This is a genomic window from Trichococcus sp. K1Tr, from assembly GCF_028309625.1.
Lineage (GTDB): Bacteria > Bacillota > Bacilli > Lactobacillales > Aerococcaceae > Trichococcus.
The window spans coordinates 634,386-729,038 of sequence record NZ_JAQMHR010000001.1; the positions used below are offsets into that span (position 1 = coordinate 634,386).

The 94,653-nt window shown below is 47.6% G+C and carries 89 protein-coding genes and 1 tRNA gene (1 of these 90 cut by a window edge); 17 read left to right on the plus strand and 73 right to left on the minus strand.

Annotated elements, in window-relative coordinates:
• The 17 genes from PH235_RS02940 to PH235_RS03020 form a co-directional block, all read right to left on the minus strand.
• Positions 1-98, minus strand: partial view of an aspartate/glutamate racemase family protein gene (locus PH235_RS02940; protein ID WP_272160953.1) — the beginning only. Its footprint begins 607 nt before the window's first position; 98 of the gene's 705 nt are visible here — the first part of the coding sequence; the start codon lies at positions 96-98; its stop codon lies off the left edge, out of view.
• Between the two features lie 41 nt (positions 99-139).
• Entirely contained in the window at positions 140-1,357 is a 1,218-nt protein-coding gene (locus PH235_RS02945; protein WP_272160954.1) for a carboxylate--amine ligase, read from the minus strand.
• 142 nt (positions 1,358-1,499) lie between these two features.
• Complete coding sequence (locus PH235_RS02950; RefSeq protein ID WP_272160955.1) at positions 1,500-2,717, minus strand: nucleotidyltransferase; 1,218 nt, start codon at positions 2,715-2,717, stop codon at positions 1,500-1,502.
• Positions 2,718-2,751: 34 nt separating this feature from the next.
• Positions 2,752-3,495 carry a class I SAM-dependent DNA methyltransferase gene (locus PH235_RS02955; protein WP_272160956.1) on the minus strand — a complete coding sequence of 248 codons (744 nt, stop codon included), beginning with the start codon at positions 3,493-3,495 and terminating at the stop codon, positions 2,752-2,754.
• Positions 3,492-3,857 carry a ribosome silencing factor gene (rsfS, locus tag PH235_RS02960; RefSeq protein WP_086628349.1) on the minus strand — a complete coding sequence of 122 codons (366 nt, stop codon included), beginning with the start codon at positions 3,855-3,857 and terminating at the stop codon, positions 3,492-3,494. Before rsfS ends, PH235_RS02955 begins: the two co-directional genes overlap by 4 nt.
• Complete coding sequence (yqeK, locus tag PH235_RS02965) at positions 3,857-4,471, minus strand: bis(5'-nucleosyl)-tetraphosphatase (symmetrical) YqeK (protein ID WP_272160957.1); 615 nt, start codon at positions 4,469-4,471, stop codon at positions 3,857-3,859. Before yqeK ends, rsfS begins: the two co-directional genes overlap by 1 nt.
• Positions 4,458-5,084 (minus strand): nicotinate-nucleotide adenylyltransferase, encoded by a 627-nt coding sequence (locus PH235_RS02970; RefSeq protein ID WP_272161033.1) that lies wholly within the window; start codon positions 5,082-5,084, stop codon positions 4,458-4,460. Before PH235_RS02970 ends, yqeK begins: the two co-directional genes overlap by 14 nt.
• A 77-nt stretch (positions 5,085-5,161) precedes the next feature.
• Positions 5,162-5,473 carry a ribosome assembly RNA-binding protein YhbY gene (gene yhbY, locus PH235_RS02975; protein WP_272160958.1) on the minus strand — a complete coding sequence of 104 codons (312 nt, stop codon included), beginning with the start codon at positions 5,471-5,473 and terminating at the stop codon, positions 5,162-5,164.
• A 21-nt stretch (positions 5,474-5,494) separates the two neighbouring features.
• Entirely contained in the window at positions 5,495-6,622 is a 1,128-nt protein-coding gene (yqeH, locus tag PH235_RS02980) for a ribosome biogenesis GTPase YqeH (protein WP_086985441.1), read from the minus strand.
• Positions 6,615-7,142, minus strand: a complete 528-nt coding sequence (locus PH235_RS02985) for a YqeG family HAD IIIA-type phosphatase (RefSeq protein WP_272160959.1) — start codon at positions 7,140-7,142, stop codon at positions 6,615-6,617. The genes yqeH and PH235_RS02985 overlap by 8 nt, the downstream gene beginning before the upstream one ends.
• Before the next feature lie 835 nt (positions 7,143-7,977).
• A complete protein-coding gene (thrB, locus tag PH235_RS02990) occupies positions 7,978-8,847 on the minus strand; it encodes a homoserine kinase (RefSeq protein WP_272160960.1) in 870 nt (289 codons plus the stop codon).
• 81 nt (positions 8,848-8,928) lie between these two features.
• Positions 8,929-10,218, minus strand: a complete 1,290-nt coding sequence (locus PH235_RS02995; RefSeq protein WP_272160961.1) for a homoserine dehydrogenase — start codon at positions 10,216-10,218, stop codon at positions 8,929-8,931.
• A 188-nt stretch (positions 10,219-10,406) separates the two neighbouring features.
• The gene (locus PH235_RS03000; protein WP_086628356.1) at positions 10,407-10,637 is read right to left on the minus strand and encodes a YkuJ family protein; all 231 of its coding nucleotides are present in this window, start codon (positions 10,635-10,637) and stop codon (positions 10,407-10,409) included.
• Positions 10,638-10,747: 110 nt separating this feature from the next.
• Complete coding sequence (locus PH235_RS03005; RefSeq protein WP_272160962.1) at positions 10,748-11,614, minus strand: NAD(P)-dependent oxidoreductase; 867 nt, start codon at positions 11,612-11,614, stop codon at positions 10,748-10,750.
• 119 nt (positions 11,615-11,733) lie between these two features.
• The gene (locus PH235_RS03010) at positions 11,734-12,939 is read right to left on the minus strand and encodes a glycosyltransferase (RefSeq protein WP_272160963.1); all 1,206 of its coding nucleotides are present in this window, start codon (positions 12,937-12,939) and stop codon (positions 11,734-11,736) included.
• Positions 12,940-13,167: 228 nt separating this feature from the next.
• Positions 13,168-14,901, minus strand: a complete 1,734-nt coding sequence (gene ptsP, locus PH235_RS03015) for a phosphoenolpyruvate--protein phosphotransferase (RefSeq protein ID WP_272160964.1) — start codon at positions 14,899-14,901, stop codon at positions 13,168-13,170.
• Position 14,902: 1 nt separating this feature from the next.
• Positions 14,903-15,169 carry a phosphocarrier protein HPr gene (locus PH235_RS03020; protein ID WP_068559983.1) on the minus strand — a complete coding sequence of 89 codons (267 nt, stop codon included), beginning with the start codon at positions 15,167-15,169 and terminating at the stop codon, positions 14,903-14,905.
• A gap of 396 nt (positions 15,170-15,565) precedes the next feature.
• On the opposite strand from PH235_RS03020, the gene PH235_RS03025 reads away from it, so the two are divergent.
• Positions 15,566-17,770 carry an ATP-dependent Clp protease ATP-binding subunit gene (locus tag PH235_RS03025; protein WP_272160965.1) on the plus strand — a complete coding sequence of 735 codons (2,205 nt, stop codon included), beginning with the start codon at positions 15,566-15,568 and terminating at the stop codon, positions 17,768-17,770.
• A gap of 161 nt (positions 17,771-17,931) precedes the next feature.
• Positions 17,932-18,207 carry a DUF1827 family protein gene (locus PH235_RS03030; RefSeq protein ID WP_068623254.1) on the plus strand — a complete coding sequence of 92 codons (276 nt, stop codon included), beginning with the start codon at positions 17,932-17,934 and terminating at the stop codon, positions 18,205-18,207.
• Positions 18,208-18,306: 99 nt separating this feature from the next.
• Here PH235_RS03030 and PH235_RS03035 read toward each other — a convergent pair whose 3' ends face one another.
• The 5 genes from PH235_RS03035 to PH235_RS03055 form a co-directional block, all read right to left on the minus strand.
• A complete protein-coding gene (locus PH235_RS03035; RefSeq protein ID WP_272160966.1) occupies positions 18,307-19,884 on the minus strand; it encodes a peptide chain release factor 3 in 1,578 nt (525 codons plus the stop codon).
• Between the two features lie 263 nt (positions 19,885-20,147).
• Complete coding sequence (locus tag PH235_RS03040) at positions 20,148-21,539, minus strand: hemolysin family protein (RefSeq protein WP_272160967.1); 1,392 nt, start codon at positions 21,537-21,539, stop codon at positions 20,148-20,150.
• A gap of 175 nt (positions 21,540-21,714) precedes the next feature.
• Complete coding sequence (locus tag PH235_RS03045) at positions 21,715-23,073, minus strand: FAD-dependent oxidoreductase (RefSeq protein ID WP_272160968.1); 1,359 nt, start codon at positions 23,071-23,073, stop codon at positions 21,715-21,717.
• 180 nt (positions 23,074-23,253) lie between these two features.
• Positions 23,254-24,357, minus strand: coding sequence for an AI-2E family transporter (locus PH235_RS03050; RefSeq protein WP_272160969.1), 1,104 nt, complete (start codon positions 24,355-24,357; stop codon positions 23,254-23,256).
• The gene (locus tag PH235_RS03055) at positions 24,345-25,421 is read right to left on the minus strand and encodes a M42 family metallopeptidase (protein ID WP_272160970.1); all 1,077 of its coding nucleotides are present in this window, start codon (positions 25,419-25,421) and stop codon (positions 24,345-24,347) included. Before PH235_RS03055 ends, PH235_RS03050 begins: the two co-directional genes overlap by 13 nt.
• A gap of 154 nt (positions 25,422-25,575) precedes the next feature.
• Between PH235_RS03055 and PH235_RS03060 the strand changes: the two genes are divergently transcribed.
• A complete protein-coding gene (locus tag PH235_RS03060; protein WP_272160971.1) occupies positions 25,576-26,010 on the plus strand; it encodes a GNAT family N-acetyltransferase in 435 nt (144 codons plus the stop codon).
• A gap of 72 nt (positions 26,011-26,082) precedes the next feature.
• On the opposite strand, the gene mgtE is transcribed toward PH235_RS03060, so the two are convergent.
• The 5 genes from mgtE to PH235_RS03085 form a co-directional block, all read right to left on the minus strand.
• Positions 26,083-27,453 (minus strand): magnesium transporter, encoded by a 1,371-nt coding sequence (gene mgtE, locus PH235_RS03065; protein WP_272160972.1) that lies wholly within the window; start codon positions 27,451-27,453, stop codon positions 26,083-26,085.
• On the minus strand, positions 27,434-28,363 hold the full coding sequence (locus PH235_RS03070; RefSeq protein WP_272160973.1) for an RluA family pseudouridine synthase: 930 nt from the start codon (positions 28,361-28,363) through the stop codon (positions 27,434-27,436). Before PH235_RS03070 ends, mgtE begins: the two co-directional genes overlap by 20 nt.
• Positions 28,364-28,624: 261 nt before the next feature.
• Positions 28,625-29,578 carry an NAD(P)-dependent oxidoreductase gene (locus tag PH235_RS03075; RefSeq protein WP_272160974.1) on the minus strand — a complete coding sequence of 318 codons (954 nt, stop codon included), beginning with the start codon at positions 29,576-29,578 and terminating at the stop codon, positions 28,625-28,627.
• A 2-nt stretch (positions 29,579-29,580) separates the two neighbouring features.
• Positions 29,581-30,411: an NAD kinase gene (locus PH235_RS03080; RefSeq protein ID WP_272160975.1), complete on the minus strand. Its 831-nt coding sequence runs from the start codon at positions 30,409-30,411 to the stop codon at positions 29,581-29,583.
• 32 nt (positions 30,412-30,443) lie between these two features.
• Positions 30,444-31,076, minus strand: a complete 633-nt coding sequence (locus tag PH235_RS03085) for a GTP pyrophosphokinase (RefSeq protein ID WP_107995962.1) — start codon at positions 31,074-31,076, stop codon at positions 30,444-30,446.
• Between the two features lie 294 nt (positions 31,077-31,370).
• On the opposite strand from PH235_RS03085, the gene PH235_RS03090 reads away from it, so the two are divergent.
• Together PH235_RS03090 and PH235_RS03095 are read left to right on the plus strand one after the other, a co-directional pair.
• Positions 31,371-31,964, plus strand: coding sequence for a CYTH domain-containing protein (locus tag PH235_RS03090; protein WP_272160976.1), 594 nt, complete (start codon positions 31,371-31,373; stop codon positions 31,962-31,964).
• A gap of 361 nt (positions 31,965-32,325) precedes the next feature.
• Entirely contained in the window at positions 32,326-33,024 is a 699-nt protein-coding gene (locus PH235_RS03095; protein ID WP_272160977.1) for a DsbA family protein, read from the plus strand.
• Between the two features lie 80 nt (positions 33,025-33,104).
• Here PH235_RS03095 and pepF read toward each other — a convergent pair whose 3' ends face one another.
• From pepF to spxA, 4 genes are all read right to left on the minus strand, one after another.
• On the minus strand, positions 33,105-34,922 hold the full coding sequence (gene pepF, locus PH235_RS03100; protein ID WP_272160978.1) for an oligoendopeptidase F: 1,818 nt from the start codon (positions 34,920-34,922) through the stop codon (positions 33,105-33,107).
• An 82-nt stretch (positions 34,923-35,004) separates the two neighbouring features.
• On the minus strand, positions 35,005-36,171 hold the full coding sequence (locus tag PH235_RS03105; RefSeq protein ID WP_272160979.1) for a competence protein CoiA: 1,167 nt from the start codon (positions 36,169-36,171) through the stop codon (positions 35,005-35,007).
• 87 nt (positions 36,172-36,258) lie between these two features.
• Positions 36,259-36,921, minus strand: coding sequence for an adaptor protein MecA (locus PH235_RS03110; RefSeq protein ID WP_234402605.1), 663 nt, complete (start codon positions 36,919-36,921; stop codon positions 36,259-36,261).
• Between the two features lie 218 nt (positions 36,922-37,139).
• Positions 37,140-37,538, minus strand: a complete 399-nt coding sequence (gene spxA, locus PH235_RS03115) for a transcriptional regulator SpxA (protein WP_086985466.1) — start codon at positions 37,536-37,538, stop codon at positions 37,140-37,142.
• A 389-nt stretch (positions 37,539-37,927) separates the two neighbouring features.
• On the opposite strand from spxA, the gene trpS reads away from it, so the two are divergent.
• Positions 37,928-38,920, plus strand: a complete 993-nt coding sequence (gene trpS, locus PH235_RS03120; protein WP_272160980.1) for a tryptophan--tRNA ligase — start codon at positions 37,928-37,930, stop codon at positions 38,918-38,920.
• A gap of 81 nt (positions 38,921-39,001) precedes the next feature.
• On the opposite strand, the gene PH235_RS03125 is transcribed toward trpS, so the two are convergent.
• From PH235_RS03125 to pepA, 25 genes are all read right to left on the minus strand, one after another.
• Positions 39,002-40,009 (minus strand): lipoate--protein ligase, encoded by a 1,008-nt coding sequence (locus tag PH235_RS03125; protein ID WP_272160981.1) that lies wholly within the window; start codon positions 40,007-40,009, stop codon positions 39,002-39,004.
• Between the two features lie 75 nt (positions 40,010-40,084).
• Entirely contained in the window at positions 40,085-40,825 is a 741-nt protein-coding gene (locus PH235_RS03130; protein WP_272160982.1) for an MBL fold metallo-hydrolase, read from the minus strand.
• Positions 40,826-41,062: 237 nt separating this feature from the next.
• A complete protein-coding gene (gene hemG / locus PH235_RS03135; protein WP_272160983.1) occupies positions 41,063-42,493 on the minus strand; it encodes a protoporphyrinogen oxidase in 1,431 nt (476 codons plus the stop codon).
• A 118-nt stretch (positions 42,494-42,611) separates the two neighbouring features.
• Positions 42,612-43,697, minus strand: a complete 1,086-nt coding sequence (locus PH235_RS03140) for a M42 family metallopeptidase (RefSeq protein ID WP_272160984.1) — start codon at positions 43,695-43,697, stop codon at positions 42,612-42,614.
• A gap of 111 nt (positions 43,698-43,808) precedes the next feature.
• Entirely contained in the window at positions 43,809-44,168 is a 360-nt protein-coding gene (gene rplT, locus PH235_RS03145) for a 50S ribosomal protein L20 (protein WP_086628381.1), read from the minus strand.
• Between the two features lie 53 nt (positions 44,169-44,221).
• Positions 44,222-44,422 carry a 50S ribosomal protein L35 gene (rpmI, locus tag PH235_RS03150; RefSeq protein WP_086628382.1) on the minus strand — a complete coding sequence of 67 codons (201 nt, stop codon included), beginning with the start codon at positions 44,420-44,422 and terminating at the stop codon, positions 44,222-44,224.
• Between the two features lie 30 nt (positions 44,423-44,452).
• Positions 44,453-44,956, minus strand: coding sequence for a translation initiation factor IF-3 (gene infC / locus PH235_RS03155; RefSeq protein ID WP_086628383.1), 504 nt, complete (start codon positions 44,954-44,956; stop codon positions 44,453-44,455).
• Between the two features lie 261 nt (positions 44,957-45,217).
• Complete coding sequence (gene folK, locus PH235_RS03160) at positions 45,218-45,718, minus strand: 2-amino-4-hydroxy-6-hydroxymethyldihydropteridine diphosphokinase (RefSeq protein WP_272160985.1); 501 nt, start codon at positions 45,716-45,718, stop codon at positions 45,218-45,220.
• 4 nt (positions 45,719-45,722) lie between these two features.
• Positions 45,723-46,091 (minus strand): dihydroneopterin aldolase, encoded by a 369-nt coding sequence (gene folB, locus PH235_RS03165; protein ID WP_068559928.1) that lies wholly within the window; start codon positions 46,089-46,091, stop codon positions 45,723-45,725.
• Positions 46,084-46,917 carry a dihydropteroate synthase gene (gene folP, locus PH235_RS03170; RefSeq protein WP_272160986.1) on the minus strand — a complete coding sequence of 278 codons (834 nt, stop codon included), beginning with the start codon at positions 46,915-46,917 and terminating at the stop codon, positions 46,084-46,086. Before folP ends, folB begins: the two co-directional genes overlap by 8 nt.
• Positions 46,918-46,948: 31 nt before the next feature.
• Positions 46,949-47,506 (minus strand): GTP cyclohydrolase I FolE, encoded by a 558-nt coding sequence (gene folE, locus PH235_RS03175; RefSeq protein WP_106450871.1) that lies wholly within the window; start codon positions 47,504-47,506, stop codon positions 46,949-46,951.
• A gap of 18 nt (positions 47,507-47,524) precedes the next feature.
• Positions 47,525-48,715 (minus strand): amidohydrolase, encoded by a 1,191-nt coding sequence (locus tag PH235_RS03180; protein ID WP_272160987.1) that lies wholly within the window; start codon positions 48,713-48,715, stop codon positions 47,525-47,527.
• A 158-nt stretch (positions 48,716-48,873) separates the two neighbouring features.
• Entirely contained in the window at positions 48,874-50,808 is a 1,935-nt protein-coding gene (gene thrS / locus PH235_RS03185; RefSeq protein WP_272160988.1) for a threonine--tRNA ligase, read from the minus strand.
• Between the two features lie 394 nt (positions 50,809-51,202).
• Positions 51,203-52,129: a primosomal protein DnaI gene (gene dnaI, locus PH235_RS03190; RefSeq protein ID WP_272160989.1), complete on the minus strand. Its 927-nt coding sequence runs from the start codon at positions 52,127-52,129 to the stop codon at positions 51,203-51,205.
• Positions 52,129-53,562 (minus strand): replication initiation and membrane attachment family protein, encoded by a 1,434-nt coding sequence (locus PH235_RS03195; protein WP_272160990.1) that lies wholly within the window; start codon positions 53,560-53,562, stop codon positions 52,129-52,131. The genes dnaI and PH235_RS03195 overlap by 1 nt, the downstream gene beginning before the upstream one ends.
• Complete coding sequence (gene nrdR, locus PH235_RS03200) at positions 53,562-54,104, minus strand: transcriptional regulator NrdR (RefSeq protein ID WP_108031228.1); 543 nt, start codon at positions 54,102-54,104, stop codon at positions 53,562-53,564. The genes PH235_RS03195 and nrdR overlap by 1 nt, the downstream gene beginning before the upstream one ends.
• Positions 54,105-54,199: 95 nt before the next feature.
• Complete coding sequence (gene coaE / locus PH235_RS03205) at positions 54,200-54,799, minus strand: dephospho-CoA kinase (protein ID WP_272160991.1); 600 nt, start codon at positions 54,797-54,799, stop codon at positions 54,200-54,202.
• A gap of 6 nt (positions 54,800-54,805) precedes the next feature.
• On the minus strand, positions 54,806-55,690 hold the full coding sequence (gene mutM, locus PH235_RS03210; RefSeq protein ID WP_272160992.1) for a DNA-formamidopyrimidine glycosylase: 885 nt from the start codon (positions 55,688-55,690) through the stop codon (positions 54,806-54,808).
• Between the two features lie 36 nt (positions 55,691-55,726).
• The gene (gene polA, locus PH235_RS03215) at positions 55,727-58,378 is read right to left on the minus strand and encodes a DNA polymerase I (protein WP_272160993.1); all 2,652 of its coding nucleotides are present in this window, start codon (positions 58,376-58,378) and stop codon (positions 55,727-55,729) included.
• 21 nt (positions 58,379-58,399) lie between these two features.
• The gene (locus PH235_RS03220; protein WP_443080827.1) at positions 58,400-58,945 is read right to left on the minus strand and encodes a MaoC/PaaZ C-terminal domain-containing protein; all 546 of its coding nucleotides are present in this window, start codon (positions 58,943-58,945) and stop codon (positions 58,400-58,402) included.
• A 172-nt stretch (positions 58,946-59,117) separates the two neighbouring features.
• On the minus strand, positions 59,118-60,449 hold the full coding sequence (gene murC / locus PH235_RS03225; RefSeq protein WP_272160994.1) for a UDP-N-acetylmuramate--L-alanine ligase: 1,332 nt from the start codon (positions 60,447-60,449) through the stop codon (positions 59,118-59,120).
• 238 nt (positions 60,450-60,687) lie between these two features.
• Complete coding sequence (locus PH235_RS03230; RefSeq protein ID WP_272160995.1) at positions 60,688-61,383, minus strand: hypothetical protein; 696 nt, start codon at positions 61,381-61,383, stop codon at positions 60,688-60,690.
• Positions 61,384-61,484: 101 nt separating this feature from the next.
• On the minus strand, positions 61,485-62,099 hold the full coding sequence (gene ytpR, locus PH235_RS03235) for a YtpR family tRNA-binding protein (protein WP_272160996.1): 615 nt from the start codon (positions 62,097-62,099) through the stop codon (positions 61,485-61,487).
• Positions 62,100-62,153: 54 nt separating this feature from the next.
• Positions 62,154-62,465, minus strand: a complete 312-nt coding sequence (locus PH235_RS03240; protein ID WP_272160997.1) for a thioredoxin family protein — start codon at positions 62,463-62,465, stop codon at positions 62,154-62,156.
• 15 nt (positions 62,466-62,480) lie between these two features.
• Complete coding sequence (gene pepA, locus PH235_RS03245; RefSeq protein ID WP_272160998.1) at positions 62,481-63,557, minus strand: glutamyl aminopeptidase; 1,077 nt, start codon at positions 63,555-63,557, stop codon at positions 62,481-62,483.
• Between the two features lie 255 nt (positions 63,558-63,812).
• Here pepA and PH235_RS03250 point away from each other — a divergent pair, with 255 nt between their 5' ends.
• Positions 63,813-64,163, plus strand: coding sequence for a PepSY domain-containing protein (locus PH235_RS03250; RefSeq protein ID WP_245830758.1), 351 nt, complete (start codon positions 63,813-63,815; stop codon positions 64,161-64,163).
• Between the two features lie 203 nt (positions 64,164-64,366).
• Here the strand turns inward: PH235_RS03250 and trmB are convergent, their stop codons facing one another.
• The 4 genes from trmB to PH235_RS03270 form a co-directional block, all read right to left on the minus strand.
• Positions 64,367-65,032, minus strand: coding sequence for a tRNA (guanosine(46)-N7)-methyltransferase TrmB (gene trmB, locus PH235_RS03255; protein ID WP_086628399.1), 666 nt, complete (start codon positions 65,030-65,032; stop codon positions 64,367-64,369).
• A 72-nt stretch (positions 65,033-65,104) separates the two neighbouring features.
• Entirely contained in the window at positions 65,105-65,902 is a 798-nt protein-coding gene (locus tag PH235_RS03260) for a phosphotransferase family protein (protein ID WP_272160999.1), read from the minus strand.
• A gap of 250 nt (positions 65,903-66,152) precedes the next feature.
• Positions 66,153-67,385, minus strand: a complete 1,233-nt coding sequence (locus PH235_RS03265) for an ABC transporter permease (protein WP_272161000.1) — start codon at positions 67,383-67,385, stop codon at positions 66,153-66,155.
• Positions 67,382-68,119 carry an ABC transporter ATP-binding protein gene (locus PH235_RS03270; protein ID WP_272161001.1) on the minus strand — a complete coding sequence of 246 codons (738 nt, stop codon included), beginning with the start codon at positions 68,117-68,119 and terminating at the stop codon, positions 67,382-67,384. The genes PH235_RS03265 and PH235_RS03270 overlap by 4 nt, the downstream gene beginning before the upstream one ends.
• Positions 68,120-68,293: 174 nt before the next feature.
• Between PH235_RS03270 and PH235_RS03275 the strand changes: the two genes are divergently transcribed.
• Both PH235_RS03275 and PH235_RS03280 read left to right on the plus strand, forming a co-directional pair.
• Positions 68,294-68,728 carry an HIT family protein gene (locus tag PH235_RS03275; protein WP_086628403.1) on the plus strand — a complete coding sequence of 145 codons (435 nt, stop codon included), beginning with the start codon at positions 68,294-68,296 and terminating at the stop codon, positions 68,726-68,728.
• Positions 68,729-68,730: 2 nt separating this feature from the next.
• The gene (locus PH235_RS03280; RefSeq protein ID WP_272161002.1) at positions 68,731-69,111 is read left to right on the plus strand and encodes a YtxH domain-containing protein; all 381 of its coding nucleotides are present in this window, start codon (positions 68,731-68,733) and stop codon (positions 69,109-69,111) included.
• A gap of 104 nt (positions 69,112-69,215) precedes the next feature.
• Here PH235_RS03280 and PH235_RS03285 read toward each other — a convergent pair whose 3' ends face one another.
• Positions 69,216-69,644: a MarR family winged helix-turn-helix transcriptional regulator gene (locus PH235_RS03285; RefSeq protein WP_272161003.1), complete on the minus strand. Its 429-nt coding sequence runs from the start codon at positions 69,642-69,644 to the stop codon at positions 69,216-69,218.
• Positions 69,645-69,790: 146 nt separating this feature from the next.
• On the opposite strand from PH235_RS03285, the gene PH235_RS03290 reads away from it, so the two are divergent.
• Positions 69,791-70,663 carry an aldo/keto reductase gene (locus PH235_RS03290; protein ID WP_272161004.1) on the plus strand — a complete coding sequence of 291 codons (873 nt, stop codon included), beginning with the start codon at positions 69,791-69,793 and terminating at the stop codon, positions 70,661-70,663.
• A gap of 231 nt (positions 70,664-70,894) precedes the next feature.
• Positions 70,895-71,896, plus strand: coding sequence for a peptidylprolyl isomerase (locus PH235_RS03295; RefSeq protein WP_272161005.1), 1,002 nt, complete (start codon positions 70,895-70,897; stop codon positions 71,894-71,896).
• Between the two features lie 407 nt (positions 71,897-72,303).
• Here PH235_RS03295 and PH235_RS03300 read toward each other — a convergent pair whose 3' ends face one another.
• The 5 genes from PH235_RS03300 to PH235_RS03320 all read right to left on the minus strand — a co-directional run bounded on the left by PH235_RS03300 (position 72,304) and on the right by PH235_RS03320 (position 80,569).
• Positions 72,304-73,272, minus strand: a complete 969-nt coding sequence (locus tag PH235_RS03300) for a 3'-5' exoribonuclease YhaM family protein (protein WP_272161006.1) — start codon at positions 73,270-73,272, stop codon at positions 72,304-72,306.
• 21 nt (positions 73,273-73,293) lie between these two features.
• Positions 73,294-76,119 carry an ATP-binding protein gene (locus PH235_RS03305; protein ID WP_272161007.1) on the minus strand — a complete coding sequence of 942 codons (2,826 nt, stop codon included), beginning with the start codon at positions 76,117-76,119 and terminating at the stop codon, positions 73,294-73,296.
• On the minus strand, positions 76,100-77,359 hold the full coding sequence (locus PH235_RS03310) for a metallophosphoesterase family protein (protein WP_272161008.1): 1,260 nt from the start codon (positions 77,357-77,359) through the stop codon (positions 76,100-76,102). Before PH235_RS03310 ends, PH235_RS03305 begins: the two co-directional genes overlap by 20 nt.
• A 213-nt stretch (positions 77,360-77,572) precedes the next feature.
• Positions 77,573-77,923, minus strand: a complete 351-nt coding sequence (locus PH235_RS03315) for a YlbF family regulator (RefSeq protein ID WP_272161009.1) — start codon at positions 77,921-77,923, stop codon at positions 77,573-77,575.
• A 564-nt stretch (positions 77,924-78,487) separates the two neighbouring features.
• Positions 78,488-80,569 carry a PBP1A family penicillin-binding protein gene (locus PH235_RS03320; protein WP_272161010.1) on the minus strand — a complete coding sequence of 694 codons (2,082 nt, stop codon included), beginning with the start codon at positions 80,567-80,569 and terminating at the stop codon, positions 78,488-78,490.
• Between the two features lie 477 nt (positions 80,570-81,046).
• On the opposite strand from PH235_RS03320, the gene PH235_RS03325 reads away from it, so the two are divergent.
• Positions 81,047-82,417 (plus strand): hemolysin family protein, encoded by a 1,371-nt coding sequence (locus PH235_RS03325; RefSeq protein ID WP_272161011.1) that lies wholly within the window; start codon positions 81,047-81,049, stop codon positions 82,415-82,417.
• Positions 82,418-82,486: 69 nt separating this feature from the next.
• Here PH235_RS03325 and PH235_RS03330 read toward each other — a convergent pair whose 3' ends face one another.
• The 4 genes from PH235_RS03330 to PH235_RS03345 all read right to left on the minus strand — a co-directional run bounded on the left by PH235_RS03330 (position 82,487) and on the right by PH235_RS03345 (position 86,945).
• The gene (locus tag PH235_RS03330; RefSeq protein WP_272161012.1) at positions 82,487-84,019 is read right to left on the minus strand and encodes a phosphomannomutase/phosphoglucomutase; all 1,533 of its coding nucleotides are present in this window, start codon (positions 84,017-84,019) and stop codon (positions 82,487-82,489) included.
• A 119-nt stretch (positions 84,020-84,138) separates the two neighbouring features.
• The gene (trmL, locus tag PH235_RS03335) at positions 84,139-84,648 is read right to left on the minus strand and encodes a tRNA (uridine(34)/cytosine(34)/5-carboxymethylaminomethyluridine(34)-2'-O)-methyltransferase TrmL (RefSeq protein WP_272161013.1); all 510 of its coding nucleotides are present in this window, start codon (positions 84,646-84,648) and stop codon (positions 84,139-84,141) included.
• Between the two features lie 26 nt (positions 84,649-84,674).
• The gene (gene queG, locus PH235_RS03340; RefSeq protein ID WP_272161014.1) at positions 84,675-85,832 is read right to left on the minus strand and encodes a tRNA epoxyqueuosine(34) reductase QueG; all 1,158 of its coding nucleotides are present in this window, start codon (positions 85,830-85,832) and stop codon (positions 84,675-84,677) included.
• 255 nt (positions 85,833-86,087) lie between these two features.
• Entirely contained in the window at positions 86,088-86,945 is an 858-nt protein-coding gene (locus tag PH235_RS03345; protein WP_272161015.1) for a methyltransferase domain-containing protein, read from the minus strand.
• Between the two features lie 216 nt (positions 86,946-87,161).
• Between PH235_RS03345 and PH235_RS03350 the strand changes: the two genes are divergently transcribed.
• From PH235_RS03350 to PH235_RS03370, 5 genes are all read left to right on the plus strand, one after another.
• Positions 87,162-87,572, plus strand: coding sequence for an Hsp20/alpha crystallin family protein (locus PH235_RS03350; RefSeq protein ID WP_272161016.1), 411 nt, complete (start codon positions 87,162-87,164; stop codon positions 87,570-87,572).
• 146 nt (positions 87,573-87,718) lie between these two features.
• Positions 87,719-88,198: an RrF2 family transcriptional regulator gene (locus PH235_RS03355; RefSeq protein WP_334223628.1), complete on the plus strand. Its 480-nt coding sequence runs from the start codon at positions 87,719-87,721 to the stop codon at positions 88,196-88,198.
• Between the two features lie 19 nt (positions 88,199-88,217).
• On the plus strand, positions 88,218-90,857 hold the full coding sequence (locus PH235_RS03360; protein ID WP_272161017.1) for a YhgE/Pip domain-containing protein: 2,640 nt from the start codon (positions 88,218-88,220) through the stop codon (positions 90,855-90,857).
• A 345-nt stretch (positions 90,858-91,202) separates the two neighbouring features.
• Entirely contained in the window at positions 91,203-91,556 is a 354-nt protein-coding gene (locus tag PH235_RS03365; protein WP_272161018.1) for a MerR family transcriptional regulator, read from the plus strand.
• Between the two features lie 35 nt (positions 91,557-91,591).
• Positions 91,592-93,358 carry a 1-deoxy-D-xylulose-5-phosphate synthase gene (locus tag PH235_RS03370; protein ID WP_272161019.1) on the plus strand — a complete coding sequence of 589 codons (1,767 nt, stop codon included), beginning with the start codon at positions 91,592-91,594 and terminating at the stop codon, positions 93,356-93,358.
• 133 nt (positions 93,359-93,491) lie between these two features.
• On the opposite strand, the gene PH235_RS03375 is transcribed toward PH235_RS03370, so the two are convergent.
• The 3 genes from PH235_RS03375 to PH235_RS03385 all read right to left on the minus strand — a co-directional run bounded on the left by PH235_RS03375 (position 93,492) and on the right by PH235_RS03385 (position 94,613).
• Complete coding sequence (locus tag PH235_RS03375; RefSeq protein WP_272161020.1) at positions 93,492-93,869, minus strand: MerR family transcriptional regulator; 378 nt, start codon at positions 93,867-93,869, stop codon at positions 93,492-93,494.
• 52 nt (positions 93,870-93,921) lie between these two features.
• Complete coding sequence (locus tag PH235_RS03380; RefSeq protein WP_272161021.1) at positions 93,922-94,410, minus strand: GNAT family N-acetyltransferase; 489 nt, start codon at positions 94,408-94,410, stop codon at positions 93,922-93,924.
• A 119-nt stretch (positions 94,411-94,529) separates the two neighbouring features.
• Positions 94,530-94,613, minus strand: a tRNA-Leu gene (locus PH235_RS03385).
• Positions 94,614-94,653: the final 40 nt, after the last annotated feature.

The following is a 94,653-nucleotide window of genomic DNA, read 5'->3' on the forward strand; positions in this document are numbered from 1 at the left end:
TGGTCGTTTTCGGGGAAATGACGCTTGTTCATTTCAACGAGAAAATTGGTCGTCGCCAGCGTTCCCATTCCTCCAAGAATACCAAAAAATTTTTTCATACTTTCTCATCCCTCGTTTCCCGTTTGTTTCTTTTTTCAGCTCATTCCTCTGGCGGATGCTCTCTGAATTTTTTGTAATAATTGAATTTGGAAGCCAGCACATAGAATTTTCTTTTTGGGCTGACTTCAAAAGGCGCATCCAAAGGGTGCACTACTTTCCCATCTTTGTACAGCTCTTTTACTTTTTTCCGCAACACATCGGACTTGACATACTTCAGCAAAAGATTCTTTGGTGTCATAGTGAACAAGACTTCATTCGTGTTGATCGTGACACCAAGTTTTTTCTTGGCTATGTAATCTTCAATATAGTATTTCGCAACATTATTCCCGCTGGCGGTGACATAATAGTTGCTGACGCCCAGACGCCCGTTCAATTCAAAGAAAACATAATCATCTTTGCGCTCATCGTACTTCACGTCAAAATTGGAGAAACCATAAAACTCGGTTTCCGCAATCAGTTTTTGAACGGAAGCAACAATCTTCTGCTCTTCCCTTGCCCAAATCGTCAAGTGATTTCCGATGGCAGATGGCGTATGGTCTTCCAAGAGGATATGGCCGAACGAAATCAGCTTGATTTCCTTATCCCTTGGCGAGGTGTAGACCGTCACGACACCAAGATAGGTGTCATCGCCGGGTACGTACTCCTGCAGGATCAGGTTGTCTGTGTAGCCGTTGTCGCGCACTAAATGGTAGATGCGTTCAAGATCTTTTTCATCCCGTCCAATGAAGACTTTTTCTTTGCCTTCAAAATGCAGCCCCTGGTACAAGATGGCGTTCGAAGGCTTGATGATGATCGGAAATTCAAACGGCAAGTCCAGTGAAAATGCATCCATGACGACAGTCTTCGGATAAGGAACACTCACTTTTTCACAGATGGCATAAAAACTTTCCTTATTGGTAGCCTGCAGGAATACATCTTCATCCACATACGGAATGATCCAATCATCACTGAAGCGGTCCTTCGTTCGGATCAACAGTTCTGCATAGCGATCGTCTGCCCCGAAGATGATTTTTTTCATATTCGGATAGTCACGGCCGATTTGTTGAATGGTCTCAAAAAAATGATCCAGGTCATCGATTCCCGGTTGGATGTAATGCTTGATGATGCGGGAATTGCCGATAGGGCCTATGATCATCGGGCTGATGAGGTTCGTTTTAACTTGGTACGCTTCATAGAAAGCTCTCGCCAAACTATAGGCTCCTCTGTTCCCCCCTACGATTACGGGAACGAAACTGACGGAGTTGGCTTCTTCGCTCATTTGATTGTCCTCCTTAGTGCCTAGAACCGAACATTAAAGGCTCTAGCATCTATTAACCTATCCATTATATTTCTTTGGTTGTGGCCAGTCAAACGCTTCTTGCGATTTTTCATTAAAGTTTTCATTAATTTTTTAAAAAAACTTAGTCCTGATTCCTCGGCTCGTTGCGGATGTAAATGGGTGACCGGGTGAAATTCTGTTCCTCCAAAACCGGAAGCCCTCCCAAACGGTAGATGCGGTCACTCCTGATTTCCAGTTGCAAGTCCGCTGTATATGGCTCACGCAATTTCGTGATGATAGGGGTCTCCGTATTTTTTTTCAAGGTGTTCAGATAGCGTCTTCCGGCCTCCGTAAATCCGAGCAACCGGATGGTATCTTCCTTTTCCTGGAAAGTAGTCGCTTCTGCTTTGGTTATCCCCAACAAAATATAGGAACAGACACGCTGCAGCCGGGCCCACGTCCAACGCTTGTTCTTCACGCGCCGAATGAAGTCCATAAAATCAGTCGCATCCTCAGCCTCTTTTTTCAACCTGTATTCGATGCCTTCTTCAACTTGATAGATGTTCCGGAGTTCCGCATGCGAAAGCAGCATGAGCTGATATTGCAGCATCGCCCAGTATGGAGCCCAATCAAGCAGAGGACGCCTCTCCAGCGCCTCTAACGTCGCTTGCGGCACAAACCTGCCCAGGTCCTTCCTTTCGGTTTCTTTTCCGTGGTGGAGTGACCATTCGCGAATGGCGGTTCCACTTGCAAATTCTTGTCCGAAAGCATCACTGTCGTTGTGTCCGGCACCGCGCCTAAGCACGATGGCCGTTTCCATCGGTTCGGGGAATTGTTCATTTTCTTTGACATACGCCAATCCGAGCTGATTATTGGGCGTTGAAAAGGAAATAGCAGAACCTTGTGGGCGCAACACTTCGGCAATGGCCGTTTCCAGTTGCGCAGCATAGGTTCTGCCATCATTTCGGTAAGTCTGAAAAATCCGATCGATTTCCGCTTCGTGTTCGCGCAAGAAGCGGCTGTGCGAAACGAAATCTTCCGCCGCTCCTTCTTCAGCACCGAACGCAAAGGCATCGCACTGCATCGCCTGCAACAAGCGGATGCCTGCTCTTGCAAACAGATCCGCGGACTGCACACTCCCCAAAACCGGCATTTCCACGACGATGTCGGCACCGTTCCGCAACGCGATTTCCGCACGCGTCCATTTATCCAATAAAGCGGGCGCGCCCCTTTGGACAAAATTGCCGCTCATTGCGACAACCATGACATCGCTCTGGGTCATCCGCCTGGCTTCCGAAAGTTGATAGCGGTGACCGTTATGGAAAGGATTGTATTCTGCGATTACACCACAAGCTTTCATCGAAGCGCCCCCTTTGGTTTCATTGTATGGTTGCTTAAGCTTTTTTGCAGGCAAAAAACCAGCGCGGACTGTCATCGCGCACGTCAGCTTCACCAAATTCGGCTGTAGCCGTCACATCGGTGAATCCGGCTTCTTCAAGGAGCCGCTTGTAGACTTCCAGCGGATACGTGCGTTCGCGATGGTATTCCGAATGGCGTTCAAACAAGTCCGGATTACTCTGGGATCCCACGAAGAAAGTCAAATCATGCTCGACACTGTTCGCAGCATCGCCGGCAAAGCTTTCCCAGAGGAAGGCTCCCGCTTCATCCTGATAGATGTACTGATATCCCGGAAAAACGCTGTTCACTTGATGCATCGAGTGGACGTCGAACAAAAAAACACCGCCAGGTCCGAGATTCCGGATGACGCTTTGAAAGACTTCCGCCACTTCAGCTTCATCAGACATGTAGCAAAGCGAATCGGAGAAGCACGTCACGACGTCAAAATCCCCCATCGGCTCCAGTGAACGCATGTCCCCTACCGCCAACGAAAGCGTAACGCCTTCTTCCTGCATCCGGTTGTATGCAAGCGAAAGCATTTCGTCGGAGAGATCGACCCCTGTTACCCGATGGCCTTTTTTCGCCAATTCCACTGCAATCTTCCCTGTCCCGCATGCCAATTCCATGATGTCCAGACCGGATTTCCCGGCTGTATATTTTTCAACATAAAGAAGCCAGCTGTCGTAGACAGACTGGTCCATTATTTCATCATAGTAATGGGCAAAGATGTCGTAACTCATTGCTCAGTGACCATCCCCGAGATGTCGACCATAGGCGCATCACTCCATAATTTTTCGATGTTGTAATAGCCGCGTTCCTCATGGTTGAATACATGCACGATGACGTCGTTCAAATCGATCAATGTCCATTTGCCTGAATCTTTGCCTTCAACATTTTTGACTTCGCCTTTGTTTTTGTGCACGTTCTCCACGATTGCTTCCACGATTGCAGCGACTTGCTTTTCATTACGGCCGTTCATGACGACAAAGTAATCACCGATCGATGTCAAACCGCGTACATCCAATGCCATGATATCCTGAGCCAATTTGTCATCTGCTGCTTTAACCACTACTTCCAATAATTCTTCACTTGTTAATTTCATTATGATTTCCCCACTTTTCTTTGGATCCAACTGTTGTAGACATAGATTGTGCCGGGATAAATCGGCAGTTCTTTCTTCACCAGATGGATGATTGTTTTTTCTATTTTAAAATAAGCTGCCTCATCCAGGCTGTCCTCAGCCAGTCTTCTGGCTTCGTCAACGCCCTTGAATGCGCGTCCCGACTCGATGTAATCGGCGATGAATAGGACTTTCCCGATCAGCGTCATCATCTCGCCACCGATTGTATGCTGGCGGATCGCGTCAAGGATAGCCTCATCCTTAATTCCGAATACCGTTTCGGCATAATAAGCGCCGACAGGTCCATGCATGATTTCGCTGCCGTAACCGGTCATTTCGCTGTCCATCCCTTCGGACAGGACGATTTCCTTCATGCTTTCCGCAGCATGTTCTTTCGCGTAGTCGTGCAGGAGAGCGGCCAACGAACAGGCTTCCACGGATGCGCCATATTTTTCCGCCAATTGGATGGAACTGGCTTCAACCCGCAGCACATGCTGGAAACGCGATGGCTTCATCTGTTTTTCCACTTCCGCCAAAATGGCTTCCCGCGTCCAATCCGTATAGATCCCTGTATATGCAAGTTCAGTATTCGTCATCGAGATAGAGTCCTTCTTTCAAAATGTAATCTTTGACGTCCTCTTTCACCAAATAACGGATCGAGCGGCCGGTTTTGACCATCTTGCGGATTTCCGTTGAACTGATGTCAATCAACGGCGCATCAACCCAAATGATCGGATAGATGCTTTCCCTTCCGTACCCTGGCCTGGCGACGCCGACGAACTGCACAAGTTGCACCAATTCATCGATGCGTTCCCACTTCGGCAAGTATTCCACCATGTCCCCGCCGATGATGAAATAATAATCGGTGTCCGGATGCATGGAAGTCAATAATTTCATCGTATCGATCGTGAAGCTCTTACCGCCCCGCTCCAACTCGATCGTTTCGATATCGAACAGCGGATTGCCCGAAATGGACAACCGCACCATCGACTCGCGATGTTTCGCCGGGATCGATTCTTTTTCATCGATATGAGGGGGCTCGGCATCGGGCATGAAATAGATCTTATCCAAGCCGAGTTGTTCCCCAACCTGCTGCGCGACGATCAGGTGGCCTAAATGGGGCGGACTGAAGGTCCCTCCCATGATGCCGATGCGTTTCCGGTCCTGGAAAGCAATCTGCGTCTCGACCTCGGTTTCTTCGATGATCATATAATCCGTTTGTCCGATCAAATTTAAAGTTGTGATCAATTTTTTCTCACCTCAATAAAATAGGGATTGGCCTGCCTTTAGATTTTTTCAACGATAGTCGAATAGCGACGGTTCTTTTCTTTGGTTGATGGTTTGAACAACACAAGCGTGCGTCCGATCTGTTGGACGACTTTCGCTTGCAGTTTTTCTTCGATCACTGCAGCGACATCTTCCGTTTCCTCATCCGTGTTCTGCAGAAGAGCGATCTTCAGCAATTCCCTTTTCTCCAAAGCTTCCCCGATTTGGTAAAGCATCTCTTCGTTCAATCCACCTTTACCCACTTGGAAGAGCGGATTCATATGGTGCGCTTCTTTTTTCAAATATTGTTTTTGTTTGCCTCTTAATTCCATTTGACACCTCAGTCTTTTTTATTAAATGATCGGTTTGCGCATTACTGTGTCCACGCCTTGCGGGACCCAGGCTGCGACTTTACCTGGTTTGCGGACAGTTATCCATCCCAATCCGGAAAATACGATATCGGAAGGTACTTTGACATTGAATTCACGTCTGACCAACGGCGGGAAATTTTCAGCGTCTTCCGCAGACGGCGGCTGAAGAAGGGTCCCCAGATGTTTTGCATAGAATTCATCCGCTTTTTCCAATTTGGTGCGGTGGATTTTCAAGTCATTCGAGAAATAGCAAGTGAAGGATGATTTTTCCCCGCTGATGAAATCAAAACGCGATGCGCCGCCCAAGAACAGCGTCTGTTCCGGGTTCAATTGATAAGTGATCGGTTTGATTTCGTGTTGCGGCGCTACGAGCTTCAATTCTTTCGGGCTCAGCACATGCGCCATTTGGTGGTGATGGATGATCCCAGGCGTATCGATGAGGAAATGCCCATCGTCCAAAGGAATACGGATCTGATCCAACGTTGTGCCAGGGAATTGGGAAGTCGTGATGACATCTTCCTTGTTGCCTGTAGCCGCACGGATGATCTGGTTCATGACAGTGGATTTACCCACGTTCGTAACACCCACGACATAAACATCTTTGCCATCCCGGTGTTCTTCGATGGTTTCCAACAGATCATCGATGGACGTCGCTTTCTTGCCGCTTACCAGCATAACATCCACTGGGCGCAAGCCTACTGACTGCACTTGTTCCGTCAACCATTGCTTCACACGGGATAGTTTGACCGACTTCGGCAAAACATCCACTTTATTTCCGACAACCAACACTTTATTATTGCCCGCAAAGCGATGCAAGCCGGGGATCATGCTGCCGTACACATCGAACAGATCGATGACGTTGACGATCAAGGCATCTTCCATCGAGATGGTGTTCAGCATCGCCAAAAATTCATCATCCGTAACGGAAACTTTTTCCATCTGATTGTAATGGCGCAATCTGAAACAGCGTTGGCAGTATAATTGCCCGGAATCCAATCCCTTTTGCAGAGCGGCCGCCGGGGTATACCCTCGTTCGGTCGGATCATCGGTCTGGATTTTTGCCCCACAGCCGATGCAATAGAGATCTTCTGTTAATTCTTCTTTAGTCAAGTGATTTCCTCCATATCATTCCTGGATCATTTTTCAACAAACGTTTCAGCAGTTTTCTTTCAAAGAATCGGTTTATGCGCGTATTCCATCCGTCCGAATTGATGATCGGCATTACCCACACACTCTTGACTCCCGCTCGATTTGCGCCAAAAACATCCGTAAGCAATTGGTCCCCAACCATCAGGCATTGGTCCAACGGAATCTGCAGCTGTTCTGCTGCCTTGATGTAGCCGCGGCGGGAAGGCTTCATGGATCTTGGCACATAAGACAATTGCAGCTTATCCGCGATTATCTTGATGCGCTTGTCGCTGTTGTTGGAAATGATGACGACAGGTACCGCATTTTCTTTCATCAAAGCGATCCAATCCTTCAATTCCTGTGTCCCTTCCGGATTATTCCAGGCGATCAAGGTATTGTCCAAATCGGTCAGTACACCTTTGATGTTGTTCTTTTCAAGTTGTTCCGGAGTGATGTGATAGATGGACTCCACCATCCATGTCGGTTTGAATTTATTTAACATAATGTCTCCTCATCAAAAAAATAAGAGGACGGGAAAAAGCAACAACGTCACTTTTCAAGCAGAACCCGAGAGAACTCCCCCCCAAGTCGCGCCCCAAAACCAAAAAACTGCACGGCACACAATCCGAAAAAAGCATCCTGTACCCCACAAAAAAGTTTTGACCCAGCCTCACTACTATCCAATTGTATATTATAACCCCATTCCAGTAACATTATAAAGCATAAACAAAAAAATACAAGAGCGCGATGATTCGCGGTTAGACATCCGGACGTTGGAGCAAGCGGATGACGTTCACCTCTTTTGTGGACGACAGCCACTTGCGAAACGGGAGTGGTGTCTGCGAATCAGAGCGCGTTTAAGAAGGCGCGATGCTATGCGGGAGAGTGTGATGGATCCCGGGTAGAAATCGAGCACTAAGAGGACTAACACTAAACGGACGCTTTTTGTCCGTGTGTGGTAGTCAGCTTAGGCATAGATTTCTGGGATTCAGAACACGTTTGATATGGCGCTATGTCCCCTAGGCGCTTGTCAGCTTAAGCGGAATCCCCTGCAGGCCAGAGCGCGTCTACGGAGAGCGAGATGTTTCGCGCTCAGACATCCGGACGCTTGCGCTCGGGCCCGGAAAGATGAATATCTTTCCGTTATTCATCTTTTCTGCTCGCATCCGACCCAAAGACATGGATAACTTTCCAATATCCATCTTTTCTGTTCGCATCCAGCCTATAGACATGGATAACTTTCCGATATCCAGCTTTTCTGTCCGCGTTCGGCCTAACGCCTGCGAACACTACCCAAAAATACAAAAAACCCGAGGATTTCACTCCTCGGGCCACAATTATTTGATTACTTGCACACCATTTTTTTCAACATGCAGCAACTTGACTTCACTGTTTTTGACGGCGGCTCTTGCCGCAGCTACGAATGCTGCGGCCTTTTCAGGATGGATCATTGTGAGGATCGTCGTGCCGGCACCACTCAGGTAAGTACCGTACGCTCCCATCTCATGCCCCAACTTACGGACTTGACTCAACTCCGGGACCAAGGCGCCGCGATACGGCTCATGGAAGACATCCTGCTCCATCAATGCGCCCGCTTTTTCGATGTCACCCGAGAAAACAGCCGCCACCAGCATATTCGAAATGCTGCTGCCTTTGACGGCTTCCTTGAACGGAAGCGAATCCGGCAATACGGCCCTGCTCGCCTTCGTCAACAATTCCTTTTCCGGAATCGTCACCACCAAGGCAACCTCAGGGAAACTCGCCTTCGTCCAATATACTTTCGAATCCAGAACAGTTCCGACAGTGAAATCCCCCGTGATGGCAGGCGTCACATTGTCAGGATGGCCTTCGATGCGTGTCGCGATTTGGATTTTATCATCAATGCTCAATTGCAGATCTGCACATTGATTAGCCAACTCGATCCCTGCAACGATGGCAGCCGAACTGCTGCCCAATCCTCTGGCAGCAGGCACTTCACTCGTCATCGTGATTTTCCTTGGTGCCATATTCGGCGCCAAAGACAATGCGGTTTCAATAATCAGATTCGTTTTATCAGTCGGAATCCCCGCTCCCAAATCATGGAGAATTTCCCACTCGTCGGCCTCTTCTTTTACAGTCAACGTCAAATATAACGATACAGCCAATCCAAGGGAATCAAACCCTGGCCCCAAATTGGCGGAAGTTGCTGGTACACGGATATCAAACATCCCACTAATCAATCCTTTCAAAAAAACGATGGTCCATCATTTCTTGATCTATTATTTATTCGAAATACGAAAGAAATCCGATCAGTGTTCCAACACTTTGAAATGGACCTTCAATTTCATATCATCATTATCTTCCATCGCTTGGATGATTTCATTTTCTTGCGCTTTCGACATCGGGTGCGTAACGATGACAATGATCGCTTTACCGTTCGCCAATGGCTCTTGGATGATCTTGTCAAAGCTGACTTCTGCAGTAGCGAAGATTTTCGCCAATTCCAAAAATTGGCCTGCACGATCGGTAACTTCCAAACGCATGAATACAGGATTGATGACCTGCTCAGGCTTCGCGATTCGAGTCTCCACCTCATATTCGTTAAAGATGTTCCCGGTTGTTCCCATAAGAATATTTTTAGCGATATTCATCACATCACTGACGACGGCTGTCGCAGTAGGCAACTCGCCAGCTCCGGCTCCGTAGAACATCGTTTCCCCGAGAGCTTCACCTGCGACAAAGACAGCATTCATTTCATTGTTGACGCTGGCCAAAGGATGCGATTCCGGAACAAATACCGGTCCGACTTCCACATTGACGCTGTCGTCGATTTTTTCGGCAGTACCGATCAGTTTGATTTTGTAGCCTAAACGATTCGCCAGCTTGATGTCGTTGATGGAAACATTGCGGATACCAGTCACTGCTACATCGTCCAAAGTCACATCATTCGTTCCGAAGGCAAGACGAGCCAAAATGACCATTTTGCGCGCTGCATCCAATCCATCGACATCGCTTGTCGGATTTTTTTCGGCAAATCCCAATTCCTGTGCCAAAGCCAAGGCTTCATCGTAAGAATAGCCTTCTTTGTCCATTTTCGTCATCATGAAGTTGGTCGTACCGTTCACGATCCCCATGACTTTTTGGATGTTGTCGGAAGCGAAACTTTCCGTGATCGCACGCAGGATCGGAACACCGCCTGCAACAGCCGCTTCATACAAGAAATCGCATTTGTTCGCTTTCGCCAGCGTGACCAATTCTTTCCCATGCAAAGCCACAAGATCTTTGTTTGCTGAAACGACATGCTTCCCAGCCGCTAACGCTTTGGAGATGTAATCTTTTGCAGCCGGAACATACCCGATCAATTCTACGATGATCGAAATTTCTTCGTCATTCAAAATCTCATCAAAATTATCTGTGCAATGAACCGAATCGCCAAAGAACGTTTTGCATTTTTCAATATCGCGGTCCAGAACCGTTTTGATGACTACTTCCTGTCCGACTACTTGATTGATTTTATTTTGGTGGCCACCTATGATGCGGGCAACGCCAGTCCCTATCGTTCCTAGTCCTAATAAACCTACGTAAATCTTGTTTGCCATTATTCCACCTCTTCAATTATTTCCTTATTACACAGTATACTGAATGTTGCGGAATTACTCTACATAAAAATTAAAAAATTTTAATGATTGCCACTTTTTTCCCATAAATATGGAAAGAACAAAAAAGGCAGCGGGAAAATGAGCCGACTCATTTTCCCGCTGCCTTAGTTCATGCAAGGATGGATGAATTAATCTTGTAATAATTCGTAAATTTCGATGGCAACTAAATCAAGATCATCAAATTGATAAGTTTGGTTTGAATCGTGTTCTTCCAATTCAAAACTTTCCGTATCGCGGTTGTATTTAACGACGCAACGTTCTACGCCTGCTTTTTCAAAACGACGGATTTCGACATCACCATTGTCTTCCATCATTACTTCTAGGCGACGAAGGATCGCTGAGAGCTGTGAAGGTTTCATGATATTTCCCCTTTCAAGACTAACTTCTTATTTATTCTAGCATTTTTTTTCTGACTGCGCATCAATTTACTGTAATTTACCCAAGAAAATCAATATTTGAGCATTGCACCTTATTCGCCCCACCAAAGCTTCACCAGCGCTTGCGTACCATCATCAGCGAAATCTTTGCCCGCTAATTGTTCGTAAAGGAGCGCCGCCTGTTTTGTAGCCGGCAAATCGATGCCCATCTTCTCCGCTTCATCCAGTGCGATCTTAAGGTCTTTCACAAAATGTTTGACGAAGAACCCTGCTGTGTAATCTTGCTTCAGGATCCGAGGGCCATAGTTCGTCAGAGACCAGTTCGCGGCACTGCCTGAACCGACTTGTTCGATTACGCGTTCCAAATCCAATCCGGCAGCTTTCGAATAAACCAGCAATTCGGTCATGCCGGTCATCGTGCCGGCCACCATGATCTGGTTCGCCATTTTTGTGTGCTGGCCGCTGCCGGCTGGCCCTTGCAGCATCACCTTGCTGGAAAATACGGACAGGACTTGTTTTGCGGCATCGAATGTTTCTTGATCTCCGCCGACCATCGTTGTGAGCGTTCCGTTCTGCGCACCCTTGTCTCCCCCGGATACCGGAGCATCCAGAGTAGCAATGCCTTTTTCTTTTCCGAAAGCATATATTTTTTCCGCCAGAGTCGGCGTACTCGTTGTCATATCAATGAGGATATGGTGGTCATCCGCTTGCGAGAAGATTCCAGTCTCGCCAAAATAGGTCTCTTCAACGTCTGTCGGATAGCCTACTATCGTGATGACGATATCTGCTTGCGCCGTCACATCGGCAGGCGTATCGCACCATTTTGCACCTTCTGCGATGACCGCATCGGCTCTGCTCTTCGTTCGATTATAGACATGGACAGGATAGCCCGCATTCAAAAGATGTCTGATCATGGATGAGCCCATGACACCCGTTCCGATAAAACCAATTTTTTCCATTTATACAACAGTCCCTTCCAAAAGCTATGTTAACAGTATACCTTACGCCTAGCGCAGATAAAAACAAAAAAGCGCCGGGGAACAGATTATCCAAGCAATCTGCTTCCCGGCGTTCGGGCTCAACGTTTGATTTTTTCCAGGAGATTCACTCTTAATTTCAATTCTTCGCGCGGCTGCGATTCATAAATGTCGATACTTGTTTGATAATAGCTCAATACGGCATCCGCAAATGCTTTTGAAGAAATTTCCTGCATCAGTTCATCCCATACTTCTTGGTTGATTGCAACATCGGAACTGTGAAAAAAGTCCGCATAAGCGATGATGGTCTTGCCGATTTTGTCATCCTCTTCGAACAACATCCCTAGACTGTCCTCGGTTATCAGACCGGATAAATAGTCATTCCGTTTAGCGATGACCGGACACCCATTTACGATCGATTCCAAGTAGGTCAAGCCTTGCGTCTCTGATTCTGAAGCATTGATATAAATATCCGCCATCTGATAATATTCGCTCACATCTTCATTTCTGACTTCCCCGACAAAAATCACATTACGGGTCAAATCCATTTCCGCCACCAGCGTCTCCAAATCATGGCGCATCGGCCCGTCACCGACGAACACAAGCTTTGCGGACGGGTAGGCTGCGACAACCTCGGGAAAGGCATGAACAAGCTTATCCAGATTTTTTTCTGAAGACAACCTGCTGAGGGAGAGCAGCACCAATTCGGAATCCGAAATGCCCAACTCCTCGCGCTTGCGGGATTTGATGCCGACAATCTGTTCGGGTATCCTGACACCCGTTGGAATGACGCGAATTTCCTTGTAGATATTGTAGGATGCCAATTTCTCCTTCATTTGCTCGCTTGGAGCAATGATGCCCATCGTACTGTTGCAGAAATAACGGGAGGCTATCTTAACCGCACGGGGTTTCACAACTTTCCCTTTCGCGATGTAGTGCAGATATTTTTCGTACATGGTGTGATAGGTATGCACCGTCGGAATCTCCAGCATATACCCGACGAATTTCCCCGTCAATCCCAAACTGAACTCCGTATGCGTGTGCACGATGTCAATCTTCTGTTTCTTCGCTTCCTTCAACGCTTTGTTCATCCCTTTGACCGCAACCCTACGATCTTTGAAAGACAAGAACGGGATGCTGGTCAAGCGGATTATATTTTTTTCAGCTTCGTCAGCTTTCGGGTCAGTTGTGGTAAAAATGATGACCTCATGACCTTCTGCCTCCAATTCCTCTTTCAAGGTGCGGATTGAAGTGGAAACCCCGCTCACTTGAGGAAAATACGAATCTGTAAACATGCCTATTCTCATGATTTCACCTCGAAAAAATCCCATCAAATTTATAATGACTCAATATGTTCAGTATATAGAACATTTTGATATTTGTCACTCATCCCGCAGACCTACTTTTCAAAATATATCCGCCCGAAATGGGATGCGCAAATAACAGGAACTGTATATCCATGATCGGTTTAAAATCATAGGCACACAAAAAGACCAGGCATGCAAGCATGCCCGGCCTTTTTAACCTGAATCGGCTTAGTCTACTAATTTAGCTTTCATTTCTTCAACCAATGCAATGACTTCTTCAACAGTCGTACATTCATTGATCGCTTTGTCCGCTAATGTTTCCATTTCTTTGGAATCCAAGCGTTTCATCAAGCTGCGTGTTTTCAGGACGCTGGATGCGCTCATTGAGAACTCATCCAAACCAAGACCTACCAACAACGGAACCGCTGTTTGGTCGCCGGCCATCTCGCCACACATGCCAGTCCATTTGCCTTCAGCATGAGAAGCATCGATAACATGCTTGATCAGCGTAAGGATAGCTGGGTTGTATGGTTGATACAAGTAAGAAACTTGTTGGTTCATGCGGTCTGCCGCCATTGTGTATTGGATCAAGTCATTTGTTCCGATACTGAAGAAATCTACTTCTTTAGCGAATTGATGAGCTAAAACAGCAGCTGCTGGGATTTCGATCATGATACCTACTTGGATATCATCAGCGACTTCTACGCCATCGGCCAATAGATTCGCTTTTTCTTCTTCCAACATCGCTTTTGCAGCTCTGAATTCGTTCAGAGTCGAAATCATCGGGAACATGATGCGTAATTTACCGTAAACGGAAGCACGCAATAATGCACGCAGTTGTGTACGAAACATTTCTGGCTCAGCCAAACAAATACGGATTGCACGGTAACCCAAGAATGGATTCATTTCTTTCGGCAATTCCAAATAAGGCAATTCTTTGTCCCCACCGATGTCCATTGTACGAACAACGACAGGTTTGCCTTCCATGCCTTCCAAAACAGCTTTATAAGCATCGAATTGCTCATCTTCTGTCGGGAAGTCCGAAGAGTCCATGTACAGGAATTCAGTACGGTATAGACCGATCGCTTCAGCGCCGTTAGCGATAACGCCGTCCAAATCTTTAGGCGTTCCGATATTGGCTGCCAATTCGATATGTTTACCGTCTGCTGTCACTGTATCTGCATTCTTCAATTTGTGCCATTCAGCTTGCATCGCAGAAAACTCTTCAGCTTTCTTCTTGTATGCAGCTAATGTTTCTTCATCAGGATTGATGAAGACGTCGCCGTCCAAACCATCCAAAATGATGATATCGCCATCTTTGACGATTTGTGTGATCTCTTTTGAACCTACGATTGCAGGGATTTCCAAAGAACGGGCCATGATTGCGCTGTGGGATGTGCGTCCACCGATGTCGGTAACGAATCCTTTAACATAATCACGGTTCAATTGAGCGGTATCACTAGGAGTCAAATCTTTGGCAACGACGATCACTTCTTCAGTGATTGTCGATGGGTTAGGGATTTTAACACCCAATAAGTGGCTCAATACACGCTCGGTAACGTCGCGGATATCCGCTGCACGCTCTTGCATGTATGGATTGTCTTCCATCGCTTCGAACATACCGATGAACATGCCGGCAACATCAGAAAGTGCTGATTCAGCATTGACACCGTTGTCGCGGATGTTTGAATTCATTGATCCAATCATTTCTGGATCGGATAATACCATTAAATGTGCATCAAAAACTTGTGCTTCTTCTTCGCCAAGTGACACTGCCGCTTTGTCTCTGATTGCACTTACCTCTGATTTAGCGGTTTCAAAGCTTTGCAAAAGGCGAGCAATTTCGCCTTCTGAATCTTCCACTTTACGCTTCTCAAAGGATAGATCCGGTTCAGTAAGCAAATATGCTTTCGCGATTGCAATACCGTCACTAGCTGCTATTCCTTGTAAGTGGTTTTTCATATTACTCTGCTAGCCCTTCTTTTACCATTGTTTCAGTGATTCCAGCCATAGCGTCTGCTTCGTCCGGACCTTCTGCAGTGATGACAACATCAGCGCCTTGGCCTACGCCTAATGACATTACACCCATGATTGATTTTAAGTTAACTGATTTACCTTTGTATTCTAAATTGATGTCTGAATTAAATTTGCTTGCAGTTTGCACCAATAAAGTTGCTGGACGTGCGTGAATCCCTGTTTCTGCGATTACGTGATATTCTTTTCTTTCCATGTCATAAACCCCTTTTGAGATGTATTTATTTAAGGTATTTTTAATACGTTTCCATTATAACAGAAAAATGGGAAACCGGATCAAAAATAACCCTTTCATTGAATAAGATTACCATCTTTCGCTTTATACTACAACTGTTTTAACCAGATTCGTTCAAATTTTTGTCATAATTGCCGAAATGCCACTAATTTAATACAACCTTCCCAATAGGCGGATGCCGTCCCGCGGATAATTTTTTTGCTTTGTATAGGTCGTACCACTTGAAAGTCAAAATAGGTCAATGTATAATGGGGTCATAAGGTCAGAGTTGGTCAGGATACCTTCTCACGAGAATTCCTTAGCCGTTACTACTATAATATACATGTAGCTATGATCCATATAGAAAGGAAGATTGCCATGCTTTGTCAAAATTGCGAAAAAAACCAAGCTTCCATTCATCTGTATGCCAGCGTGAATGGACAAAGACGCCAAATCGACTTATGTCAGAGTTGCTATCAAGAATTCAAAGCCGCTCAATCGCAACAAAACAATCCGAACCCAAGATCCCAAGGCCCCGTAGACCCTTTTTCTTTCGGTAATCTGGATTCCTTCTTCAAGAAAATGCAGCAAAACCAAGAACAGAATTTCCAACAGCCACCTGCCCCAGAAGCTGCCCGTGGAGGCAAAGGCGGCGGCAAAAGCGGCTTGCTTGACGAATACGGCATCAACCTGACGCAATTGGCCCGCGATGGCGGCATCGACCCTGTCATCGGAAGAGACAGTGAAATCGCACGCGTCATCGAAATCCTGAATCGCCGCACGAAAAACAACCCGGTACTCACAGGGGAAGCCGGTGTCGGCAAAACAGCCGTAGTGGAAGGCCTTGCCCAAAAAATCGTGGACGGTGATGTTCCTCAGAAATTGCTGGACAAAGAAGTGATCCGCTTGGATGTCGTCTCGCTCGTCCAAGGAACCGGCATCCGCGGCCAATTCGAAGAACGGATGCAGAAGCTGATGGATGAAATCCGCGCGAACAAACAAATCATCCTCTTCATCGATGAAATCCATGAAATCGTCGGCGCAGGAAACGCTGAGGGAAGTATGGATGCAGGCAATATCCTGAAGCCCGCCCTTGCGAGAGGCGAACTGCAATTGGTCGGCGCCACAACGCTGAATGAGTACCGCAGAATCGAAAAAGACGCTGCATTGGAACGCCGATTCCAGCCCGTCCGCGTGAATGAACCGACACCTGAACAGACGTTGATCATTCTCCAAGGCATCCGTCCGAAATACGAAGATTATCATCACGTCAAATATTCCGATAAGGCACTGGAAGCGGCTGTCAAATTATCGCACCGCTATATCCAGGATCGCTTCCTTCCGGACAAAGCCATCGACTTGCTCGATGAGTCCGGTTCCAAAAAGAACCTGACCATTAAACCCATCGATCCGCAACAGATCGAGGAACGCATCGAAGCAGCGGAACAGGAAAAACAAGCAGCCCTGCATGCGGAAGATTACGAAAAAGCTGCCTATTATCGCGATCAGATCACAAATCTGAATAAGATGAAACAAAATCCGACGCCGGCCGATGGCGATCCCATCGTAACGGAACAGGATATCCAAAAGATCATTGAAATCAAAACAAATATCCCGGTCGGTGAGTTGCTTGAAAAAGAACAAACGCAATTGAGGAATCTTGATGCCGATCTGAAGAAAAATGTCATCGGCCAGGACGAAGCCATCGACAAAGTATCCAAAGCGATCCGCAGAAACCGGATCGGATTAAGCCGCAAAAACCGCCCGATCGGCTCTTTCTTGTTTGTAGGACCTACCGGTGTCGGCAAGACCGAATTGGCTAAACAGTTGGCAATCGAAATGTTCGGGACCGAGGATGCGATCATCCGCTTCGATATGAGCGAATACATGGAAAAACATGCCGTCTCCAAATTGATTGGTTCGCCTCCTGGGTACATCGGCTACGACGAAGCTGGCCAATTGACCGAGCGTGTCCGCCGCAGTCCCTACAGCATTCTGCTTCTCGATGAAGTCGAAAAAGCCCACCCGGATGTGATGCATCTCTTCCTGCAGATTCTTGACGACGGCCGCTTGACGGATTCCCAAGGCAGAACCGTCAGCTTCAAAGACACCATCATCATCATGACCAGCAATGCCGGCACGGGCGTCCAGGAAGCAAGTGTAGGATTTGGAGCAGCCATGAAAGGCAAGACGCATTCCATCCTGAACCGCTTGAGCGATTACTTCAAGCCTGAATTCATCAACCGCTTCGATGCGATCGTCGAGTTCAACCAGTTGTCCAAAGAGAATTTGAGCAGCATCGTCACGCTTATGTTGGATGACGTCAACGAATTGTTGAAGGATAAAGAAATCAGCGTTACCGTCTCACAGAAAGCAAAAGATCGCCTTATCGATCTGGGATATGACCCAAGCATGGGTGCACGCCCGCTGCGCCGCGTCATTCAGGATCAGATCGAGGACCAGGTAGCTGAATTCTACTTGGATAATCCGAAAATCAAAGATTTGTTTGTCGATGCAGATGAAGAAGGCAATCTGATGGTCGTCAGCAAAGTCGAACGCACAGAAACAACTGCATCTGAATAGGATACGCTTTCGCAAAAGGCAAGAGTTCATGAATGGGCTCTTGCCTTTTTCTTTTGAAAGGCCATGAAAATTATTCATTTATTTGTTTACCCTTTAAATAAATCAACAGTTGTTATATAATTATTCTATAAACAGCCAACCTAAGTTAGGGGTGTTCGTCCATGAAATTGATCGATGTTACAAATAGCCACGCTGATCTTGTACGTGAGCAATTGGCCAACACCGATGCTCAATTTGTCAAAGTGTATTCTTTGGGACAAACTACAGTCATCTTTACCGGTGCCGCAACACATGAGGATGTCATCATCCTCAACAAAAACCGTCGCGTAAAACAAAGCGAAATTGACTTTGTGCTGACGAAATTGTTGCACCTTACCGTTGACGATGTGGAGGTTATGCCTGGTCATAACTTCGTGGAGCTATCTCATCTGAAATGATTGACATTTTCTGCACTCGAAAAAAACTCTTCTTAACGCAAAACGCACACTGCTTTTCAGCAATGTGCGTTTTTTGTTTTGTTTTTTTGATAGGTCAAATCAAAGCAAAGCTGTCAATTTGACTTCCGGATACTTATCCTCGAACCAGCGCATAGCAAATTGGTTTTCGAAAAGGAATACGGGATTGCCGAAACGGTCGCGGCACAATAAGTTACGGCTTGATGACATGTTCGGATCCAGATCTTCCGAATCGATCCATCGGGCAATTTTGGAGCCCATCGGTGTCATTTCGACTTCCGCGTTGTATTCATGCAGCAAACGGTACTGGAACACTTCAAACTGCAATTGGCCGACCGCACCCAGAATGTAATCTTCTGTATGGTAGGTTTTGTATAATTGGATGGCTCCTTCTTGGACCAACTGTTGCACACCTTTATGGAAAGATTTCTGCTTCATGACGTTTTTCGGAGTGACTTTCATGAATAGTTCCGGTGTAAATTGCGGCAACGCTTCGAACTGAAGGCCTTTTTTGCCTTCATAGATCGTATCGCCGATCTGGAAGTTGCCTGTGTCGTACAGCCCGATGATGTCGCCTGCTACAGCCGTTTGCACTTGCTCACGGGAATCGGCCATGAACTGCGTCGTATGCGCCAGTTTGATCTTTTTGCCTGTACGGTGAACATAAACGTCCATTCCGGGTTTGAATTCACCGGAGCAGACCCGCACGAAGGCAATCCTGTCTCGGTGAGCCGGATTCATATTTGCTTGGATCTTGAAGATGAAGCCGGTAAAGTTTTCGTCCGTAGGTTCAACAATCTCTTCCGCTACGGTCACATGCTCACTTGGGCTTGGAGCAAAATCCACAAAGGCATCCAAAAATGTCTGGACGCCGAAGCCAGTCAAAGCTGATCCGAAGAATACAGGCGTCAGTTTCCCGGCTGCGATCGCTTCTTCCGAAAAGTCGTTGCCCGCCTCTTTCAGCAATTGAACATCTTCAACCGCTTGCGTATAGATGGTTGATTGCGTCACTTGATAATCGCCTTCGATTTCGCCTTCTTCATTCAGCGGCAGGAAATCGTTGTCTTCATTCTCTTCAGGATGAGTCAATTCCACGCGATTATTGTAGATGTCATACAGACCCAACAAATTTTTTCCCATGCCCATCGGCCAGTTCATCGGATAGGCATCGATTCCCAAAACTTCTTCCAACTCCGCAATCAGATCCATCGGCTCGCGGCCATCACGGTCCAATTTATTGATGAAGGTGAAGATCGGAATCCCTCTCATGCTGCAGACTTTGAATAATTTCTTTGTCTGGGGCTCAATACCCTTCCCGCTATCGATGACCATCACTGCGCTGTCCACAGCCATCAGCGTACGGTACGTATCTTCCGAGAAATCCTCATGCCCGGGTGTATCCAAAATATTGATCTGTTTTCCGTCATAATCGACCTGCATGACCGAACTGGTTACCGAAATACCCCTTTGTTTTTCGATATCCATCCAATCCGATTTGGCGAATCTGCCTGATTTTTTCCCTTTTACCGTCCCTGCTTGGCGGATTGCGCCACCGAACAACAACAACTGCTCCGTGATGGTCGTTTTACCGGCATCCGGATGGGAAATGATGGCAAATGTTCTTCTTGCTTTTACTTTTTCTGCTAATGTTTGAGTCATATTGTTCCCCTTTTTCCAAATATCTCTATCGTGACATCGTGAATGCTATCTAAACAAAAAGATAGCATGAGCAATATGCACACGCTAACCCACGATAATACCTTTGTTATTATACAAGAAATCCGAGCATTCCACAAGATTGTCATTGCGACAGTATCCGACCCCCAAATAGGGGTGGTATTCGTGTTCATACTGATCCCGATTGCAATAAAGCAGCCTCACCCAGACCGACTTTTATCGATCTTGGTGAGACTGCCCAACATTCATTTTGTTTCTTCTGTTAAATCAGCGGCTTCTTCAGCCTCTGCCTCGTCCTCTTTGAAACGTTCTTTTGCGGGCCGATCATTTTCGTTCATGTAAGATACTCCGACTTTCAGCAGACGGCGATTGTCGAACTCCAACGTTTTGATGACCAATCCGTTCTCTTCGATGGATGCTTCCTCATTTTCTTCCGGAAACTCACCCAACTCCGTCAACAGATAGCCGGCGATCGTATCGACATCGGCTGATTCAAGCTGCGTGCCAAAATAGTCATTGAAGCGATGCAATGGCGTAGCCCCATCGGCTTCGTATACATTATCGCCGATCCGTGAAATCAGCACATAGCTTTCATCGTATTCATCCTCGATATCGCCAACGATTTCTTCCAGAATGTCCTCCAAGGTCACAATCCCCACCATGCCGCCGTATTCGTCATGGAGCAAAGCAAGTTGGTTATGGCTTTTCTTCAGGTAGGACATCAATTCATCCGTCATGATCGTTTCCGGAACAAACAGCGGCTCATTCATGATTTTTCGCAGATCAATCTGATTTATAGGGGTGTTCTTGGATTCCTTCAACAGATTCTTCAGATGCAACACACCAATGATATTGTCCTTGTCATCTTCATAGATCGGTATGCGGGTATACGGGGAATCCAAGGCTGCTTCTATATTCGCCTCGACATCATCGTTCACATTCAGCATGAAGGTGTCCGTCCGCGGCACCATGACTTCACGGGCCATTTTGTTGTCCATGGAAAGCACCCCTTTCAGCATGTTGAATTCCATCCGTTCGATGGTCCCTTCATCGCTGCTCTTCTCCAGCAACTCGCGCACTTCTTCGCGCGAAAACATATCGTTGCCGCTCGTGAACGTGATCGGCGTCATTTTTTCCAGCACACTTGTGGAAAAGGACAAAAACCAAACGAAAGGTTTCATCAGCTTTTGGACGACAGTGATGAAGCCCGCACCTGCCCGCGCCACTTCTTCAGGGCGTTGCAATCCCAGCTGTTTCGGATACAGTTCACCGAAGACCAAGGAAATGTAGGAGAGCGCTAACGTCACGATCAGAATGGCAGCCTGTTCCGCTCCTGGTATATTGCTCAAATAGGGATCGAGTCTGGCTGCGAATGTATTGGCCGCCGAAGCACTGGAAAGGAAGCCCGCGAAAGTAATGGCAACTTGGATAGTCGCCAAAAAATCATCGGAATGGTCCAAAAGCGCCAAAATTTTGCGCGCTTTTTCATCCCCTTTGATGGCTTGATTTGCCACCCTATTTTTGTTCAGTGAAACAAATGCGATTTCGGATGCCGCAAAAAATGCGTTCACCAATGTCAATACCGCAATCAGCAGCAGTTGCCAAAGCAAGGTCTGATTACTGGGGTCTGTGGTCATAGATTGTTTCTCCTTCGTTTTTATATCTCTTTGAAAGTTCATTGTTACCTTTCATTATCTAATGACCCGGCCAAAAAAACAAGTGTTTTATCCGGAAACACCTTCCATCCCACAAAGAACCCCTCCGTTAATCACCGGAGCGATTAACGGAGGGGTTCCAAAAGATGGAATTGAATTATTTAGCAGCTAATTCTGCTTCTTGTTCCAAAGCTTTTTGAGCCAACAAGTTCAAGTAGTTCCAAGGACGGTCAAAATGAGGTTGGAAGAAGAAGTCGACAAGAGCCAAATCTTCGATCGTCATTTTGTTTTGGATAGCCAATGATAATGTATTGGCTGATTGTGTGATGTCATACTTGGACATCAGCTGTCCGCCGACGATGCGGTTCGTACCTACTTCGTAGACAAGTTTCATCAACACTTTTTCATTTGATGGCATGAATTCCGGACGGTAGAAATCTTCCAGAACTACGGAGCGTGTTTCAAGTCCGAAAGCTTCAGCACTTGCATCGTTTACACCGGTAGAACCGATAGTGAAGCCATTCAGGTACAATCCTGAAGTGGATTGGGTTCCACGGTATTTCATTTTAGGTCCGTTGATGTTTTTACCGACCAACAATCCCATACGCACAGCGTTTGTTGCCAATGGAATATATGCATGTCCGCCGTTCGGATTGTAGTTTACCGCACAGCTGTCGCCTGCTGCGTAAACGTCAGGCAAGCTTGTTTGCATGTAATCATTCACGATGATCGCACCGTTCTTCATCATATCCACTTGGCCTTTGACAAGGTCCGTATTCGGTCGGAAGCCTACGCATAAGATGACCATTTCAGCTTCGTACTCTCCGCCTGTTGTAACGACTGTAGTGATGTCTCCAGCTTCGTTCTCTTTGAAGCCTTTAACCATTTCATTCAATTGTACTTTTACGCCATGTGCGCGCAAGTCATCTTCAAGGATGTCCGTAAATTCGGAATCCAAATATTTATTCAAAATGCGATCCAAACCATCGACCAATGTCACTTCTTTACCGTCGTTAGCAAAAGCTTCAACTAACTCGATACCGATGTAGCCGCCGCCGACAACGACGATTTTCTTTTTATCGTCTTTGCGTGCGATGATTTCTTTTGCTTGGTTATAGTTTTTGCAAAGCAAAACATTTTTGCTTTGGATGCCTTCGATTGGCGGGATGATTGGCCATGAGCCGATCGTTAAAACTAACTTGTCATATGTGTCTTGAAATTCTTCGCCGGTAACTAAGTTTTTCACAGAAACAGTTTTAGCAGCTGTATCAATGTTTGTTACATCATGTTGCATGTTTACGTTTGCGCCTAGCGAAGCAAGCTCCTCAGGGTTAGAGTAGAATAATCCTTGTGGATCTTTCACGACACCGCCGACGTAAAGCGCAATCCCGCATGACAAGAATGAAACGTTGTCGTTTCTTTCATATACTGTTAATTCAGTACTTGGATTCTCCTTCAAAATTGTCTTCACTGCTGACGTTCCGGCATGTGTACATCCCACTACGATTACTTTCATTGTACTTCCTCCTAAAATTTCCGTATTAATATATTTTGCACAAACCAATTGCCGCCGTTCTCATAATTCATAATAAAAACTGCACAAATTGATTCGTTATGCCCTTAACACTTTTTACATAATAAAGGATTCCAAAGGTAAAAAGCAATCAATAACCCTTGGAATCCACATTAATTTTTATTATTCTTTATATAACACTTTTTTCTTTCTGTTTTTGACGTAACGGTGGACATATTGGACAATGGTTTTCACGACTGCATACGTGGGAATCGCCAATATCATTCCCAGAACGCCGGATATTTTGCCTACAGCCAACAGCAGAAACAGAATCGTCAGCGGATGCATATCCAAGGTTTTCCCCAAGACGTTCGGTGAAATGATGTTCGATTCCACTTGCTGTACCACCAACACGACGACACAGACCAACAGCGCTTTTGTCGGGGAGACTGTCAACCCGATTATAGCTGCCGGAATCAAGCCGATGTATGGCCCCAGGTATGGAATGATGTTCGTGATGGCTGCCGTGACTCCAAGCAGGAAGGCGTACGGAAGTCCGATCAGCAGATACCCGATAAAGGTGAATGTCCCGACGAACAGACATACAAGCGCCTGCCCGCTGATGTATTTGGCGATTGTTTTGTTGATTTCCTTGAACAAAGCAAGCACGTCCGAAGAATATTCATGCGGCAGCAATTGAGCGACCGCTTCAGGAAACTTATGCCCATCCTTCAGCATGTAGAAAAAAATCAACGGAATGATGACGACAAGCAACGCGATGTTAGCTACGGCCGAGAGCAGGGAACCGATGCTGCCCGTCAAGCCGTTCAGGAAGGCGCTGATGCTGCTTTGGACATTTCCGCTCAACTGAGACAATTGGGTCGGGATATCCAGTCGCTGAACCCATTCCTGTTCAATCACTTGTTGATAGAGTTTATTCAAGGAACGGACTACGTTAGGCAAATTCGTCAACAGTTCTCCGATTTGGCTTACGAGATTCGGAATGAGCCCCAGAAAAGAGAAAATGACGATGCCGATCAGCAGGACCATGACGATGAGGATGCCTAACGGTCGTTTGATGTTCAGCCTGTTCTCGAGCATTTCGATGAACGGAGTGAAAATATAATACAGAAACCCAGCCACAAGCACTGGCGTGAAGATCGTCGAGATGAAGGTGCCGATCGGATAAAAAATAAAGTCGATTTTGGTGGACACCCATATCAGGCACGCCATCACCAAAAGCCAAACACTCCAGTAAAGCAGATTCGTTTTCCTTAATTGTTCCATTCAATATCCCCTTGTTTCCCAGGCAGTTTGCCGATCATCGGAGCGGACAGGTACGCTTCCAACAGTTTGGAGCAGGCTTCCAAGGACTTCCGATGGGTGCGCTCATAAGCATGGCTTGCATCGATTCCCGGTCCAATCAAAGCGTGGCGGACGTCCCAACCCGCTTTCATGGCTGCGGAAGCATCACTGCCGTAAAACGGATAGATATCCAGCTTATAAGGAATCTCCTGCGATTCGCATAATCCGACCAACTGCTGCCGAAGTCCGAAGTGATAAGGACCCGATCCATCCTTCACGCAGATGGACACGGTATACTCGTCAGTCTGCTGGTCGTCGCCCATCGCGCCCATATCGACGGCCAAATATTCCACTGTGTGCGGCGGCATATTCGAGTTGCCCCCGTAGCCGATTTCCTCATTGTTCGAAAAGAAGAAACAAGTCGTGTAAGGCAGCGTCAATTTTCCGTCCGCGATGCGGTGCAGGAACTGCAGCAGGATAGCCGCGCTGGCTTTATCGTCCAGATGCCTTGATTTGATGTAACCGGACGGGGTAATTTCTGTCCGAGGCGCAAAACTGATGAAATCCCCTACGCCGATGCCAAGCGCAGAAACATCTTTGGCGTTGTGCACTTCTGCATCCAGCCGGATTTCCATATTGTCCTGGTTTCGTTCAGCTGTGCGCGCATCCTTATAAACATGGACGCTCGTTTGGTGCAGCAATATCGTTCCCGTCCAATCTTTTCCTGTGGCTGCACTATGGACCATACAATATTCCCCATCGATCGAATGATAAGTAAATCCGCCGATCAGGTCGATTTTCAGTCTTCCATCCGGTTTGATTGCGCGCACCATTGCCCCCAGCGTATCGATATGCGCCGTCACGAAGCGTCGGCTTTGGTCTTCGGCGCCTTTAACCGTCACCATCAGGCTGCCCTTATGATTTCTTTCAGGTTGGTACCCCTTCTGTTTCAGGTTTTCATCCAAAAAATCGATGATTTCCGCCGTATAACCTGTCGGCGACGGGATGTTTGTCAAATTTTGAATCGTTTCCATTATATTTTGCATCTTCTTCACTCCTCTTGCTGATTATATAAGTATAGCAAAAGAACCCAACAAAATGAGGCAAAAGCAATTAATTCAGACAAAAAATGTCGATTCAGGTAAAATAAGAAAAGAGGTTCCAACGAGCCCAACAAATTTCGAAAGTGAGGAATACGTATTGTTGCATTTTGAATGGACACAAAACTTAAACTCCAAAACCTACAGGGATGCCTTGAACATCCGCAAAGAAGTATTCGTGGAGGAGCAGCAAGTGTCGGTCTCCATAGAAATCGACGATTTGGAAGACAAAACCTTGCACCTCGTCGGATATGAAGAATCCGTTCCTGTTGCTACCGCCCGCATTTATCCGATGGCAAACGGCAAATACAAGGTGCAGCGCGTCGCCATCCGCAAAGCCGTACGAGATAAGAAATACGGCAGCATCCTGATGCAGGAAATCGAAAGGCACGTCCGCGAACTCGGCGGCAAGCACCTGTTTCTCGGAGCCCAGAACCACGCCATCGGTTTTTACGAAAAAGTCGGCTACACCATCTGCGGCGAAGAATACGAAGAAGCCGGCATCCAGCACCACGACATGGATAAAATACTATAGCACTGAGCCAAAAAAAAACAGGCAATGGACACAGCCGAAGCGGCTGCTTGTCCATTGCCTGTTTTTTTGCACCTACATGAGTGTGCTGATAAAATGTTTCGCGATGTTGAAATAGATCAAGACGGAAGTCAAATCGCTGAATGTCGAGATGAACGGTCCGCTTGCGACGGCAGGATCAAAGCCAAGGCGATCCATCAATACCGGAATCAAGCTACCGGCCAGATTCGCCACCGTGATGGCAACCAACATGGAAATGCCGATGATCCCACCCAAAATGAAGTTCTGTTTCCAAACACCGATGACAAGCGCAATCGTGACACCAGTAACCAACCCGGAGATCAGACCGGTCGCCAACTCGGATAAAATAGTACGGAACAAATTTTTCTCCTCATCATCCTGCATGCCGATTTTGCGGACTGCAACGGCAAGCGATTGTGTCCCCGCATTACCGGATGTTCCGGTGATCAAGGTGACAAACACGGAAAGGATCGATGCATCCGAAATCAAACCCTCATATTGGCTGATCAAAGTGGACGTACCCATACCCAAGAATAATAGCGTAATCAACCACGGCAACCGCTTGGATGCAGCCACAAATGGGTTTTCTGATTGCTCCTCAACGTCGACCCCGGCCAAACCGGAGAAGTCACTGACGGCTTCCTCATCGATGACGTCGATGATGTCATCGACGGTGATGATCCCCAGCAATACATTGTTTTCGTCGACTACCGGCACAGCCAGGAAGTCATAGTCCCTGATTTTATGGGCAACATCTTCTTGCCCTTCTTTTACATTCACCGATACGATCCGCTCACTCATGATATCGCTGATCATCATATCTTCATCATTCACGATCAGATCCCTCAAGGAAATGACCCCGACCAGCACATTATCCACATTGACGACGTAGATATAGTAGATCGTTTCCGCATCAGGCGCTTTGCTTTTAAGGATAGCCATCGCGGATCGGACCGTCTGGTTGGCTACGATAGAGACGAATTCCGGCGTCATGATGGCCCCGGCAGTCTCATCCTCATAACTCAATAAGGCACGGATCTCTTTCGCCGCCTCTGTAGGCATCAAGCGCAGATAAAGCCAAATCCGTTCATCCTTCAGTTGCTTCAGCATATCCACCGCATTATCGGCATACATGTTTGCCAACATATCGGCGGCGTATTGATTGTTCATCTCCAAAAGATACTCTTCGATCGACTCTACATCTTCTTCGATGATTTCGAACATGTCTGCCATTTCATTCGCGGAGAGATAATTGTACACCGTTATGCGCTCTTCAGGGGACAACGCCAGATAAATTTGGGCCTGATCATAGAGGTGATAGTCCAAAAAATCGGAACGGAATCTTTCGATATCCTCGCCCTGGAGCGATTCGCGGATTTTCACCAACGCTTCGTCTAGTTCAAATTCATATTGTGGTTCCAACACAGATATCAGCCTCCTTGTCCCTCTGTCTGCTTTCCCACTTGATGAAATCATCCGGCAATGGCGCTTCAATCTTCAAAGGTTCTCCACTGATTGGATGCACAAATGCCAATGACTCGCAATGCAGAGCTTGGCGTAACATGTCTGGGTCAGCTTTCCCACCATAAAGGTCATCCCCAAGCAAAGGCGCACCGATTGAGGTGAAATGCACCCGAATTTGATGGGTCCTGCCCGTATGCAACTTGATTTTCACAGTCTGTCCATCCGGATAGGACTTATCCAACCAGTATTCCGTCAGCGCTTGTTTCCCGTCTTCCCGGACCATTCGCGTTATGATCGAATCCTCTGTCCTGCCGATGGGGGCATCAATAAATCCATGCGTTTCCGTCAGCACTGGCTCGGATAAGACCGCCCGGTACGTTTTGTCGACTTCCTTGTTGCGCAACAGCGTATCCATCAGAGCATGCGCGTATCCATGCCTTGCAAAAAGCATGACCCCGGTCGTATCACGATCCAGACGCGTGACAATATGGATGACTTGGTCCACATAGCCGTGCTGTTGATAGTAGCCTTTCACGCGATTCGCCATGGAAAGACGCGGGTGCACCTTCGATGGGATGGAGGCAGCGCCAAATGGTTTGTTCACAACCAAAAAGTGCTCGTCCTCAAACAAAATGTCCAATGGCATGTCCACCCCGACAGTCGTTTCATGTTCCCCTTCGTCCGGTATGCGAATCATCACTTTATCGCCTTTTTCCAAGGTCGCCAATACCGTTCTTTCCTTGCCGTTCAGCCAGATACAGCCTCCATCGAATTTGATGGTGGCCAACAGACTTTTTGATACGCCCTTGGAACGTAAAAAAGTCTTCATCAGTGTCGTCTCTTCTTTTTCATATATCCAGCTAAAAATCACTTTACACTACCCCTACTCTATACCGAATCTCTGTGTGCGGGCCCGCCGCCTTAGTTTGTTCCAAGCTATTTTAAACTTGGACCAGGTTACCCAACAAACCCAATGATCTTGAAACCTTCAGGCTTTCGCTCGGCAACATACATTCCTATTCTAACCAAAATGAGGGCATTCCACAACTCATGCCCCGTCATCGCGCAAAAAAAAATTGCCCACAAAAAAGGCTGCACCATCTGACTCGCTGGCGCAGCCCTGCTTTATTCGTTAATACTTTTTTTCAAAATCGATCAGGTTGCGGCTTGGTTTGCCGTCTTTTTTGAAACTCACTGCATTTTCTGAAACGACCTCAAACAAATTGTCCCGAAAATGCTCAACTACCCCCGAAAAATGCGGTGTAACCAGTACCTTTTCATGATTCCACAAAGGGCTGGCGGCAGGCAATGGTTCCTCATCGAACACATCCAAAGCCGCATAAGCCACTGTCCCATTGTCCAATGCCTTGATCAGGCTATCGGTGTCCACTGTGGCGCCTCGTCCCACATTCACAAAGAGAACGCCTTTTTTCATGCGCGAGAAAAGGGCATCATCAAAAACGCGGTAGGTTTCATCCGTTTGGGGTAGGATGTCCACGACAACATCCGCAAAGTCGATGACCGTACCGATGTTATCCATTTTGACCGTCACATCCAAACCGGATAGCTCCTTGCCGCTGCGATTGACAGCGATGACCTTCATGCCGAAGGCTTTAGCCAATTCTCCCAGGCGATTACCGATGTGGCCTGCCCCTACGATCATCATCGTCTTGCCTTTCAGCTCCTGGAGCTCCGTGATCTGTTCCCATTTCCGTTGCGGCTGATTCAGGATCGCAGTCCGCAATCCGCGCATATGCGAAAGCAGCACACCGATTACGTATTCAGCTATCGGTTCGCTGTGGATGCCGCTCGCATTCGTCAAATAGATTCCCTTTCTTTCAAAGGTTGCCAACGGAAGACTGTTCACGCCCGCCGAAATCGCTTGGACCCATCTCAATGAAGGCAACTGCCCTTCCTCCAACAGGTTGGTCAATTTGTCATTCCAGCCGACAGTCCACTCGACTGCACTGAACGCTTCTGTTTCCGCGTCATCGGTGACCATCTCGTAATCCGGGTAGAGTTCCTTCAGAGTTTCGATGTGCTGTTCCTTCAAACGCGTCTTCAGCAGCCACTTTTTAATCGCCATATTCACCGCTCCTTTGTCCGTTCGTTCCTGTCGTTTTTCTTTACGCCGATGAATGCATCTTCGACCCGATCCCAGAAATGCGTGTGACGATAGCGCGCAAAATGCACACGCTCCTGGGCAATCCGATAAACCAGTCGCTCGATGCTTCTTTTCTTGAATGTCAAATGATCTACAGACAAAATCAAGCGATCTTCCTTGTGCGGATAGATGACGATCCATTCGTCTTTCGCGATGATCATGGGCGAGCTCAGTGTTCGATAGATGCGGTTATTCACTGATGCCATTTCCGTCAGCTGGATAGCTTCCGTTCGGGGATGGATAACGGCTCCGCCAAGCGATTTGCTGAAACCTGTCGAACCTGTAGGCGTGGAAACACAAAGGCCATCGCCCCGGAATGTCTCGAACAGCTCATCCTTCACGTAGATATCGCAAACCATCGTCCCATCCATTTTCTTCAGACTCGCTTCATTCAAAGCGATGTAGCGGGTTTCTTCCTCCTCGTCCGCATACTTGACGCGGACATCGAGCAAAGGATAGCTGACGCTTTCCCCTTTATCATGCTTAAGGCTTTCGATAAGCTCCGGCAGTTCATAGGTTCGCCAATCTGTATAAAAGCCCAGGTGCCCGGTATGGATCCCCACAAAACGCACTTGGCTCAATTGGTCTTCGTACTTATGGAAAGCTGACAGCAAGGTGCCGTCGCCCCCGATCGACACCACGAGATCCGGATAATCCGTGACAATTTCGATTTTTTCAGAGAGGCACATCTCTTTGAATTTCGCCGCGACCGATAAAGTCTCTGGCGTCTGGTTATGGACCAGTGCAATTTTCATATTTGAACTCCTCTCGATCAACCTTGTCATCTTTATTCTTTTTTATCGGAAAAATAGCGCTGTGCATCCTTGATTTCTTCGCGTATTTCCGACATCTCTTCGTCAAGTCGGAAGGCTGCTTCTGCCGCGCGTATCAGGCGGTCATGCAGTTCTTCCGGATATTCGCCCCGATATTTGTAGTTCAACGAATGTTCGATTGTTGCCCAAAAATTCATGGCCAGTGTCCTGATCTGAATTTCGACAAGTATTTTCTTCTCTTCGAAAATGCGTTGGACCGGATATTCGATCACCATATGGTATGAGCGATAGCCGCTCTCTTTTTTATGTGTAACATAATCCCGTTCTATGATGATCTTAAAGTCTTTTCTTGCCCGCAAAAGGCGCACAACTTCGTGTATGTCCTCTACAAATTGGCACATGATCCGCAGGCCGGCAATATCCTGCACGTCTTGTTCCAGCCTGGTCAGGTCAATGTCCCGGACTTCAGCCTTTTCCAATATGCTTTCCTTCGTCTTGACGCGGCCAGTGATGAATTCAATGGGCGCGTGCGCATTCTCATCGCGGTATTGCTTACGGATTCCCTTCAGCTTAACTTTTAATTCCTCCACCGCTTGTTCGTACGGCGCTAAAAATGAATCCCAGTTTTCAACTTCCTTATTTTCCATAGAACGACACCCTATCATATAGTATATGCTACTTTATTTTATCACAATTATTTATGATTCTATACAATTCTTGTCGAAAAGGACCGAATTCATTTTTCATTCAAATATATACGGTACTCTAGGTGCACCAGCGTCTCTAAATAATCAACTCCACATAACTTATGCTACAATAAGAATAAGATTTCGCATCGCCTGCTGGTCTATACGTTGGTGAACGGACTGTAACGAAGGTTCGAATTTCTGATCAGCAATCCCGACCAAAACGAACCTCATAACCGAAAGGAAGTAATGACGATGAGCCAAAATATTGAAAAAGAATTCAAAAACCTATTGAATAAAGAAGAATACGAAGCGTTGCTTGCTGCCTTCAACCTTGATGAAACAGATCCTGTCAAACAAACAAACGTCTATTTCGATACACCTGATTATAAACTCAAGGGCCTGAACAGCGGACTGCGCATCCGCATGTATGAAGATAAAAGTGAAATCACTTTAAAAACGCCGATTCAGGAAAATGAAAAATTGGAAACAAACGACGATCTGCCTCTTGAAGAAGCAAAAGCTTTGGTCGACTCCCACAAGATGAAAGCGTCGGGAAATGTGGCCGATAAACTGAAGGAGTTAGGCATAGCTATAGAAGATCTTGTGATCATCGGGCAGCTCTCAACCATCCGCTATGAATTTCCCGGGGACAAAGGGACCTACTTCTTGGATAAGAGCTTCTACCAAGATCAAATGGACTACGAATTGGAATTCGAGTCCGAGTCTTTGGAAGAAGGGGCTCTCGCGTTCCAAAGTTTCCTGAAAATTCACGACATCAAGGTCCGTAAAGCGAAACAGAAAATTGAACGCATGCTGGCCTATCCCAATTCGACGACACATCAATAATCGGTGACCAACCACTCCTTTACAGTCAGACCCATTCTCCGGAAATCCAAGCGGAGAATGGGTCTTTTTGCTTCTTTCCTTGCGAGAAAGCAGACAAAAACGTGAAATCCTTCTGTTTAAATCGGATTCTGAACCATACAAGATAAAAAAATCAGTCGATTTAGTTGCAAAATAGTTAATTGTCTCGTAAAATACACCTTGACAATAAAACAAGTGATACTGAACAAGAAAAATGAAGGTCGCAAGGAAGAGCTATGGCCAATCTTCATAAGGCAGCTCTTCGAGAAGCCTTATTGCTACTTGTTTAGGTTTTTTTTTGGTAAACTTAAAGTAAGCAAAATAGGAAAGAGGGAGGGATAAAATGTATAGGTCAAAACAGAATACAACTGATTCTATCTCTTCTCCTCAACAAATTTTTGAGCTTTATCTATTTGTGAACCCGATCGGCTACAAATGCTACCGTACGGAACAAGAAGTCCTGAAATTCATGAGTTCATTGGATGGACCTAAAGTCCACTTCCGTTTCATAACGTTCCATAATTTCAATACCGTCACTCAGTATATGAAGCGATTAAATTTACCGGAAAAAGACTTAACCTTACGCAACCAAATATACAGTTCAATCTATGATGCCTCATTGGCATACAAGGCTGCTTTGATGCAAGGCAAAAAACGCGGCCGCAACTTTTTGCTCCATCTGCAGAAATCACTTGCGGACGGCAAAACCGTCTACTCAAATGAATTACTGGCGGAAGTGGCAGCCAAAGCCAAACTGGATGTCGACATGTTCTTTGAGGACAAAGAATCGCCTTTCGTAAAAAGCAGCTATGAAGCAGATCAGCATATCGCACAAGAGATGAACATCAAAACGAATCCGTCGCTTGTCATCTTTGATAATCTGAATTATCAGTACGGCCTTTTGTTGGAGGACAACATCACTGCCGAGGTACTTCATGAAGTGATCAAAGATTGCTCGGTTGCATGCGAACGGAAGAGTGCCAACATGAAAAAAACGAATATTACGACAATCGGAAAAAACTACCTACGCATCACACACTGATGCTAAAAAGCTTCGTGGTCCATTGAGGATCACGAAGCTTTTTTTATAACGTGCTCATTTATTAAAGGTGCTTTTTTTGATTAAGCTTGTTGTGCTGCGATCAATTGTTCCAGTTCATTCAGACGTTCCTCGAACACTTTCATAGCATCCTCGATGTAAGCGGACTGGGTCATATCCACGCCTGCTTTTTTCATCACTTCAATCGGATAGTCGCTGTTTCCTGCTTTCAGATAGGAAAGGTACTTCTCCAGCGCGCCCTCTTCACCCTCCACGATGCGTTTTGCCAATGCCGTTGCAGCCGAAAAGCCAGTAGCGTATTGGTAAACGTAATAATTATAGTAGAAATGCGGGATGCGGGTCCATTCGATGCCGATCTCAGGGTCCTTTTCGACGGTCGGACCATAATATTTGGCATTCAGTTCTGCATAATAGGAAGTCATGAAATCTTGCGTCAACGGAACACCTGCCAAGGCTTGCTGATGGATGTAGTGCTCAAATTCAGCAAATTGGGTTTGACGGAAGATCGTCCCCTTAAAGCCATCCAGGTAATGATTCAAAATATAGATGCGGACTTTGGGATCGGTCTGTGTCTTCAGCAAGTAATCAGTCAGAATGTTTTCGTTCGTCGTCGAAGCGATTTCGGCCAGAAAGATCGAATAATCTCCGTACACATAAGGCTGATTCTTTCTCGTCAGATAGCTGTGCACACTATGACCCAATTCATGGACCAAGGTATACAGTTGATTCAATGAATCTTGCCAATTCATCAGGATATACGGATTCGTGTCATAGGCGCCGGAAGAATAAGCTCCGCTGCGTTTGCCTTCATTCTCAAGCCAGTCGATCCAGCGGTTGCCGAATGCTTCCTGGAGGATAGCCAGATAATCTTCTCCCAGTGGCTGAAGTCCTTTCAAGGTTTCTTCCGTCGCAGCCTCGATGCTGTATTTGATCGGCGCTTCCCCTGTCAACGGCGTATACATATCGTACATATGCAACTCTTCGACACCCAACAACTCCTTGCGCAAGTCCACATAGCGATGCAACAAAGGCAGGTGCTCATTGACTACCTGGAGCAACGTATCATAAACCGCTTCCGGAATGTGATTGTTTGCCAACGCCGCTGCACGGGCGGATTCATATTTATGCACTTTGGCTTTGTAATTGTGCGCCTTCACGTTCGTGGACAAAGTGGTCGCAAACGTATTTTTCAGCCCCTCATACGTTTGGTAGAGCGCCTTGAAGGCCCCTTCGCGCACTTCCCGATCCGGACTTTCCATCAACTGCCCATACAAACCGTGAGTCAGTTGGACATCTTGGCCCTCCTCGTTCTTGACTGTCGGGAAGGTGATGTCTGCGTTATTGAGAACCGAGAAAGTTTTGCTTGGCGCAGCAAAAATTTCCCCAGCCCCCGCCAACAGCTCTTCTTCTCTGGCGGACAGGACATGCTCACGAGCAGAGGTTAGGCTATCCAACAGATGCGCATACGGCTGTAACTGCTCGTTTTCTGCCAAGTATTTCTCCAGCTCGTCCTCCGGAATCTCCAATATTTCCGGTTCGAACCAAGAAGTCGCTTCACTGACGCTCGTCAAGATCGATATGGCTTTGTCGTGCAGATTTTGGTAAAGGTTATCTGCGGTATCCTGATCATTCTTCAGATGGGAGTAAACATAGACCCGTTCCAATTTCTGGTTGATCTTGAGGACTTCTTCAATCCCTTTCAGCAAAGATTGACTGCTTGAGCCGATGGATCCTTGCAAGGCCTTCACGAACGGCACTGCACCCGCTAATTCGTCCAACGCTTTCTCGAAAGCTTCATCTGTCGCAAAGATCGCTGTCAAATCCCATGTGGAAGTCTCCGGGACATCCGCTCTCTTCAGTCGTTTTTGTGTGTTTGTCATGCGGTTTCCCCCTCTAATTTCTCAATAGTATAATTTTATCATACCTTGGGACCGAAAGGATACTGGCAAGAATATACAGGTTCTAACCCAAGCAAGAATGATGAATATCCGATTTTCCTTCCAAAGGCGCGGAAAGCAGGACCCATTCTTCCCTACCGATAGCTGCGGCATGCCCATCCTCGACCAGACGCATCATGAATTGGAGCAACGGTTCCCATAGATTCGCCTCATCAACTTCCTTCGACGTCCTTATCCGGATCAAGTTCATGCTTATGGATTTTGACAGCCAACCAAGCAGCTGCTTTTTTGTGAGCGGCTTTGCCGTTTCCGGATCGCTAAAATCCCGGATAAGATAGTACCGCCAGATGTAGGCCGGTGTGCGGATGCCTAATGTTCGGCAAGGCAATTCGAACAGGAATGCCGGCAAATGATAAAGGTCCTTCCGATCGAGATAGACCGCCAACAGAAATTTCCGGTGCTCCGGGTCGGTGCGGTACCGCAACAGATTGATATCCTTCGCCTGCATATGTTTGCGGTCAACGGTTCTCCCGGCAGAAGGCGGCAGCAAATCGTCGCAACCGGGTAAGCAACCTTTTCTGTAAAGACTTTCTAAAGTAGCAACTTTAAGGTCATCCACCGGAATCGCCGTCTTCACAAAATGAAACCGGTCATCACTGCCCAACTTGAGGTGGTGATGGATGGCCATTTCTTCCGTCTGGGTATCCAGAATACCGATCCAACTTCCAAGTGCGACGGAATGCTTCAAGAATTGATAGATGGACTGCGTCATTTTCATGCCACCCGGTTGATAGTTCATCCCGCAAATCCACCATACTTCGTAGCCGAATCGTTGGTATCCCTGTGTCCGCGCCAACAAATCGGCAGGAGAAATCGGACTGCATTGGTACTCCACGGCGATTTTCTTTCCATCCGCAAGAACAAGCAGGAGATCCGGACGCTGCTGCAATTCCGGCAGCCAACACTCCAACATGACTTCAAAGCCTTCACTCTTGAACTTCTCAAAAAGCAACTGCTTCCCTTTCAGGTGGGGAAGCGTTTCGCCTTCCGAAAAAACGGCGCAATCCGAATGTTGGTGGTGGGCAAAATGAGCGATCATGATGTTTCCTTTTTTCAGCACCAACTTTCCCTTGCAGGCCGGGCAATAATATTCTTCACCATTCTTGTCTTTTTCTTTTGAGGCTTGGTAAGCCTGAACCAATTCCCCATTAGCATTTCTAGCGATCAGCATAAGCAACCGCCCTTTCTGTCTCTTTCCCATAATATCCGCGAATGGACAAGAAAAAATCCGACCCTTTTCGGGGTCGGATCAGATTAATTATTTAAAGTAGTGTCTGGCTGATTCCAATGCGTTGTCTTGGATGACCAACTTACCGTATTCGCCCAATATCTCAACAGCTATATCAGATTCCTCCGCAAACTCCAAGGCCTTCAAAATTTCATTGTCGATATTCGTTTCCGTCATCTCATCTATGAAGTAGACAACCGTCAAATAATATTGATTATCATAATAGTAAAGTGAAGATACGCCACTCTCCAAAAACATCCGTTTCGCCAGCTCCAAGAAGTCATCAAAACTCTGGAATTTAAATACGACTTCCAAAGGTGCCATATCATCTTCTTCAGATTCAGCATCCGTTTTATCGCGTGCGTTGAAACTCTTTGTCTGTTTTTTGATGTAATCCACTACATGCTCCAATTGATTGGAGCCATTCGCCATGTCGAAGTCGTCTTCATTATTCATCCCTTTACTGATGAACAACTCTAACCCATTCCCATTAGGCAGCACTTGGAAAGTAATTGCATCTGATTCATGAAATTGATTATCAACATCGACTTCCTCGAGGATGCTGTAAAAAAAGCTCTCGATTTGCTTTTGATTTCCTAATAAATCCAGAAAAGTGATGCCTCTTTCCTCTAAATCAGAATTCTCAATCAAAACGCGAATTGTGTTTTCGTTGATGTTTTCCATTTCCATCATGCTTCACCCCACTTTTCTTTCCCTATTTTTCTTATACCCATTGTAAATCAAATCGCAAAAATGTAAAGACAAAAGCACAAAATCTTTCAACTTCTCATTTGTTTTCTCATCTGAGCGTTGCTTTCCTGTCAAAATGCTAAAGTTTAGTGGTCAAAAAAGACAAGTACAGCCGTTTGTCCGGTGCACTTGTCTGCCATATGCTGTTTAATTGCTTTTGACTAGAAGTTTGCCAATCTTTGCGCTTTTTGTAATTCCAACGCGCGGACTTCCCTCGGCAAGAAACGACGGATTTCGTCTTCGTTGTATCCCACTTGCAAACGTTTCTCGTCCAGAATGATTGGACGACGCAATAGGCCGGGATTATCCTCGATCAAAGTGAATAATGTATTTAAAGGTAATTCGTCTAAGTCGATGTTCAGTTCTTGGAATGCTTTGGATCGAGTTGAAATAATTTCCTCAGTGCCTTCTTCAGTCATTTTCAGGATGCTTTTGATTTCAATTTCTGTCAAAGGTTCGGAGAATATATTCCTTTCAGTATAAGGGATGTTATTGTCTTCTAGCCATGCACGTGCCTTACGACATGAGGTACAACTTGGGGAAGTATATAATGTTACCATCTCTGATCTCTCCTTTATTCGTAAGTTTTATTTGTGAACCACTTACAACTATTATTATAAACCAAGCCACGCACAATAGCTATCCTTTTTTTTAGGGTTCTACAAACTTCTGTCACATTTACGACACATTCTCACTTTTTAATAGTCAGTAAATAGTTTGTGAAAACCTTATTTAACGGCGTTTTCGCCTAACGTATCTCAATTCCGAAATTTTACAATTTATAATAAATATCGTTTGATAATTATTTTTTTCCGAATTCAGTCTAAATTTTAAAAACGCTTCCATTGCCTCCGCAATCATCCGACTTTGTGCACCAGAATTAAATCGTGAATACAAACCCGATTTGCGTTATAATGAAAAGTGACGTACTTAAACTAGGAGGCTTTCTATGAAAAAGAAAATATTTTCCGGCGTTCAGCCCAGCGGTATCCCGACAATCGGGAACTATATCGGAGCGATGAAACAATTCGTGCAGCGTCAAGAAGAGTATGACTGTACCTACTGCATCGTAAATCAGCATGCGATAACTGTTCCACAAGATCCAGCCACTTTGACCGAACGGACACGTGGTTTAGCGGCTCTTTATTTAGCGCTGGGAATCGATCCTAACAAATCGACAATCTTCATCCAATCGGAAGTCCCTGCCCATGCTCAAGCTGCTTGGATTGTCCAATGCAACACTTACCTGGGCGAATTGGAGCGAATGACCCAATTCAAAGATAAATCATCCAAACAAGAGACGGTTTCGGCCGGATTGCTGACCTACCCACCTTTGATGGTAGCGGATATCGTCCTCTACAATACGGATTTCGTCCCTGTAGGCGAAGATCAGAAGCAGCACATGGAATTGACAAGGGATTTTGTGCAGCGTTTCAACAACAAGTATGGAAAAGGCAAAAAAATCCTCTCCATGCCGGAACCGATGATTCCCGAAGACGGCGGACGGATCATGAGCATCCAGGATCCCACCAGCAAAATGAGCAAATCCGACAAGAACACAAAAGGATACATTTCCTTGCTGGATGAGCCAAAAGTAATCCGCAAAAAAATCAAGAGTGCTGTCACCGACTCAAGCGGCATCATTGAATACGATAAAGAAAACAAGCCTGGCATCTCGAACTTATTGACGATCTTCTCAGCCTTTACCGATCGCTCAATCGATGACTTGGTCAACGAATTCGCCGGCTCGGGCTACGGCAATTTCAAAGAAAAATTAGCCGATGCCATCATCGCTGAATTGGAACCGATGCAGAATCGCTATTACGAATTATTGAGTTCCAAAGAATTGGATGACATTTTGGATGCAGGCGCAAAACAAGCGAATGCAATTGCCTCCGAAACCCTGAAACGCATGGAAACAGCAATCGGCCTCCACAGATAGACTATAAAAGCTGAACGAGTTGGTTTAGCCCTAAATATGTAAAAGAGAAGCTCCGCTAATTGCGGGGCTTCTCTTTCTTTATCAGTACAATTCTTCAAGCAATTCTTCCGCTGTCACATTGCCAAAATATTTTTTGATGTCAAGTTCATTCAATTTAGCCAGGATATCCTCTTTGGCATATTTGACGCCGATAAAAGCATCCTCAACATCTTTGATTTCTCCCAGTCCAAAGAAATCTCCAAAAACCTTCAGCTGTTGGATATGGCCATCCTCCACGTTCATGCGGACTTCAATGGACCCGATCGGAAAACGATGATGTTTTTGGATCTCGAATTTAGGTGATTTACCGTAATTCCAATCCCAGTTGCCGAAGTACTCCTCGCGGATTTCATATACGCGTTTCCAATCTTCCTCGGTCAAATGGTACTCTTTTACTTCTTCACGCGTTTCGACATCAAAAATCGACAACAACATCAAATCTCGGAATTCTTCCGTAGTCAGGTTTTGATAAGCCTCATCAATAAAAGGTTTGATGTTGGTCACGCGGCTGCGGATCGACTTGATGCCTTTCGATTCGATTTTCTCTTTGCGTGGTTTCAATGCGCCGGTTACGGCATCCAGATCAGAGTCGAATAGGATCGTCCCATGGGCGGTCATTCTTCCGTTTGTCGCATACATGGCATTCCCCGAGAATTTTTTCTCTCCGATTACCAAATCGTTTCTGCCTTTTAATTCAGCTTCTTTGACGCCTACGCTGTGCAAAAAGGAAATGACCGGCTTTGTGAATTTTCCGAAATCGCGGAATGAATCACCGTCATCCTTCGTGATGAAGCAGAAAGAGAAGTTCCCCAGATCGTGGTACACTGCGCCGCCACCGGACATGCGGCGGACGATGTGTATCTTATTCGCTTCGACATAATCCGCATTGATTTCTTCGATCGTATTCTGATTGCGGCCGATGATGATCGACGGCTCATTGATATAGAACAATAGGATTGGCTCGTCCAAGATTTTTTCCTTCAATAAAAATGTCTCCAAGGCAATGTTTACGCTGGGATCCAACTGTCCTTGATTATCCACAAAATACATAAGTTATTCCTCTCCCATTCTTCATTCGATTTGTTTTTTCGTACTGTTTCGCTTCGTTCTGGTTGATGGACGCGATCAGATTGTGATGATCCGGTCCTTTTCGGCAAGCGTGACGGACACGGACGGTGCAGTCTCTTTCGCTTGATCCAGCAGCACCGATAGCTCGCCTTTTTGAGGCAAATGCGTCAGGATCAGCTGTTTGACTGCCGCTTCTTCAGCTATCGCTCCGACTTCGCCTGCAGTCATATGCGCATGGTGACGCTCATTGCCATTGAACAAGTTCGCATCAGCCAAGAACAGGTCAGCCGCCTTCACAAAAGGCACAAATGCCGCCAAATAGGCTGAATCCGCACCGAATACAAAGACTTTCCCTGTGGCGATCTCTTCGATCCGCAATGCATAGCACGGAACCGGATGGATGGTTTTTAAAAATTGGATCCGGAATGGCCCCAATTCCAACGTTTCCTCTGGCGCATAGGCAATCCCTTCACTCACTCCCGTCATCTCCAACAAGCGGAAGAATTCCGATTCAGTATGACCATAGATCGGCAGTATTCTTTTTGACTTGCCTGCTGCAGGCTCTTTCAGCTGAAAAGTATATTGCAGGACACCCAAGTCCGCAATATGGTCCGCGTGATAGTGCGTCAGGATGACCGCATCCAAATCCAACGGGTCCAGATGATGCTCCAGCGACAACAAAGCATTGCTGCCTACGTCGATCAATAGTCTGAAATCATCGGATGTCAGCAAATAAGCTGTCGTACCGACATCTTTTGTGGGGTAGCCGCCCATGCAGCCCAAAATAGTCAATTCCATTAAACGTCCTCCAATCCAATATCTGATAAGCAAAGAATCCTATCCAGATTATATCATGCCTCAAGCCATCCTCAACGGTAAACTCTTTCACGGCAACGAAAAGAAACAGTTTTAACAATAAATAATAACAGTTCGATATCATTGGATTCATTATAGCACCAAACAAAAACAAACACTATATGAAATTAAAAACAGTCCGCCATTATCTGCAAACACACAGATAGGCGGACTGTCCCATTACGCATTCGGACTGTCATTATTTTCCATTTTTTTCATGTAACGGATCGCCTCATCAGCCAAGCGTTTCCCCTCGATAACGGCATTTTCCATGCCATAACCGGTGATCCCGTTCCCCCCGACAAAAATGCCTTTTTTTGCATACTCTTGACGGGCTGGATAGCCTGCAGCCAGCATCTCTTGCCGTTGCTGCAGACTGAAATGGGGCACAGCCTTTTCCCAGCGATAAAAATTGGACTGCAAAGGGTCCTCGCTCAAAGCCAAAATTTCCTTCACTTCATTTTTGATGATATCCATCACAAGATCATCGGCTAATTCTATCAATGTTTCTTCCAGGCGTCTGCCGAATTCCACAAGCACGTAATAATAGTCCGCTTGTTCAAACCGCGGCCATTTGTTGTTCAAAACGACAAGCTTGGTGCTATGGAAGGAACTCCTCCGCGGAATCACAAATCCCTGCCCTTCAGGAAGGTTTTTGACTGCCTTTTTATTTATTTTGAAGAAAACGGTGCCGACACTTGTGCTTTGGGCTTTCGGGAAAGCAATCTCGTTGGAGAACCCCTCCAAAAACCCAAGGGATTCCTGGGGGTTTGTTGTGACGACAACACACCCTGCCCGCATGGATTCACGTCCGTTCAATTCAAGCAATAGCAGTTCTTCTGACACAGTGTTCAACGACTTCACTTTCTGATTCAGGTACAGATGGCCTTCCGTATGTTGGGCCAGACGTTTGGTTAAAGTCGCCAAGCCTTCCTTGAAGCTATACTCCTGGCCGGACCCATCGGCATAGCGCATCAGCTGATCTTTTTTGTGCTTGCCGATATGCGCCTTCCCGTAGATGGTCACCAGATTTTCATCGAATAATTTTATCGGCATGAGTTCCATGGAGCCATAGACGTTATCCGGATAGTAGGGCTCAGCCATATAATCGACCACTTCCCGTCCCAAACGGAATTCCAAAAAGTTGTCGGTTGAATACTCTGGGTTTTCATGCAGGCTTTTGGACAGAAAAACGCTGTTCATGAATGCCCGTAGCTTTGCATCCAGGGTCAGTCCATTGGCCTGCCAAATATCGTTTAGAAAAAGCGGCATGCCGTGGTAGGTTGGCATAACGTCATCAATGACCGCATTTCCATCGAACAGCACCAGTTTGCCTCCAGAGCTGAATTGTTTTTCATTTTCTAAGCCCAACTCCTGCAGAAAACCGGAAATATCCGTCCGTCTCGAATCGAAAGCCGATGCTCCAACATCAATCGCATACCCGTCCATATCAATCGTGTGGATCATGCCGCCGACAGAGGATCGATCCTCCAGAACGACATATTCAAACGGGAGGTTTTGTTCCCGGATGGCTTTATCGATCTCATAAGCGGCCGTCAAACCTCTCAGACCGCCGCCGATGATCGCGATACGTCTTTTCATCTTCTCCATCCTTCCATCCCCTCCTCTCGCTTTCTTGATCCCCACTTTATCATTATCTATATCTTACTCTATCCATCAACGAAAATATGTGGATACTTTTCGACAGATATTCATGCTGCTCTTGTTTTTATACGTTTTCGCGGATCTGTTTGACCGTATCGGCATCCAGGCGTTTGACTAATTCCGTGACCAATTTGACTGCATTCAGATAGTCATCTTCATGGATCATGGACGTGTGCGAATGCAGATAACGCACCGGCACCGTGATTGCAAAGGAGGGAATGCCATCCAAACTCTGATGCTGGGCGCCTGCATCCGTGCCGCCGCCCGTAATGACTGTGTACTGGAATGGAATTTCGCATTCTTCGGCAACGCCGACGATGAAGTCGCGCAAGCCACGATGCGGGATCATCGACGCATCATAAATCAATAATTGCGGCCCTTTTCCTAATTCGGAATCCGCTTCTTGAGGCGTCATTCCCGGGGTATCCCCGGCTGTGCCTGTGTCCAAGGCGAACGCGATGTCCGGACGGATCATATGCGTGGCCGTCTTCGCGCCGCGCAGACCTACTTCCTCCTGGACATTCCCGCCGCTGAAAATCACATTCGGGTGCCCGGTTTTGGCGACATTTTCCAACACTTTGAGCGCAACGGCCAGTCCGATGCGGTTATCCCAAGCCTTCGCCAAAAGGAATTTGGAATCGTTCATGCGTTTGAAGGAAATGTAAGGCGTAATCATATCGCCGGGCTTGATGCCCCATTCCGCCACCTGTTCTTTCGAAGAAGCACCGATATCGATGAACATATCTTTGATTTCGTAAGGCTTTTTGCGTGCTTCCGGCGTCAGGACATGCGGCGGTTTGCAGCCGATGACCCCGTGGCAGCGCTCGCCTTTCGAGGTGGTGATCTCCACTTGCTGGGCAAGCATGACCTGATTCCACCAGCCTCCCAAAGTTTGGAATTTGATGAAGCCCTTCTCGGTTATGCTCGTGACCATGAACCCCACTTCATCCAAGTGCCCCGCCAACAAAATGGTCGGCCCCTCTTCCGTGCCTGTATGTTTGGCAAAAAGGCCGCCCAATCCGTCCTGCGAAAAGCTTTCGGCAAAAGGTTCGGCATAGCGCCTGAAGACTTCGCGGACCTCGCCTTCATTACCCGGAACGCCTCTAGCGTCCGTCATATCGATCAGCATCTGTAATTCTTTCTCTTCCAAAATGATACCCCCATTGATTTACTGACATAATATAAGTATAGCATTTACTCTAAGAAAAATAAAAAATCGCCGCACTCCCAGTCAAAGACCGGAGAGGCAACGATTCAAAAATTATTTAGCTAATGCAGCTTTAGCTTGCTCAGCTACTGCAGTGAAAGCTGCAGCGTCTGTAACAGCCAAGTCAGCCAACATTTTGCGGTTCATTTCGATACCAGCAAGTTTCAATCCGTGGATCAAAGTGCTGTAGCTCATGCCGTTGATGCGAGCAGCCGCGTTGATACGAGTGACCCATAATCTACGGAAGTCACGTTTCTTTTGACGACGGTCTCTGTAAGCATAAGTATAAGATTTCATTACTTGTTCTTTAGCTGTTTTGAATAATGTATGTTTTGAACCGTAATAACCTTTAGATAATTTAATAATCTTTTTGCGGCGTTTACGGGTTACTGTCCCACCTTTTACACGTGGCATAGTGATTTCCTCCTTATTAGAACCAAAGTTCTATCTTGTATTGTTGTTTAGAATTATTTCATTTGTGATAATTGTTGGCTGATGCGTTTCATATCAGATGCGCTAACCATTGAAGCTTGACGCAATTGACGTCTTTGTTTCTTCGTTTTTCCGTGGAATCTATGGCTTGTAAAAGCGCTCCAACGTTTTAGTCCGCCGTTACCAGTTCTTTTGAAACGTTTAGCTGAACCACGGTGAGTTTTTTGTTTTGGCATTTGTCTTTCCTCCTAAATTAAGTTACAAATTTATTTATCGGCTTTGGGCGCCAACATCAAGAACATGCTTCTTCCGTCCATTTTAGGATGAGATTCAATCGTCGAAACGTCAGTAAGCTCAGATGCAAGGCGATCAAGGACCCTTTGTCCGATTTCTTTGTGGGTGATCGCACGTCCTTTGAATCGGATGGATGCTTTCACTTTGTCACCTTTTTCTAAGAATTTGCGAGCATTCCGCATTTTCGTTTGAAAATCATTTTCGTCGATGGAAGGACTCAAGCGCACTTCTTTAAGGCTTACCACTTTTTGGTTTTTACGGGCTTCACGTTCACGTTTTTGTTGATCGAAACGGAACTTGCCGTAATCCATAATACGGGCAACGGGCGGGTTTGCATTTGGCGATACCAAAACTAAATCTAAATTTGCTGCTTCTGCAATCTGCAATGCATCACTTTTCGATTTGACTCCTAGTTGCTCGCCGTCACTACCGATAATGCGTAGCTCGCGGGCACGGATGCCGTCGTTAACCATCATATCTTTTGCTATGGTCGTTCACCTCCATGATATTTGAGAGAAAGAACGCAGAAAAAAGTCGGCGGGTCATACTACCCCGCCGACAATACTCGCATTGCTGCAAGTTACTTGTACATATCTGGCCCAGGGACGCAATTGTCCACTTAGGCGAGAAGCGGGTGCCTCTGCTTAATTTCTCAACTTTTATAGTATACCTTGTTTAAATGAAAACGTCAAGCGCATTTCTCTGAAAATATTCAATTTCAACATACGTTCAGACATTCAGGATTCCGGTGCGTATTTCCAGATTTCTTCGAGATCATTCGCTGGCAATTCCGCCACTAATGCATTGACGGTCTTGTTCCATTCCGGAACGACATACTCCGGATTCAGTTCCTGCAGCGGCAACAGCACGAAGGCGCGCTCCTGCATCCTTGGATGCGGCACGGTGAGCCGTTCTTCTTTGATACTCTCCACTCCGTACAAAACGATGTCGACGTCCAAGGTGCGCGGACCGAAGCGGATGGTCCGCACCCTTCCGAGTTCCTGCTCGATGCTTTGGCAGCTGTCCAGCAAATCCAATGGCAGCAGATCCGTTTCCGCTTCGAATACTAGGTTCAGGAAATCCGGTTGGTCGAGGTAGCCGACCGGTTTCGACTCATAAATGGATGATACGCGCTGTACTTCCACATCCGGCAAGGACCGGAAGAGCTCCAAAGCTTTTGCGAGATGGGCCCCGCGCGGTTCCAGATTCGTGCCTAAGGCGATGTACACGACAGGCATGCGCTTAGCTCCCTTCCCTTTCGCGGTAGATTTCAACCGCAACGGAATCATAATGGCCGACGATCGGCGGATCCGGTTTGATCACTTTCACTTGGCAAGCCTGTAGCCCGTCGAAGCGCGCAAACAAAGCGATGGCGATATGCTCCGCCAAAGCTTCGATCAGGTTGAAGTTTTCGCCCTCCACTACCGCTTTGACGGCCTTGTAGGCATGTCCGTAATGGATCGAATCCTCCATTTTGTCGCTGTAGCCGGCTTTTTTTGTATCGGTGTGCAGCACAACATCAACGTTGAAGCGTTGTCCCAACACCTTTTCTTCTGCATTCAATCCATGAAAGGCATAGAATTGCAGATTATTCAAATAGATTTTATCCAATCGGGCTCTCTCCTTTTTTCAACATGATATCCATCATCCGTGCCATTTCCGCATTGGCCTTCACATTGTGCACGCGGAACAGCTGGGCGCCGTTCACGATGCCCAAAGCAGTCGTTGCGGCTGTCCCCAGATCGCGCTCCTTGAAAGGGATATCCCCCAGAGCCGTTCCGATGAATCGTTTGCGGGACGTTCCCAAGAGCACTGGGTACCCTAACTCCGTAAAGCGTTTCAGATGATGGACTACATTCAGATTGTCTTCATAGGTTTTTCCGAATCCGCAGCCGGGATCCAGGATGATGTTTTCCCTTTTGACGCCTGCGGACACTGCAATCCGCACGCTCTCCGCCAAGTCAGCCAGCATATCTTCGATCAAAAAGGCATAATCCGGTTTTTCCCGATTGTGCATCAAAATGATCGGCACATCAAATGCCGCCGCCACCGCTGCGATTTCGGGATCGTACTTGCAGCCCCAGATATCGTTTATGATATCGATGCCGGCTTCACAAGCCGCGCGGGCAACCGCCGACTTGTAGGTGTCGATTGAAAGCGGCACATGGACTGCCTTTTTGAGCGCTTCAATGATCGGTACCACCCGGGCAATTTCCTCTTCATCAGAGATCTGGGTGTGGCCTGGGCGGGTGGATTCCCCGCCGATGTCGATGATATCGGCGCCATCCGCAACCATTTCGATAGCGTGGGCGACGGCTTTTTCGACCGTGTTCCACTCCCCTCCGTCGGAAAACGAATCGGGGGTCACATTCAGTATCCCCATGATGTAGCTGCGCTGTGACAGGTCATATATTTTCGTCTTCGTCGTTAATTTCAAAATCCAATCTCCTCATCAGCGGGTAATTTTTCTACAGTTTGATCAATTCCAACACTTCGCTTCTGGATTTGAATGATTGTTTGAATGCGCCACGGACTGCGGATGTCACAGTCTTGCTGCCCGGTTTTTTCACGCCCCGCATCGTCATGCACATATGCTCGGCTTCCAAAACCACCATGACTCCCTGCGGTTGCAAATGCTCCATCAGGATATCCGCAACCGTCGTCGTGATCCGTTCCTGGATCTGCGGTTTTTTGCTGACCTCATCCAGGATACGCGCCAGCTTGCTCAAGCCGATCACCTGTCCATCTTTCGGCATATAAGCGATATGGCCTACCCCGAAAAACGGAACCAGATGATGTTCGCAAGTGGAATAAAAAGGAATGTCCTTCACTAATACAATTTCGTCGGTGTCTTCATGGAAGACCACCTTAGCATGATCGGCTGGATCTTTCTCGACACCGGAAAAAATTTCCGCATACATGCGCGCCACCCGCTTCGGTGTATCCTGCAATCCTGAGCGGTTCGGATCTTCCCCGATCGCCTCCAAAATCATTTGGACGGCGGTTTCTATCTTCTCTAAATCCATTTTTATCCTCCTAAGCGCTCATTCCCCGGCCAACGCCGCAAGGGTGATGTCAGCGACTGCTTTAGCCGCTACCAATAGAGCTTTTTCATTGATATCGAATTTCGGGTGATGATTATTGAAAACTTCTGCCTGGTTCGGACGGGCACCAACATTCAGGAAAGCGCCGGGAATCTTCAGCAGATACTGCCCGAAATCCTCCGCTCCGGTGTTGGCCGAAGTTGCGATGACCTGCTTCAAGTAGGACCCGACACCATTTTTTTCCAGAACAGCGGCTGCTTTGGCAGTCTCTTTCGGATGATTGTACAAAGGCGGGTAATCGGAGTTGTAGTCGATTTCCACTTTCACGTCGTACATCTCCTCAAGACCGCGGCCGATCCGGTGGAAATGTTCCTCGATGACCTTTCCGACCTCAAGATCCATGTAACGGGCATCCCCGCGCAGAATCAGGCTGTCCTTGATGACATTGCTGCTGCCGACCGCTTCGAAGGAGCCGATCGTCACGACAGCCATGTCATAAGGGTTGATGCGGCGGGAAACGATGGTCTGCAAATTCATCACGAAGCTCGATGCCGCCACGATCGTATCGTTGGAGCGGTGCGGCTGCGAACCATGCCCGCCCGTCCCCTGGATCGTGACTTTGATGTCACTGCAGCCTGCATAAGCGTAGCCGCTAGTGTAAAAGACGGTGCCGACTTCATAATCCGGATAGAAATGGATGCCGTAGATTTCATCGACATCATCCAGCAAGCCGGATTCCATGATGCTCTTGGCACCTGCCGGGGCCATTTCTTCGGCATGCTGATGCACGATTTTGACGGTCCCTTCCCACTGGTCCCGCAGACGGATCAGGCAATCAGCCAAGACCATCAGATAGGCGGTGTGTCCGTCATGTCCGCAGGCGTGCATGACGCCTGGATTTTTGGATGCGAACGGCAGGCCGGTCTGTTCCTCGATCTGGAGCGCATCGAAATCCGCCCGCAGCGCGATGGTGCGGCCGGGGCGTTTCCCGTTGATCGTGACGACGATGCCATAGCCGTTCCCGACGTTCGTCTGCACATCAACCGGTTTATCTTCATAGAAACGGGCGATGAACGCAGCCGTTTCCTTCTCGTCGAATGACAGTTCAGGATGCTCATGGAAATGACGGCGCAAAGCGATCATGTCATCTTCGCGGCCATCCAGCATTTTCATCAATTCATCTCTTAACATAAACCCTTCATCCCCTATCAAGCAAAATATATAAGAACATGAAGGCCCGGAACACAAACTGCCATGTTCCGGGCCTTCATCAAGCTAACAGAATCAAAGCTACATCACTGAAACTTATTGTATCATGATTTGCTCAGAAAGATGTGGATTTGATAAGATTATTTGAAGTTTTTGATTTCAGATTGAACCTCAGCCAAGAAATCATCCATGCTGAAAGTAACCATTTCTTTCGAGCCATAACGGCGGACAGTTACGGTTCCGTTCAGCAATTCCTGATCGCCGATGACCAATTGGTAAGGTATTTTTTGAGTCTGGGAAGCACGGATCTTGTAACCCATCTTCTCGTTGCGGTCATCGACTTCGACGCGCATACCCAACTGTTCCATTACGGCTTTCAGTTCATATGCTTGATCGGCATGCAGATCAAGGTTGACAGGGATGATCGTTGCTTGGACAGGAGCCAACCATACCGGGAATGCGCCTTTGTACTCTTCGATAAGATACGCCACAAAACGCTCCATTGTGGAGATGACGCCACGGTGGATGACGACCGGACGGTGGTTATTTTCGCCGTCTTCGCCGACGTAAGTCAGATCGAAGCGTTCAGGCAACAGGAAGTCCAATTGGATAGTGGACATCGTTTCCTCCAATCCCATCGCTGTCTTGAACTGCACGTCCAATTTAGGGCCGTAGAAAGCAGCTTCTCCGACAGCCTCGAAGTATTCCAAACCGAATTCGTCCATCGCTTCCTTCAGCATCGCTTCCGCTTTGTTCCACATATCATCGTCATCGAAGTATTTCACTTTGTCTTCTGGGTCGCGGTAGCTCAGACGGAAACGGTAATCGCTGATCTGGAAGTCTGCATAAACATCCATGACCAACTGCAACACACGTTTGAACTCATCCTTGATCTGATCCGGACGGACAAATGCGTGGGCATCATTCAGAGTCATTTCGCGTACGCGTTGCAGACCTGACAAAGCGCCGCTCTTTTCGTAACGGTGCATCATGCCCAACTCAGCGATGCGGATCGGCAATTCGCGGTAGCTGTGGATGTCGTTCTTGTAGACCATCATGTGGTGCGGACAGTTCATCGGACGCAACACCAACATTTCGCCATCGCCCATATCCATCGGCGGGAACATGTCCTCATGGTAGTGGTCCCAATGGCCGGAAGTTTTGTACAATTCCACGTTCGCCATGATCGGCGTGTAGACGTGCTGGTAACCTAGGCTCACTTCTTTGTCGACGATGTAACGCTCAAGCGTGCGACGGATCGTTGCGCCTTTAGGAAGCCAGAAAGGCAGGCCGGAACCGACTTCAGGAGCGATCATGAACAAGTCCAGTTCTTTGCCCAATTTGCGGTGATCGCGCTCTTTTGCTTCTTCGCGCATCTTGATGAATTCAGCCAAGGCTTTCTTGTCGAAGAAGGCTGTTCCGTAGACACGTTGCATCATTTTGTTGTTCGAGTTGCCTCTCCAATAGGCACCCGCCAACGACAGCAACTTGAAGACTTGGATTTTGCCTGTTGCCGGCACGTGGACACCGCGGCAAAGGTCCGTGAAGTCATCTTGCGTGTAGACAGTGATGACGTCACCCTCAGGCAACGCTGTGATCAATTCGACTTTGTAAGGGTCGTTTGCGAAGATTTCCAACGCTTCCGCGCGGCTCACTTCACGTCTGACGATCGGATAGTTCGCCTTCACGATGTTCATCATTTCCGCTTCGACTTTCGGCAAGTCCTCTTCGGCAAGCTGCACTTCCATATCGGTATCGTAATAGAAGCCAGTTTCGATCGCTGGACCGACACCGAAATGGATTTCAGGGAACAGGCGCGTCAAGGCATGCGCCATCAAGTGGGCAGTCGAGTGACGCAGGACACCCAATCCGTCTGCGTGATCCGGTGTCACGATTTCAAGTGAACCATCCGTCTCCAACTGGCGTGTGAAGTCGACCAATTCCCCGTTGAATTTTCCGGCCAAAGCCTTTTTAGCCAGGCTGTTGCTGATGCTTTTTGCTACTTCTTCCACTGTTACGCCGGCTTCGAATACTTTTACGGCGCCGTCTGGAAAAGTGATTTTGATCTCTGACATGCTGATTCCTCCAATTAATTAAGTTCTGTTCCTTCGGTGATGACAAAAAAGGCAATAAAAAAAGCCCATCCCCAGCTTGTGCCGGAAATGGGACGTGTCTACGTGGTTCCACCCAAATTCAAAGAGTGCGACAGCCATCCGCTTAAGATTCTGTCTCATCCTTACTTGAACGCGATAACGAGCGTACCGTTTCCCCCTACTGCAGTTTCAGGGAATCTCTCGAAAGGGGTCGATACATGATTGATTAGGATGTTTCACCAAGCCATCCCTCGCTAAAAATCAGTTCATCCATCGGTGTCTTTCTCATCGATTTGTCTTTCGTTTCATCTGTAGTCCATTTAAACACAAAAAATAATTGTTTTCAAGCTTAAAATAAGAAAAGCTTTGCGTCAGCCTATTGCTCGAAACGGCGGTTCTTCCCGGTCATAGGAATCTCGCGCGATAAGAAGCGGATCCGCTCCATCAGACGCTTCGCCTTCATCGGCTCGTCATCGCCTCGGTTGCCCATGCGCAAATGCTCCTCCAGCTGTTGCATCGTAAAGTTGGAACTGAAGAAGGTCGGCAAGTCTTCCTGCATTCGGTACTGGAGGATGACGCCGAGCACTTCATCGCGGATCCAGGTTGAATTGGCTTCCGCTCCGATATCATCCAACATCAGGATCTCCGCCTTCTTCACGGCATCAATCTTTTCGTTGACCGTGTTGCTCTGGATCGCCTGTTTCATCTCCATCGTGAAGGTCGGATAATGCATCAGTGTCGTCAGATGGCCGCCCATTGCCAATTCATGCGCAATCGCACCCAGCAGATAGGATTTCCCTACTCCGAATGGACCATAGAAATAAAGCGCTTGGTGATGCACCTTTGGATTCCCATTGAATGAATCAATGAAATTCAACGACTCCAGAATGGCCGGCATCCGCTCGTTTGATTGGACAAACCGATCCAACGTTGCAGTGCGGACATCCTTCGGCATCGACATTGAATGGACGCGGCTCCGCAATTCCTTTTCTTTTTCCCTCGCCATCGTCTCGTCCGTCGGTGTATAGACGACATCTATGTAACCAGCATTCAATACAAGGTTCGGCTCATAGCCGGGATTCTGCGATTCTTTCCCCAGCTTGATCTTCTCTTTTTCCTGCACATATTCGTGCAATTTCGAATAACTTCTCTCGACGATTTCCCGCGACAGTCGCTCTTCGTGTTTCTGGAAGAACGCCTGGACATCGGCATCCTTCATGATTGTGTCGATCATGCCTTTGTAGCGTTGGCTGATTTCGGGATTATTCATATATTTGTAAAATGCTCTTCCGATATGATCCATCACTCATCCCCTGCCTTTCCGCTACTTTTTAATTTTTTGATGCGTTCATTCAATTTTTGTTGCGCTTCCGGCGTCAGCGGTGTTTCCACAACCGCTTTGTGCTCCTCTTTAGCCCAATCCGGCAAGTTTTCTTTCTTGCGCGCCACCGTTTTCCCGTAATTCTTTGCGGTTGTTCGGCTGGCTGCCCGCTTCTCAGCTTTCGCTTTCATCTCGCCGGCGAATTGTTTCGCTTTCGCCAACGCTTTTTCGGGCGAATCGACACCATCCTGCAGCCAATCGTTTGCGATGGCTTCCACATAGGCCTTGGAAAGATGCGGATTGTTGAGGATGACCAACACATAGTGCGTCAATACATTGAGCACACTCGGTTTGAAGTCAGCCTTTTCCATCAGCGTGCGCAGCAATTGCGTCTCCGAAGCGGTCACGATGCCGCCTTTCTGCTTTTTGATGCTCGTCAAAAATTGATGCGGCGTCAATTGTTCACACGCCTTGATGAACGAGATCTCTTCACTGGAAAAGCGTGCCTGAATCAATTTTTGTTCCCGGCCTTTTTCAGTATCTTTAGCCAGTTGGATGCTCTGAGTAACTTTGTCCTTAACTTCCAAACGATTGCTGTGTCTCTGTTCATAGGCATCGGATACAATTTTTTTGAGCGCTTCTCCGTCTACTTTGCCCGATTCGATATCGGCGGCCTCCAGAATGAACTGGGCCATCTGCAGTTCGTCGCAACCATACAGCGTGTAGAGGATAGTGATTGTGTGCTCCAATTCCTTTGTGATGGAATCACGTTTGACGAATTGTTTGTTCAACAGCTGTCGGAAAAACGAGAAGTCAAACCCATCGTTCTCGATTACGGGCAGGCTTGCCTCGTTATCACCCAACAACGTATTATCGTTCTGTCTCATCCGCGCTTGCTCCGTAAAGGCGCTTTCCGAGAAAGAAAAAACATCCAAAAAGGACTTGGTGATATTTTCCGCAGTTTTTACGTCGCGGACTTGCCGGCTGAACCGCTGCTGCAACTCGCGGTATTTCCGTTCGCCGACTTTTTCATACAACAGCAACCCCATCAGGTCATCACTGAAAAAAGCATGACTGGACAGCGGCTGCTGCAATTCGTATAGGTACTGCTTCTCAGGCTCGTTTACCAGAAATGTCTTCAGCAAACCGATCCCTTCCAATTTCACGCGCGCTTGATAGAACTCTTGGATTCCGCTATTCGATAAAGCCAATAATTCGGTGTGAAGCAACTCCTTGCTCCAATAGTTCTCCTGCGGAATCTCCGCAAGCAGCGTCAAATAGAGGCTGAATGCTTGCGGCCCGATGATGGGCTGATACAATTGGGTCAGGATTTTGCGGTCCACATCGGAAATCAAGTTCGTCTGGCTTGCTCTGAAAGGATCCTTAGGACTTATATTTTGCCATGGATAACTCATTATTCATTGTCTTCCTTTCCGGGGGCTGCCTCGTTAGGAGGAGCATCGGATGGTTGGATGTCTGAAGATTCAGCAGCCGCTTGTTCGGCTTTTTTCTTCTCCATGTTCTTCAATTCATCAAGGAAGGTTTTCCGGTCCGAAAATTGGCGGTAAACACTTGCGAAACGGATATAAGCGACGTCGTCTATTTTGGACAACTTATCCATGACGTATTCCCCGATGACGATGCTGGATACTTCATTTTCTCCAAGCGCTCGGATTTCGGCTTCCACCTCATTGACGACAGTCTCCAGTTGTTCGAGGGCGATCGGCCGTTTTTCGCAAGAGCGGATCAATCCCCGCAACAACTTTTCACGGCTGAATTCTTCGCGTGCGCCATTTTTTTTGATGACAAGCAACGGCGTTTGCTCGATCCTTTCGAATGTAGTGAAGCGGAAATGGCATTGTTCGCATTCGCGACGGCGACGGATGGCTTTCCCATCATCAGCAGGACGACTATCGACAACACGCGATCCGTGATAGTGACATTTTGGGCATTGCATCGGCTTTCCCCCTTTTCTTTCCTTTATTATCGCTTCATTATAACATACTTGTGGCTCAAAAACCTTGAAAAGATGGTCTTTCCGGGACCATCAGGCTAGGCGGAAAGATGTCCGCGCAGCCATTCGTTGACTTGTTTTTCGGTTTCTTCGATTGTCCCGGAATTGTCGATGACAAAGTCCGCCAGCTCTTTTTTCTTTTCGATTGAAAGCTGACTTTGCATCCTCCGGGTGGCTTCATCCGAATCCAAATGATTGCGGCTCATCAGCCTTTGCAATTGGAGTTCTTCCGGAATATAGACGACCATCACGGCATCGCAGCTGTCCTCATACCCGCCTTCGTACAGCAAAGGAATATCCAGCACGATGAGGTCGTGGCCTTCGTTGATGTAACGCTCTTTTTCTGCCTGTATCCAATGACGGATGCGTTCCTTCAGCAAGGCATCCAACTCCGCCCGTTTCTCCCTGTCCGAAAAAATCAGTTCTCCCAATCGTTTGCGATCCAGTGTGCCATCCGGCAGCTGATAATCTTCACCAAAATGCTTGATGATTTCCGCTAACCCCGGCGCACCCGGAAGAACGACAGCCCTTGCTCCCAAGTCCGCATCGACAACCGGTATGCCCGCAGACAAAAACAGCTTCGCTACAGTCGATTTCCCTGTAGCGATGCTTCCTGTAAGACCCAATATATAACTCATGTTCGTTTATTTCGCCCCTTTGTAGGCAATATCAGTGATGCCCGCTGCCTTCGAACGCGTCTTTGGCAGTTGTTGACAATGCGGACAATAATGCGTCCCTCTCTGTGCAACCCTTATTTTTTCGATCGGATGGCCGCAGTTCGGACAAGGCTGTCCGGTCTGGCCGTAAACGGCGAGGGAGACTTGGAATTTCCCGGCCTCACCCAACGTGTTCTTGTAGGTCCGGATCGTCGAACCTCCGGCCTCCACCGATCTACTGATCACATCGATGATGGCTTCCTGCAGTCTTTTGGCTGCAGCCGGTCCGATTGTGTCGGCGGTTTGCAGGGGATGGATTCTGGCTTGGAAAAGCGACTCATCCGCATAGATATTTCCGACGCCGGCTACAATGTTCTGGTCGAGGATGACCGCTTTGATCGCCCGATGCGACTTGGCAAGATCTTTTTTGAATTTGCTCAATTTGAAGAAATCCGCGGTCGGTTCCGGCCCCATCTTTTTGAAAGGTTCATACTCATCCCGCTTTTCGATCGGCAACAGCGTGAATTTACCGAACTTGCGCACGTCAAGGTAACGCAATTGGCGGCCATCGGCGAGATAAAAAATGACATGGGTATGCTTTTTGATCGGTTCACCGGATTCGCTCACCTCATATTTGCCTTCCATCCGCAGATGGGAAATCATAGCCCAGTGGTCCAACAAGAAAATCAGATACTTGCCGCGGCGTTCGATGGTGTGGATCTGTTCCCCCCGCAGGACCGTCTTGAACCGTTCCGTGGAGAAAGGCGGCGTGATCATACGATCCCAAAAGACGGCTACATCCATAATGACGGCTCCGCCGACAAGGTTGATGAGCCCCTTGCGGATGGTTTCTACTTCTGGTAATTCCGGCATAAGCAGCCCCCTTTCTTTTATCGGTTTGTTCCTTGTTTATTTTGCTTCATACCAACTGTCGCCGAAGTTGCTGTCCACTTTAAGCGGCACAGCTAAGGAGACGGCATGCTCCATGATTTCCGGAACCAATTTTTCCAACACCGGAATCTCTTCTTCCGGGCATTCGAAGATCAGTTCATCGTGAACCTGCAACAGCATGTTCGCTTGAAGTCCTTTTTCCTTGAGGACTTTATCCATCCGGACCATCGCAACTTTGATGATATCTGCGGCGGTGCCTTGGATCGGCGAATTGATGGCAGTGCGTTCCGCAAAGGAGCGCAGATTGAAGTTGCGGTTATGGATGTCAGGCAGGTAACGGCGTCTGTGGAATAACGTTTCGACATAACCGTTCTCTTTCGCTTCTTTGACGATGTCCTCCATAAATTGCTTCACGCCTGGATATTTGTCGAAATAACGGTCAATGAACTCTTGAGCGGCTTTTCGGGTGATGTTCAGGTTTTGGGACAAACCATAGTCGCTGATTCCGTAAACAACCCCAAAATTGACGGCCTTCGCTTGTCGGCGCAGATTGGCAGTGACGTCTTCCGGTTTTTCGATGCCGAAAACGCGCATCGCGGTCGAGGTATGGATATCCTGGCCTTCCAGGAAGGCTTCACGCAGATGCTCATCCCCGGAAATATGCGCCAGCACACGCAATTCGATCTGTGAATAGTCGGAGGCGAACAGCTTCCAGCCTGCTTGTTGTGGAACGAAGGCTTGTCTGATTTTCCGGCCTTCCTCCATCCGGATCGGGATGTTCTGCAGGTTCGGATCAACGGAACTCAAACGGCCGGTCTGCGTCAACGTCTGTTGATAACGGGTATGGATTTTACCGGTTTCCGGTTTGATGAATTTCAGGAGTCCCTCCACGTAGGTCGATTGCAGTTTTGCCAATTGTCGGTAGTTCAGGATGTGCTCCACGATCGGCGCTTGCGCCTGCAGTTTCTCCAATACATCCACCGCTGTCGAATAGCCCGTTTTCGTCTTTTTGATGGCGGGCAAGCCCATCTTCTCGAACAGGATGACACCCAGTTGCTTCGGTGAGTTGATGTTGAACTCTTCCCCCGCTTCGGCATAGATGGTTTTCTCGATTTCCAGCAAACGACCGGCAAATTCTTCTTTCATGGTCAAAAGACGCTGCGGCTCCACTTTGATTCCTTGGATTTCCATATGCGCCAAGACAAACGACAACGGCAGCTCCATTTCGTAATACAAGTCTTTTTGCACGTTGCTTTCCAGTTCAGCGTTCAATTGGGCAAACAGCGCCAGGATCGCTTTCACTTTGCGCGCCAAATGGTCATGCAGTATTGCATCCTCGGGAACGGCCGTTTTAGCGCCTTTTCCGTAGATGGCCTCATCAAAGGAGACATCGTTGTAGCCATATTCCTGAGCGACTTGCGCAAGGTCTTTGCTGTTGTCCTTCGCATTCAGGATGTAGGAAGCCAACAGGATATCAAAGTCGATGCCTGCCAGCGCGATGCCGACATAATGCAGCATGACCATCGTCCGTTTGCCGTCGTACACAATTTTGTTGGCTTCGGCGTTCTCAGCCCATTCCTTGAAAGCAAGGCTAGCCTGCACAGTTTCCAATGAAGCCGTGTATATTTTTTCGTCCGTGCCCCAGCTAACTGCGAGGATTTTCCCGTCGTGGTAGTTGTCTTCAAACATTTCTACATACAGAGCCATCCGGTCCGTAAAATGCTCGGGACGGATCTCGGTCAGGACTTCGAAATGGATGTCCTCGAAGGATTCCGAGCGGTCTTCCGATGCCACGCCCAGTTTGTCCAGGAAACTGTTGAAATCCATTTCGCGGTAAAAATCGGTCAGTTTATCGATCTGTTTGCCTTCAACAGCAAGTTCATCGAGCTTCAATGTCACGGGCGAATCCAGATCGATCGTAGCCAATGTTTTGCTCATGAATGCATTCTCTTTGTCGTTGATGAGATTTTCTTTCATCTTGCTTTTCTTCAGTTCATCGACATGCTCGTAAAGGTTTTCGATGGAGCCGTATTCGGTAAGGAGCTTCAAAGCAGTCTTCTCGCCGACTTTGGTGACGCCCGGATAATTATCCGACGAGTCGCCCATCAGACCTTTCATGTCGATGATCTGTTTCGGTTCGATGCCATATTCTTCACGGATGACGTCCGGGGTATAGGATTTCAATTCCGACACGCCTTTGACGGTGATGTCGACCCGGATATTATCTGTCGTCAATTGGATCATATCCTTGTCGCCTGAAATGATGACGACATCATAGCCGGCCTGATCGGCCATCCGCGAGTAGGTCCCGATGATGTCATCGGCTTCATAATTGACCAATTCATAGGTCTTGCCTCCGAAAGCATGGACCAAGACGCTGAAATAAGGCCACTGTTCGGACAACTCCGACGGCATGCTGGCACGCCCGCCTTTGTAATCATCATAAAGGGCATTACGGAAAGTCGTTTTCCCTGAATCGAATGCTACCAACAGATGCGTAGGCTCTTCTGTCTGGAAGATGCGTTCCAATATATTATTGAAGGCATAGAGCGCGTTCGTATGCAATCCGTTCTTGTTGCGGAACCCATCCAGATTCGGCAATCCGAAAAAGGATCTGAAAGCCACACTGCTGCCATCCACCAATAGTAATTTCTTCTTTTTATCAGTCATCTGTTTACATCCTAACTCTGCTTATTCTGAATCATTTTGCGTCATGGATACAGGATCAGTTCCCGAATCGATGGCGTCCTCGACTTCAGTTCGCTCGTTCATGATTACGTTCTCTTCCTCATCAAAAATCAACTTGCGAGGCGTCTCTACGATCAATTCAGCATCCAACACACGGTCGTTTTCCATATTCGTTCCGACAACGCTGATCGTAACTTGTTCGCGGCGCTCATCCACGCGCTCTACTTCAAAATTGAACGTGATCGTGCTGTTGTGGTAGATCGGTTCAATCACATTCAAAGAAACGTCCACAATATGTGAACCCGGACCCGGTAAATGTTTGGAAACATTGCTCGTCAAAATCCCCACCAACAAAACGGTTGGCACAATCGGCTTATGGAACCTAGTCGTCTGCGAATAATCATGTTGAATATAGAGCGGGTTCCCGTCATTCGTCAACCCAAGATACAGCAAAATATCTTTGTCTTCGATGATTTCCGTGACAGTCAACGAATCCCCCTCTTGAATTTCATCAATCGATTTTCCAAGCTTTATATCTTTCAGACCCATTTTCACTTTTCCTTTCTTTGAACACATATATATCTATCATATCAAAAACGCCGTTCCGATAAAAGCCGTTTAGCTGATTGAAACCATTTATTCCGAAAACCGGAACAAGACCCTCACCTGCTTGTATCAAAAAAGCCCAGGAAGCGATCCCTGGACTCGTTACTTCATTGAATTAATTTGTTGTCGGTATGCTATGGCTCAACAGCTCTTCATAAGCCAGTTCAAATTTCTGAACATCCCCGGCACCCATGAAAATGGCGACAGCATCATGGAACTGCAGCAGTGGGGACATGTTGTTGACGTTCAATACCGTTGCGCCTTTTTCGATTTTGTCGGCCAAATCGCCGATTGAAACCTGTCCGTTCTTTTCGCGAGCGGATCCGAAAATATCGCAAAGGAAGACCTTATCGGCCAATTCCAACGACTCAGCGAACTCACTAAGCAGAGCAACCGTACGTGTGAAGGTATGCGGTTGGAAAATCGCAATGATTTCCTTCGTAGGGTATTTCTGTCTGGCCGCATCGAGTGTAGCGCGGATTTCAGATGGATGATGGGCGTAATCATCGATGACGACCATATCCGAAATGTATTTCTCGCTGAAGCGACGTTTTACGCCTGTGAATGTCTTCAGCTGCGCAGCCACCTTATCATTGTTCAAGCCTTCCAACCAGCAGAATGTGATGATGGCCAATGAGTTAAGGATATTATGCGTGCCGAATGATGGGATTTCAAAATGACCGTACCTTTCGCCATTTATTTCCACATCGAACTGACTGCCGGTTGTATCCTTCGTGACATTTTTGGCGACAACATCATTGTCTTCAGCAAAGCCATAGAATGTGACCGGATATTTACCTTTCAATTCACGGACATACGCATCTTCGCCGCAAGCGATGACGCCTTTTTTCACTTGGGATGCAAATGAATCAAAAGCGCTGTAAACATCATTGATGTCTTTATAGTAATCCGGGTGATCGAAATCGATGTTCGTGATAATGGCATAGTCGGGTGAATAAGCCAAGAAATGACGTCTGTATTCACAGGCTTCCAACACAAAATACTCCGCATCTTCCCGGCCGAAGCCAGTGCCATCGCCGATCAGATAGCTTGTTGGCGCAATCCCGTCCAACACATGGGACAACAAACCGGTCGTGCTCGTTTTACCGTGTGAACCGGTAATGGCAACGCTCGTGTAGTTTTTGATCAAATCGCCTATGAAATCATGGTAGCGGATGACCGTCAAACCGATTTCTTTCGCTTTCGCGATTTCCTCATGGGAATCAGGGAAAGCATTCCCTGCGATGACCGTCAAACCCGGTGTAATGTTCGCTTCGCTGAATGGCATGATTGTGATGCCAGCATCATCCAAACCTTTTTGCGTAAAGAAATAAGTTTCGACATCCGACCCTTGAACACGATAGCCTTTTCCATGCAGGATCAATGCCAACGCACTCATCCCAGAACCTTTGATGCCGACAAAATGATAAATCGTTTCCGTTTCCATAATTACCTCCAAATGAATAAGGAAGGTTAGTCTTTCGGCTACCTTCTGATGTTTGTGTCTCAAAACATTCGCACAGGACTTGATGACTTGCTGTCCAGTTAATGAATCGGAACCAGTATAGCACGCACAGATTAAGAAAATACTTAAAATTATTTAAAATTTGAGGTCAAACATGTCAATAATTTCATTGCATCACTCTCCACGGTCCACAAATCAACCTAATGTTACAGTGTGATGTCTAAAAATAAGAGTGGCTTACCGAATCAGCAGGCTCATGAACGAATTTTCCGGCTACCTCATAAGAGCGTTCCTGCTCCATGATGCCCAACAGAGAGCGGTTCATTGCCCGTTTGGATTTGCCTTCCAACGGTTGCAACTCACTTGTTTCCACGCTGTCTTCCTTCAGGATCACATCGTCTTCAACCGGTGGCGCAAGTTCGAAAATAAGCAAGTCCGAGCTATTTTTCTTCAATACTGCCGCAATCGCGCGATAATCGATTTTCTTTTCTTTCAGGTTTTCCCAGCCTTTCAACGGCTCCGGTACTTCGGTCAGTTGGAAAGGCCTTCTGCTCTTGTAAGAAGCGAAAGGGTGCATGCCCAATTCCGTGCGGCGTTCCTTCTGCTTTTCGTCCTTCAGTCTTTTTTTCTCGACCGCAAAAACATCTTCAGCAGGCTTCACAGCTTGATCCCTGAAGGATACGAAAGCCTCCTTGTTGTGGCGGATATAAGGGACCGTGTCCATCGGGTGCAGCAAATCTTGCGAGATGTAGGAGGACGGTTGTGCAGAATCGCTTTTTTCTTCCAGCATGCCATGCTCTTCGTCCTCTTTTTTCAGGTAATTCGGAAAATCAAACTTATTTGTTGCAGGATGACTTCCTTCCATCCCTGAACGATGGTCATGCCGAAAAAAACTTGGTCCATCATAGCGACTCATCCAGTCAGCTCCTCTCTTGTTTTGCTTCCGGCAATGCTATGCCCGGTTTCAATGGAATTCCTTTATTATAGTACTTCTTTTTCAACCAAATTTCCATAGCGTTATTTGGAAAACGCTGCGCCTATTGCATAGGTGTCATCCAACACAAGGATGCCTTTTTTAGGGCTTGCGTTCTCTAGTTGCAATTCTTTGGCTGAACAGATCATGCCGTGGCTGGCTACGCCGCGCAACTCACCCGGCCAGATGATCAAACCGCTGGGCATGACAGCGCCCGGCTTAGCTACGACAACGCGTTGGCCTTTTTTGATGTTGGCTGCACCACAGACGATCTGCAGTACTTCACCGTTGTCCACTTCCGTTTGCGTAACGGACAGATGGTCGGAGTCTGCATGCGGCACGCATTCCTTGACGTAGCCCACAACAAATTTAGGTGAGCGATCGACAACTACAGCATCACTGAAACCTGCCGATTGGATCAAAGCATTCACTTTTGCCACTTCTTCATCGGATAACAGCACTTGTCCGTTTGCATCCAACGCCAGCGTGTCTGAAATCGAAAATAGATTGTAGCCCATCGTTTCATTTGTACGGTTGTTGAAAATGCGCGTCACATTGCCTTTTGATTCGCAGGCTTGTTCTTGGCGGACTGCGATATCCCCTTTCGTCAACATTAATGTATCCCCGACTGCTTCACGATTATAAAAACTTAACCACATGTTATGTTTGCTCCTTTATGCTTCTTCATTTATTTTTTCCCAAACGAAATAGTATCACAATTGCTCCAAAAAGGCTTCAATCTCTTTTTGCGTCTTCCGGTTGCGGGAAACGAAACGCCCCAAAAGTTCTCCCTTATCATAAGCGACAAAGCTCGGGATTCCGGAAATCTGCAACGCTTCACCCAGCGTGCCGAAATCATCACGGTCTATTTCGAAGAAACGGAAATCCGCGAATTTGTTCTCCACCTCGGGCATGAACGGTCGGATGTAATGGCAATCCGGGCACCAGCTGGTCATGAAGACGAAGACCGTTTTCCCCGTATCGCGCAGTTCTTTGAATTGATCCAAATCTTTCAGTTTATCCATAGTTGAGCTCCCCCCTTAATTCGTGGACATGATGGTTTCATAAGTGCTCTTGTCCAATGCTTTGATGACTTGCGCGACCATTTCCTTAGCTGCTGCGTAATCATCGATATGGAACATCGTCTGGTGCGTGTGGATGTAGCGGGCACAGACGCCGATGACCGCGCTCGGCACCCCGTCGTTCATGACATGGGCGGCTCCCGCATCCGTTCCGCCTTTGGAAACAAAATATTGATAAGGGATATCATGCGTCTCCGCCGTATCCAGCAGGAATTCGCGCATCCCTTTCAAGGTGATCATGCCGGGATCCTGAATCCGCAAAAGGAAACCTTCCCCCAGATGGCCGAACGTATCCTTAGTCGTCGTCAGATCGTCCGCAGCCGAGCAGTCCACCGCGAAGAACAGATCGGGCTTAAACTTGTGAACGGCCCCTTTTGTCCCCCGCAGACCGACTTCTTCCTGGACATTGGCGCCGGCGATCAAGGTGTTCGGCAACTTTTCATGCTTCAATGCTTCCAATGTTTCCAAAACGACCGTGTTCCCGTAGCGGTTGTCCCATGCTTTTGAAATAATCTTCTTTTTGTTGGCGGTCCAGATCGTTTCCACTTGGGGAACAATCGTATCTCCGGGACGGACCCCGAATGCCAGCGCCTCTTCTTTCGTATCGAAACCGGCGTCGAACAAGATATCCGTCACTTTGACTTTTTGGCCTTCATCGGCTCCACGCAACAAGTGCGGCGGAACAGAAGATGAGATCACAGGAATATCGCCTTTGGATGTCTGCAGCGTATAACGTTGTGCCGAAACGACATAGGCATTCCAGCCTCCGAGCGGCACGACCCGGAAAAGTCCGCGATCCGTGATGCCTGCCAGCATAAAGCCCACTTCGTCCATGTGTGCCGCCACCATGATGCGCGGTGCCGTTTTATCTTCATGCTCTCTGATTCCGAAAATACCGCCCAAGCCATCCGTTTCGATGCGATCCACCAACGGGGCCATTCTCTCATGCATATAGTTACGGATATTGCGTTCATTTCCGCTAGTCCCCTGCAATTCCGTCAATTCTTTGATCATAGCAAATGTTTTATCTTCCATATTTGAATGGAGCAGGACACAACTTTATCCTTATGCCGCTCCCGGTCCCCCTTCATTGTCTGACTATCCTTTCCATTATAGCGCAGCATCCTTGTCATAGCAACGATTCCATTCGATCCGAAGCATTGTCCCGGCCCAGGAAACGTTTCCTTCACGAAGCCTGATGCAATCGACGTTTCCCTATTATTTTTTTCGTTTTATTGCTATACTTGAGGAAGAAAAAAGAAAGCGCATCAATTTGAGGAGGAACACATGATGAACTTTTTGGAAAAATGCATGTGCAAAAAACACAAAGAAGAAATCTTGGGCGGTATTTTATTCGGAGCAGGACTCGTACTCGGCTCAGTCGTGACGGCCCTTTGCTATGAACAGAAACGGACCGTAAACGGCGACAAAATACTGGAAAACGTCAAAAAGATGTTCTTGGCTGAAGCACCGATCGAAGGATCATGGATCGAATTGCATCCTGTCCCGCTCAGTCGCTATTCTTCAAAAACGGATGTGTATTACGGCGGAATCTCCCGTAAAGAGGAAGGCGTATTGGTGCAATATGAATTCATCGCCGACGCTTATACAGGAACCATTTTGGACTTATACAAACTATAAAGAAAAGAAATGCGATACAAGCCCGCTCTGCCTCGAAAGAAATTTAGGAAATCTGGCCCTGAATGAGCATCGTAGAGCGCAATGGGTCAGATTTATCTAATTTCCGAGAGGCAGGCTTGGATCGCTGGACATCGTTAGTGGCACCAAAACAAAAAAGAAGGACCAAAGCAATCGCAGCTTTGGTCCTTCCTTTTGTTTTGGTTCTATTTTTCTGAATCAGCCGTTGCTTTTTTCGGAAACGCTGCTTCGACGCGGTAGATGCGGTCTCCTCTTGAAGAGAACTTCGCTTCGTACTCCGTCATGATGTTTCCCTCAAAATCGCTCTTGTGCAGATCCAACCACACTTGCTTCAAAGTCATTCCGTATTGCGAGAAGCTCGCCAAAGAATATTCGAACAGGCCTTGGTTATCCGTCTTGAAATGGATTTCCCCGCCGGAGACCAGGATTTGCTCATAGTTGCGCAGGAAGTTTTTGTAGGTCAAGCGGCGTTTGTCATGCTTGGATTTTGGCCATGGATCGGAAAAATTCAGGTAAACGCGAGCCACTTCGCCTTCCGCAAAGAAATCCGCAACATTCTCTCCGTCTGTATTCAGCAACTGGACATTTTTCAGACCTGATTCGATCATCTTATCGAGCGTCATGACCGCTACGCTCGTCTGGCGTTCGATTCCGATATAATTCACTTCCGGATGCATGCGAGCCATCTCAACGATGAACTGGCCCTTGCCGGAACCGATTTCCACATGGATCGGTTGCTCGTTTCCGAAGCGTTCCTGCCATTTCCCTTTCCAATCCGCTGGTTCCATCACTACATATTGGGTACTTTCAGCCAATTTTTCGGCAGCCCATGGTTTATTTCTTACGCGCATAATTCTCCTCTTTCTTATCTGTTTTTTTCGAAAAAAGAAATCCTTTCCGTCCGTGTAAAAACGAAGAGGATTTCATAAATAACTGTTTAGGCGATTCTGATAAAGCTGTTTCAGCAACAGAATCAGTTGGTTCATTTCCACATTGCGTTCCTGCGAATGGCTCTTTTTGATCAGGCAGAGGCACACCATCATGCTGTACCACTCCAAACGGCGTTCCATATTGTCATTCATCTGCAAGCCATACTGCTCCAACCATCCTCCCCATTCTTCATGGGGAACGTATTGTACCAGCAAGGTGCTGATGTCCGAGAACGGATCGGCAATTTTGACCATTTCCCAATCCACAAGATACAACCGGTCTTCCTCATCCAACAGGAAATTTTTCCGATTCACGTCTCCGTGGCAGACCGTCTTTTGCGAGTCGTCGATGCTGGCGATGCTGTTTTTCACGTATTCAGTCACCTGTTGCAGGACCGAATTGGATTTCAAGTCATCCGGCAGATCCGCAACGTACAGGTTGTAGAAATTGATTGGGTTGAAGATTTCACCCTTTACCTTCTGAAGCATCTTCAGGAGATTTTCGGAATGATGGATGCGATGCAGGATGTCCCGCACGGGCTTCCCTTTCATCTCTTCCGGATTCAATTCCCTGCCGTTGAGCCATTCCTGAGCTGTCAGGACATCCCCATTGCCGACCCGTTTGGTCCAGATCAATCGCGGTGTGATCCCCTCAACGGAAAGCGCAGCTAAGAAAGGTGAAGAGTTTCTTTTCAAAAAGACTCTTTCCTCGGCTCTGGTGCCCATATAAGCTTGTCCTGTGTCTCCTCCGATGGGATGTAGCCGCCACCCTGAGTCCATTTTATAATCCATCGAGCTCATTCCTTACTCTGTCTTAAATTTTACTTTCTCCTATTGAAAAGAAGGAGCCGGGACGAAAGCCCCAGCTATCTCTGTCTGCTCTTCTGTTCATACGCTACGTGTTCATTCGGCGACGCAGCCCGTTTTGCTCTGAAAGCGCAACGGCCATCACTCGCATACAATTATCATTTTAGATTTCTTTACATATCCAGTCAAGAATATTCCATGGGGTTTCGGAACTGAAACGCGTTTAACCCGTGCATCAGTAATTTGCCGCTTCCCTTTTTTCTGTGCGGCCGCCCATGTAAAACTGGATGAACAACCAGATGAACCCGGCGTTTAAGGCTATTGCAGCCAATCCCGTCTGCCAACTGTTGTTAATGAAGATGATTCCCGCAAAAAGGAATCCTTCCACTCCCAAAAGGTAGCCGAGCAAACGCTTGAAGCCAGCAAATTTATCTTCACGCTGCGTCGGATAAAGCCGGTACAGCATGTTCTCATTGAAATGGAAATACAGCGGCAACAGCTGGAAGCCTGTCAAATAAAGGAACAACAGACTGAGGCCTAGTGAAAATCCGGCTGATGGCGTGAACAACAGCAACAGCATTCCGATGGCCAACAGGCGGAAAAACAAGCCGCTGTAATCCGTCCCGCGCACAAAGGCTCGGGCGTATAAATACTGATAGGAATTGTTTTTGCCTTCAACGCGGCGCAACAAGCCGTCGAAATATTTTCTTCTTTTCGCTTTGCTCTTCACTTGCGGAACATCCGTAAACAGATTGATGACCCTGTTTATGCGAGCCTTTCTTCGTTCCTCCGAGGCGATCATCTGCTCCCATTGATAGAGCGGATAGCGCGCCTCATACGCCACTTGTACTTTTTTACGCAGAAACATAGTATACAGAATTACAAGTACCGGCGCAACCCATGGATGAAAAAATATAGCGATGCTGAAAGATAAAATCGCCGCACAAGCCAAGTAGAGATCATTTTTTTGGCGAACTTTCCTGTCGCCTATCTTCAGGCCCAGTTCCTGCAGATCCAAATGGATGATTTTCAACAGAATCAAGGTTGCATAAATCGGCAGCAAATCACTTGCCCCGATCGTTCTCCCGGCAAAAAGCATCGGCATCGCCGCGGCTGCCAAAAAGAACAACAGAAGCGCCGGAAGGATCAGGCTGTATTTTTTCGCTTTGCTGAAATAGCTCCCCCATTCCTTTTCCTTAGCCAAAAGGAACACTTGATCGGCCGGCTCCAAAAAGGTCGCCAGCTTACCGATAAAAATGCTGCCTGAAAAAATAGCCACTATCAGAAGCTTTCCCCATAGGAAATCCGGCGTCACGGTTTTAACGAATTCGGAATATTGGTAAGCCAAAGCTCCCAACAGAAAGAGGAGCACTAGGACGAAATGATCATTGAAGATATATTTGCTGTAGCGGCTGAATTTTTTCAGGTGCAGTTGCTGCCTTCTTTTCCAGATACTGTCCAGGTTCATGGTCGATCCACTTCTTTCGTCAGGCTGATGTAAAGCTCATCCAGACTCGCTCCCGGCATGCCCATTTCCCACTGCAGGTCTGCCATCGTGCCTGTCACTTTGACCTCACCATGGTGAAGCAGGACGAAATTATCACATTCTTTTTCGGCAGAAGCCAGCACATGCGTGGACATCAAAATGGCTGCACCTTGCGCTTTTTTCTCCCTGACCATCTCCAGGAACGAGTGGATGCCAAGCGGATCCAGACCCAGGAATGGTTCATCGATGACATATACCGGCACATCCAACATGAATGCGCAGACGATCATCACTTTTTGTTTCATGCCTTTTGAAAAATAAGCCGGAAACCAGTCCAGCTTGTCCTCCAGACGGAAATCCCGGATGTAGCGCATCGCCTTTTCCATGGCGACTGCTTCCGTGATTCCGTAGGCCATCGCCGTGATTTCCAGATGTTCCCTTAAAGTGAGTTCTTCATAGAGCACCGGCGTCTCGGGAATAAAAGCGAAGGACTGGCGATAACGCTCCGTATCTTCGCGCAACGTTCGGCCATCGATCGCGATCTTACCGCTGAAAGGCATCATCAGACCGATGATGTGTTTGATGGTCGTGCTCTTGCCTGCTCCGTTCAATCCGATCAATCCAGTCAGCTCACCGGGTTTGACCTCAAAATTTATATTTTTTATGACGGGCAATTGCGTATAGCCGCCCGTGACATTCTCCAATAATAGTGACATTTAACCGTCCCTTTCGCATGCGTTTGTGCCTTATATTATAGCACAGCCTTGCCCCATCCCAAATATCTTGCTGACCGATGCTCTACTTTAACCTCAGGATATCAAATAAAACGCAAATATGATAAAGTTATGCTATAGAATAAAGTAGAATATGGACAGAAAGAGGTCAAGCATATGACAGATTGTATTTTTTGCAAAATCGCGAACCACGAAATCCCGAGCAGCATTGTCTATGAAGATGATGTCGTCATTGCGTTCCTGGATTTATCCCAAGTGACAAAAGGTCATACGCTGTTGGTACCCAAGAAGCATGTCGCTGATATTTTTGAATATGATGAAGAATTGGCGAAGGAAGTCTTTTCGCGCGTCCCTAAAATCGCGCGCGCAATCGAACGTTCCAGCGATGACATTTTGGGACTGAACATACTGAACAATAACCGTTCGATAGCTTATCAGTCTGTTTTCCATTCCCATATCCACTTCTTGCCGCGTTACGAAGATTCGGATTCGGACGGTTTCGGTTTGAAATGGAAGACGCACGAAGGAAAATATTCGCAGGCAGAATTGGCAAAAGTAGTTGCATCCATCAAAGAGAGTCTGGAGGAATAGATATGCGCTCATTTATGGAAGGAATATTATTCGGTACGGTAGTCGGTGGTCTGCTTGGCTTGCTGAACACCCCCCGCAGTGGAAAAGAAAATCGCGCGAAAGCGAAAGCTTACCTTGAAGACAACACACTTGCGGTCGAAGACCTCAACGTCAGCGTCCAAGGTCTGCGCAACGCGATCCATTCATTGACCAACGAAGGGTTGGCTTCCGTCACGACAGTCACTGAAGATGTTGCAAAATCCGTTGAGAAATTCACCCAGCAAGCTCAACCCAGAATCAACCGCATCAACGATAAGCTTGCGGTATTGACTGAAGATATGGAAAAAGTCGCTGCGAGCATGGAATCGCAAATGCCTGCAGTGACAGATGCACCAAATCAATAATTGAAATAAAAAATACGACGCGCCAAATGACCGTTTATCCGGTTTGCATTTGGCGCGTCGTATTTTTCTGTGTTTCTGTCATCAGGAGTCCAGTCAAGAACCCCCTATTTATTCTGATTATCGGATCGTTTGAAAAGCGTCTGTATCGGCATCGCCGCGAAAGATTCCGTGAGCACCTTTTCCACTGTCGCAGCCGCTGCAGCCAGTTTTGTTGAACCGGTTTTCGTTAAGGACGTATAGATGATCCGCCGATCCTGCTCGCAGACATTCCGCTCCAGTGCTCCGCAGCCCTTCGCCTCGAACTTGCTGACCAATCTCGATACCGCGCTTTGGCTTAAGCCGACCTTTTCCTCCAGATCCTGGAGCTTCAGTTTTTGATCCGGCTCCTGTGATAAGAAATAAAGGACGTAGAACTCTTTCAGAGAAAGGTTATGGTTCGTCTGCAAATTTTTTTCCAACGTGCTCTCGACTTTCAGATGAAAATTGTTGATCTCCAGCCATTGGCAAAACGCAGAACTCATTTCACATTTCACAAAGTTTCCCCCATTCCTTTCTTTTTATCAGCTTATGATACCAAATATTGGCATTTTGAGCAATCTGCCACGACTCGGACCAGATGATTTGCTTGCTGAATTCGGCTATGTTACCCTGAAACCATGCACACGCATATATATTTCAGATGGGAGTGTTCGATTTGGAAAACGAAATCAAGAATATCACCTTCAGCAACGGCGTAACCATCCCGCAACTGGGCTTGGGCGTCTTCAAGATGAAAGACGAAAAGGAACTGAGTGAAGCGATCCGCGTTGCTTTGGAGGCGGGCTACCGCCATTTCGACACCGCGATGATTTACGAGAACGAAGCTATTGTGGGACAAGCTTTGAAAGAAAGCAGCATCCCAAGGGAAGAAATCTTCTTGACTTCAAAAGTTTGGAATTATGACCACGGCTACGAGGAAACCAAAGCGGCTTTCCAGGCCAGTCTGGACCGTTTGGGCACGGATTATCTTGATCTTTATCTGATCCACTGGGCTTCCGCAAACTACATTGAGACTTGGAAAGCGATGGAAGAATTGTACAACGCAGGCAAAATTAAAGCCATCGGTGTCTCCAATTTTCAGATTCATCATCTCGAGGATCTGATGTCGCACACGGAAATCATCCCAATGATCAATCAGATTGAAACGCACCCTGCCTTTCCACAGGATGAACTGCGGGCTTTCATGGCGCAGCACGCAATCATCCATGAAGCTTGGGGTCCGCTTGGGCAAGGCAAAAATGACCTATTGACGCAGTCTGTGCTCCTTGAGCTTGCGCAGAAGTATGGCAAGACACCTGCCCAGATCGTTTTACGCTGGCATATCGAACGCGGCATCGTTGTCATACCGAAGTCTGTCACACCGAGCCGCATCCGAGAAAACCGCGACATCTTCGATTTCAGCCTATCAAAAGAGGATATGGACAAGATCGCGACCCTCAACACCGGCGAAAGGTACTCTGGGAATCCCGACGACCAGGAATTCCTGACCAGAACCTCAATCCGCCCTAATTGAGGAAAATAATCCAAAAGAGGAGCACTTTGCCACCTTAAGCGGCAGAGGCCCCTCTTTTTGTTGTATGTTGCGTTTTTTGCCTGCTTCCGGATCGGGCTTAAGATATGAATTTTCTAAGAAGTTTGCTAGCGTTTTTAAGGAATATTTTCCATAATCACGGCGTTTATGATATATTTATAGATGGTTATTCATGAGATAGATAAATAGAAATAGATAGGAAGTGCCATATTCATGAAAAAGAAATTAGCATTGACGTCCGTTGCTTTCTTGACGGCCATCACATTAGCAGGCTGCGCGACTAGCGAAACTGTCGCAACGACTCCAGCAGGCGATATCACAAAAGATGAATTATACGACGCAATGAAAGCCTCAATCGGCGAAACCGTCTTGCAACGTCTGATCTTGATCGACGTATTGAACGACGCAATCGGCAAAAATGAATTGGAAGCTGAAACAGAAGCTGAACTGTTGACTACCATCGAACAATACGGCGGAGAAGAAACTTTCAACTACATCTTGTCACAATCAGGCTTTGCAAATAAAGATGAATACCAAGATGTATTGTATCTGAACAAACTGATCGAAGCAGCCGTAAGGGCTGAAACGACTTTCACGGATGAAGAAGTGGAAGCCTATTACGAAGCTTACCAACCACAAATCAACGTACAGCATATCTTGGTTGCGGATGAGGCAACTGCTGTAGATCTGATCAGCCAAATCAATGCAGGTGCAGATTTCGCGGAATTGGCAAAAGCTAACTCCACCGACACAGCCACTGCTGAAAACGGCGGAGAAACAGGATTGTTCGGAGCAGGCGAAATGGTCGCAGCCTTCGAAGAAGCCGCTTATGCGCTTGAAGTCGGTGAAGTGACACAAACACCAGTCGCTACCGAATACGGCTACCACATCATCAAGATGATCGAGAAGACAGAAAAAGGAACATTGGAAGAAGAACGCGAAAACATCGAAACAGTGATGATGGACGAAAAACTTGCCGACAATGATTACCTGACATCCGTCATGTCCACAATCGTCCAAGCAGCGAATGTTGAAATCAAAGACGAAGACTTGGCAGCAGCGATTGATCAATTCTTGCCTGTTGAAGAAACAAGCTCATCAGACGCAACATCCGAAGCAACAACTTCAGAAGAAGCTAGTTCAGAAGCAACTTCTGCAACTGAAGAAGCGGAATCAGCTACATCCGAATCTGCAACTTCTGAATCTGCAAACTAATACCTACAATGTAAAACACGCAAGTTACCAGCCTTTTTTGATGCTGGTAACTTGCGTGTTTTTTGTTGGCGAGTTTCTGATATACGGATATATTACTGCTTGCCGGTTCTCCCCCGGCAAGGCGACAGAGATGTCGTCGGTTGTTTGTCACTCCGGCACCTCCGAATGACCGACGACCGGGATTTGTCTCGACTGTTCGGAATTCAGTTACCTCTTAATAATCGACGTATAGATTATGTCTTGACTGTTCAGCAAAACCACCTATCCAAACAGCCGACGCCCTACCCTTATCTCAACTGTTTGACCCCACTCAAGCACCTTTCAGGCGACAACTCACTTCCCGCCCGCAGCTACGTAAAAAGGACATCAGGCTGCTCGTTTCCGCGAGCGGCCTGATGTCCTTTTGATTATTGCCCTTCTTCAGTAGGTTGGGTAAAGAGCGGCTTGTAGAAGCTGCGGTTCTCCAACCCGAAAATACGCTCGCTGAACGTTCCCGGTGTCGTGCGCAACAAAGCCGTATCGATCATATTGATGGAAGCATCCAAATTATCAAGGTGATGGATGATTTCGGCTTCCAAAAGATGCGGCGTTACCGGTGATCCGAATTCTTGCTTGCCGTGATGCGCCAGAACAATGTGTTTCAACAGGATGACTTCTTCGCTGTCCTCATCGATGTTCAGGGACAGGCAGGCTTTGGTGATTTCTTCATCAATCAGGACGATGTGTCCGATCAGATTCCCTTTCAGGGTGTACTCGGTCGACATGCTGCCGCTCAACTCGATCGTTTTCCCGATGTCGTGGAGAATCACTCCCCCGTACAGCAAAGACTTGTTGACTGAAGGGTAATGTTGAATGACCGTTTTTGCCATCCGCAAGATCGATACCGTATGGAAACCCAATCCGCCTACGATAGCGTGATGGTGGCGTTTCGCAGCCGGATACTCGAAAAATTCCCGTTGATATTTTTTTAGTATATGGCGGACAATCCGGTTGATTGGTGCGCTCGTGATCTCAAACAGGATCTGGCTGACTTCCTCCACCATTTCCTCCGATTTCAACGGAGCACGCTCCATATAGAGTTCCGGCCGGCTTGGTTCCCCTTCGCGGGCGAGCCTTAGTTTTGTGATGCGCAGTTGGGGATTGTTCTGATACATTTCCCGTTTGCCGGTTACGGCAACGACTTGTCCAGCTAGGAACTGCTGGATGTCCTCCTCTTTTGCGTCCCAGTACTTCCCGTCGATCTGACCGCTGCGGTCCTGAAACGTAAAGGCGATGAATTTCTTGCCGTTTTTTGCCAGACGGATATCCGCACTTTTGATCAGCACATAAATTTCAAAATTATCATCTATTTCGTGTTCATATATTTTTTTGGCCACCCTTACCAGCCCCTTTCACTCCTATTTTAACATGTATACTTGTTTCTGTGAAAATCGTTGAACACAAGCGTCGTCGAACGTGAAAAAGAGCACCTGCACGTCTTCGCTCAGCTCTTCAAGCAACGTAAACATGATATTTTTCCTGTCCTCATCGAAGTTCACAAAACCATCATCGATCAAGATCGGCAGGCTGACGATATCGGCAGTATTCTTCACAAACGCAAGCCGCAGCGCAATATACAACTGCTCCACCGTTCCTTGCGACAATTCATTCGGTAAGAAGGTTGTTCCATCCTTACGCTGCACCTTCATGCCGTTCTTTTGGAACGCAATCCCGGTATATGCGCCTTCCGTCAACCGTCGGAAGAAGGTTATCGTATCATCGAGCATCAGTGGCAGGCGATCCTCTTTCCCGTACCGCAATGCCCCTTCGATCCATTCTCCCGCTGTAACCAAGCCGGCCCACTCGATGGCAAGATCCCTCAGCTCGGTTTCGGCCAAAGCGAACTCCTGCAGCAAGGCACTGTACGTCCCGCCTTCTTCCAATTGTTCCAGCTGATGCTTCAGCTCAACTTCCGTCCGTTGCAGTTTCGACAGCTCGGCCTTCAACCGCTGCATTTCCAGTTCATTCTTTTCGTAAAGGGATGTGCTTTTCTTCGCATCGCCATAACGATCCAAGAGTTGCTCGCGACCACTGATTTGGCCATCCAACAATTCCTTGCGCTTGAGGTTCTGCTCCTGCTTCTCCTTCAGAGCCAACAACTGGTAAAATTCAGCTTCAGTCTTTGCGTTTGCCTGATCCAATAGCCGCTGCCTCTGTTGATGGGACTCGGCAAGGTCGCGTTGGATCTGCTCCAACTCTCGCTGCAATTCATTGATCTTATCCTGAACATTCGCAGCCATACTTTCTTCCAAAACGACGGCATTCTGTATCTCGGAGAAACGTGCGGCCATTTCAGTGACTGTCAGATGTTCAAAATGGAAACGGCTGCGGATGAACGCAGTCTGCTCGTTCCATTTATTTACGGCGAGATTCAGATCATCCATTTCGGCTTCCTGTTTGATGATCAGGGCGGACTTCTCTGCTAACACAGCACCGGGATCCAATTGCAGGAGTTCCGTTGCCGTCATGCGGGCCGGATAGCCTTTCTGCTGCAGGAAGGTCTCCAATTCGGTTTTGAGCGTCTTTCCGCGCTCTTCCAGCTCTTCCCGGTTGTTCAAAAGTTCCAAAAACTTATCCTGCAACTCTTCGAACTCTCTTGTTACAGCCGAGATTCTATCCCTGACAGCGGCCTGCTTCAGAAATTGCTCCATCGCATTTTCGGAGGAGCCTTCTTGGAAGGCAGCATCCTTGATTGTCGTCTGAGGCTTACTTCCCATCAGGAAAACGCCACCGACAGCAAGCAAAATGGCCAACACCCAAGCAATTAACCTGAAGTCCGCCAGAACAAAGGACAGGATCACAAACACAACTGCAGCCGCCAGTAACATCATGCCGAGCGGATTCCTTTTCGTTGGGGCGGGTGCAACAATTCTTTGATTCGGCTGTTGCACATCGCTTTGCAGCGCAGCATACGCTTCCTCAGTGAGCTTCTCGTGTTGGAGGCGAATCTCTTCTTGCTGGAGGGTTTCCAGCTGTTCCTCATGGAAGCCGATGTTGTGGTCCAACCGCAGCAGCTGTTCTTCAATCTGTCGGATGTCCTGCGCAAGCTGCTGCAACTGCCCGCGTTCTTCTTCGTTGAGCGGCTCCGGAGCGGGCAGGGCCAGATTCAACCCCAAGGCCATTTTTTGTTTGGCCAAATCAGCTTTGTTGTTGCTGATCTCATTTTCCAGATAAGTGATTTTATTCAGATCCGCTTGCGTTTTGGCTGCACTGTGCTGCAAAGCCGCAAACTCTGATTGATGCGCCTTGTACCATTCCACCTGGACAAATTCGCCCAATTGTTTCTGCAACTGCGCTAATCTTTCCTGGAGTTGCGTTTGCGCCTGGATCAAACCGACCATTTTTTCCTGCTGGTTCTGCCACTGATAACTGGCATCTTCCGGCACTTCACTGTAGTCGACGGCCGTAATTTCCTTGTTCAGCCGTTTCCACTCCTGATAGCTGTCCGCCAACCGCAGGCTTTCTGCGATTGCGCTTTGTTCCTGCTCCAATTCCTGTTGACGGGATAATAATTCGGCCTGCTGTTTTTGGCTGTCCGACAACTGCAGCAGCGAAGTTTCATAAGTCGCATTTTTTGCTTTTGCTTGCTGAAGCTTCCTTTGCAGTTTTTCAGCAGCCTGTATCTTCTTGTTCAATGGCGGAACGCTGCCTGTTGGTTTGAAGCGTTTCGCGGCTTCGTCACGGTATTCTTTGGCTAATTGCAGCAAACGCTCGCTCCCGCTGGTGCCGATGCTCAACAGATAATGATTGAGCTCTTCTTTTTGTGTTTTTTTCAAAGAAAGCAGGCTGTCTATTTTGAATGTGTATAGCGACTCGAAAGTCTCCCTGTCCATCCCCAACAGGAAACGCCCGAGATTTTTTGTCGTCTGCTGGACACCATCCGGCAGCGTGACGAGGGCTTGCCCTTTGTTGCGGTCTTTCACCCGTTCAACGATGACATCACCGAACCGCGTGTCCTCCAAAAATAAGCGGCCGCCGTATGCCTGAGCTTGTTTCGGAACATACAGATTCTGATCTTTCTTGCGGGCACTGGGAAACCCGAAGAGGACGCTGTTGATGAATGATGACAAGGTACTTTTGCCGGCTTCATTTTTTCCATGAAAGACCTGCAGATCCTGCACATCATCAAAGGTCCGGTTCACCCATTTTCCGTAACCGTATATTTCAATCTTCCGTATCTTCACTGTCTTCCTCCTCAAACGCGACCGCCTGCACCAGTCTGGTCTTTGCTGCAGCCAGCACTTCCTCTTTGAAAATTTGGTCTTTTTTTAAATCAGGGAATGTCGTCCGGATGAGCGGATGTTGGAAAAAATTATCCAGCTGTTGATAGAATACGTCATCGCTACTGATTTCCGCCCAACTTTTCGAAAAACTTTCCTTCATGACCTGATCAAAAGAAAACAGTTCTTTTTCCGTATCCACCGTAATTTTCAACTGATACAGATAGATAAAAGGCTGGTCCAAGCGTTGTCTGACACCCTCCAGTAACTCTTCGTCCTCGATCTTTTTGATGACATCGGGATGAAGCTCCTGGATGTCCGTGAACAGCAGCGACAACAAAACGCTCGATTCACTCTGGGAGCGATGAGAGTCCATTCGTTCCTCGATGCGCGCGAATACATCATTCAGGGTTTTGCATCCAAGCAACGACATTGTCTCTTTTTCCCAAACGATCGGAGCCGTCGGGAGAAAAGACAGCGTCGGCGCCATCCCTTTTTGGAGCGTCACCAAATAAGCACCTTTCGCTTCAGTCTCGTTCGGATTGCGCCCTTGCGTATTGCCGCAATAGACGACAGGCGGAGCCGTCTGAAGCTGCTGCCTTTTGTGGATATGCCCCAGAGCCCAATAATCATAGTTTTTCGCGTTCAATTCTCCCAAAGAAAACGGCGCATAGACGCCTTCGGAAGAGTTCAAACCTTCCAGAAAGCCATGCAGCATCCCGATGTGGTAATCCACGCTGTGATTCCGGTTCGGGTATTCGACGATCATTCGTTCCTCGACCCATCTGGAAGGGTAACTGAAGCCGGTGATGGCCACCCGCTCCCCTGCTTTAGTGGTCAGCATTTCGGTCGTGACCTCTTTTTCGAAGACCGTGACATTGTCCGGAAGCTGCAGTTTGAGTGCTTCCCTTCCGAGAAAATCGTGGTTCCCATGCGACAAATAAACCGGGATACCGGAACGATCCAGCCGCCCCAGCTCATCCCTCAGAAAAGCTTGCGCCTTTACGCTCTGATTCTCCTCATCGTAGATATCCCCGCTGATCAGAAAAAAATCCACTTCTGCCGCGATGGCTTGCGTCACCAATTCCCGAAAGGAATCAAAAGTGGACTGGTAAATGGCATCAAAAAGTTGCGGTTCCAGCTGTTTTATCCCCTTAAAAGGGCTATCCAGATGGAGATCCGCTGTATGGATAAATGTAATCACAAGCTGTCCTTCTTTCTGCATTCTATACTAAATCTAGCAAATCAAATTTCTTTGGAATCGATCATAAAAAATCAAAAAAACTGCGCCATTTCCGCCAAATATCGGATGAAGAACATTGGACGGCATTGATAGGCAATGCGTTGAACCCTGTCCTTAGCTATCATCCGGCCATTCTTTCGGAAATGGTCACAGCTTATCGTAAAAAATTAAGTCTTAATCTTGTGCAGGCGCGTATAATTCTTGCAACGGTTTTGTGATGATGGCGTTGACTTCTTCCATCAACTGGCTCAACTGTTGTTCTTTAGCCATCAAAGATTGGATAACTTCGTTGCTGGATGCTCTCTCAGCGATTGCTTGAGCAGAAGCCACATCATCATCAGTGATCGCTCCGCCTGTCATTTGTTTTTGTTGCAGCCCGATTTGCACATTACGGAACTCCTCAAACAACTCAAAAGCCACTTTATCTTCTCTCATTGCAGCATAAGCTGAAGACAACTCAGTAAAAACAGAAGCCTCACGCAGATTTTTTTCCAACTCATAAGCCGTATCATAAATATTACTCATTATCCCATTCCTTCCATTCGCATATTACATAAACTATAACATTATCCGAACAATAAAGCCATCAAAAAACACGAAAATATGTTCTTATTAGAGCGTGATGATTTGCGGTTAGGGGACGAGCACTAAGAGGATATTACGAGAACGGCCGCTCTTTGGCCGTGACGTAATATCAGCTTAGGCACTCAAACGTCACAGTGCGACGTTTGAGGTCTTTGGCGAACTGTTTAATAAGCCGAACGATTCCCTACAACAATATGCCCTGGTTGTCCGATTCTTCCGGCTTATCGGACAACCCTCAGAAGATTCGCTCTCCACTTGTCCGATTCTTCCGGCTTATCGGACAACCCTCAGAAGATTCGCTCTCCACTTGTCCGATTCTTCCGGCTTATCAGACAACCCGCAGGACATTCGCTCTTCGCTTGTCCGATTCTTCCGCCTTATCGGACAACCAGCAGAAGATTCGCTCTCCGTTTGTCCGATTCCCTACAATTATCGGACATTCCTTCAACAAGTATGTCAAAAAAAAGACAAGCCATCACAGCTTGTCTTTCCTCAAATCAATTTTTATTGTCCGAAAGCGTCATTGGCCCAATCAAACAATTTTTGCGAACCCTCTCCGATGGTCTGTCCGAACGAACCCATTTCGTTCATGAACTCATCCAATCCATTTTTCAGCCCATTCATGATGCCACTGTCATAGGTTTCTTCGGCGGCAGCGACCGCAAATTCTGTCTGCGGGCTGATCGACAACAACGCACCCATCTCGGCACTGTACAAATTCGCCATCGTCTTTCCGGCGTTGTTCAGATTGTGGGCTTCATTGGTTTCGTCATACCCTAACCAAGTGGCGACGACAAGATCGGGTGTATACCCCACCATCCATTGCGACTTGATGTAGCCTGTTTCCCGATCTAGCTCCGTCGTTCCGGTCTTGCCGGCAATCACCATGCCGTTCGATGGTTGCGCCGATGCCCCGGTTCCGCCATCTGCATACACGCCCATCAGCATGCTCGTCATTTCCTCAGCGACTGCGGCTGTCGTTACGCGGTTTGTTTCCGGATTCGTATTGTCCACAATCACCGCTCCGGTCGCATCGACAATCTTCGTGATGAAGCGTGCTTCCGTGCGCACCCCTTCATTCACGAAAGTCGTATAGGCACTGGCCAACTGCACTGGCGACACGCCGGTGCTCATCCCTCCGAGCGCAATCGCACCCAGATTTTCATCCGCTTCGCCGATGGAGATACCGAAATCCTCCAACTTGGCGATCCCTTTTTGGATGCCCAGCTTGTCCAACAGCCACACTGCGGACGTGTTCTTGCTCTCGGCAAGCGCTTGGTACATCGGCAAAGTGTCATACAGACTGTTTTGGTCATAGTTCCAAACGGAATAATCGTCATCGCCGTAAGTCAAGGAATCATCATCCATCACTTCCGCATCAACTTCATATCCAGCCTCAAGAGCCGGCGTATAGACGGACAATGGTTTGATCGTCGAACCAGGTGCCATGGTCATCTGGGTCGCCCGGTTAAAGGTCCGGAAACCTTCATAATTCGTTGCTCCGACGACCGCCAGCACATCCCCTGTGGTCGGCTCCAAGGCAACAGAAGCACTCTGCAGCAGAGTCCCGTCTTCCGCAGTCGGCAGATAGGCATTCGCATAGGCAATATCCATCTGGGACTGATAATCCTGATCCAGACCGGTATAGATTTTGTAGCCCCGATTCAGCAGGTCCTCTTCATCCAGGCCGTAGGTATTGACGGCCTCGTCAATGACCGCATCGAAATAGTAGGGATAGTTGTAACTGCTGTTTGCATAATAGGTACCCACTACATTGATGTCTTCAGCCATTGCCGCATCAGCGGTGGCTTGATCGATAAATGCATTATCTGCCAACAGCTGCAGGACCGTGTTCCTTCTAGCAATGCTCGCATCATAATCATCAATTGGATTATAATAGCTAGGCGACTTCAGGATTCCGGCCAGAACAGCCGCTTGCGCTAAACTGACTTCACTCGCTGATATTCCGAAGTATTTCTGCGAAGCATCCTCAACGCCCCACACCCCGGAACCGAAGTAAGCGTTGTTCAAGTACATCTCCAGGATTTCGTCCTTCGTGTATTTGCTTTCGATTTCGAATGCCAGAAACAATTCCTTGGCTTTTCGGATCAGCGTCTGATCCAGCGTCAGGTAGGCATTTTTGGCCAACTGTTGGGTAAGTGTCGAACCCCCGCCGACGATATTCCCGCCATTAACCACGAAGCCGACAGCGGCACGGCCGATTCCGATTGGGTCAACCCCAGTATGGGTGTAGAAACGTTTGTCCTCCGTCGAAACGACGGCAGTCTGGATATTCGTGGAAATCTGGTCGATTGTCACAAACGTCCCTTTCTGTGAATAGAGTTCTCCGGCTTCATTGCCGTAGCGATCGTAGATGACCGTTGTCTGTTCCAGACCGGCCCTCAGATTTTCGACATTGGCTGTCTTTGCCAAAAAGACAAGATAGGTGCTGCTGATCAATAAACCGATCAACGCGAACAAAGCGATAAACTTGTTGATTCGGTATTTCCGCCAGAAATTTTTTCGTTTCTCGTTGAAACGGACCCAACCGGCTTTTAACATTTCCTTAAATGGTTTATTTTGCATTTTTTCATCCTTCTTCATTTTCTACATCCCCCCGGCTTGCTGAATGCCTTTGCAGTGCGCGTGGCAGTGGAGACACAACATAAGCTTTTCACATGAAAGCACATTGCGATAACAGGATTCCGTATCATAGTAACAGGAATCACTCAAATAAGAAACCCGACTTAAGTCGCAGAAGTGCGCTCGTGTTGCAATTTCTCTATTTTGATTTATAATTTTAGCATAAGTATCGTTTTGAAATAACCGTATTTTACTTAAATAATTATTAAGGTAGGTGGCACCAGTGGGACAGAACGCATCAGATGACAATCATCTGTAGACCAAAAGAATTTTCGAAAACGTGTATTTTCAGGGATTCTTTTGGTCGCTTTCATTTGTTTCAGCGTGAAACCAGAGATCTCGTGAAGAAATTTCCTATTCAGGATCATTATTTCACAGGAGGTGAAGTCTGCTGTCCTTAATGGAAGCAGACAATCAATTATGTCAATTACAACCGGCTTACTATTATTTTTCCTCATCCTTTTCATCGCTTCATTTTTCGTTATGTCCGAATATGTGCTCGTTAGGATACGTCCTTCCCGGCTGGATTTCCTTGTTGAAGAAGGAAATCCGCAAGCAAAATTATTGAAAAATATGACCGTGAAACTGGACAGCTATCTTTCAGCGACGCAACTGGGGGTTACGATCACTTCCCTTGCTCTTGGTTGGTTAGGGGATCCTACCTTTAAACGCCTATTCGATACGCTTTTCGGCAACCTGCCGATTCCCGATGCGGCAGCAACCATCCTGTCCTTTGTTGTTTCATTCTCTGTCTTGACTTCCATCCAAGTCATCATCGGTGAACTCGTTCCCAAAAACGTCGCCTTGAGCCGCACGGAGAAAATGGGATTGCGCATCGCAAAACCGTTGAACATTTGGTACCGCGTGATGTTCCCACTGATTTTTGTGCTGAACAAAACCGCCAACGGCATTTCCAAAGCGATCGGGATGAAAACGATCGGCGAATCGGATGACAATGTGTCCGAAGAAGAACTCCGCCTGATCATGAGCCAAAGCTTGAAGAGCGGAGAAATCAACCGCGAGGAATACCAATTCGTGGAAAATGTCTTCAACTTCGATGAGCGGATGGCGCGCGAAATCATGGTTCCGCGTACAGAAATCGTAGCGGTGGACTTCAACATGTCGCTGACCGATATCGCGAAGGTCGTCCAACAGGAAAAATATACCCGCTATCCGGTCATGCGTGAGGACAAAGACTCAATCGTAGGCGTCATCAACACCAAAGAAGTCTTCGCCGCATTTGTCGAAGCTGTCCAAAACAAGGACGAAAGCAAATTCACCGTCACCGACTTCGTTCGCCCTGTCATCACGGTCATTGAAACGATTCCGATCAAGGAACTCTTGGTCAAGATGCAGAAGGAACATAACCAAGTCGCCATTTTGATTGACGAATACGGCGGCACAAGCGGCCTCGTTTCAATGGAGGACATCGTGGAGGAAATCGTCGGCGACATCAGCGATGATTTCGAGACGAAAGATCAGCCCGAATTCATCATGCTTGGCGAGAACCATTACCGCATCAGTGCCCGCATGTTGATCGATGATGTCAACGACTTGTTCGGCTTGGATATCGACAACGAAAACGTGGATACGATGGGTGGCTGGCTGCTGGACCAAAAATATGATGTCAAGGAAGGCGAAGAAGTCGAATACCACGGCTACCGCTTCAAGGCGATCCAAAAAGAGAAAAACTCAATCCTCGTCATCGATATCTTCACGACAAGGAAGCTGAAAAACCATGTCGACTTTGCAGATTCGGAAGAAACAGAAGAACCCGATACAACAGAATAAGCAAACGAAAAAGACTTTGCGATCAGGCTTTTGAATGCCTGCCGCAAAGTCTTTTTTTGATGGAATTTCTTAATGAAGATGCCCTGTATCCAACTCCGGACGCCCTTTGAAGAAAGGCAGCACTGTCTTCGCGATCAACGGCAGTTTGCCGACTGCATCGCTTTCGATCGTCCATACCAACAACGGTTCATGCAGGCTCAAACGCAAGATGAACCAGCCTTCCCCGTACTGGCCGCTCAGATTCACGCGCACGCCCTCCAGATGATCCGCAATCAATGTCATGTCCTCGGTCGCAGCGATGAAAGCCGCAAAATCCTTGATGATGGCATTGCCCACTTCAAAAATCGGTTCTTCGATGATCGTGAAGCGGTACTCCATCGTTTCAGCCGGCTGACCAAGCGTCGCGATCATATCCCCCAAACGCTTCCCCTTCGTTGACAGCTGCGCATCCGCAATCAGCAGTTTTGCGATCAGGTAGGCGCCATCATCCAGGAAATAGTTTTCCTTCAGCGCCGCATGTCCGCTCGTTTCGATCGCCAACACCGCATTGGTGCCCGCTTCATTCAATTCGATGCTACGGTTGATGACATTCCGGTATCCGGTCAGATAACGGTCTTGGACCCCGCCAAGGCCCGTGATGAACGTCTCCAAGTGGGCGGAAGTCGCGGAATTTGTTACGATCGTCGCGCCTGGCTCTTCATTCAACAGCACCGCCGAAATCAACGCAATCAGATTGTTGCGGTTGAACGCTTTTCCGTCGCTGTCGACGATTGCGGAACGGTCCACATCCGTGTCGAAGATGATCCCAAGATCAGCCTGGTTGGCGATGACCGCATCCTGGATGCTCTTCATGGCGGCTTTGTTATCCGGATTCGGGACGTGATTCGGGAAAGTACCGTCCGGATCCAAGAATTGGCTGCCGGAAGTGGTGGCTCCCAATGGCTGCAGCACCTGTTCCACAAAGAATCCGCCCGCTCCGTTGCCTGCATCCACGATGATGTGGCGTCCGGTCAAAGGCTGCTCAGGGTTTTCAGATGAAGCGATGCCTTTGCGGATCTTGTCCTGAAGATCGGCTGCATAAGTCGAAAGCAGATCCATCTCGGTCACAACTGCAGCTTGTTCTTTCTCCGCGAATGCTTCAGGCATTTCGTAGGCATATTCCAGAATTTCTTCGATATCTTCGTGTTCAGCTCCACCCGTTTTGGTGAAGAATTTCAGTCCGTTGTATTCAAAAGGAAGATGGCTGGCCGTGATCATGATTGCTGCATCCGTCGCGTAATCTTCGTATTGCGTCGACATGAACATCGCCGGCGTAGTGCAGAGGCCGACATCGATGATCTCGATGGCATAAGGCGCCATGCCTGCCATAAGTGCCGCTTTGATGTCCCCTCCGGATAAGCGGCTGTCCTGTCCGATCGCAATTTTGACTTTCTTTTCGCCGTTTAGGTTGATGTTTTTCCCCTTTTGCAGCCAGTCCACGAAACCATATCCGATGCGCGTCACTTTGTCCGCCGTCAGCGTCGCTTCATGTTTTTCTGTCGCTATCGCAATCCCGCGAACATCCGATCCATTCTGTAAGGCCAATAATGCAGATTTTTCCATCATTCCATCCCCTTTTCGATTTTCCGTTACATCCATTATACCCATTCAACGGAAATAAAAAAAGAACGGCCGAAGCTTTTTTGCTTCGGCCGAACAGTTTAAAAGCGGAACGGGTTCGTTCAACCCTTCAACTTGTCGTTCTCATAAGTATGGGTCAGTTCCAGATTGGGGAAACCTTGTTGGCGCAGCGCTTCATAAACGATCATGCAGGCTGTGTTCGAAAGGTTCAGGGAACGCACATGCTCATCGTTCATCGGAATGCGCAGACATTTTTCAGCATTTTCCTGCATGAAAGATTCGGGCAGGCCGGTCGTCTCTTTGCCGAAGATGAAGAATACGTCCTCATCCTTCGTGAAGTCGGCTTCGCTGTAGATGCGGTCGGCGAACTTTGTGATCAGATACAGCTGGCGATCGCCCAAAAATTCGAGGAATGCCGGCAGATCCGCATGATGGATGATGTTCACGTCATGCCAATAGTCGAGCCCGGCGCGTTTCAGCTGCTTATCATCGGTTGAAAAGCCCAACGGTTCGATCAGATGCAAAGTTGTATTGGTTGCAGCGCAAGTGCGCGCGATATTGCCTGTATTCGCAGGGATCTGCGGTTCAAATAGTACGATATGGTTGGTCATAAATGAGACTCCTTTATTCTGTTAGATTAATCTGTTTCCTTGATATCAAGTATTTTCAGATAAGCCTTCTCCATTTCGGCTTTGGTTTCTTCGTCCGTTTCGATTATAAGCCGTTCGGAGAAAAATGCCAACAATTCCGGATTGGATTCGCGCACGATCTCCGCGATGGCCCAAGCAGCCGTCCCGCGCAGCACCGGCCGGGGATCCTGCTCAATCATCCGCAGCAGCTCCGGAATAGCCGTCCGATCGCGATAATTCGCCAAAGCAATGACCGCGTTGCGTTGCAGCGGTTTCTTGCCGCGCCACGAACCAGCCAAATGTCCGAATTGCTCCTTGAATTCCCGATTAGAGATCGTCAGCATCGGCTGCAGCACAGGCGTGACGCTTTCCGGTTCCGGCTCCATTTCCGGATGCAGGTGATGATCCATGCCCCGATTATATGGGCAGACTTGCTGGCAAATGTCACATCCGTAAATGACGTGGCCTATTTTTTGGCGGTACTCTTCCGGCATATACCCTTTTGTCTGCGTCTGGTAGGAAAGACAGATTTTCGGGTTCAATTGGCCGTTGCCGAGGATCGCCCCGGTCGGACAGAAGTCCACACAGCGCGTGCATTCCCCGCAACCGAAGACACCCGGTTCATCCGCAGGGAAAGGGATATCGGTGATGATTTCCCCCAAGTAGACGTAGGAACCGAATTCCCGCGTGATCAACAGGCCGTTGCGGCCGATGAAGCCCAATCCGGCCCGTTGCGCCACCACGGTATCGATCAGCTCGCCCGTGTCCACCATCGGTTTGAAGCGGGCACCCGGAATTTTTTCCTGGATGAAGGCGATCAAGCGGTCCATCCTTTCGCGGAGAATGACATGGTAGTCGGTCCCCCAGGAAGCGCGCGAGAAATTACCGCGGCGTTCCCCACGCACCCGCTCAGCCTTTTCGGTCATTTTGCTCGGGTAGGCCAGCGCAATCGAAAGGATCGATTGCGGATTGTCGAATATCCGGTCCGGATAAATCCGTTCGTCCAGGACCTGATGCTCAAAGCCGACCGTATGGCCCTTCGCATGCTGCTCCTTCAAACTTTCCAACATATATTCAAAAGGTTCGGCAGTTGTAAATCCCAGTTTGTCGATACCCAGTTTTTTGCTTTCTTCTATTATTTCAGCCTTCAATGCGGCAAAATCCATTTTCCCCTGCTCCTGACAGTCAGTATTTTGTGTACCGTTCGGTGCCTTTATCGACCTCCGAAAAAGATTGCGAAAATACGCACAAAAAAACGTATCGTTTCGGTGTCAGGCACGGCGAATGCGATACGTTGGTCAAGGTCATTTTGTGGAACAAAACGATAATAATGGCTACAAAATGATATACGTATTATAGCATATCACACCGCTGTGTCAACATTTTTCAGAAACTTTGCCTAGCTTTCAGTTATGCGAAAATCAGACCGCTTTGCTGGCGACCAAAAGCGTGACTGCCACTGTGACAGACTTCAACGGATTTGCCGCCGCATTTGCTAGCGATTCGTCAGATGCGCCCCACGACAAAGGCGTCATCTCCATCAGCCAGCCATAGCTTTTGGCATCAAGATCCACGGTATAGATGACTTCTTCACTGACAGCATCCGGATAAATATCGTAGAATCGGTCCACCACTTGTTGATTGTCGTACTCTCTTTTTGTCGTATCCAAGGCATACAACTGCTCCCGCAACTCGATCAAATACTGTGCATTCGGCACAACTTTGATGACCTTACCGCCTGGTTTCAAAACACGGTCGAATTCCTGATACTGCGATGGTGAAAAAATGTTCAAGATGACATCAAAGGCACTCTCGGAAAAAGGTGAATGCGCCAGATCGGCCACACACCAGAAGGCATCCGGGAAAAAGTTGCTGGCCGCCAACTGGATAGCATCCTTCGAAATATCAAAGCCGATTTTTGTTCCCTTTAAACCCTTTTCGGTCAAATAATGCAGATGGGATCCTTCGCCGCAACCGACATCCAGAACAGTCGCCTCTTCCGGCTTGTCGATATGGGCATAAACGGCATCCAGCAACGGGTGGAAAAAGCCGGTGTCCGCCAAATTTTTCCGGCTCGACAGCATCTCTTTGCCGTATTCATTCTGGCCGCCCTTCATCAACAGATGCAGTGTTCCCTTTTTTGATACATCAAAATGATGTCCATTTGCGCAGACGACGCTATACCCATCCACCGTCTCAAATTTTCCTTTGCAGATAGGACACTGGAAGAGATTCCGATGCTGTTTCAGATAGAGACTGCCCGCCTCGATTTTTTTCATAATTAACGTTCCTTTCTCTGCCTCTTCCGACTACCCGGTGCGAGGCATTCCCTGACTAAAACTCCTCTAACAGTTTACCATACAACCCGTTTGGAATCAGCTATCGCTTTCGTCATCGCGTTTTGGAACCGGCTTCATTTTTATGGAATTCTGGTAGCAGTAGGTATATACTGAGGGTGAACAAAAGCTTCACTTAAAAGAAAGGAGATTTTTCAAATGTCAAACGAATTACGCAAAAGCAACAGTTTCTTCGACCTGCTGTCGGATACCGGATCGATGTTCCAAAATCGTTTTTTTCAGGAAATAAAATTGGACGTTCATGAAACCGAGGACAACTATCAAGTGACAGCCGATCTGCCGGGCTACAGCAAAGAGGATATCACTGTGGATTATGACAACGACATTCTCTCCATTTCAGCCGTCCGCAAATCGGAAAAAGTCGAAAAAGACGATAAAGGACAAATCATCCGCCAAGAACGTTCTTCGGGTTCCGTCCACAGGGAAATTTATTTGAAAGGCATCAACGAAGAAGATATTACAGCTACTCTGACGGAGGGCGTCTTGAATTTGGTGCTTCCGAAAAAAGAACCAACCGTACTTTCAAAACGTAAAATTGAAATTTTCTGATACTTAAAGAATATACCGAGCAAACCGCTTCTTTGGCTTGCTCGGTCTATTTTTTTGCCTCAAAATCTCAAACTTCACTTGAACAATCGGATATTAAGCGATAAAATACATCCATGGATAAATCATATCTACGAAAGAAGGCGAAAATGATGAAAATGAAAAGTGGCGTGGAGCAAGCCATCTGCATTCTGATCATGTTGGCGACCCAAATCGATCAGCGTCCGATCAAAAGCACTATCCTTAGCAAGCGTTTGTCCGTCTCCGATTCCTATCTGAAGAAAGTAATGCGTTCCCTTGTCGTTTCTGGATTGGTCGATTCCGAAGCCGGCAAGGACGGCGGATTCAAATTAAGCCTGACTCCAGAAGAAATCACGATGCTGCACATCTATGAAGCGATCGAAGGAACACACAGCTTTGTCCGGCCGACCAATCTGGCCGAAAAGGTTTTCCTGCGTGCAGAAAAAATCAAGGACAAAAAAAAGGAAGTCCTCGCAGTATTCTTCGATGCAGAGCAGCAATTCAAAGCCCGCTTGCAGAAATACACACTCGATTCGCTCTTGGTTGAAGGCTCTGAAAGGGTCGGAACCGTAGATTGGGAATCCATCGTCCTGTCTGCAGAAATTTAAATGAAGGAAGTGCACTACCTTGTTGAAGCAAGAATGGAAGTCAATTTTCAAAACGAAAAAAATGATGATCATCCTGTTCGGGATCAGCTTGATCCCTTCCCTTTACACCGTGTTGTTCCTTAGCTCCATGTGGGATCCTTACGGTAAACTGGCCGAACTTCCGGTTGCTGTCGTGAATCAGGATAAGGCCGTAAATTATAATGAAGAAACATTGGCTGTCGGCGACTCGCTTGTCGTCGGCTTAGAGGAATCCGAGGCTTTGGACTTCGATTTCATCTCGCAGGAAGAAGCGGAAGCCGGATTGGCAGATGGCAGCTACTATATGGCGTTAACCATCCCGGAGGATTTCTCGGAAAATGCGATCACCTTGTTGGATGAAACACCCCAGCAGATGGAATTGACTTACCGGACCAGCGCAGGCAGAAGCTATATAGCCTCCAAGCTGACCGCTTCTGCCGCAAACGAAATCAAGGACTCCATCTCTGATGAGGTGACCGCCATCTACGCAGAAACCGTCTTTGACCAACTGCAGACTGTCGCGGATGGAATGACGGAAGCGGTTGACGGAAGCACGCAGCTCAGCGACGGCACTGTCCAGATTAAGGCAGGCAATGAAAGCTTGACCCAAAACCTCGAAACGCTTGCGGACAGCACACTCAGCTTCCGTGACGGTGCCGATGCGCTGTCAGTCGGCCTGCAAACGTATCTGAACGGAGTCGGCCAGCTGGATGTCGGCGCCAATGCATTGAACGATGGTGCAGCCAAGCTGACAGCCGTTATGCCGGCATTGCAAACAGGCGTAAGCCAATTAAACGATGGCGCGGCTGCAACGGCAACTGGCAGCACATCGTTAAGCAACGGGCTTTCCAGTTTGACGACGAACAGCCTCATGCTTTCAACAGGGATGGCAACCCTGAACGACGGCATGGGCCAACTGTCGGAGGGCAGCGCATCGTTGACTGCAGGCTTAGCTGCACTTAACACGAGTCTCACCAGTGCCGAACAACAAGCAAAACTGACTGCATTGCAGAGTGGACTCGACCAAATGAAAAACGGACTCGAAACACTCGACAGTCAACTGCAGCAATCCAGTCTTTCATCGGATTTGGCGACCGCCCTATCCCAATTGGACGGCTTATCCACAACGATAGCGTCGTTCCAAACCGAACTCAATACTATCACGGCCGCTGCGGATCCCGACAGCAATACCACAGCCATCATGGAGGCCATCGCACAAAGCGGCACCGAATTGACCCCTGAACAGGAAGTCGCCATTAGCCAAGCTGTCTCTGTACAACTGGAGGCCATCGCAAACCAACAAGCTGGTTCAATCCAAACAATCGCAAACGGCCTCACCGCCCTGTCCGGATTGAGCGGCATCGATACCGCTGCCATCGAGCAGCAAGTTGCTGCACTCCAGACCAGCGTCAGTAGCCTTTCTGCCGGCTACGCAAATGTCTACGGTGGAGCAACGACGCTTGTATCGGGCTTTGGCCAAATCGGCCAATCCAGTCAAACGCTCTTATCCGGTGCCAAATCATTGCAGACCGCCATCGGAACCGCACAAAACGGGTCCCAAAAACTGGCTGATGGACTGTCCCAACTCACAGCCGGTTCCGAGCAATTGGCGGCGGGTGGTCAAAGCCTGACGGAAGGTAATGCACAAGTAAGTGCCGGTCTGCAAATTCTGAATGAACAGACCGGAATCCTTGCGTCAGGCGCAAAGGAACTCCAGAATGGAACACAGTCACTGGCCGACGGAACTATACAGCTAGTCGAAAACGGCAGCCTGCTGACCGATGGAGCTAACCAGCTTGCTGACGGCGCTGAAAAAATCAGTGACGGCTCCGGTCAATTGGCGGATGGTTCAGCACAACTGAATGCCGGCCTAATCACTTTACTCAGCGGCACAGATGAACTGGGTGCAAAACTGCTGGACGGGAGCACCGCTCTGAACGAAGTCGATGCAAATGAGAACACCTACGCGATGATGGCTGAACCGGTCATCGCGAATCAGATCGAAACGGCGCCGGTCGTCAACAACGGCACCGGCATGGCTCCCTATATGATGTCGGTCGCCCTCTTCGTAGGCGCAATCAGCCTGAACCTGATGTACGACAGCTTTTCCCCACGAAAATATCCAAAAAACGGCATCAGTTGGTGGGCCAGCAAAATCTCTGTGCTTGCAGCAGTTGGCGTTTGCCAAGCCCTGATCATGGTCGTGCTGCTGGTGAAGGTGAACGGATTGGCCCCGTCCTCGATCGGAAAAATGCTTTTGGTCACCATTTTGACTGCGCTCGTATCGGTGTCGATGGTCATGCTTTTCAATTTGCTGTTTGATAAAGTCGGCTCCTTCCTGATGCTGATTTTCCTAATCCTGCAGTTGTCGGGATCCGGCGGCACTTATCCGATTCAGTTGTCCAACCGCTTCTTCGAAGCGATCCATCCCTACCTACCGATGACGTATTCGATCGATGCCTACCGCCAGCTATTCGGCATCGGCGGCAGCATCTCCACGGATCTTTTCATCCTGTTGGCGATCCTGATTGTCTTCAACCTGTTGATTATCCTCTTCTACACGGTCAAACGAAAAACATTGCAGCAGGAAGACTTTGAGGACGACGAACAATCGGATGCTCTGGAAACCCAAACTGCTTAAATAAGACTCAATGAATGTCAAAACACGCACAACCTCAATAGGATGTGCGTGTTTTATTTTTTCTTTTCTGGGTGCGTACAGCACCATTGACACTGCTGTTTCACCTGCTCCGGTGAACAGTGGCTTCGCCGAAGTTCAGCCCATATTCTGAGTTGCCATCTCCGATGAGGAGACCTTCGTCGGAGATACTTCTGAAAGTTACCCTCGTACTCCGGGGAGCGCCCTCTGACCGGAGTTGAGGCCAATTTGCATTTTATCCATTTAAAAAGTTTTTGTTGACTTAACCTTCACTTTAAGGTGTAAGCTGAATCCATCAAAACATTTACCGACATGGAGGTGAAAAGCATGAATATTTCAGAAGCAGCAGAAAAATCAGGACTGACAGCGGTAACCTTGCGCTATTACGAACGGATCGGCTTGATCCCGCCCGTGACCAGGGGCAACGCTGGCGTCCGGTTATATAAAGAATCCGATCTTGGTTGGATCGATTTCATCAAGTGCATGCGCAATGCCGGTTTGTCGATCGAATCCTTGATCGAATACACCGCTTTGTTCGATCAGGGAAAGGATACCGTCATTGCCAGGAAGGACATCCTGATAGAAGAACAGAAAAAAATGGAAGAACGTTACAACGAACTAGGAAAAACCCTGGAAAAACTGAACAAGAAAATAGAATACTACGAGCAGGACCATTCTTGAGTACTGCACATACAACCAAAAGGAGCGATTTTGATTTGCATACACTACAAACAACAATCATCGACAAAGTGAACAGTCCCGCAGACGTGAAGACACTGAATCTCGTTGAGATGGAACAATTGGCTGGAGAAATCAGGTCTCTTATATTGAACAAAGTCAGCCAGGTCAGCGGCCACGTCGGTCCGAATCTGGGCGTCGCCGAATTGACGATCGCTTTTCATCATGTTTTCGATTCGCCAAAGGATAAGATTGTCTGGGATGTTTCCCATCAGTCCTACCCTCACAAAATTCTTACCGGACGCAAACACGGCTTCGTCGACAAAGATAACTTCCATTCCATCACAGGCTACACTTCCCAGCACGAAAGCGAACACGACTTCTTCACGGTAGGGCATACTTCCACATCCATCAGCCTCGCTGTCGGCATGGCTAAAGCAAGGGATCTGAAGAAGGAAACAGGAAATGTCGTTGCCTTGATTGGGGACGGTTCCCTGAGCGGTGGGCTGGCCTTCGAAGGTTTGAACAACGCTGCAGAATTAGGATCCAATCTTATCATCATCATCAATGACAATGAAATGTCCATCGATGAGAATTTCGGCGGCCTCTACCGTTCCTTGGCTGAGCTACGTGCGACAACTGGAGAAGCCGCCAACAATCCATTCAAAGCACTGGGCTTCGAATACCGCTACGTCGAGGAAGGAAACGATTTGGCGAAAATGATCGAAACCTTCAGCGAAATTAAGGACTTTGGCCATCCACTTGTGCTCCATGTCCACACCGAAAAAGGCCACGGTTACGAAAAAGCCACTCAGGAAAAAACGAACTACCATTGGCGTTCACCTTTCAACCTGGAAACAGGCGAAAGCTTGAGAAAGTCTGCCGGGGAATCGTACAATTCAATCATCATGGATTATCTGATTAAAAAGGTTGATGATGATGAAATGAAGCTGGCTGCCATCAATGCGGCCATTCCGGGAATGTTCGGGCTGAATGCATTCAAAGCCGCTCATCCGGAGCATTATTTCGATGTCGGCATTGCCGAAGGCCACTCGATCACATTCGCGGCCGGACTGGCTTCCCAAGGCGTCAAACCGGTTGTCTTCCACTCGAGCACCTTCCTGCAGCGAGCCTATGACCAATTGTCTCATGATCTGGGCATCAACGAATTACCGGCAGTCCTGATCATAAGTGGTGGAAGCATCTCCAGCGGCGCAGTGACGCATCTAGGGCTTTTCGATATCCCATTGATAAAAAGTATCCCTAATTTCAATTATCTTGCGCCGACCAGCAAGGAAGAACTGCTGGCGATGCTCGAATGGGCTCTGCAACAGGAAAAAGGACCGATTGCCATCCGATTGCCGAACGGACCGGTCGTATCCAGAGAGAATACATTGGCCGACTTCCAATCGCCAACCTATGAGATTCTCCGCAAAGGCAACCGAGTGGCTGTCCTGGCATTGGGTTCTTTCCTTTCCCTCGGTGAACAAGTCGCAGATCATATGAAAGCTGAGACCGGCGAGGACGTCACCCTGATCAATCCGCGCTCCATCAGCGAGGTAGATGCAGTTACACTGAAGGAACTGGAAGCAACCCATGACCTGATTGTGACGCTCGAAGATGGTTCACTGGCCGGTGGCTTCGGTGAGCAGATCGCTGCCTTCTATGGAGCCTCAGCTGTCAAAGTTTTGAACTTTGGCGCGAAGAAAGCATTCACGGACAATGTTCCACTTGAGGCGCTTTATGAAGAATTCCACCTGACGCCTAACCTGATCGTAAGGGACATCCTGGATACATTGGCATAGACTGATCATTATCTGACGAAACAACAAAACCATCCAAGCAGACGTTAAGGTGCAACGTCCGCTTGGATGGTTTTCCGCTTTTTTGGATATGATTCCACTCGGTTACCGGACTATAGCCAGAGCTGAGGCGCCTTCAATGGATCAAGCCCTCCTCCGAATCCCGCAGTTTGCCTTCGAAGCCTATGATTTTCCCGTTCAGCCTCTCGATTGTTTCACTGATTTCCTTCTGTTTGGCAATCAGTTGATCTCTTTCCCTGATCAAAATATTTTTGCGCGCTTCATCGGACTGCTCCCCATTTCTGAACAAGGTCGTATACTCGATCAGCGACTCGACCGACATCCCCGCGCTGCGCATGCATTTGATGAAATCGATCCAACCAAGATCATCTTGCTGATAATCCCGGACACCGCCGTTTTTCCGGGTAACCGGAGGGATCAAGCCCTCGCTTTCATAATAACGCAGCGTTGCGGCTGTGAGCCCTGTAATTTTTGCTGCTTCAGATATATTCATAACGCAATCACCCCTTCTCGCATAAAATAAAATTCAACTATTCAACTGCGCATCATACTAGCTCCAAATAAAACGGAATGATATCCACAAAGGTACCGTCATCCATTTTAAAGCCACCCGGAATGGTCCCCAACTCTTTGAAGCCCAGCTTTTTATAAAGGCTGATCGCACCCTTATTGTTGGCAACAACAGCATTGAACTGCATGATGCGGAACCCAGCCGCTTTAGCCATCTCCAGCGAATGCACCACAAGTTTCTCGCCAATACGCTTCTCTCTCTGATCAGCTTTAACAGCGTAAGAGGCATTCGCGATGTGGCCGCAACGTCCGATGTTGTTGGGATGAAGAATATACAAACCAACTATTGCGCCATCTTCTTCTGCAACGCCGGTAAAAGACTGCTCCGCGAAAAAGGCTGCCCCTTCCTCCAATGATAAGCCGTTTTCTTGAGGAAAATACTGACCTTCCATAACGATATGATTCCAAATTTTGGTCATTTCCCCCAAATCATTTTCGCTATGTTTTCTGATAACGATATCCATCACCCTACCCACTTTCGCATATAAATTCACTGGTTATATTATAACCCAAACTACGATTCGCTATGCAAAAAAAATAAGCCTGCGACGATGATTTCATCGTTGCAGGCTTATTTGTCTGATACCGGCGGCCGGGGTCGAACCGGCACGCCCTTGCGGGCACTGGATTTTGAGTCCAGCGCGTCTGCCAATTCCGCCACGCCGGCATGATATGAAGAATGCAATTTTCCATCTTACTCATGGAAA

Bases quoted from the DNA above. Each gene is read 5' to 3' on its own strand.
- PH235_RS03005 (WP_272160962.1), bottom strand. From the start codon at position 11,614: ATGGAAAAAATTGGTTTTATCGGAACGGGTGTCATGGGCTCATCCATG.
- PH235_RS03275 (WP_086628403.1), top strand. From the start codon at position 68,294: ATGACAGATTGTATTTTTTGCAAAATCGCGAACCACGAAATCCCGAGC.
- polA (WP_272160993.1), bottom strand. From the start codon at position 58,378: ATGACTGATAAAAAGAAGAAATTACTATTGGTGGATGGCAGCAGTGTG.
- rsfS (WP_086628349.1), bottom strand. From the start codon at position 3,857: ATGAAATTAACAAGTGAAGAATTATTGGAAGTAGTGGTTAAAGCAGCA.
- PH235_RS03195 (WP_272160990.1), bottom strand. From the start codon at position 53,562: ATGAGTTATCCATGGCAAAATATAAGTCCTAAGGATCCTTTCAGAGCA.
- PH235_RS02995 (WP_272160961.1), bottom strand. From the start codon at position 10,218: ATGGCAAACAAGATTTACGTAGGTTTATTAGGACTAGGAACGATAGGG.
- PH235_RS03350 (WP_272161016.1), top strand. From the start codon at position 87,162: ATGTCAAACGAATTACGCAAAAGCAACAGTTTCTTCGACCTGCTGTCG.
- thrS (WP_272160988.1), bottom strand. From the start codon at position 50,808: ATGTCAGAGATCAAAATCACTTTTCCAGACGGCGCCGTAAAAGTATTC.
- folK (WP_272160985.1), bottom strand. From the start codon at position 45,718: ATGCCTGTCGTGTACATCGCCTTAGGCACGAATCTGGAACCGCGCGGG.
- yqeK (WP_272160957.1), bottom strand. From the start codon at position 4,471: ATGACGAATACTGAACTTGCATATACAGGGATCTATACGGATTGGACG.
- PH235_RS02945 (WP_272160954.1), bottom strand. From the start codon at position 1,357: ATGAGCGAAGAAGCCAACTCCGTCAGTTTCGTTCCCGTAATCGTAGGG.
- pepF (WP_272160978.1), bottom strand. From the start codon at position 34,922: ATGACAAACACACAAAAACGACTGAAGAGAGCGGATGTCCCGGAGACT.
- PH235_RS03020 (WP_068559983.1), bottom strand. From the start codon at position 15,169: ATGGAAAGAAAAGAATATCACGTAATCGCAGAAACAGGGATTCACGCA.
- hemG (WP_272160983.1), bottom strand. From the start codon at position 42,493: ATGGAGAAGATGAAAAGACGTATCGCGATCATCGGCGGCGGTCTGAGA.
- PH235_RS03355 (WP_334223628.1), top strand. From the start codon at position 87,719: ATGATGAAAATGAAAAGTGGCGTGGAGCAAGCCATCTGCATTCTGATC.
- PH235_RS03080 (WP_272160975.1), bottom strand. From the start codon at position 30,411: ATGAAAATTGCACTGGTCCATAACCAGACGCCAGAGACTTTATCGGTC.
- PH235_RS03270 (WP_272161001.1), bottom strand. From the start codon at position 68,119: ATGTCACTATTATTGGAGAATGTCACGGGCGGCTATACGCAATTGCCC.
- PH235_RS03130 (WP_272160982.1), bottom strand. From the start codon at position 40,825: ATGGAATTGACTATTTTGGGCTGCATGGGCGGCTACCCCACAAAAGAT.
- PH235_RS03110 (WP_234402605.1), bottom strand. From the start codon at position 36,921: ATGATGGAAATGGAAAACATCAACGAAAACACAATTCGCGTTTTGATT.
- PH235_RS03000 (WP_086628356.1), bottom strand. From the start codon at position 10,637: ATGAAACCTTCACAGCTCTCAGCGATCCTTCGTCGCCTAGAAGTAATG.
- PH235_RS03250 (WP_245830758.1), top strand. From the start codon at position 63,813: ATGAACTTTTTGGAAAAATGCATGTGCAAAAAACACAAAGAAGAAATC.
- dnaI (WP_272160989.1), bottom strand. From the start codon at position 52,129: ATGGATCATATCGGAAGAGCATTTTACAAATATATGAATAATCCCGAA.
- thrB (WP_272160960.1), bottom strand. From the start codon at position 8,847: ATGTTTGATATCCGTGTACCAGCAACTTCCGCCAATTTGGGGCCAGGG.
- PH235_RS03010 (WP_272160963.1), bottom strand. From the start codon at position 12,939: ATGAGAATAGGCATGTTTACAGATTCGTATTTTCCTCAAGTGAGCGGG.
- PH235_RS03280 (WP_272161002.1), top strand. From the start codon at position 68,731: ATGCGCTCATTTATGGAAGGAATATTATTCGGTACGGTAGTCGGTGGT.
- PH235_RS03330 (WP_272161012.1), bottom strand. From the start codon at position 84,019: ATGGAAAAATCTGCATTATTGGCCTTACAGAATGGATCGGATGTTCGC.
- PH235_RS02950 (WP_272160955.1), bottom strand. From the start codon at position 2,717: ATGAAAGCTTGTGGTGTAATCGCAGAATACAATCCTTTCCATAACGGT.
- PH235_RS02970 (WP_272161033.1), bottom strand. From the start codon at position 5,084: ATGATCATCGAAGAAACCGAGGTCGAGACGCAGATTGCTTTCCAGGAC.
- PH235_RS03040 (WP_272160967.1), bottom strand. From the start codon at position 21,539: ATGACCACAGACCCCAGTAATCAGACCTTGCTTTGGCAACTGCTGCTG.
- PH235_RS03025 (WP_272160965.1), top strand. From the start codon at position 15,566: ATGCTTTGTCAAAATTGCGAAAAAAACCAAGCTTCCATTCATCTGTAT.
- PH235_RS03090 (WP_272160976.1), top strand. From the start codon at position 31,371: ATGAGCCAAAATATTGAAAAAGAATTCAAAAACCTATTGAATAAAGAA.
- queG (WP_272161014.1), bottom strand. From the start codon at position 85,832: ATGGATTTTGCCGCATTGAAGGCTGAAATAATAGAAGAAAGCAAAAAA.
- trmL (WP_272161013.1), bottom strand. From the start codon at position 84,648: ATGACCAACCATATCGTACTATTTGAACCGCAGATCCCTGCGAATACA.
- PH235_RS02985 (WP_272160959.1), bottom strand. From the start codon at position 7,142: ATGTTAAATAAATTCAAACCGACATGGATGGTGGAGTCCATCTATCAC.
- PH235_RS03345 (WP_272161015.1), bottom strand. From the start codon at position 86,945: ATGAAAAAAATCGAGGCGGGCAGTCTCTATCTGAAACAGCATCGGAAT.
- PH235_RS03325 (WP_272161011.1), top strand. From the start codon at position 81,047: ATGTCAATTACAACCGGCTTACTATTATTTTTCCTCATCCTTTTCATC.
- PH235_RS03105 (WP_272160979.1), bottom strand. From the start codon at position 36,171: ATGCTGATCGCTAGAAATGCTAATGGGGAATTGGTTCAGGCTTACCAA.
- PH235_RS03125 (WP_272160981.1), bottom strand. From the start codon at position 40,009: ATGTATTTTGTGGATAATCAAGGACAGTTGGATCCCAGCGTAAACATT.
- nrdR (WP_108031228.1), bottom strand. From the start codon at position 54,104: ATGCAATGCCCAAAATGTCACTATCACGGATCGCGTGTTGTCGATAGT.
- PH235_RS03315 (WP_272161009.1), bottom strand. From the start codon at position 77,923: ATGAGTAATATTTATGATACGGCTTATGAGTTGGAAAAAAATCTGCGT.
- ytpR (WP_272160996.1), bottom strand. From the start codon at position 62,099: ATGTGGTTAAGTTTTTATAATCGTGAAGCAGTCGGGGATACATTAATG.
- PH235_RS03230 (WP_272160995.1), bottom strand. From the start codon at position 61,383: ATGAGTCGCTATGATGGACCAAGTTTTTTTCGGCATGACCATCGTTCA.
- PH235_RS03380 (WP_272161021.1), bottom strand. From the start codon at position 94,410: ATGGATATCGTTATCAGAAAACATAGCGAAAATGATTTGGGGGAAATG.
- infC (WP_086628383.1), bottom strand. From the start codon at position 44,956: ATGATGGTTAACGACGGCATCCGTGCCCGCGAGCTACGCATTATCGGT.
- PH235_RS03295 (WP_272161005.1), top strand. From the start codon at position 70,895: ATGAAAAAGAAATTAGCATTGACGTCCGTTGCTTTCTTGACGGCCATC.
- PH235_RS03240 (WP_272160997.1), bottom strand. From the start codon at position 62,465: ATGGATAAACTGAAAGATTTGGATCAATTCAAAGAACTGCGCGATACG.
- PH235_RS03050 (WP_272160969.1), bottom strand. From the start codon at position 24,357: ATGGAACAATTAAGGAAAACGAATCTGCTTTACTGGAGTGTTTGGCTT.
- PH235_RS03180 (WP_272160987.1), bottom strand. From the start codon at position 48,715: ATGTTAAGAGATGAATTGATGAAAATGCTGGATGGCCGCGAAGATGAC.
- folE (WP_106450871.1), bottom strand. From the start codon at position 47,506: ATGGATTTAGAGAAGATAGAAACCGCCGTCCAAATGATTTTGGAGGCG.
- spxA (WP_086985466.1), bottom strand. From the start codon at position 37,538: ATGGTAACATTATATACTTCCCCAAGTTGTACCTCATGTCGTAAGGCA.
- PH235_RS03365 (WP_272161018.1), top strand. From the start codon at position 91,203: ATGAATATTTCAGAAGCAGCAGAAAAATCAGGACTGACAGCGGTAACC.
- PH235_RS03085 (WP_107995962.1), bottom strand. From the start codon at position 31,076: ATGGAAAATAAGGAAGTTGAAAACTGGGATTCATTTTTAGCGCCGTAC.
- PH235_RS03260 (WP_272160999.1), bottom strand. From the start codon at position 65,902: ATGGATTATAAAATGGACTCAGGGTGGCGGCTACATCCCATCGGAGGA.
- trpS (WP_272160980.1), top strand. From the start codon at position 37,928: ATGAAAAAGAAAATATTTTCCGGCGTTCAGCCCAGCGGTATCCCGACA.
- PH235_RS03055 (WP_272160970.1), bottom strand. From the start codon at position 25,421: ATGCAAAATATAATGGAAACGATTCAAAATTTGACAAACATCCCGTCG.
- PH235_RS03035 (WP_272160966.1), bottom strand. From the start codon at position 19,884: ATGACTCAAACATTAGCAGAAAAAGTAAAAGCAAGAAGAACATTTGCC.
- yhbY (WP_272160958.1), bottom strand. From the start codon at position 5,473: ATGGAATTAAGAGGCAAACAAAAACAATATTTGAAAAAAGAAGCGCAC.
- PH235_RS03045 (WP_272160968.1), bottom strand. From the start codon at position 23,073: ATGAAAGTAATCGTAGTGGGATGTACACATGCCGGAACGTCAGCAGTG.
- ptsP (WP_272160964.1), bottom strand. From the start codon at position 14,901: ATGAAAAACCACTTACAAGGAATAGCAGCTAGTGACGGTATTGCAATC.
- PH235_RS02955 (WP_272160956.1), bottom strand. From the start codon at position 3,495: ATGAGTTACGACATCTTTGCCCATTACTATGATGAAATAATGGACCAG.
- coaE (WP_272160991.1), bottom strand. From the start codon at position 54,799: ATGAGTTATATATTGGGTCTTACAGGAAGCATCGCTACAGGGAAATCG.
- PH235_RS03030 (WP_068623254.1), top strand. From the start codon at position 17,932: ATGAAATTGATCGATGTTACAAATAGCCACGCTGATCTTGTACGTGAG.
- pepA (WP_272160998.1), bottom strand. From the start codon at position 63,557: ATGGAAGATAAAACATTTGCTATGATCAAAGAATTGACGGAATTGCAG.
- PH235_RS03095 (WP_272160977.1), top strand. From the start codon at position 32,326: ATGTATAGGTCAAAACAGAATACAACTGATTCTATCTCTTCTCCTCAA.
- rpmI (WP_086628382.1), bottom strand. From the start codon at position 44,422: ATGCCAAAACAAAAAACTCACCGTGGTTCAGCTAAACGTTTCAAAAGA.
- murC (WP_272160994.1), bottom strand. From the start codon at position 60,449: ATGGAAACGGAAACGATTTATCATTTTGTCGGCATCAAAGGTTCTGGG.
- PH235_RS03290 (WP_272161004.1), top strand. From the start codon at position 69,791: ATGGGAGTGTTCGATTTGGAAAACGAAATCAAGAATATCACCTTCAGC.
- PH235_RS03220 (WP_443080827.1), bottom strand. From the start codon at position 58,945: ATGGGTCTGAAAGATATAAAGCTTGGAAAATCGATTGATGAAATTCAA.
- trmB (WP_086628399.1), bottom strand. From the start codon at position 65,032: ATGCGCGTAAGAAATAAACCATGGGCTGCCGAAAAATTGGCTGAAAGT.
- PH235_RS03320 (WP_272161010.1), bottom strand. From the start codon at position 80,569: ATGCAAAATAAACCATTTAAGGAAATGTTAAAAGCCGGTTGGGTCCGT.
- PH235_RS03265 (WP_272161000.1), bottom strand. From the start codon at position 67,385: ATGAACCTGGACAGTATCTGGAAAAGAAGGCAGCAACTGCACCTGAAA.
- rplT (WP_086628381.1), bottom strand. From the start codon at position 44,168: ATGCCACGTGTAAAAGGTGGGACAGTAACCCGTAAACGCCGCAAAAAG.
- PH235_RS03375 (WP_272161020.1), bottom strand. From the start codon at position 93,869: ATGAATATATCTGAAGCAGCAAAAATTACAGGGCTCACAGCCGCAACG.
- PH235_RS03075 (WP_272160974.1), bottom strand. From the start codon at position 29,578: ATGGCGATTAAAAAGTGGCTGCTGAAGACGCGTTTGAAGGAACAGCAC.
- mutM (WP_272160992.1), bottom strand. From the start codon at position 55,690: ATGCCGGAATTACCAGAAGTAGAAACCATCCGCAAGGGGCTCATCAAC.